We start from the raw sequence: 114,613 nt of genomic DNA on the forward strand, positions 1-114,613 counted from the left end.
AATCTCGAATCTCGAATCTACTTATAAATGCACAGCATGTTCAAGTAGCTATCCGTTAAGCTTGAAAGCTCTTCTGGCGTTTCTACACGTTTTGCTTGGATGAATAGCGAGTAGCAAATGCCGTGGAATAGATTGGCTAGATGTTTAGGATCGTGATAGTCACAAACTTCGCCACGTTCAATCGCTTTGCTAAACATGTTTTGTACTAACATTTGGTTAGTGCGGTTCGTTGTTACGAATAGCGGCCATACTTCATCACGAGTCGAAGCGCTCCATTCGAACCACACATTTAACCAATGGCTATCTTGAGCCACTAACGTCACCATTTCAGTCGCAATATTATGTAGGTTTTGTTTTGCGTGAATATCCAGATCGATATTGTCTGAAAGGAAGTTAGAGAATTGGCGTACAACGTGATTTAGTACTTCATCAACCAGATCTTCACGGGTAGGGAAGTAGTTAAATACAGTTGCGACAGACACCTGAGCGATGTCTGCAATATCAGCGTGTCCACCACGACCGATACCGCGGCGAGAGAATACCTCAAGAGCGATTTCCATCAATTGAAGTTTTCTTTTTAAAGGTGAAAGCCTAGTTCTAGGTCTCTTAGATATTGAGTCCATCTTATTTTCCTTGCCAACGAAATTTTTATATTAATGATTTTATTATTATTTAAGCCAAGATGAGTGTAATGGTGCATATGCGAATGGTCAATCCTTTCAGCTTGTTTTATAGACAGTTACATCAAACTTGATACATAAAGCGTGATCAGCATTGATGTAAAAGGAGACGAGTATTGGATAAGGCACCAGCGCACATTTCGTTGAGAATCTGACAGTAAATTCGAACCATAAGGTGGTGTGGGTATTTGAGCAGTGCTAGACTTACGCACAAAATTGAGCGACACAACTGACGAAACTGTCAACATTCGTCGCAATCACCAAATAGAATGAGAGCAGTATGAAGCATACAGTTGAAGTCATGATCTCTGAGCAAGAAGTTCAGGATCGAGTGAACGAACTAGGCAAACAGATCACGGAACACTACAATGGTAGTGAAGATCTAGTTTTAGTTGGCTTATTGCGTGGATCTTTTGTCTTTATGGCAGATCTTGCTCGTGCTATCGATTTAACTCACCAAGTTGATTTCATGACTGCGTCTAGCTACGGCAACGGCATGGAAAGCTCACGTGATGTTCGTATTTTGAAAGATCTTGATGATGATATCCAAGGTAAAGACGTTCTACTTGTAGAGGATATTATCGATACAGGTAACACGCTGACTAAAGTAAAAGAGATTCTGAGCCTACGTGGTCCTAAGTCTATCGAAATTTGTACGCTATTAGACAAGCCTTCTCGCCGTGAAGTGACTGTCGATACAAAATGGATTGGTTTTGAGATCCCAGACGAGTTTGTTGTTGGTGTTGGTATCGACTACGCACAAAAATATCGTCACCTACCGTACATCGGTAAGGTAGTACCTCAAGAGTAATCATTACGCTTGTGGTTTAGAAGTCATTAAAAAGCCCGCTTGATGCGGGCTTTTTGTATATATGACGGAATGGGTTAGCTTTGTTGACTAAGAAGAGGCGTCGTTAAGATCTTGTTTAATGCATCTAAGTGACTGTTCTCTAAAGTATCGTTACTTGAGCAACGTACGCCAAGGTCCTGTAGCTTGCCATCGCCAATACCATAAACCACACCATGGATTTCAACGTCTTGGCCACGCTCCCACGCATTTTGCATAATGGTTGAGTTACCTAGGTTATAAACCTGTTCTGCGACGTTAATTTCGCATAACTTGTCACCCCATTGCTCACGAGGAAGCCCCTCGATTTGCTTGCGGTATTTTAGGTAATTGTCACGGATGTGCAGTAACCAGTTGTTGATAAGACCAAGTTTAGGGTTATCAATCGCCGCGTTAACACCGCCACAACCGTAGTGACCACAGACAATAATGTGTTTCACTTTAAGCACATCTACTGCGTACTGAACAACAGATAGACAGTTTAGGTCTGTATGAACCACTTGGTTGGCCACGTTTCGGTGAACAAACAGTTCTCCAGAATATAAGCCAGTCAGGCGCTCGGCTGGAACTCGGCTATCTGAACAACCTATCCATAGAAAACCAGGGCTTTGACCCTCTTCAAGCGTTGTAAAATACTCAGGTCTTTCAGAGCGAATTTCTTCAGACCATTTGGAATTGTTCTCAAAAAGCTGTTTTATTTCTGGCATCTTGCTTCTTACATCCCTCAATTAAGATGCTTAACTATACACAATGTTACAAATTCAATCTCGTAAAAACTGCGTCAAAATGTACTCATCTGACGTGTTCTAGTACGGAAAATCATAAACTTAGCCCACTATCAATAATCCGGTTATAAGACATGAATAATGTGATTGAATTAACACTTTCTGAACACTTGATACATTTGCTAAAGTGATAAGGTTTGTCATTTCATCATCAGGAAGGTGTGTTTTGTTTGGAAGTCGTTTTACGGATATCAATCTCAAAGGGGATATGTTTGGCGGTGTAACTACAGCCATCATCTCGTTACCTTTAGCATTGGCATTTGGTGTTGCTTCTGGCGCGGGAGCTGAAGCTGGCTTGTGGGGCGCCATTATGGTTGGCCTATTTGCAGCATTGTTTGGCGGTTCGAGTAGTTTGATTTCTGAACCTACCGGCCCGATGACGGTGATCATGACTGCCGTAATGACGAGTATGGTTGCTAAATATCCTGAAACGGGTATGGCAATGACCTTTACTGTCGTGATGATGGCCGGTGCATTCCAGATATTACTTGGTACGTTAAAGCTAGGAAAATACGTCACTTTGATGCCATATAGCGTGATCTCCGGATTCATGTCGGGCATTGGCGTTATTCTGATTATCTTGCAGCTGTCTCCATTGTTAGGGCATGCCGCTCCATCCGGTGGTGTAATGGGCACGCTCTCTGCTTTACCTGATACGCTAGCAAACTTAAAAGTGAGTGAGCTATTTCTAGGTGCTCTGACACTCGGTATTCTTTTTGGCTTCCCCGCTAAGTATCGTAAGTATGTGCCTGCTCAACTGGTCGCGTTAGTGGCTGTAACGCTCTTGTCCGTCATTATTTTTGATACCGACTCTATTCGCCGTATTGGTGAAATCCCAGCTGGTTTACCTTCCCTCGTTATCCCTACGATCAGCGCTGAACAGTTTACTACTATGGTTATCGATGCCTTGGTGCTTGGTACATTAGGTTGTATTGATACGCTTTTGACCGCGGTTATCGGAGATTCATTGACTCGTAAAGAGCATGACTCAGACAAAGAGCTTCGTGGCCAAGGCATTGCCAATATGATCTCTGGCCTGTTTGGTGCACTACCTGGCGCGGGTGCCACTATGGGGACTGTAACCAATATTCAGGTGGGAGCGCGTTCTCCGCTTTCAGGTGTTATTCGAGCTTTAGTACTTGCGCTCGTGGTATTGGTTGCAGGTGGTTTAACAGAACCGATTCCTATGGCAGTGCTGGCTGGTATCGCGATGTATGTTGGTTTCAATATCCTAGATTGGAGCTTTATCCAGCGCGCGCACAAGGTTAGCTATGCCGGCATGGGCGTGATGTACGGCGTGATGCTATTGACTGTGTTTGTTGACTTGATTATTGCCGTTGGACTGGGTGTGTTTATCTCGAATATTCTGATTATTGAAAGATTAAGCCGAGAGCAAGCCAGACAAGTTAAGGCGATCAGTGATGGTGATGATGAAGACGATATCCCATTGACTGATAGCGAACGTCAGTTACTCGATAGTGCCAATGGTAAGGTGCTATTCTTCTACCTATCAGGGCCGATGATATTCAGCGTTTCAAAGGCGATTTCACGTCAGCACTCAAGTATCTCTGACTATGAAGCGATGATTCTAGACCTGACAGATGTACCTATGATTGATGTCACTGTTGGCCTAGCGCTAGAGAATGCGATTAAAGATGCATTGGATGCGCAGTGTGAGGTGTATCTGCTGTGTCCTAATGAGAATACTCGTCAACAACTAGAGAAGTTCCACGTGATTGACCTAGTACCTGAATCCAACACTTATCGATTCAGATATGAAGCCCTGACGGCAGCAACAAGCTATGTCGACAGAGATGAGCATCAATTTGAGTCAGTTTAATTTTTCAGTAATAAGCTGATATGAATAAGCCATAGACGCTCACTTCAAGACTGATCATTAATGCCGTTAAGTGAATCACTTAGCGGCATTTTTATATTTATTGAACGTTGATTTAGTCTTCACGTAGCCAAGACGCTTATTTGTTTTCGAAAGAAACTCTCACACGATATTTGTATTCATCGTCAATCAACGATAAACTTGTTCGCAAAATGGCCGAGTAAACAAATCTTGGGTTAGCTTTCAGCTAGTTCGTTTTAAGCATTACTCTCTTCCTCAAGCTCGGCCGTCTACATCTTATCTATAGCAAATGGCAGTCTATCTCTATGTATGCATTAGAAATTGAGCAATTAAGAAAAACTTATGCTGGGGGCTTCGAGGCTCTTAAGGGCGTTAGTTTACAAGTAGAAAAAGGCGACTTTTACGCACTACTTGGTCCCAATGGTGCGGGTAAATCAACCACCATTGGTGTTATCTCTTCACTGGTAAATAAAACGTCAGGCAAGGTTAAAGTGTTCGGCTACGACATTGATACCGATCTGGAATTGGCGAAGCAGAACTTAGGCCTTGTGCCTCAAGAGTTTAACTTTAACCCGTTTGAAACCGTTGAACAGATCGTGCTGCAACAAGCGGGTTATTACGGCGTGCCAAAAGCATTAGCGAAAGAGCGAGCGAAAAAGTACCTATCTCAACTCGATCTGTGGGAAAAGCGTGGCGAACGCGCGCGTAACTTGTCTGGTGGTATGAAGCGTCGTTTGATGATCGCGCGTGCATTGATGCATGAACCTCATTTGTTGATCCTTGATGAACCGACAGCAGGCGTTGATATTGAACTACGTCGTTCAATGTGGGAATTCCTAAAAGAGATCAATGAGAAGCAGGGCATTACCATTATCTTGACCACGCACTACCTAGAAGAAGCAGAAATGCTGTGTCGCAACATTGGTATCATCAATCGCGGTGAGCTGATTGAGAACACAACAATGAAAGCGCTGTTGGGCAAATTGAGTGCTGAGACCTTTATTCTGGATCTGGAAGAGGGCACGACTGAACCTAAGCTTGAAGGCGTGAATAGCCAAGTGATGGTCAATGGCTCGCTAGAAATCGAAATCGACAAGAACCTAGGTTTGAATACCATCTTTGCTCAATTGAGCGAGCAACAGGTTAAAGTCCTCTCTATGCGTAACAAAGCAAACCGTCTAGAAGAGCTATTTGTGAGTATCGTCCGTGAGGGGAGTAAATAATATGTACAGCCTATATTGGACCGCTTTCTGCAGTTTGTTGACCAAAGAGATCAATCGCTTTACTCGTATCTGGGTGCAGACTCTGGTGCCGCCAGCGATTACCATGACGCTTTACTTCATCATCTTCGGTAACCTGATTGGTGCGCGTATTGGTGAAATGAACGGCTTTAGCTACATGGAATACATTGTTCCCGGTCTGATCATGATGTCGGTGATCACCAACTCATATTCCAACGTTGCTTCATCGTTCTTTAGTGCCAAGTTCCAGAAGAACATTGAAGAGCTGCTTGTAGCGCCTGTTCCTAACTACGTGATTATCGCCGGCTTCGTAATGGGTGGTGTGGTTCGTGGCTTGTTAGTGGGTACCATAGTAACCTTCGTGTCGTTGTTCTTTGTCGACTTACAAGTTGACCATTGGGGCGTGATCATTGCGACGGTATTTTTAACGTCGGTAGTATTCGCTTTGGGTGGCTTGATTAACGCGGTATTCGCACGCACGTTTGATGATATCTCTATTATCCCAACCTTTATCTTAACGCCGCTGACGTACCTTGGTGGTGTGTTCTACTCGATCAGTCTATTGCCTGAATTCTGGCAAGGTGTATCGAAGTTGAACCCTATCGTGTACATGGTTAACGCGTTCAGATATGGCTTCTTGGGTGTGTCTGATGTGGGGATCGTGACGTCGTTTGGCGTACTAGGTGTGTTTATCGTGCTGTTGTATGGCATTGCACACTACCTAGTGACAAAGGGTATTGGCTTACGTAGCTAACCTTTGGTTCATCTAAGTAACAGGTAAAGAAAAAGGTCGATATAACATCGACCTTTTTTTGTTTTGCGTTAAGAGCAGAAGCCGACTATTCAGTCGTTTCTTCTTTCACTTCTTCTTTGGTTTCCGTTACCAAATCGAGAACTTGGTTATCGATAAGACGCGTCTTACCTAGGAAAGCCGACATTAGAATCACTGCTTGAGTTGATTCTGAAGTGATCGCTTGCAGAGTTTTAGCATCACAAATGAAGATTTCGTCAGGTTGAAGATCTGCAGCGCGTAGCTGGTCAGTAGCATCTTCAATCACTGATGCGTAATCATCGCGACCACCACGAATAGCGCTGCTGATCCAGCGCATAGTACGCGCTAAAACGGGCGCTCGTTGGCGCTCGTCAATCGTTAGGTTGCTATTGCGAGAGCTCATTGCCAAACCATCCATTTCACGAACGGTCGCAACGCCGACAACTTCAATGTCTAATGCTAAATCAGTGGTCATCTGGCGAATAACAGCAAGTTGCTGAAAGTCTTTCTCGCCGAAGCATGCAAAGTCTGGCTGAACGATATTAAACAGTTTAGTGACAATGGTTGATACACCACGGAAGTGACCTGGACGAGAGGCACCTTCAAGCATGTGAGATATGCCAGGGACCTCAACAAACGTCTGCTTGTCTAATCCATCTGGGTACATCACCTCTGGCGTTGGTGTAAATACTAGCTCAACCCCTTCACCTGTTAGTTTGCTTAAATCTGCTTCTAACGTTCGAGGGTAGTTGTTTAGGTCGTCTGCACGGTCAAACTGCATTGGGTTTACAAAGATGCTTACCACAACGATGTCGGCCAGTTCACGAGCTTTCTTTACCAGAGTCAGGTGGCCTTCATGCAGGTTTCCCATTGTCGGTACAAAAGCAACCGTACGTCCATCACGCTTAAACTGTTTAATCTGCTCACGAAGAGCCGCTATTTCAGCAAAAGTTTGCATACTTACTCCTAAGCGATTGTATGAGCTTCATCAGGGAAGCGCGCGCTCTCTACTTCTTCTTTGTATAGAGCTACTGCCTTACGCATATCACCTGTTTCTGCTAGGAAGTTCTTAGAGAACTTCGGCATGTAGTTCGCAGAAATACCGAACATGTCATGCATAACCAAGATCTGACCATCGGTAACATTACCTGCGCCGATACCGATAACCGGTACGTCACAAGCTTCTGTAATTCGTTTTGCCAATGAAGCTGGCACACATTCAAGTAGAACGATTTGAGCGCCTGCGTTTTGCAGTGCTAACGCGTCAGCAACCATTTTGTCGGCTTGCTCGTCGTCACGACCTTGAATCTTGTAACCACCAAAAATGTTCACAGACTGGGGCGTCAAGCCTAAGTGTGCACATACTGGTACTGCACGTTCTGTTAGCATCTTCACAGTATCAACCAACCAGCTTCCGCCTTCGATTTTTACCATGTTCGCACCAGCACGCATCAAAGTCGCTGCGCTCTCACAAGCTTGTTCTGGCGTCGCGTAGCTCATGAAAGGCATGTCAGCCATAAGAAGACAATTTGGGCTACCAGCACGCACTGAGCGAGTATGGTAAGCAATGTCTTCAACGGTTACTGGTAATGTATCGTTATGGCCTTGTAAAACCATACCCAGTGAATCACCGACAAGCAGAACTGGCATTTCTTGGCTTTCGAATAATTGAGCAAAGCTCGCATCATAAGCTGTCGAAGTCGCAAATTTACGGCCTTCACGTTTGCATTTGATCAGGTCGTTAATGGTTACTTTTTTCATTGGTTTTCCTTAATGCGCTTGGCTATTGTTGCCAAACATTGAGCCCGTTCTTATCTACTATTTTCAGTAGTTCTGTCAGCTCAGTCCCATCAGGGAGTTGTAAACTTGGTGCGATTTCAGCAAGCGGGTAGAGTACAAACTCTCGTTCTTTCATTCCATAATGAGGAACGATTAAGCGCTCTGAATCGATCACCTCATTGCCGTATAGCACAATGTCGAGATCCAAGGTTCTTGGTCCCCAACGTTCGTCTTTACGGACGCGCCCTTGCTCTAGTTCGATCTTTTGAGTGCAATCAAGCAGTTCAATTGGCGTTAATTCGGTTTGGATAGCGACTACCGCGTTGATGTAGTCTGGTTGATTTTGCGGTCCCATTGGAGTGCTACTATATAGCTGAGAGGTCGCAATAAACGTTGATCGCGGTAGGCTTTTTAGCGTTTCGATAGCCAAATTTGCTTGGCTAACTGGGTCGGCAAGGTTGCTGCCGACCGCAATGTAAGCAGTTATCATTCTGATTGCTTACTCTTTTTGTTTCGGTAAGTCTTACGGCGACGATGGCCTGACTTTGATGGTGCTGCAACGTCGTTAGCCATTGCTTGACGCATGTTACGACCTGCAGTCTGATAACGCTCCCACCATTTTGCTAACTCTTTGGTTTCGCCACCTTCAATCTCACCACGCATTTCTAGGAAATCGTAGCCTGCACGGAATTTGTTTAATTCCATTAGACGAACAGCGCGTTTACCGTTGCGACGAGGCAGTCGAAGTTGCAGTTGCCAAACTTCGCGAATGGTTGCTGTGTGACGACGAGGAATCGCAATAGACTTTACTTGCTGATCTAGAATGATGTTACTCGCTTCCATGATCGCATCGTAGTGTGCCATACCCTGTTCAGCGACAAGTTTGTCTGCCAGCTTGTTCATTGGGTACCAAAGCATCGCTGCGAACATGAATGCTGGGTTTACTCGCTTACCATCTTCGATGCGAAGGTCGGTTGAATCGAGAACCAAATCAAGCATCTGCTCTGTGTGTGAGTCGTAATCTTCGGTGAAGTGCTCCGCTACCGTTGGGAACATCTGTTGGAATAGATTGTACTCGCGCATCAAGTGGTAGGTTTCTAAACCGTGACCTGATTGCAGTAATTTCAGAGACTCTTCGTAAAGGCGCGCTGCTGGGATATCTCTTAGAAGGTGAGCTAACTCTTCAATCGGGTCAGCCGTGTCTTCTTCGATGTCGAAATCCAGTTTAGCGGCGAAGCGCATTGCACGTAGCATACGTACTGGGTCTTCGCGGTAACGCGTTTCTGGATCGCCAATCAGGCGGATCAGTTTATCTTCTAAATCTTCTACACCACCCGCGTAATCGTGGATGCTGTAGTCTGCAATGTTGTAGTACATCGCGTTGATTGTGAAATCACGACGCTCTGCATCTTCATCAACACTGCCGTACACGTTATCGCGAAGTAGCATGCCTTCTTTCGATTGTGCAGAAACGTTCTTCGATGGTTCTTGGTGGTGACCACGGAAAGTTGCCACTTCAATGATGTCGCGACCAAACATGATATGTGCCAAGCGGAAACGGCGACCGATAAGACGACAGTTTCTGAAGAGGTGTTTGATTTGCTCTGGCGTTGCGTTGGTCGCAATATCAAAATCTTTTGGCTGAGAGCCTAATAAGATATCGCGCACACCACCACCGACTAGAAATGCGTCAAAACCCGCACCATTCAGGCGATATAGCACTTTTAGTGCGTTGTCGCTGATCTGCTTGCGTGAAATATTGTGCTCTTGACGAGTATAAATATTCAGAGCTAATTCGTGGAATCCGCGTTGTTCGCTTGGGGTATTGTCGTTTGTATTCATTAGTTTAGAACAAAGTAGGTATCGCCAACTTTGTTTTTCTCTTAGTCCAAAGTGGTAGTGCAGAGTTTAATTGCGGCTAATAATAGCTTAGCGCGAGCCATTTGAGAACATCGTCTGCTTAACCACATTGGTTGGTTATGGCATTTTTATGTGTCGTTTTTGCTATTTGCCGTGAGTTTCGAGCTAATTACAGTGCTCTTTTTGTAAACTATCAGGTAACTGACTGACGTTCCATTGCTGGCAGCCCCACAATAAAATCTCATCCATTGAAGCCTCACAAAGAGCCGTCGGGATATCAAAACCTAAGAATCGCATCGCGTTGAGTAACGTTGGTTTTGGGTTGTCGAGATCTATCGCGGTGGCATGGTTCTGTTTTGACAGTTTATTCCCCAAGCCATCGGTTGCCAATGGTAAGTGCAAGTAGCTCACTGTTTTTTGCTTGAGCGTCTTATACAAACTGATTTGTCGACCTGTTGGTTCTATCAGGTCTGCGCCTCTTACGACTTCTGTTACTCCTTGGTCGATGTCATCAAGAACAACGGCCAAGTTATAGGCAAACAATCCATCTCTGCGTTTAATAATAAAATCTTCTTCAGCTAGTGCTTTAGGGATTTGAATGGTGCCGTGGCGAACATCATCAAAGGACTCCACTGGAAAGTCCATGCACAAGCGCACCGCCTGTTCACCTGAATCGATTAGGCCTACATCTCGACAGTGACCATTGTAAAAGCCGCCCAAAGCCTTTATCTGCTTGCGGGTGCATTGGCAGTAGTAGGCTTGATTGTCAGCAACCCATTGATCGATTTGAGCTTGATACAAGTCATGACGTTGGCTTTGATAGACGACTTCACCATCCCAAAATAGATGGTAAGCCTCAAGCGTCTTAAGAATGAGGTCTGCAGCGCCGGCCATTTCTCTTGGCGGGTCGAGGTCTTCCATACGAACTAACCATTTTCCTTGGTTAGATTTCGCTTGAAAGTAGCTACCAAGAGCAGCAACAAGTGAGCCAAAATGAAGAGGACCTGACGGTGATGGTGCAAAGCGCCCGATATAATTCATGAGTGAACAACCTAATCTAAATGGTACCGCAGTAGCCGATTCTTAAGACGTTTGACAAGAGCTTTAATGCCTAGAACTAAGGCTTAAAGCTGCTATTTACTATCAAGCGTGTGAAATACTTCGCTTGGATAACAAACAAAAAAGGGAGCCAAGGCTCCCTTTCTTTACATCTGCAAGAATTAACCTTGCATCTGTTTTTCTTTGATCTCTGCAAGTGTTTTACAGTCAATACAAAGATCAGCAGTTGGACGAGCTTCAAGGCGACGAATGCCAATCTCGATACCGCAAGAATCACAGAAGCCGAAATCGTCTTCTTCGATCTTGTCTAATGTCTTCTCAATTTTTTTGATAAGACGACGCTCACGGTCACGGTTACGTAACTCTAAGCTGAATTCTTCTTCTTGAGAAGCACGGTCAACTGGGTCTGGGAAATTCGCTGCTTCGTCCTGCATGTGGTGCACAGTACGATCAACTTCTTCCCTGAGCTGGTTGCGCCAAGCTGCTAAAATTTTTGTAAAATGTTCCGTTTGCTCAAGTGACATGTACTCTTCACCTGGCTTCTCTTGGTACGGTTCAACACCTGCGATGGCTAGGATGCCTAGCGCTTTTTTCTTAGATTCTGGCATACAGCATCTCCTATTTACACCTAGTCAACTGCAAAGCAGCTAATTTTAAGGCGGGTATCTATAGCAGAAAGAACGAATGGTGGCAAATACTCTTATTCAAACTTGCAATCAATGTGATTAGTTCAGCATCTTTGCTTAGCTATTGATAAATTCAACAGCTTGTTTTAGTTGTATTTGAGTACTGCTGAGCTCTGCTTTATAGCAAAGCACTTCAACTCCAGCGTCTTGTGCTTGTTTTAGTAATAACGAATATTTGGCGTCTATATGGTGTGCCGCAGACACTTTTTCAATACCTGAATGTAAAACAGTGAATAAAAGTACGGCTCTATTTCCAGATTCGACCATTTCTGTGAGTTCACGCAGATGTTTTTGGCCTCTGGTTGTGACCGCATCAGGGAAAAAACCTTGCCCTTTAGTTGACGTTTCTTGCTCGTCGAGCAAAGTGACGCTTTTCACTTCGATATAGCAAGGCGGCTTTTCGTTATCTTCAAGCAGAATATCAATGCGACTATTCTCACTGCCATATTTCACTTCGGTTCGTAACGCGTTATAACCTAAGAGTTCAACTATAGTCCCATTTTCAATTGCTTCCACTGCTAGCTGGTTTGCCCGCGCAGTATTTACACAAATACGATGACCTTTGTCTGTTTCTGAGATCTCCCAGCTGTTTGGGTACTTTCTCTTTGCATTATCGGAGGTTGAGTACCACACCGTATTGCCAGGAGTCGCACATCCTGTCATCGCTCCAGTGTTAGCGCAGTGAATAGTACGCTCGCTACCGTCAGGAAGTTGGATGTCAGTGAGGAAACGTTTATAGCGTTTAATAAGAGTCGCAGGCTCTAATGGCGGATTGAAGTGCATATTACTTATTTAGACAGGTAGGTTTTTATGTACAATGTTGCCAACATTACACCACAAGGTTCTCCCATTGCCACAACTGCCCATAGAAGCTGTGATGCCAGATCTGCTCGCTGGCGTAGAAACACACACTCAACTTATTCTAAAGGCCGCTCCCGGTGCGGGTAAGTCAACATTCTTCCCTTTACAGTTAGTTAAGACCAACGCCGTTCAAGGCAAAATCATCATGCTTGAACCGAGGCGTTTGGCTGCAAGGAATATTGCTACTTACTTAGCGAGCCAATTGGGAGAAAAGGTGGGAGAGAGCATTGGCTTTAGAGTTCGTGGTGAATCTAAAAGCAGCAGTGCGACTCGCTTAGAGATTGTTACTGAAGGGATCATGACAAGAATGATCCAAACCGACCCTGAATTAACTGGGGTTGATATGGTGATCTTTGATGAATTTCACGAGCGCAGTATTCACGCCGATACCGCATTGGCGTTTAGCTTAGAGATCCAAGAGGCGTTGCGTGACGATCTGAAAGTGGTAGTGATGTCGGCAACTTTAGATCAACAAGCTCTGCAAACTTTGCTGCCGAATGCCAAATACGTTGAATCACAAGGTCGCACCTTTCCGGTCGATTTCCGTTATCAGCCTCTTAACGCAAATGAATATCTAGCCCCTAAAATGGCTAACGTGATTCGCTCTCTGATGGAGAAAGAGTCAGGCTCACTTCTGGCCTTTTTGCCGGGCGTTTCTGCGATTAAGCAGGTGGAATCTCAACTAGAACAATTCGCCAATGATATCGATGTGTGTCCTCTGTATGGGCAACTCAGCTTTTCTCAACAGCAGAAAGCGATCGCGCCATCAGAGAAAGGGCGTCGAAAGGTGGTGTTAGCGACCAATATTGCTGAGACTTCTTTGACGATTGAAGGTATTCGATTGGTGGTTGATTCCGGGCTTGAACGTGTGGCGAAGTTCGATCTGAAAACCGGTATTACTAAGCTTGAGCAAGTGAAAATCTCGCAATCTTCAGCTGAACAACGAGCGGGCCGTGCGGGACGAATTGAAGAGGGCTTGTGCGTTCGTTTGTACAGCGAAACGCAGCTGATGCAGCAACCAGCTATACCAGAACCTGAAATTCTTCATTCTGATTTGTCTTCGCTGGTGTCTGAATTGACGCAATGGGGCGCTGCGAGTGCTGATGAACTGCAATGGTTAGACGTTCCACCCAAAGCTTCTATCGGGCAAGCCAAGCAACTCTTACAGACTCTTGAATTGTTAGACGATAATGGTCAATTTACGGCATTAGGAAAACAGGTCCAACGTTTAGGTCTAGAGCCTCGTATTGCCAGCATGTTGGTTAAAGCGCAGCAAGGTAGTCCTGCTCTGTTGAATGTCGCGATTGTTGCTGCTGCTTTGCTGGAAGAGCCGGAGCGCAATGTGACGGATATTCAACACTCTTTGCATCGACTTAAGCAAAGAAAACATTCCAAAAATAGCGTTGTGATGCAGCGAGCGAAAAGTCTCGCGAGCAAACTCAATCATCACTTAGATTTGTCACAAGCTGACGAATCATTGCTACCATTAGTGCTTTGTTTTGCCTTCCCAGACCGGATTGCACAAGTGAGAAGCGCGACCAGCAGTGCTTTCCTTTTGGCGAATGGCCACGGTGCTGAGGTTCGTGATGATGATTCACTGGCGAACAATGACTATATCGTAGTGATTGATTTGATGCGTAGTACAGGGCGAGCCAGTCAAATTTTCTTAGCCACCGCGGTTGATATCGCGCAGTTAGACGCTGAATTTCCAAAGCTGTTTGTGCGTTCCGATTATGCCGATTGGGATGAGAAACGTGGCCGTTTAGTTGCTGAGCAGCGTGTATCTCTGGGCAAGTTGATTATCAGCACCAAAGCTTTACCTGATCCCGATGCGAATCAGGCGAGCCAAGCGCTGCTCAATTATGTCGCTCGATGCGGGCTGGATCGCTTAAATTGGACAGCTTCGGCTAAGCAGTTGGTTGAGCGTATGCGCTGTGCAGCACTTTGGATGCCTGAGCATGATTGGCCAGCGATGGACGATGCGAGTTTGATTGAACACCTTGATGAGTGGCTATCTCCATATTTGAATGGCATTAAGTCGGCAAAAGGGCTGGCTAGTGTTTCGATTGAGCAAGCATTGTCGGCTTATCTTGGTTGGCCTTTGAATCAAGAAATCGACCAATGGTTGCCAACGCACTATCTGATGCCAACAGGCAGCAAGAAGGCCATTCGTTATCAATATCAATCTGAACCAGTGATCTCAGTGCGAATACAGGAAGTCTTTGGCGAACAAGACTCGCCATTGATCGCGCAAGGGCGTAAAAAAGTAGTGCTTGAGCTCCTTTCTCCAGCACAGCGACCACTACAAATTACTCAAGATTTAGCTGGCTTTTGGGCTGGCGCGTACAAAGAAGTACAAAAAGAGATGAAGGGCCGTTACCCAAAACATCCTTGGCCGGATGACCCTGCTAACCATGTAGCAACCACTAAAACCAAACGACAGTTGAATCGATGATGACCAAAATGTTAACGCCAAAAAAGGCACCACCTAAAAAAGCGCCAGCAAAGAAGTCACCAGCGACCAAAGCCAAGCCAAGAAAACCAAGAGCGGCTGCGAAAAAGACCAAACCTAAGGCTAAGAAATCTGGCAAAAGAGGTTGGTTGAAGATCCTATGGGGCATTTCTTGGAAAGCGGGCTTAGCGCTTGCGGCATTGCTGTTGTTCGTCGGTATTTATCTTGATTCTGTGGTCAAACAGCGCTTTGAAGGTCAGCTGTTTGATTTGCCAACCGTGGTTTATGCGCGAGTGCTAGACCTGTCTCCGGGAACTCCGGTGAGTTTGGTTCAGGTTAAGAATGAGCTCGATGTACTTAATTACCGTAAGGTGAACGCGCCTCGTCACCCAGGCGAATACTCTTCTTCTTCGACCAAGATTGAAATGATTCGTCGTCCGTTCGAGTTTGTTGATGGACCGGAAGCGGATCGTCATGTGATGCTGCACTTCAATGGTAACGAATTAACTCGCATTCAGTCGCTGGAGAAGAAAGGCGACATGGGCTACCTGCGTGTTGAACCGAAAATGCTTGGCATGCTTGAGAAAAGTAACGATGAGCAGCGCCTGTTCTTAAAACGCAATCAGTTCCCAGAAGTGATGGTTGATGCCTTACTGGCAACCGAAGACCGAAACTTCTATCAACACGATGGTGTGTCGCCACTGGCCATCGCTCGTGCAATGGTCGTTAACGTCAAAGCTGGGCGAACGGTACAAGGTGGTAGTACGCTGACACAACAGTTGGCAAAAAACCTGTTCCTGTCCAGTGAACGTACATTGTGGCGTAAGGTTCGTGAAGCCTACATTGCACTTATCTTAGACCATCGTTACAGCAAAGACCGTATCCTAGAGGCTTACTTAAATGAGGTTTATCTTGGACAGAATGGTGGGCAAGCGATTCATGGCTTCGGTTTAGCGTCTCGTTTGTATTTTGGTCAACCTATTCAAGAGCTGCGCATCGATCAGCTAGCACTGCTGGTGGGTATGGTGAAAGGACCGTCGTATTACAATCCGGTTCGCTATCCTGAGCGTGCTAAGACTCGACGCGATCTGGTTCTTCGCTTATTGATGCAACAAGACATCTTAACTCCGCGACAATACGAAGAGGCGGCGAGTCGTGATTTGGATATTCAAGACAACCCACGCATTGCTAGCCGTCAGCCCGCTTATTTCCAACAAGTAAACATTGAGCTTAAGAAGTATGTCGGCGATCGATTTGAGGCGAAAAAAGGGATTCGAGTCTTTACCTCTCTGGATCCGGTATCTCAAGACAAGTTAGAGAAGTCGATTGCTCGTAAGGTGCCTGATTTATCGAAAACCGCAGGTAATAAGCTGGAAGCAGCAGCTATTGCCGTGGATAGAAATACCGGTGAAATCCGGGCGATGGTCGGTGGTAAGCGTACTGGCTACGATGGCTTTAACCGTGCCTTGAACGCGAGTCGCCCAATTGGTTCTTTGGTCAAGCCTGCAATTTACTTAACCGCACTAGAGCAGCCTCAGAAGTACACGTTGGCGACAACATTGAAAGACACGCCACTGAGCTTGAAAGGCAGTAAAGGTAGCGTGTGGAGCCCGAGAAACTTCGATCGTAAGTTCCGTGGCGATGTGCCTTTGTATGTGGCGCTTTCTAAGTCTTACAACGTACCTACTGTTCGTTTAGGCATGCAATTAGGCATTGATAGTGTCTCGGATACGATTGGAAAACTGGGGGTCGATAAAAATGAGATTCGCCCAGTGCCGTCGATGTTTTTGGGTTCGTTCTCACTGACTCCGTTCCAAGTTGCGCAGATGTATCAAACCATTACCAATTCTGGGCGTATAGCACCTTTGTCTGCGCTTCGCTCAGTTGTTGATAACGATGGCGAGGTTCTGTATCAGTCGATCCCTCGTGTATCACAAAGCGTTGACCAGCAAGCCGCTTGGCTTACAACCTATGCAATGAAACGTGGCGTGTCTGAAGGTACGGGGCGTTTCCTACAAGGTCAGTTTGCATGGGCAGGATTAGCCGGTAAAACGGGCACCAGTAATGACAGCCGAGACAGTTGGTTCGTGGGTGTTGATGGTCGCGAAGTCACTACCATCTGGCTAGGGCGCGATGATAATAAGCCGACTAAACTCACGGGCTCTAGTGGTGCGCTACGTGTCTATGCCGATTATCTGAAACATCGAACTCCAGAGCAGTTACTGTTGCCTTGGCCGAATGGCATTACGACGGCAAGTTTTACTCGAACTTCTCAAGGGGCTTTAGAGTTTGACTGTGACGGTACGGTTAAACTGCCGGTTTGGGATGAGAATGGAAACATTAAAAAGGGTTGTGAAAGTCAACCAAAACAGTGGCTAAAAAAGCTTTTTCAGTGGTAAAGTCGTAAAAGAAAAGAATGACAAGGATAGTTTAAATAATGATTTCTCGTTGGATAGTGAGCAGCTTAGGCATTGTCGGTACTGTGATCAGTTTTCAGCTGTTTGCATCTACTGTGACACCGGTGGAACAATCTCAGCAAGCTGGACAAGCTCATAAAAGACCAACCGTTGCTGTTGTGCTTGCTGGTGGAGGAGCCAAAGGAGCGGCTCACATTGGTGTACTTAAAGCGCTAGAAGAGATGCAAATTCCGGTCGATTACATTACCGGTACCAGCATGGGCTCTTACGTTGGTGGGCTTTATGCGACAGGGATGAGTGCTGATGAGATTGAAAGTTTTATTTATACGGTTGATTGGAATCGCGGCTATCGTGATCGCGTTAACCGTAGTGATCGCCGAGTACGTGACAAAGAATATGAAGACCGTTACCAACTGAACACCGATCTCGGTTTAGGTTGGGGCGAAATCAAAGCTAGGAAAGGCGTGGTTCAAGGTCAGAATATGTTGCGTATTCTGCGTGAGACCACAGGTAACCTATCTCCACTCGACTCTTTTGACCATCTTGCTATTCCCTACCGTTCAGTCGCAACCGACATTATTGAGCTTGAAGAAGTGGTCATCGACCATGGTCACCTTGTTGATGCCATGATGGCCAGTATGTCAGTTCCCGGAGCGCTTCCCCCTTATGAATTAGATGGCCGAATGCTGGTTGATGGTGGTGTCACCAATAATATGCCAGTCGACGTTGCTAGAGCGATGGGCGCTGACATCGTCATTGCGGTGGATATCAGTACCAATTACAAAGGCAAAGAAGACTTCACGAATTTTCTAGCGGCAGCTGACCAACTCTCGAATTATTTGGTCCAACGCAGCACTCAAGAGCAAGCTGAAACACTGACTGATGATGATGTTTTCCTGCGCCCTGATGTTGGGCAAATGGAGACGACTGACTTTGATAAAATGCCATCGGCTTTCCTCGCGGGCTATGAAGCCGCTAAGCAGCATACTGATGAACTTTCTAAGCTATCGCTCTCAAATGCCGATTATCAGCATTATATCGAGGACAAACAAAAAGCGCGCAGACAGCTAAAACACGGCGATAAGACCGTCGTTGACCGAGTTGTTATCAATAACAATACCCACTATTCCGATAAGCTGATCGAAAACCGTTTAAACCTTGATTCAGGTAAGGTTCTGAAGACCAGTGAAATTGAATCTAAAGTACAAGACCTCTATGCGCTAGATAGATTCGAGTTGGTGACTTATGAATTTGACACAGTGAATGGCGAGGAGCAACTGCTAGTCGATGTGAACGAAAAATCTTGGGGGCCAAACTACCTCAATTTTCGATTCTTTCTTGAAGATGACTTCTCTACTACCAGTCAGTACTCGATCGGTGTTTCAGCCAACTTTACCGATATTAATAAGCATGGTGCAGAGCTAAGAACTAACGTCGAGATGGGTACTGACAAACGAATTGAAGCGGAACTTTACTCGCCCTTCTTTTCGAGTCAAAAACTGTTCACTTCTGCATCGATTGTTTACAGTAAGGAAAACAGAAACTTGCCAGTGGTTGAGGGGGAGGTTGGAGAGCCGACATTAGATGCGACTATAGACTATGTTCCACTGACTTATAGTCAATATGTTAGTGAATTGGCTTTAGGCTATCAGCCTACCTTGTGGCAAGAACTGAAATTTGGTGCTCGTTATACTGATGGGGATTTTGAGGTTTCTTCGATACCATCTTTTGGTAACGGAGCGTATGCACGTATAGGTGCGTTTATTAGTTATCGACTCGATACTTTAGATAATTTTAGTTTGCCAACGGAAGGTTACTTTGTTGATCTTGAGTACCTTGTTTCTCATGATGATTTTGAGGACAACACGTCTGGAGATAGCCCGGTGCTAGCGGCTGAAAGCGATACTGTTTACGAATTTTCGGCTAATTTCATGGCTGCAAAAAGTTATGAACGACATACTTTAGTCGGAAAGCTTGATTACGGCATTGTAGAGAGCAAAAATTCGATTTTCCCTATTGATCCTAAAGAGCTTGGTGGCTTCTTAAACCTGTCAGGTATTCCAAGGAACAGTATGATTGGTCAGAACTTGGCTTATACCAGTCTTACTTATCGTTATAAGTGGTTTGAAAATGACTTCGGACTCTTTGAATCACCATTCTACGTGGGCGCATCCATTGAACATGGTGGTGTCTGGTCGAACAATGATTTAAGGCTTGATGAAGCGCCAATGTACACCGCGGGTTCTGTTTTCGCGGGTGTTGATTCACCAATCGGGCCGATTATTTTAGCTTATGGCCGAACCGAAGATAACTTCGATTCGGTGTATCTGATTGTAGGTACGTCCTACAAATAATCATGCGCAGAGTCGCCATTTAAGTGCGTAATTAGGCAAAAATAGTGGGACTTTCGTCTTAACTTGCTATGTTGGTCAAAATGATAAGATTTTAATTTAACGTTAAATTTGCTATTCTACCGCCCACAGTTTGGCCTCTATGACGCCGCTCATCAATACAAATTGAATGACAAAAATGGCAATGGAGAGCCAAGTTTCCAAGGATGTTCACTTCTTTATTTTACTAACAATTATGAAGGGAAGAAGTGAACCGCAATGAGAGGAAAAAAGTCGTGCTTGAAGCCTACCGTAAACACGTCGAAGAACGTGCTGCCGAAGGAGTTGTTCCAAAACCACTAGATGCTGAGCAGGTAGCTGGCCTAGTTGAACTTCTGAAGAATCCACCTCAAGGTGAAGAAGAAATCATTCTTGACCTACTAGAAAATCGCATTCCACCGGGTGTAGATGAAGCTGCTTACGTAAAAGCTGGCTTCCTTACGGCTATCACTAAAGGTGAAGTAGCTTCGCCACTAGTAAGCAAAGCAAAAGCTGCAGAACTGCTTGGTACCATGCAAGGCGGTTACAACATCGAATCTCTAGTATCTCTACTAGACGATGCTGAGCTTGCTCCAATCGCTGTTAAAGCGCTATCTCATACTCTACTGATGTTCGATGCGTTCTATGACGTAGAAGAGAAAGCGAAAGCTGGCAATGCTGCTGCACAACAAGTACTTCAATCTTGGGCTGATGCTGAATGGTTTACAGCGAAAGATAAAGTAGCAGAAAAAATCACAGTAAAAGTATTTAAAGTCACTGGTGAAACGAACACCGATGACCTATCTCCAGCGCCTGATGCATGGTCACGTCCTGACATCCCAGTACACGCGAAAGCGATGCTGAAGATGGAACGTGATGGCATTACTCCTGATGAACAGGGTAGCGTTGGTCCAATCAAACAAATTGAAGAAATGCAAAAAGATGGCATTCCACTGGCTTACGTTGGTGATGTTGTTGGTACAGGTTCTTCACGTAAATCGGCAACAAACTCAGTACTTTGGTTCATGGGTGAAGATATCCCATTCGTACCAAACAAGCGTACTGGCGGTGTTTGTCTTGGTGGTAAAATTGCACCAATCTTCTACAACACAATGGAAGATTCAGGCGCACTACCCATTGAACTGAACGTACAAGACATGAACATGGGCGATATCATTGATATCTACCCGTACGAAGGTGTTGTTCACAAGAACGGTTCTGTGATCTCAAACTTTGAGCTAAGCAAAGTACTTCTTGATGAAGTGCGTGCTGGTGGCCGTATTCCACTGATCATCGGTCGTGGTCTAACGGGTCGTGCTCGTGACGCTCTAGGTCTAGCTGAAACGGATCTGTTTGCTAAACCAATCGATCCATCTGCATCTGATAAAGGCTACACGCTAGCTCAGAAGATGGTTGGTAAAGCATGTGGCGTTGAAGGTGTTCGTGCTGGTCAGTACTGTGAACCTAAAATGACGACAGTCGGTTCTCAAGATACGACCGGTCCTATGACTCGTGATGAGCTTAAAGATCTGGCGTGTCTTGGTTTCTCTGCAGACCTTGTAATGCAGTCTTTCTGTCACACATCGGCATACCCTAAACCAGTCGATGTAAACACTCACCATACGCTACCTGATTTCATCATGAATCGTGCGGGTGTTTCACTTCGTCCGGGTGATGGCGTTATCCACTCATGGCTAAACCGTATGCTTCTTCCTGATACTGTAGGTACAGGTGGTGACTCGCATACTCGTTTCCCTCTAGGTATTTCATTCCCTGCGGGTTCTGGCTTGGTAGCATTTGCTGCCGCAACAGGCGTTATGCCTCTTGATATGCCTGAATCTATCTTGGTTCGCTTTAAAGGCGAAATGCAACCGGGTATCACGCTACGTGACCTAGTACATGCCATTCCTCTTTATGGTATCAAGCAAGGCCTACTAACCGTAGAGAAAGCAGGTAAGATCAACGAATTCTCTGGTCGTGTACTAGAAATTGAAGGTGTTGAGCACTTATCTGTTGAGCAAGCATTTGAGCTTTCTGATGCATCTGCTGAGCGTTCTGCTGCAGGTTGTACCGTTAAGCTTTCTGAAGAGTCTATCTCTGAGTACTTGAACTCGAACATCGTGATGCTGAAGTGGATGATCGCTGAAGGTTACGGTGATGTTCGTACGATTGAGCGTCGTATTACAGCAATGGAAGAGTGGCTAGCTAACCCTGAGTTGCTGTCTGCTGATTCAGATGCGGAATACGCGCACGTTATCGAGATTGACCTTGCTGATATCGATCAACCAATCCTATGTGCACCAAACGATCCAGATGATGCTCGTCTTCTATCTGACGTTCAAGGCACAGAGATTCAAGAAGTGTTCATCGGTTCTTGTATGACCAACATCGGCCACTTCCGTGCCGCTGGTAAGATGCTTGAAGAGTTCAATGGTTCTCTAAACACTCGCCTATGGGTGGCTCCGCCAACGAAGATGGATAAAGACCAACTGACAGAAGAAGGCTACTACGGCATCTTCGGTCGTGTTGGGGTACGTATCGAAACTCCTGGCTGTTCACTATGTATGGGTAACCAAGCTCGTGTTGCTGATGCTTCGACGGTTATGTCGACGTCAACGCGTAACTTCCCGAACCGCTTAGGTAATGGCGCGAACGTTTATCTGGCTTCTGCTGAGCTTTCTGCTGTTGGCGCGATTCTAGGTCGCATCCCAACGAAAGAAGAGTACTTAGAGTACGCTGAGAAGATTAATGCAACGGCTGCTGATACATACCGTTACCTGAACTTCCATAAAATGGGTCAGTACACGGAAAAAGCAGACACGGTTATCTTCCAAGAGCCTGCGTAACGTCTGATTTTGTTGTAAATATAATTAAGGCCGCTGTGAATAGCGGCCTTAATTGCTTTTAGCATACAGCGAAAATTGCTTTTAGCTTACAGAGAGCTCGATTAGTGCTTAATCGTATACATTGCTGCAACATTGCGAGCAGTAAGTTCAATATTTTCAGCCGCTTCAGCCAAAGCTGTCGGCAAGTCTACTGAACGGTTCACTACCGCAAATACCGCGTCGATACCATGCTCATGAACCACACCACAATCACTGGCTAGACAGCCGGCAATACCGATGACAGGCAGTTTATGTTTTTTGGCTGTGCGAGCTACACCAATCGGTGTTTTGCCATGAATGGTTTGGCTATCAATGCGCCCCTCTCCTGTAATCACAAGATCAGCATCTGAGACTATTTCATCTAAATTGACGGCGTCCATTACGATGTTAATACCAGGGCGAAGCTCCGCATTTAACAGGCCAACAAGTGCCGCGCCTAGACCGCCTGCCGCGCCAGCACCAGGGAGATCAATGACATCGACGCCTAACTGGTTTTTCATGATACTGGCATAATGAGCAAGGTTAGCATCTAACAGCTCAACCATTTCTGGTGTTGCGCCTTTTTGCGGACCGAATACCTGTGATGCCCCTTTTGGTCCGCATAATGGATTATCGACATCACAAGCGACCTCTAAGCGTACGTTTTGTAGGCGTGGGTCGAGGTTGGTGAGATCAATGGTTGTCAGTTTTGACAGTTCACCACCACCAAACACCAGCTCGTGACCCTCTGCATCTAGCATACGAATGCCTAGCGCTTGAGCCATTCCTAAGCCACCATCATTGGTCGCACTACCACCAATGCCAATAATAATATGCTCAACACCTTTATCTAATACGGCTTTGATCAACTCACCCGTACCATAGGTAGTGGTTTTTAGTGGATTACGTTGTTCTGGAGAGACTAAATCTAGGCCGGAAGCGGCCGCCATTTCAATAATGGCAGTTTTACCGTCACCGAACATACCGTAGAAGCCTTCGACAATTTCACCTAATGGACCAATCACTGGATGTTGGATGATAGAGCCATTGGTCGCATCCACCAGAGATTGTACTGTGCCTTCACCACCATCAGCCATTGGTAATTTTACGTATTCGGCGTTTGGTATTAGCTGTTTAAAGCCATCTTCAATCGCTTGAGCAACGCCCATTGCTGATAGGCTTTCTTTATATGAGTCAGGAGCAATTACAATTTTCATTTTGATACCTTTAAACTTAAACAAACAGACCAAATACACCGAAGATCATTACTGAGACGAAGGCGATAACAAGACCGACCGCTGACTCATAAGGGATGAGTTTTAGACGTTCATGAATACTCATATGTACCGCACCACCCGTGGCATGGAAGAAGCTACCATGTGGCATATGGTCAAGTACTGTCGCACCAGAGTGGATCATTGCTGCGCCTGCGAGAGCTGGAACACCTAGCTCAAGAATGGTGCTGGCAAATACATTCGATGCCACTACTGTTCCGGCAGTTGTCGATGCGGTTGATAGTGCCATCAGTGCGCCAGAAAACGGAGCAAGTAAGTAAGAAGGCAGCCCAGACATCGTCAGCACTTCAATCAGATCAGCTTTTAGTCCTGAGTTAGCAATGATGCCTGCAATGGTTCCTGTGCCCAGTAGCATTACAGCAACCGGTGCCATACGTGACAAGCCTGAAACCGCAAAGCTATTGGCTTGTTTGAAGCGACCCATAGCCAGTGCACCCAGCAATCCACCCAAGGGTAATGCAATTAGAGGATCAACATTGATATCAGCGAGTGGTCGCAGCGCGAGTAGGGCAATAGCCACTAACGGTGCAACGATTGAAGAAGAAAAGCTTGGCAGTGAACTTTGATCCGCTTTGACCACTTCACTTTCCGCTACTTTTGAACCTTTATTGACGAGGCGCTTTGCCAAGAAGTAGGCGAAAAGCAGCCCAAATAGACCCGGAATCACGCCTGCAGCCATCACAGAGGTTAACGGAACATTGAACGCATCAGCCGCCGCAATGGCATTTGGGTTAGGCGACATGACATTACCTGCTTTACCGCCGCCCACCATCGCCAAAAGGATCGCGGTTTTAGAAAGGTCTGCGCGGCGAGCAATAGCCAGTGCAATAGGAGAAACCGTGATAACGGCCACATCAACGAAAACGCCAACAGCGGTTAAAATCATGGTCGCAATGGCAAGAGCAAGTAAGGCGCGAGTTTCGCCTACTTTTTTGATGATGGATTCTGCAATCGAGGTAGCCGCCCCTGATTCAATTAGTACGCCGGCCAACACACCAGCGGCGAGAATTCGCATCACTGAAGTGACGATCCCTTGGGCACCACCTATCATTAACTCAACGGTTTCGGTGAGAGAAACGCCGCCAACCACGCCGCCAACCAAAGCACCGATGATCATGCCGTAGGTGGGTGGCACTTTTTTAAGAATGAGCGCGATAGCAACAATCAATGCTGAAAGTGCGCCAAGAGTTGAAACTTCAATCATGTTCTATTTCCCAGATAACGATGTGTCATTTTCGGCAAATATAAAGATATAGGGTTGGTAAGTCTTTGTCATTCTCTACAAATAAGTGCTCAAATCGGTCCTTTTAAATTGTGCAGTTGCACATTTTTTAGCTCGACCAGTGGAATAGATTTATTGCAATGTAGAGTTGAAATAGATCGTCTATATTGTTGATATTTAATGATGTTATTTGGTTTATCTTGTCTGTTCGATAGCGTAGCGTATTGCGATGGATATGTAGTTCGTTACAGGTGAGAGCTGAATCACAGTTCTGCTTTAAATATGTCTTCAAAGTTTTGATCAGTATCCCTTTACTGTCCTGTTGTTGAAGATGTAGGTAAGACTGCTCCAGTTGCTCACGAATCCATGGATCTTGTAACAGGCTACTCATAATGGCCGGCAGTCGATAGTCTTGATAGAAAAACATGTCTCCGGGGCGGTTACCGACACTGCGCATAGTGAGCTCAGCGGTATCATATGAGCGTGCTAAACCAGAAAGTCCGGTAAAGTAATCCCCAAGCGCAATCTTGATTTGAAACTTAGCTTCTTTCTTTATTCTTTTGAGTAGCAATTTCACGCGCTTGGCTTCTGCATCCTTGGACCAGTTGTTCCCTATCAGGGTTATAGGCTTGAGTACCACCACTTCGTTTTGTGAAACAGACAAGATACCGACTAAATTATCGCGCTCGGGATATTCAAGTAAATGTACTAATTGCTGTAAGTTTTCCAATGAAGGCGCAGTGTCTCCTATCGGTAACACCTTGACGATGGCGGCAATCCGCGGTTGTGCAAGGTCGAGATCCAGACGCTGTGCGATGGATTGCAGTTGCATGTCATTAAGCGTGCTACCTCGGATTAATTGCAATACCAATTCTTCACGATGCCTCTTATTCCATTCTACTTGAGACATAAGTACAGCTTGTTCAACAATAAGCTCAGCGGTCATCTTCACCAGCTCACCAAAATGATGAACTTGCTGCAGTGTCCCAGAAACCCCAATCGCCCCAATGACATTATCCTGAAATAGAATCGGTAAATTAACTCCAGGCTTAACCCCTTTTAGGTGTTCGGCAGTGGCTTCGTCAATATTAACGACTCGTGATTCGGTGATGGCAAGTACCGCTCCTTCATGTTTTTGGTATAAGCGAGTAGGATCACTGGATCCAATAATGCGACCTTTATTATCCATCACATTAATCGAGTGTGGGATGATCTTCATGGTTCGTTCGACAATTTGTTTGGCAATCATTTCGTTCAACTGCATAGAGCCCTCCTCTTCATTGACTGTGTAGGTTGGATCGTAACGATAAATTCGTCAATACGCTCGTTTCTGACAAGACAATGGTATACTCAGAAATAGTATCGCTTGAGTATTAATGCAGTATAGGTTGAGTTATGGAGTTTGAATTTACTAGAAACACTCTAATGGGTGAATACTATGTGAAATGCAGCATGGGCCATGAGATTGTTGGCCGTTGGCTTCAAGAAGAGATTGGTAAAGATAAGCAGAAGCTAGATCATGTGATGGCGTTGATTGAGCAATCTCGACAGGACCTGAGCAATGAAGTGACGTTGCTTGGCAAGGAGATTAGCCTTGCGATCAATGAAGATGAAGTTACGATTCAAGAAAACGTGTTAGCGCATGAGCAAGAGATGGAAGAGGGCAGTGAATTCGACTTCTATAACTGTGAAAGCCAAGCAAGCTGCGGAATCGATGATTTCGAACTGCTCATCGAACGCTGGATGGATTTTTTAGGTTACTAGTCCTAAGACCTATTTGTTAGTCATTCAGAGCTTTGAAGGCTCCGTTGCCCAAAACTGGAGCAATAAGAGCATCGCGCATTAAGATAGTGAAAAGGCTGCACCATGTTGGTGCGGCCTTTTTCGTTATTACGACCTTATTATCTTCATCTTATTTAAAATCAATCACTTAACTTTTTGGCACGCTACTTGGATTGTAATAAGAGAATTAACGGATTAAGTAAGAATTTAAGGAACGAATATGAAATTAATAAATGCCATTGTTAAGCCATTCAAATTAGACGATGTACGCGAAGCGCTCTCTGATGTGGGTATTGAAGGTATGACTGTTTCTGAAGTGAAAGGCTTTGGTCGTCAGAAGGGACACACTGAATTGTATCGTGGTGCAGAGTACCAAGTGGATTTCCTACCAAAGGTGAAGCTAGAGATTGCTACCCAAGCTGAGAATGTTGACCGAGTTGTTGAAGCGATTAGCCAAGCGGCACACACCGGAAAAATCGGCGACGGCAAAATTTTTGTGTATGACCTAAGCCAAGCCGTACGAATTCGTACTGGTGAAATGGATGCTGAAGCACTTTAAAGAATTACAAGGACTGGAGACTTTAATATGGAACTTACAACAACAGTAACGGAACTGCGTTACGCACTAGACACTTTTTTCTTCCTCATTTCAGGTGCGTTGGTAATGTGGATGGCAGCAGGCTTCGCGATGTTAGAAGCTGGCCTAGTTCGTTCAAAGAACACCACAGAAATTTTAACTAAGAACATCTGTTTGTACGCAATTGCTTGTACAGCTTTCTTAGTGGTTGGTTACAACATCATGTATGTCGACAACGGTGAAGGCGGTTGGTTGCCATCATTTGGTACTCTAATTGGTACACAAGGTGAAGGTGCAGATCACTCTCTAGAATCAGACTTCTTCTTCCAGGTAGTATTCGTTGCAACAGCAATGTCTGTAGTATCTGGTGCGGTTGCTGAGCGTATGAAGCTTTGGTCATTCCTAATCTTCTCTGTAGTACTAACAGCGTTCATTTACCCTGTTGAAGGTTATTGGACTTGGGGCGGTGGTTTCCTATCAGAAGCGGGTTTCAGTGACTTCGCAGGTTCAGGTATCGTACACATGGCTGGTGCAGCAGCAGCGTTAGCTGGTGTTCTACTACTCGGTGCTCGTAAAGGTAAATACGGTAAGAACGGTGAAATCTACCCGATTCCTGGTTCAAACATGCCACTTGCAACGCTAGGTACATTTATCCTTTGGTTCGGTTGGTTCGGTTTCAACGGCGGTTCTCAACTGATGGTTTCGGATTTTGAGAACGCAACAGCAGTAGGTCAAATCTTCCTTAACACCAACGCAGCAGCAGCAGCAGGCGCAATTGCAGCACTACTAGTATGTAAAACAACTTGGGGTAAAGCAGACCTAACAATGATTCTTAACGGCGCGTTAGCTGGCCTAGTAGCAATCACTGCAGACCCTCTATCACCATCACCTCTATTTGCTGTAGCGATTGGTTCGGTATCTGGTGCATTGGTTGTATTCAGCATCATCGCACTAGACAAAGCTAAGATTGATGATCCAGTAGGTGCTATCTCTGTACATGGTGTATGTGGTTTCTTCGGTCTAATGGCTGTGCCACTAAGCAACGCTGATGCAACGTTTGGTGCTCAGCTAATGGGTGCAGCAGTCATCTTTGCATGGGTATTCGGTGCTAGCCTAGCAGTATGGGCGGTGCTTAAAGCAACAATCGGTATCCGAGTAACGGAAGATGAAGAACTTGAAGGTATGGACATGCACGATTGTGGTGTCGGCGCTTACCCTGAGTTTGTATCAGTAAAATAATCAACAGTCGTCGCCTAATCTGAATGGGTTAGGTTGGACAAAGAAAGCCCCGCAACTCTTGTTGCGGGGCTTTGTTGTATTTACGGTTGCACAATATATAAACACGAACGTTGAAGTTAGGCTCATTGTTTAAGGGGAACGACAAGACACAAAGTTGAAATGGTTTGTTACAAAAGTGAGAGTTTGAATGGTCTGAATAGACGGATTTTTTGTTGGTCGTCATTGTAATTATGTTAATGATGAATATAATAACGCAACTGATAGACATTATCATTTCGATATAAAGGATTTTACAATGAAGAAACTGCTAACACTTTCAGCTCTAGCGTGTGGTGTAATTGCCCCGACAGCAATGGCTGCGGAAGAAGTAAACGTATACTCTTACCGTCAACCTTTCCTTGTTGAGCCAATGTTCAAAGAGTTCACAAAAGAGACTGGTATTAAAGTAAACGTTAAGTTTGCTAAAAAAGGTTTAGCAGAGAAGTTAGCTCAAGAGGGTGAATACAGCCCAGCTGACGTTGTCTTAACTGTAGATATCAGCCGTCTATCTGAGCTAACTAAACAAGGTCTGGTTCAATCTGTAGAAAGCGATGTACTTGAAAAGAACATCCCAGCTCAATACCAAGATACAGATAACGAGTGGTTCGCTCTAACAACTCGTACACGTAGCGTTTATTCTTCACGTGACCGTGTTGGTCGTCTAGGTGAAGAGTTCACTTACGAAGATCTAACTAAGCCTGAATTTAAAGGCAAAATCTGTACTCGTAGTGGTAAGCACCCATACAATGTTTCTCTAGTATCTTCGATGATTGCTCACAAAGGTGAAGCTGAAACGAAAGAATGGCTAGAAGGCGTAAAAGCAAACCTAGCACGTAAGCCTCAAGGTAACGACCGCGCGCAAGTTAAAGCGATTAAAGAAGGTCTATGTGATGTTGCTCTTGGTAACAGCTACTACCTAGGTAAGATGGTTAATGATAAAGAGCAAAAAGCTTGGGCTGACTCTGTTTACATTAACTTCCCTAACCAAGAGACTACAGGTACTCACGTAAACATCTCTGGTATGGCAATGGCTAAATACTCTCCAAATGAAGAGAATGCCGTTAAGCTGATGGAATTCCTATCTGGTGACACAGCACAAAGCATGTACGCAGAAGTGAACTACGAATACCCAGTGAAAGCAGACGTTAAACCTTCTGAGCTTGTTGCTTCATGGGGCGAGTTCAAAGCGGATACTATTTCTCTAGACGAAATTGCAAACCACCACGCGGCTGCAATCAAGCTATTAGACGAAGTTAAGTTCGATCTATAATTTATTACGGTAGGCTTCGGCCTAAGTAAAATGACAACCTCAAGTCGCCATTTTGGCTACTTGGGGTTGTTTGTTATTGGAAAATCACTTTTTGATACAAAGCACCCCGTTGATCCCTTGAGTTATTAGCATCTCACCTTGAAGTCATTAGAGTATATGGGTATAAATAACCCCACCATTAAAAGGATATGAGATGTATTTGCAAATGCATTTGTGTTTCATTAAGCCTCGTTGTAGTTAGGCGATGAAAGAAAAGAATTATTTATGGAACACCAGTAGCGGCATTATTGCTGTATTACTGGTCTTACCGATCTTAGCGATTTTTACGACGGCTGTTGGAGAAACAGATGAGCTATTTTCTCATCTGATGTCCACAGTGATGCCTACCTATGCCTACAATACGGTGGTTTTAGTCATAGGAACCATGTTCCTGTCTTTAGTTTTTGGTATTCCGTCGGCTTGGGTTATGGCAATGTGCCGTGTTCCGGGAGAGCGTGTTTTGCAGTGGGCACTCGTCCTGCCATTAGCAATGCCAGGCTATATTGTTGGGTATATATTCACCGATTGGTTCGACTTTGCTGGGCCTGTTCAAGTTCTACTGCGAGATCTTACTGGGTGGGGACCCGGTGAGTATTGGTTCCCGGATATTAGAACCTTATCTGGTGCTATTATTGTTCTGTCTCTCGTTCTCTATCCTTATGTTTACTTGCTGTGCCGCGCCGCATTTATGGAGCAAAACGTCTCCTTACTGCAATCCGCTCGGTTGCTAAAATGCTCGCCTTGGGAAAGCTTCCGTCGTATCTCCTTACCACTTGTTCGTCCATCAATGGCGGTCGGTTTATCGCTTGTTGCTATGGAGACCATCGGTGACTTTGGTACCGTGAGTTACTTTGCGGTAAATACTTTAACGACTGCGGTTTATGATACTTGGCTAGGCTACTCAAGCTTAACGGCAGCTGCGAAAATATCGGCAATCATGCTGGTTATCGTGATCCTACTGTTGAGCTCAGAGCGATACAGTCGCCGTAAGCAGAAGCTATTCCAGAATCAGTTCAGCAGCCGCGAAGATTTTCGTTACGACCTTTCTGGTTGGAAAAAATGGCTGGCACTATTCTGGTGCTGGGGATTAGTTTGCGTTGCGTTCTTATTCCCTCTTGGCCAGCTCATTATTTACGCCTACAAATATTTTGCTCAAAGCTGGACCCCTGAATTCAGAGAATATGCCATCAACAGCCTTTACGTTTCGGTAGCTGCTGCGATTATTGGCGTGATTATCGCGATGATTGTTAACTTTAATCAACGCGTTAGTCCGAGTAAGAAAAATCAGGCTTATATGCGTCTCGCTTCGATGGGCTATGCCGTTCCAGGCACCGTGTTAGCGATTGGGGTGATGGTACCTGTTTTGTTCATGGATCACTTGGTCAATGACATTGCGAAAGTGATGGAGTGGGGGCGACCTGGTTTGATCTTCTCTGGCTCCATGTTCGCGCTAATTTTTGCCATGGTCGTACGTTTCTCTGCAGTGGCAATTGGCAGTATTGAAAGCAGCTTGAGTAAAGTATCCCCTTCATTGGATATGGCCTCAAAAACCATGGGTTGCAATACCAATCAGATGTTACGCCGTGTTCATTTACCTTTGATTAAACGTGGCGCATTGATCGCTGGCTTACTGGTGTTTATCGAATCAATGAAAGAGTTGAATGCGGCCTTGCTGCTGCGTCCTTTCAACTTCGAAACATTGGCGACTTATGTTTATAACTATGCCTCAGATGAGCACCTAGAATTGGCGGCGATGCCTGCTGTATTATTGGTGTTGGTGGGTTTAATTCCTCTAATCATCGTAAACCGTTCCTTGGAGCAGAAAAACTAATGAGTTGTGCATTATCAATTAAAGATCTGACTTGTAAGTATGAGTCGCAAACCATTTTGGAAGCGCTCTCGTTAGAAGTTGAGCATGGTGAAATTGTTTGTCTTCTTGGTGCGAGTGGCTGCGGTAAAACGACCTTACTGAAGGCGATTGCGGGCTTACTTCCATTGAGTAGCGGTGTGATGAGTTTGAACTGTCAAACCATTGATGATGGCGAGAATTGGTTGCCACCAGAGCAGCGTAACATTGGTATGATTTTCCAAGATTACGCCCTGTTTCCGCACCTGACGGTAAACCAGAATGTCGGCTTTGGCTTGAAAGACCTTTCTGAGCAGCAAAAGAAAGACAAAGTTCAAGAGATGCTGGAGTTGGTTCACTTAGATGAGTACGGTGACCGCTACCCACACCAACTTTCAGGTGGTCAACAACAGCGTGTCGCTATTGCTCGTTCTTTGGCGTACAAGCCAGACTTGCTACTGTTAGATGAACCATTCTCAAACATCGATACTCAGGTTCGTCATGAGCTGATTTCTCAGATTCGCAAGATTTTTAAGAAGCAGGGTGTTACAGCTATCTTCGTAACTCACAGCCGTGAAGAAGCGTTCGCATTTGCAGATAAAATGGCAGTAATGAACCATGGTGTGATTGAGCAGTATGGTTCGGCATCTGAGTTGTATTTCCATCCTTCAAGTAAGTTTGTTGCAGACTTTTTGGGTGGCGGTAGCTACCTCAATGCACAGCGTATTTCGGAGCATGAATTTGAAACCAGTTTGGGTATGGTTGAAGCCAAACCGCAAACGGAGATTGAGTTCGGCAATACATGTGAGCTTCTGCTAAGGCCCCAGCATATCCAAGCAAGTTACGAGCAAGATAGTGCTATTTCGGTGCTAGAACAGCAATTTATGGGTGATCACTGTCGTTATGTAATCGAAGCGCATGGTCAGAAGTTATTAGCAACCTCGTCAGAAGCACTTGAAGTGGGTATGCCGGTCAACGTAAAAGTCGATACCAAAGGCGTATTGGCTTTTTAAAGAGATATAACGCGATACTAATCGTTACAAGAATCGCGATAAAAAAGCCCAGCACTTTAATCAAAGTACTGGGCAAGAGTTCTTCACTTATAGGCTTTAACAAGGCAGTGATTTGTTAAGTCCCATACAAAACTGCTGCACTCTATAAGCCTATAGAGAGAGGAAGTCTTTCACTTTTTGAAGAACACGTTCTGCAGTTTCTTTATCTTCCATTTCTGCGAAGATTCGTAGTAACGGCTCTGTTCCTGAGAAGCGAGCAATCACCCAGCCGCCATTCTTGAAGTACACCTTGGCACCATCTTCATAGCTTACTTTTTCAATTTCGTATTCAAATTCAGGCAGTTGCTTCTCGACGTAGATCTTAGTGTAAAGCGCTTCTTTCTCTGAAGGTTTAAACTTACAATCGCCTTCTGCGGTGTAGGCATAGCCATATTTAGAGTAAATCTCATCAAGTAATTCAGACAACTTCTTGCCTGTCACACTGATCATCTCAACCAGTAAGCTTGAAGCAAATACGCCATCCTTACCTTTGATGTGACCACGAATGGTTAAACCACCTGAACTTTCGCCACCAATCAGAGAGTCATCGGCCTCCATTTGTGAGCTGATATGCTTAAAGCCTACAGGAACCTCAAAGCTCTTCTCACCATGATCTGCCGCCACTTTATCCAGTAGGTGTGTGGTTGCGATGTTACGAACGACAGAGCCCTTCCAGCCTTTGTATTCCAGCAAGTAGTAGTAAAGTAGGAGTAGCACTTCGTTAGGGTGAATGAAGTGACCTTTCTCATCGATGATTCCCAAACGGTCAGCATCGCCATCAGTACCAATACCAATGTCATAGCCTTCTGCTGCAACTAAGTGCTTCAAGCGATACAGCGTTGCAGCATTTGGCGACGGCATTAAGCCACCAAAATCTGGGTTTTTGCCATCGTTGATGACGTCGACATCACAGCGACCGTTAATCAGCACGGTTTGCAGAGCATTTTTTGCAACGCCAAACATTGGGTCAATCAGTACACGTAGGTTAGCTTTCTTGATCGAATCGATATCGATGAAGTTGATGATTGAATCAACAAAGTCGTTCATCGGGTTGATGATCTCGATTTCTTTGTCGTTTAATGCTTGTTCGAAATCGACTCGGATAACATCTTCGTTGGTCAGTGTTGCGATTTGCTGTTCGATCTTCTCTGTGATGATCTCATCGGCATCGCGGCCGCCTTCAATGAACACCTTAATACCATTGTAATCAGCGGGGTTGTGAGAAGCGGTAATACATGCCGAGTAGGTGCATCCCATCTCTTTCGCTTGGAACATCACGATAGGAGTTGGAACGAACTTATCGATGAAGCTTACTTTGATGTTGTTCGCCGCAAGTACTTCTGCAAACCAACATGCGGCTTTATCGGAAAGGAAACGACGGTCATAGCCGATCACAAACCCATTCTTGGCTGCATCTTCGTTGTTGATGATGTTAGCGAGTGCTTGCGCTACCAAACGGACGTTTTCTCTAGTGAACTCCTCACCAATGAAAGCGCGCCAGCCACCTGTACCAAATTTAATCATTAGAAAATCCTTTTAGTCTCATTGTCTCAAGCCTGTAAAGACTTGAGACAAGAGCTGTTCGTTAAATTGCGTGACTAGCCTAGAACAACGACAACATCGTTCACGCTGCCTTCTGCTTGTACTGGGATAGCGCCTTCAACTGATTCACCATTGATAGTGATAGAGGCAACGCCTTTGCTTACTGCATTCGGGTTTTGCACTGTGATGTTGTAAGTTGCGCCACGCCATTGACGAGTAACCTCGAATTCTGGCCAATCAGTCGGGATACAAGGATCAACCGTTAAGCCTTCAAAGCCTGTACGAACACCAAGAATGAAGTTGGTTACCGCGAAGTAAGCCCAACCAGAGGTACCGGTTAACCAAGGGTGGTTTGCACGGCCGTGGTCTTGGTGATCTTTACCCATGATGAACTGCACGTACGAGTATGGTTCTGCGTAACGCGTTTCAATCATGTCGTTTTGGTTGTATGGGTTCAGTGCGTCATAGAATTTCATCGCACGGTCACCACGGCCTAGTTTCGCTTCTGCTACCCAGGCCCATGGGTTAGGGTGAGAGAAGATTGCGCCGTTCTCTTTTACGCCTTGGTAAACGCGAGTTACGAAACCGATATCATCGTTTGGTGTTGCAAATGAAGGAGAGTTTAGGTGTAGGCCGTATTCTGAGAAAAGGTTCTCATCAACAGCGTCCATCGCTTTCTCACCGCGTTCTTGAGATACAGCACCAGATAGAACGGCTAGCGTGTTTGACTCAAGGTGTACACGACCTTCAGCTTGTTGAGCGGTACCGATCTTGTCGCCATTTTTAGTTAGACCACGGATGTACCAGCCGCCTTCGTCATCCCAAAGGTGCGTTTCACACGCTTCGCGAACGTTAGCTGCCATTTCAGTGTATTTCGCAACATCAGCATCGTTATTACGGAACTTAGCAAGATCTAGGAATTCTTGTAGCGCCCAGAAGTGTAGGAATGAAACCATTGAAGATTCACCACCACCTAGGTTCAAACAGTCATTCCAGTCAGCTCGAAGACCTTTACAGATACCCGTTTGACCCACGTATTCAGCAGAGAAGTCCAGTGCCGCTTTCATGTGTTCATAAACTGTCGCCTCGCCACCGTCTGCGTATGGAATCACTTCATCGAAGAAGTCGTGCTCACCGGTTTCCATTACGTATTTGATAATGGTCGGAACGATCCATAGGTGGTCATCAGAACATGTGTCTTCAATGCCGTGGATCTTGTCGTCATCTGACGGTGTTGGAACAACTGTTGGTGATTTTGATGGCTCAACGTCGGCTTTCTCTGGATCGAACCAGTCAGGATCGAACAAGTGTAGACCGTAGCCCGCTTTCACTTGGCCGCGAAGCAGGTCGATAATACGTTTCTTGGTCATTTGTGGGTTGGCATGGGGTACTGAAATAGCATCTTGAGCCGTATCACGGTAACCAAGACCAGTACGACCGCCAACTTCGATGAATGATGCAAAGCGTGACCAAACCACACAGGTTTCCGCTTGGTATAGCGTCCACGTGTTGATCATTGTGTCTAAGCCTTCGTTTGGCGACTTAACTTGGAATTTGTTGCAACGCTCGTCCCAGTGATCTTTGATGCCTTGGAAAGCGGCGTCTACGTTTGCTGTGTCTTGGTACTTCTCACGTAGGCGTTCACCGTTGCCTTTACCGATACCGAGTACATACGCAAAGCGAACTTCTTCACCGGGTTGAATCGTAAATTGCTTGTGCAGAGAACCACAATGGTTGTAACAAGTTTGAGCGCTGTTAGAACACTTACCGTTTTCAACCGCAATTGGATTTGCTTCATCACGGTACATACCAAGGAAGTTGTCACGTTGGCCATCGTAGCTGTCTGGTGAGAAAGTTGAAGCTAGGTAGTAGAAGCCTTCAAAGTCGTTAGTGTTGTAGTACAGGTCGTATTCCAGAACACCTTCTTGGTAAGACGTGCCCGCAGAGTACAAAGACATCTGATGGTTTTGATTGTCTGATTGAATATGGCTGAAAGAGAACTCAACAAACGAGAAAGTGCTGATAGTACGTGGCTTGTCAGTGTTGTTCTTTAATACAACGTCCCAAACTTCTGCATCTTCACCCTTAGGTACGAATAGCGTCTTGGTTGCGGTAATGCCGCTGTATTCACATTTGAATTTTGAGTATGACAGGCCGTGACGAACTTCGTAGTTCGCTTCATCTAGGCTCTTTGCCACTGGTTGCCAAGAGATAGACCAGTAATCACCCGTCTCATCATCACGCAGGTAAACATAGTGTCCTGGGCGGTCAAAGGTGCCGTTTGGACGGAACTTAGTAACACGGTTGTATTCCGGAGAATTGTAGAACGAGTAACCGCCCGCATTGTGCGAAATCACGGTACAAAACTTTTCAGTACCTAGGTAGTTTGTCCAAGGTGCTGGTACATCAGGGCGAGTGATGACGTATTCGCGATTGTCGTTATCGAAATAGCCGTATTTCATTGTCATTTCCTTTTTAACAAACTGCATCTATGCAGCTAATTTTTAAATAGTGATGCTGAGTCGTATCTAACTGAGCACCTTAATTTGAGTCAGCAACCACTCGATATGAGTGTCGCTTTGGTTTGTTTTATTGAGCTTTCCAAGGGTTGCGATAATCAACATTGAGTTTGTCGAGTAATGGCAGATGCCCCTTTAGGCGAGATAGGTAATCTAGCCAGTTTCGGTTGTTTTTATGTGTCCAACATCCTTCAGCTAAAGCGCTAATTCTTGGGAATACCATGTAATCCATACGCTTTTGGTTGGTGACGATCTCACACCATAGAGCACACTGAATTCCGCGGATCCGCTTACGAATTGGGTCGGTGTCGGATACCTCAGCAAGTGCTTCGTAGGTATAAGCTTGTTCTAATGGGATAACGGCAGCCCAATCTACGCCCGGTTCTTCCGGTGCATAATCTTGGGTCATGTCGAGATAGGTAAACTGTGCAGGTTGCAACACCACATCAAAGCCTTGGCGAGCGCAATTGACAGCCGCTTCTTCACTGAGCCATGAGTAGATGATGGTCTCTTTACTCACTTTGTCGCCGTGCTGTGCTTCTTCCCAGCCGACCATGCGTTTGCCGAGTTGCTTAAGCTTGTTTTCGGCATAGCGGAATAGGTGGCCTTGTAGGTCTTTGCTGTCTTGGTACTGGTGTTCTTTCATCAATGCTTGAGCAGCAGGGCTGTTGGTCCACACACCGGGTGGCACTTCGTCTGCACCCATGTGAATCAATTCGCTCGGGAATAGCTCTGCGACTTCTTCAATAACTGCATCTAGAAATTGGTAAGTACCGGGCAAACCTGGGTTTAGTACATTGTCGTTGTAGTGCTGAATGCTCTTGTATTGAGTGGTATCCGCTTGCTCTACCAGCATGTCAGGCAGTGATTTGATTGCGGCACGGCAGTGTCCCGGAATATCGATCTCTGGGATCACCGTGATGCTGCGTTGCTCTGCATATTCAATGACTTCACGAATTTGTTGTTGCGTGTAGAAGCCGCCGTAGTTTTCCGCAATGTGGGTATATTGCGGCTCTAGTGCATGATCAGGGCCACGCCAAGCGCCAATTTCTGTTAGCTGTGGCAGGCTCTTTATCTCAATTCTCCAACCTTCATCGTCAGTTAGGTGCCAATGAAATACGTTGAACTTGTAGTGCGCCAGTTGATTGATTAAACGCTTCACTTGCTCTACTGAGTGGAAGTGACGAGCGCAGTCCAACATCATGCCGCGGTACTTAAAGCGCGGTTGGTCGGCTATCTTGCAACATGGTAGAGAGAAGTTCTCTGCGTCCAGTTGTTGAACTAGTTGAATCAAGCTTGCCACAGCGTGTGTAAAGCCCGACTGGCTGCCTGATTCAGCAATAATCTGTTGTGCAGTGATGGTCAGTTTGTATTCGGCTTCATCTAACGTCGGGTTGCTGCGAAATAGAATGTTGCCGCTTTCGTCTTTTGAAAGTTCAGCTGAAAGCGCGGTCGAAAGAGACAGCTCAAAGGTCGAGAGCAACTCTTGCTGGAACCAAGAGACTGCCTTATCAGCAAGATGAGATTGAACCTCAATTCTGCAGTCGTTATTTAGCGCGAAGTTACTTAGCGCGAAACTACCTTGCTGAAATTCGATCTGATTAGGCTGAGGAATCAATGCAATCTCAGCAGCGTTAACTTCAGGTATTTGATTGCGTTCACGGTATGGCGAAGCCAGTACTATGGGTGATATCGCGACAGGCAGTACCGATGTTTCTCCATCATTATGTGACTGGATAAAGGCATCGTTAAGGCCATCAGAATAGAAGCGGAATGGTGCGCTTTGAATACTGAATTCAAGGTAGTAATGGTTGTTGGCCTTTAACACTGACGAACTTGGTGTGAATGAGCAAAAGCTGCCAACTTGAGTCAGCTCTCCTTGCGATAAACTCTCTGGAAGGATGAAACGATCATATGCAAAGTGCAGAGACCAATCTTTTACGTCGAGGTCACTTAAGTTATGTACCGTAAGGCCAAATCGGCAGTTATTTTTTTGTTCAGAAAGAACAGCTAAGTCGATGCGATAATTCATATAACTTCCCTGCTAAGCCTGTTGATACAAGTTGTGTTGTGGTTTTCCGGCAAACATCAATGCGCCTTCAATAGCGTCGAATTGAGGTTTAACGATCCATTGTTGTACTGGTGGTGATAGCCAGTTGAGAATACGCTCAGCGATACTTCCCATTAAGCACACCTTGTCAGCGCCTTTTCGATGCAGTGCTAAGACAAACATTTCGATATCAGCCGCGGTTTGCTTGAGCATATCGATAGCCAGTTCGTCACCTTCGTTAGCGAGTTGAAAAATAACTGGTGAGAATTGACCGTAATCCTTTGGAATAGCACCTTTTGACCATTCGACAATGGCATCCACATCATTATTAAAGTGATTCATCACATGTAGAGTCAGCGGGGTTTTGTTGCGAATACCGTCTTCTGCAAGCAAGACTTGTTGAATCAAACGTAAGCCCATGACTGCGCCGCCGCCTTGATCTGAAATCGGAAATTCACGACCGCCAACCACATATTGCTCACCGTCTTTTAGGAAGATACCGCAAGAACCCGTACCACCGATCATGATTGCGCCGTCTTGGCCATTGTGAGCACCAATGCAAGCGCCATAAGCGTCGGTATTTAGTGTCATGCTTGCGAAAGGGTGTGGTTGAGCCATGAAGTCGAACCATGCTGATTTTTGCTCAGCGCCAGCCAGCGCTAGGCCAACATGCATATTTGAAAAATGGTCTGAGTTGAGTTGCCCTTGTTGTGCCGCTTTTGTGATGGCATCAATAATTGAGCTCATCGCAACATCAACACCCAAAAGGATGTTGCCACTGCCACTTTTCGCTTCACCAATCAGTTTGCCTTGAGCGTCACGAATACGAGCACGACAAGAAGTACCACCACCATCAATACCGACGTAGTAAAGAGTCATGATTATTGCTCCTTACGCTGAGCTAAGAAGTTGAACTGTGCAGCGGTTGCTAATAAGAACCACGCACCATGAGGGATCCATTGCTCACCCCAGCGCCAGTTTTGAAGCATGTCATCTTTTTGTGCTGGTGGATTGAACGCAATGTCTTGTTCATCTTCAAAACCAGCTGTGATGCCATTACAGATACCGCCTTTCGCATTGAAGAACCCAAGCTGAGGTAGGTAGTCTGGGTTGTTATGGCCATGACCATCGAGCATGCACATGTGGTATGGGTTGAGGCCCAAGATCCAATCAAGGCTATTTTGTGAAAGCTGGATTAAGCGCTCTTGAAGTTCGCTATCTTTAATGTGCGGTTGAACTAGGTAAGCCATGGTTGCGAGTGAGCCAAGGCGTGCGTTCTCGCCTTGCCACCAGTAACCGGTTTCGTTCTGTTGAGCGACGAAGAAGGCATCACGTTTATCACCATCGACAGATTTAACGTATTGTCTTGGATAGCCAAATGGGTTGGTGACTTTGTCGGTGATGTTGATTTCGAACTGACAAGCTTGTTCAACAACTGTGCGCGCCTGTTCTTTTAATTCAGCATCGGTTTCATTGTCGATGTATTCACATAGTGCAATCACAGGAAGACCGGCTTCAGCTGCGTGAAAGTATGGACGAGAGCCATCAGAGTTGGCCGACCAGAAGTGGGCAAATGAGTCATCGGATTGCTGACGAGCGATCAAGCGATTCGCCCAAGTTCTTGCTTCTGATAGGTACTGCTCGTCTTCTGTTACTCGGTACAGTTCATTTGCAGCGAGTAGGGCACAATATTCATCGATGATGTTTTCTTCGCCATCGTTTAGGTACTGCAGGTTATGTTCTTTTAGGTGCCAATAACCGTTAACGGCAGTTCCAAGGTAAGTTTGGCTCGAGTAACTGCCCGAGGTTTCAAGTTCAGATGCAGCAGCTAATGCGGCGATAGCAACGCCCGCACCTTGTCGATAGCCCGCTTGCAAGTCCGTTGATTTATGGCCTTCTTGAGTGGCATAGGCGCAGATGTCACGCTGATTGATGTCTTTGCTCCACTTGTCGAATACCGTCATGTAGAAGTATCCAGCCGCGTCTTGCATGCGCACTAAGAAGTCGGCACCGAATAGGGCTTCTTCCGTCAGGCGAGTCATGGAGAATTTTGGGAAGTCAGGGTTATTGTTGGTTAAGCGCACGCTTTTAAGCATGTTCCAAACAACCATAGGAATCTGTTGAGGATTAAGGTAGTTGCCATAAGACAGGTGGCTAAAGTACTTACTCACATCACCCGATGCGTCGTACCAACCGCCATGGACATTGACGTATCTGTCAGTGCCTAGAATTTGTGCCTGTTGATCTTTTTTGTCGAAAATACCGCCACAGCGTTGTGACTTAAAGTAATGAAGCACATCAGAAAACGTGTGGTTCATTAGTAGGTTGTTGCCAATCTCAAACACTTCTGAACGTAGGTTATCAAAGCGCAGGTAGTAGCGACCGGATTCGGTAAATGAACTGAAATCGATTGTGAAGAATTGTCCTTGATGCCAGTTTGCTACGCGGCCTTGCTTTACAACATCAAAGTTGCCCACGGTAATATGGTTGTCGGCACACACTAATAATGCAGTCGTACTTGATAAGCGAGCTTTCTTAGTTTGTAAGATAGCCTGCTTTGGAGCTGTGGATTCGTAGCCAATATGGTTGGTCAATAACAGCATCAATACTCTCCAAAAGTCCTAGTTTCTTATGGCTAGGTACCTGAAATTTTTTAGGATAAATAGTTAGGGTCCGCAGACCCTAACGGGCATTTATTGCTTAGCTTTCGTGTAGGTAACAACGTACAAAGTGGTTATCGGCTAATTGCGTAACCCCTGGTAACTGCTCTTTACACTTATCCATTGCATGAGTACAACGACCTGCAAATGGGCAACCAGCTGAGACTGGTGTCCAAAGAGGAATTTCCCCTTTGTTACCTGCCAGTTTCTCGTGGATCGATTTCTTCGGATCTGGAACTGCCGAAACCAATAGCTGAGTGTAAGGGTGTTGAGGGTCAGCAATAACGTCATCGGTATCGCCCCATTCCACCATGTGTCCTACGTACATCACTGAAAGATCTTCAGCGATGTAACGAGCGGTTGCGATATCGTGAGTGATGTAAAGCAGAGACATTTGCTTCTCAAATTTCATCTCTTCCATTAGGTTTAAAACACCAGCACGAATCGATACATCAAGCATTGAAGTTGGCTCATCGGCTAGTACAACTTCGGCACCTACCGCGATGTTGCGGGCTAGGTTGACACGTTGACGCTGACCACCAGACAGTTGGTGAGGGTATTTCTTCGCCGTCTCTTTTGGCGGAATGAGACCTACTTGCTCTAAAAGATCGTAAACGCGTTCTTCTAGCTCTTTCTTGTTGCCCGGAGATACTTTCTTGTGGATCAACAGTGGTCGAGCAATGTGGTGGAAGATATTGTGCGTTGGGTTCAATGAACCAAACGGGTCTTGCCATACCATCTGCACGCCTTCACGGTAGTGCATAAGATCTTTTCTGCTTGAGATCTCTTGGATATCACGACCTTTGTATTCGATCGTGCCGCCTGAAGGTGCGTACATTTTTGCGATCATTTTTGCGGTTGTTGATTTGCCTGAACCAGACTCACCAACCACTGCTAGGCCACGGCTTTTGTACATCTTGAATGACACGTCGTTAATCGCACGCATCATTGGGGTTTGAATGGTGGTACTGCTTATTGGGAAGTCTTTTACGACATTCTTGCCTTCTACCAATAATTGACCGAAATCTTTGCTCATAATTGTCTCCAGAATCCTTATTCGCTTTGCTTGTTTTTAGGCGGTCGAGCCGCCTTGTTCGTTATTCACGCTGAGTCAGCGTGCAAGCTATAGCTTCCTTTGTACTATTGGGTCACCGTACAGGTGGCAGTTAGACAAATGTCCCGGGTCGATAGAACGCAGCTTGGTTGGCACCTTGGTACACTTTTCATGTACACGGTCACAACGAGCTTGGAAACGACACCCTTCAGGGATCTCTAACAGGTTCAGAGGGTTACCCGGAATACCTGCTAACTTTGTCTTTGGCCCTGTCAGTGGAGGGAAAGAACTTCCCAACCCTTTGGTGTAAGGGTGGTAAGGGTTTTCTAGAATATCTTGAGAGTTAGCTACTTCGATTAGCTCACCTGAGTACATGATGCCGATGCGGTCAGAGAACTCGACCATCAATGACAAGTCATGGGTGATGAACAGAATCGAGAAGCCAAACTCTTCTTTCAGTGCATAGATCTTTTGTAGGATTTCGCGTTGCACAACCACATCAAGTGCGGTTGTCGGCTCATCCATAATGATCAGCTTTGGATTCAGTGCTAACGCGATAGCAATAACCAAGCGCTGACGCATGCCGCCAGAGAATTGGTGAGGATAGTCACTCAATCGGCTCGGGTGAATATCGACGATTTCAAGTAGACCTTCAGCACGCTGCTTAGCTTGCTCGCGAGTCATGTTGGTGTGACGCATGATTACGTCACAGAACTGCTCTTCCATCGGTAGTACTGGGTTGAGTGCGTTCATCGCGCTCTGGAATACCATCGACATCTCACTCCAACGGAACGACTGCATACGGTCATCACTGTATTCAAGGATGTTCTCACCGTTGAAGATAACCTCACCACCACTGATGTAAGCGGGCGGCTTATGAAGACGCATAAGAGAGAAAGCGACCGTTGATTTACCACAGCCAGATTCACCAGCTAGGCCGAAGACTTCACCTGGAGCGATGTCGAAACTTACGTTGTTACACGCACGAACATCGCCAGACTCTGTGATGTAATCCACGCATAAGTTGCGGATAGAAATTAGTGGTTCAGACATGATTATTTATCTCCGCTCCAAAGTGCATTTTGTGGTGGTAGTTCTGGTTCACGTTCTTCTTTGTCTTGAGCTGCTAGTTTCTTCCAACGCTTCATGCCTTTGTGAGAACGCAGTTGCGGGTTAGCAATTTCATCGACCGCGAAGTTAAGTAGAGCAAGACCAGTTACAAGTAGTGTCAATGCGATACAAGGAGCCAACAGTTCCCACCAAGCGCCAATCAGCATTGATGAAGAGGTTTGAACGTTGTAAAGCATGATGCCCCAGCTGATTGTGTTCGGGTCACCAAGACCTAGGAACGAGATGGTTGCTTCCATCATGATTGCGTACATCACCGAACCGATGAAGCTTGCGCCAACGATAGAGATAAGGTTTGGCAGAATCTCTACGAAGATGATGCGGAATGAAGATTCACCCAAAACTTCAGCGGCTTTTACAAACTCTTTTTCACGCAGTGCTAAGGTTTGGGAGCGAACAACACGGGCACCCCAAGCCCAAGACATAAAGCCGATAACCAAGGTTATGGTGAGTGGCCCTGCCTCACCGATAAAGGCTGCTACTACGAACAGTAATGGGTATTGAGGGATTACCAGCATGATGTTCATTGCGGCTGTTAGAACGTCATCGACACGGCCACCGAAGTAACCTGCAGAAACACCAATAACAGTTGCGAGTAAACATACGGTTAGACCCGCACCAAAACCTACAGCAAGAGATACGCGTGCGCCGTATACCACTTGAGACCAAACGTCACGACCCATACGAGTTGTACCTAGTACGTGGTCTGCCTTTTTAGACATGATCAATGTACGACGGTCGTCTGCTAGATTTTGAGCAACCCAGCCATCAGGGTTAGTTTGTGCAGACTTCACCACGAAACCAGGATATTCGTGTGGGTTACCTGTACGCTTGTCTGGTACATGTTTGGTGATTAATGGAGCTGCAATCGCGCCAAGAATAAAAATACTTAGGATGATGACGCCTGTTAGGGCCATCGGGTTACGCCAAATGAGTTTTAAAAAGTCTTTCATGATTATTTACCACCCTTACGAAGACGAGGGTCAAGAACAACGTAAAGCATGTCTGCAACTAGGTTAAAGAACAGCATGAATAGCGTCATGATAAGCAGCTGACCTTGCAGTACTTGGTAGTCACGAGCGTTAATTGCGTTGAAAAGTACGCTGCCAAGACCTGGGTAGTTAAAGATGATTTCGATAATTAACTGACCGCCGATTGCCATACCTAGCGACATTGACAGGGCTGTCACACTAGGTAGCATCGCGTTACGAGCTGCGTAGTTGAATACCACTCGGTTTTCGCTCAGGCCTTTGCCTTTCGCCATGGTGATGTAGTCTTCGGCTAGTAGGTTGATCATGTTGTTACGCATGTTTACTAGGAAGCCACCAATTTGAACAACAGAAGCACAGAACAGTGGTAAGAAGGCGTGGTAAGCGACATCTTTAATGAATGCCCAGCTTGTCCAATCAGGTATAGTACCAGCGGTGTAGGCATACCCTGTTGGGAACCACTTCAAGCCAATTGCAAAGGTAAATAGTGCAATCATCGCGATAACAACTTGAGGAACGGCTTGTAGAATCAGCATCCCTGGCGTTACGAAGGCATCGTACTTACTGCCGCGTTTCCACGCTGCGAAAATACCTAGGATTGAACCAATCGAGAAAGAAAGAATAACTGCGGTGCCGGCTAAGAAAAGCGACCAACCGAATGCTCCACCCAACAGTGTGTTTACAGAAAGTGGGTAGAATTGAATTGATGTACCAAGTTCCCAGCTAAGAATGTTCTTCATGTACGCCACGTATTGAACTAAGTAGCCACCATCAACGAAGCCTAATAGTTCTTTCATTGCAGCAATACGCTCTGGAGTAACTTGTACAGAAGCGTTCGCAAACATCATGGTAACTGGGTCACCAGGCATTGCTCTTGGAATAATAAAGTTTAACGTCGCAGCAACTAATAGCGCGACAAAATAAAATGACAAACGTCTTAAAAAATAACCCATAACTCACACCTTACTCACCCAGATTGTTTCCCTGTTTCTGGATTCAGGTCGCTCCTAGCGAAATTTGGAACGAAAAATCCCCTGACGACTAGCGCCATACTTTCAATTGAGAGTGTGGGGATTTTTATAAGCGGCGTAAGAGGTTACGCCGCAAGGATTGAACGATTACTTATTTAACTGGTTTTAGGTCCAGTACATGAAGTAGACGCTCTGGAATACCAGCCCAAATGTTTGGACGGCCTTTTGGATTTTCTTCGTTCCACCAACCAGTGAAGCGAGTTGTGTTGTATTGGTACATGTAAGCACCAGACATCACAGGGATTGTCACTTGGTCTGCAGCGATGATTTGCTGGATACCGTGTGCAATATCTAGCTGTTCGTTCTTATCAGCTGTTTTGTAGAAGCTGTTTAGAAGACCATCTAGCTTGTCGTTTTTGTAGAAGTGCATTGCGAAACGAGGCATACCATCACCAGATTGTAGTGATGAGTTGTAAGCACTGTTCCAGTACGTGTATGGATCCGCACCGTGGAAGTAGTTTGTGTATGCTACGTCGTATGTACCTTCAAGCATTGCTTGGTTGTAAACAGAGAAATCAGGTGTACGAGCTTTCGCTTTAATACCGATTTCGTTCAGTTGTTCTACCGCTAGTTGAACTGTGTTGTTGAAGTCAGTCCAGCCGTTTGGCGATTGAATCATTAGTTCGAAAGATTTGCCTGATGGAGTGTCAACAAAACCATCTTTGTTCACATCTTTGAAGCCAGCGTCAGCAAGAAGCTTCTTCGCGCCTTCAGCGTTGTAAGTGTTGAAGCCTTTGTACTTGTCGTGAGTTTTTTCATCAGACCAAGCTTCAAACGCGTAGCCAAGACCCGATGCGAAATCGTTCACAGTACCGCCACCGTAGAATGCGATGTCGATGATAGTTTGACGGTCAAGAGCCATAGAGAAAGCACGACGGAAGTCAACGTTGCTCAATGCTTCATGCTTCGCAGCATCAGGGTGCTTGAAGTTAACGATGAATGCCTGTGTACCTGCTGGCGGGTACCAGTAGTGGTGTTTAGGGCTAGCTGCTGCGTATGTACGATCGATATCTGGAACGAAAGAAGACGTCCAGTCCATTTCACTGTTTACAACTTTACCTAGGAATTGGTCGTTGTTCGCAATTTGTGGAACACGTAGACAGTCAACATCTAGGTTGTCTGCATCCCAGTAGTTCGGGTTTGCACACTGGATGTATAGCTGCGCTGTAAACGTATCGATTTCTGTAAATGGACCAGAACCTACCGGGTTCTCATTGGTAAACGTTGATGGATCTTTAACGTCTTTCCAGATGTGCTTAGGTACTACAGGTACTTTAGCAATCTCGTAAGGTACGTTTGAGTTTGCTTCTGTTAGTGTGAACTTAACTTGGTTGTCGTTCAGTTTTTCTACAGAAGTTACCCAAGAGTTGATACCAGATTGGTCAAGCTCTGGCTTCTCTTTTACGAGGTTGAAAGAAAAAACAACATCATCAGCAGAGAAAGTTTCTCCGTCTGACCATTTAACACCCTTACGAATGTCGAAAACAACGCTCATCAGATCATCTGACATCTTGAAGTTTTCAGCTAGACGGAACACTGGAGTGTTACCGTGCATTTCGTTAAATACTACTAGCGGCTCATACATGAAGTCAGTTGTAGTATGTAGGTTAGTAGCACCAAGGTACGGGTTAAAGTTACGTACGAATGTAGTGTACTCTTTCGGGTGAACGGTCAGTTCACTGCGTTCTGCAGCGGTTGCTACTGATGCAAAACCTGTTGTAGCAGTTGCAATAATTGCTGTTGCTATTGCTGTTTTTTTTATATTGGCAAGCATAGCTGTTCCTTACTATTTGCTTTCATTTCACTAATGGATTGAATGTTATCTGTCGCTAAATTGTTTAGTAGATACACACTCTGGTTAAAGGCCTACCTCTTCTTCGTTGCTCCAGATTCATCGTTGATTCTGAGAAGTGGTAAGAGTGGCCTGTAGGCCTTTGGCAGGAGTAAGAAAACACCTTATCGATGAATTAATCAAACTCGTTTCCCGTCAAAAATGTTAAAAACACACAACCCCACGTCATTAACGTCAAAATAGGTTGCTTTGGTGGTTTTTCGTACGCAATTGTTAAAGTGATGTGACTCGCATTTGGTTTTGAGGTTCTTGCAGGTTGTAAGTGGCCACTAACTTTAAAGGCTTTTTATTATAATGCCTTACCCTACGTTGGTATAATTGTAGATCTCGGTCACTTGCCAGTTTTACGTTAAATTTCCCTAGAAAATTAAATCTGCCGTTCTGTTGTGACTCGCTTCTCAAACTGCAACAAAGAGTCAGATAACGGTCAGATATGATTGAGAATAGAACGAAAAGTACTGACGGTTACCAGCACGCACTGTGAGTAATTAGCGTGAATTTCCCCTTGTTTAAAGGCGTAAAAAAAGTGCGTTGCAAGCGTTGGGATTCTACTTTTTGTGATTATTAGGCGTACAAAAAAGCCCACGCTAGGTGGGCTCCATTATTCAAAGTATCGTGATGTTGGTTCAGGGTTTAACTGGTCAGTAGTTTCTGAAGTTTATCCCTCAGCATCTCAATATGGGTTCTTTCTGGCGTCTGTTCTTTACAGTGTTCCAGTATGAATTCGATTGAGCTCAGTACCGTTCGCCAGCGAGGGGTTTTCGGTAGGGTTTCTACGCGTAGGTATTTGTCTAGCGTTCGAGTTTGCAGCGTACTGCGGTCTAAGTAGACGCGCCACAAGCCACTCTTCTCGGCGAAAGCGAACTTGGTTTCACCAGTCACCGATTCCCAGTAGATGATGGCATTAGTCATCGCATCGACCAGTACCTCGCGCATTAACTCTTGCTTGTTTTTACCTTCACCGGTTGCCTTGTCAGCAAGACGAGTAAATTCTCCGCCAAGCTCCTTCAACTGTTGCAACTTATCTTTGTCGCCTTCAAAGGCATAACTAGAGAGAGCTTCAACCGCCGTTTCAAGGTTATTGATTCGGTTTGAGTTAACACCACCACCTACATTGAAGATATACATGGTGTCGAGCCCTGAGCCTTCAGGCAGCTTAAGGATGTCACTTGGTATGCGCTGACGTATGTCATCTATATAGATATCAATGTCACCGCAGTAGTGGGCTTGTTCCACCTTAAGGTATTTAGGCGCAATGATTTCGTCAGCCATTGAGCGTTTAAGTTGTTCTTGTCCGCGTCTGAATAGCTTCGCCGCCGCTTCGTTAGCAAAGCGAATACGTTGGTCGTCACGAATACAGATGATGGCTTCAGGTGCCGATTCTAGTTGCTCTAATAAGCGGCCTTGAGTTTCTAACAAGTTAGCCTCAACCATCGCTCTATGTTTGAGCTCGAGTTGCAGTTGGTCGTTTTCAAGGCGTCTTTGTTCAGCTTTGCTTGCTGATAGATGTGCTGTAATTCGAGCCGCTAGTTCTTGTTTGTTGAACGGTTTAGACAAGTAGTCATTGGCGCCAGCTTCGAAACCTCGAACACGGTCTTCTGCTTGGTTGAGTGCCGTTAGCATGATGATTGGCAACTGAGCATGATCGTATTGCTTACGCAGTGCTTCACAAACCTGATAGCCGCTCATTCCTGGCATCATGATGTCGAGTAGAAGCAGCTCTGGCTTCTCTTTCTCAATCAGTTCAATGGTTTCAGGGCCATCACATGCAGTACGTACTCGATAGCCTTCTAATTTCAAGAAGCTGTCTAATACTCGCAGGTTAACCGGCTCATCATCGGCGATAACCAGTAACGGGCCATCTGGATTCTCACTGATAACGCTGTTTTCTTGTTGGCTGTTATCAATTAAATCCGGCGCTTGGAAGTGCGAGTAATGACCGGATTCGTTGTAACTGTCCAGCTCACCTTGAGTCGCTAGGGGCAGGGTAAAGCTAAACGTAGTGCCAAGCATTGGTTGACTACTTACGTACAGTGAACCGCCCATTAACTCGATGAGCTGACGACTGATCGATAATCCAAGCCCTGCACCTTGGCGGTAGTTACTCGCATCTTGGCCAGCTTGAATCAATGGCTCAAAGATGTGCTCAAGGTACTCGGCCGGTATACCTTGGCCAGTATCGACTACTTGTACACGAATGTTGTCGTCGATAACGCTGGCAGAGATAACAATCTTACCTTCTGAGGTGTACTTGATAGCATTGCCGACCAAGTTATACATCACTTGCTCAAGTCGTTGAGGATCCGATGAAACCAGACCTAAATCACTTGGGACTTGGTTGATGATACGGATTGGTTTATTGCCCAATAAGTGATGAGACAACTCTAGGACCAAGCTGGTGGCTGCAGATAAATCAACGGCTGATTTCTTAATATCTAAGCTGCCATAGCGCATCTTGTGGTAATCAAGCAGGTCATCAACCAGTGTTGCCAATCTTTGGCCACTATTGATGATGATATCCAACTGATACTTCTGATTAGCCGGAATAGGGCCGTTTGCTCCAGATATCAGCGCTTCAGCAATACCCACCATGCCATGCAGTGGTGTTCTCAATTCGTGTGAAGTAGTCGCTAAGAACTCATCTTTAAGTTTGTTGGCCAGTTGCAACTCTTCGTTTTGCTTTTGAATGGTCTTAAGGTTGTCCTCAAGTTCATCGTTTTGGCTTTTGATGAGCTGCATTTTTTCACGAATAGAGCGCTGCATTCTTTCGAAGCTCACCGCAAGACGGCCGATCTCATCTTTGCGCTCGGTATTGATCATGGTTTCATCAAGATCACCCGCCGATACTTTTTCAGCTGCCCAAGTCAGTTTAAGCAGTGGGGATGTGATGAAGTTAGACAGATAGTGCGATGCAACGACTACGAGAATGATCGCGGTTAGCATCACGATCACGAAGATCTTTTCTAACTGATGAATACGGGCAAACGCCTCTTTCTCTGGTAGTTCAACCACTAAAGCCCATGTTGCGTATTTCAGCTCAATTGGCGTATATGCTGCGATGATAGCTTGATCTAGGGTGTTGTCGAAGGTGCCAACCGCCGTTTCACCAGCCAATGCTTTATCGACAACGTCTAGGCTCAAATTGATTGATTCTTGTGAATGGGCAAGGCTACGCGGCAGGTGATCATCACCCACAAGCAGCGTTTGAATGTTCGAACTCTTGTTGAGATCCGCAATCAACTTAGTAATGCCGTTGATTGGTAGCCTAAACATCGCGTAACTGTGCAGGTAGCCTTGTTGAACGATAGGTGCGCCTAGCCATGCGGTCTGCTTGCCGTTTTCGTCTTTAAAATCAGACACGATAACCGGCGTGTAATCTTCGTTAGATTTACGTCGGTCGGTTACGTCTTTGGCTAGTCGTTGAAAGGTAATACCTAGGTTGGAATCCTTGTATTTCCCTGTCAGCAAGTTGGTGCCGTAATCGTCATTTTTAAAGACGGAATAAGCGACGTTACCGTTGATATCAACTAAGAGAATATCGTCAAAATCAGAGCGTTTAAGCAGTTCTAGGTAAGCATTATGGTAGCGCTTGTGCAGTAAGCGATAACGTTCGCTGCCAATAAAGCTGCTGGACTCTGGAAGAATCGACGTTTTGATTTGATCGCCAGACCCCTGAATGTAGCGCTGCTGCGCATTACCGCGAGCCTCGTCAATATCTAACCCCAATCGTTGGAATGCATTGATCAAACCATAAAATCGCCCGCCACTGGCATTGGCCAATTCTGAGCGAACAAAGCCCATCACTTGGGATTCTTGAGCTTGTAGGTAATCGACAATTTGCTGCTGTTTAGTATCACGAACCGAAACAAGGTGTGAGGTGCTTTGTTCCTGGAGATCCTGACTGTGCGATTGGAGGAAAAATATCGCGATAAGTGTCACAGGGGTAATACTGAGGACAAGAAATGCCAGCATTAGGGTATTTTGAAGGCGCTTAAACTTCTGCTTACGATAGAATCTAAACATAAATTGGGTACTACTTTCCTTTGATGTACTGCTAAAAGGGACGAAAACAAGTACAGAGAATAGAATTAACGGGTTCCAATTTAACGAAATTAACGAGTTTTTTTACTTTGACAAGTAAGTGGTATTTAAAGCGTGTGCAAAAGCTCATTTTTATAGAGTTTTGACAAAAATATGAACAGACAGCGCAGATAATGACCCTGCGGTGTGCTAGAGAGGTTATTTGTTTGCGTGATAGATCGCGAATTTAGTGGTCTTATTTAGAGTCGCGCATTTTCCAAACGCTTGTTCAATAATTGGAATATATTTTAAGAAACTGTTCGCAACGATAATCATCTCACCAGAACGCTTCAAATGCTTAGGAGCCTGAGCAAGTAAGGTCTCAGTCGCGCTGTAGCTAGTGTCTAAACCTGAATGGAATGGTGGGTTACTGATGATGAACTGATAGTCTTCTGCAGTATCAGAATAGACATCGGATGCGAAGACTTTACCCGTTAAACCATTCGCTTCTAGCGTTGCTTGGCTTGATGCCACGGCAAATGCACTGATGTCGCACATTTCTAGCTCGATATCTGGGTTACGAGATGCCATTACCGCGCCCAATACGCCTGCACCACAGCCAAAATCCAGTACCTTGCCTTTTAGTTTTGGCAGGGTGTCCAACAGAAGTTGGCTACCAACATCGAATTGACCGTGACTGAAGACGCCAGGAAGGCTTTTTACCGTCAGAGGTTGTTCATCAATGTTAACCGTGTAGGTCTTAAACCAGTCTTGCAGGTTGAACGCTTGTGGTTGCTCGAAGCATTGACCCCAGTAGAAAGAGCAACGACGCGCTGAATCGTATTTAACAACTTTGCCGTAAGGAGCAAACATCTTCTCGATGCTTTTCACGCCTGAACGGTTTTCACCAACCACGACGATCTCGGTATCTTTGCCTAGCTTGGCAAATAGCATCGCCAACAAAAATTCCGCTTCCGCTTTGGCTTTTGGCCAGTACAACATCACTAAGTCGGCTTTAGTCTCTTCGGTAAACTCCGCACCATAAAAACGTTGGATGGTGTTGTAGCCTTCTAATTGACGGTAGTAGCTGTAATTAGAAGTAAACACAGAGACAGATTCACAATGCTTCGCTAACTCAACAGGGAACAAGTCTTCTGCCTCACCGGCAACTAAAACATGTTTGCCTTCAAAGTAGGCGAGTTGGCGTTGAGCAATCTGGCTTGGTGCAATATAAGCTGACATAGGACACTCTGTTGAATCGTTAGCAAAAAATGAGGGCGGATTTTCGCATAATCCGCCCAAAGCTTGAAGTGTTTAATACGGGTTCGCCAATCAAGTTGACGTCAAGTTCGTTAACTCTTGTCTTGCTGGTTTAAAAAGTCCTTAAACTCTTCATCGTAGATGTTGAATAGGACAATGGTAATCGCAAAAATCAATGGTCCGTAGATAAGACCAATTAGGCCAAACAGTTGAATACCGCCCAATAGTGAGAAGAAGATCATTAGGGTATTCATGCCTGCACTGCCTTGCATTAGCAGTGGACGTAGCAAGTTATCAATTGAACCAACAATCGCTACACAGTAAACCGTTAGGAAAATCGCCCACGTGGTATCACCAGTTAGGAACAAGTAGGTTGCTGCTGGGATCCAGATTAATGCAGTACCCACTACTGGGATGAAAGAGGCAAAGCCCATCATTGTGCCCCAGAATAGACCTGGGAAACCAGCAATCCACATACCTAAACCGCCGGCAAAACCTTGCGCGATTGCGGTTAAGAATGAGCCCATTACTGCTGATTTAGATACTTGCTCTATCTCTGTTAGAAGTTTGTCTTCTTGGCTACGAGACAGCGGCAGAATATGACGAACCACACTGATGATTTTGTCGTGATCTCTTAATAAGAAGAACAAAACGAACAGCATCAAGAAGAAATCCATCAAGAAATTGGTCGCGTCACCTAAGATTTTGGCACTGATACCAACTAGCTTAGAACCAAAGCTTGTCGCAAACTCACCGACTTTTTGTGCGATGGCTTGGGGCTCAATATTGTCGAAAGGCAGGTAGTTATTCACAAATGACAGCGCTTTGACCACTAACGGATGAGCAAACAGAGTCTGAATGCCACCGTGGGTCACCCATTGGTAAGTATTCTGAGAGAACAGAGAACCTTGCTGAACAATTGCTGCGAATACTGCCAATAAAGGGATAACAATAATGAAGGTCAGTATGATACAAGACAGCAGAGAGACGATGTTTTCTTTATTCGGGAGCTTTTTTTCAAGCCACTCATGGATTGGGAACATCAATAGTGAAATGATAAAGGCCATCACGATAGAGTTAACGTATGGCTCGATAAGCAAGTAACAAGCATAAGCCGCCGCGAGTAGGGCAATGATGATCACCCAGTGGCTGGAATTGATTTTGAGTTTTTCTGACACGGTAATGGTCTCTATATTTGCGTTCTGAGTTTATAATGGCTGCAAAACAGAGAGTTAGCAATGAGGAGTTTTGATAATGGGATGCTGTAATAAAGATAAGAAATGCCAAGACGAAGAACAGCAAACAAAAAAAGAGATCCCTTGGTTCAGAATGTTCCTTGGTACCTTGATGTTGTTGGTTTTTCTTTTCTGGGAACGTTAATCGCTTTTGGTTCAGCTTTAGCCTTAGTCGACGGCTAAATAAGCTGTCATATTTTTTGGCTGGTGAGCGCGATATATAAAAAGGGCTGCATTTAATGCAGCCCTAAATTCAATCGGTTAGCGACTTATAAAGTGCTTTCGATTATTTGCTTTCAGCAGCAATGATCGCAAGAGAGCGGTCAGCAGCTTCTAGTGTTGCATCAAGTTCTTTTGAACCATGAGCAAGAGAAGTAAAGCTTGCTTCGAATGCTGAAGGTGCAAGGTAAACACCGTGATCTAACATTAGGTGGAAGAAGCGCTTGAAGCGTTCTACATCACACTTAGTTACATCTTCGTAGCACGTCACAGTTTCTTGGTCAGTGAAGAAGAAACCAAACATACCGCCAACTTGATGAACTAGCATCGGGATGCCGTGCTTGTCAGCAAGTTGCTTGAAGCCTTTTGCCAACTGCTTAGTTTTTGAAGCTAGACGCTTTTCGTTGCCTTCTTCTCGTAGAAGGTTCAAACATGCGTAGCCAGCAGCCATTGCAACAGGGTTACCTGAAAGCGTACCCGCTTGGTAAACAGGGCCAGTTGGTGCGATGTATTGCATCACGTCTTTACGACCACCGAAAGCACCGACAGGCATGCCGCCGCCAATCACTTTACCAAGACACGTTAGGTCTGGCTTGATGTTGTAGTAAGCCTGAGCACAACCTTCAGCAACGCGGAAACCTGTCATTACTTCATCAAAGATTAGCAATGCACCTTCTTGATCACAGATTTCACGTAGACCTTCGTGGAAGCCTTCTACAGGAGGGATACAGTTCATGTTACCCGCTACTGGCTCAACGATGATACAAGCGATCTCGCCTTTGTTTGCTGCGAAGATTTCACGTACTGAATCTAGATTGTTGAAGGTTGCTGTTAGCGTTAGTTTCGCAAAATCAGCCGGTACGCCTGGAGAGCTTGGTTGACCTAAAGTCAGTGCGCCAGAACCAGCTTTTACAAGTAGGCTGTCTGCGTGGCCGTGGTAGCAGCCTTCAAACTTAAGAATTTTGTCACGACCAGTGAAGCCACGAGCTAGACGAATCGCGCTCATTGTTGCTTCTGTACCTGAGCTCACCATACGTAGCTGTTCCATTGATGGAACCATCTCAGATACCAGTTCAGCCATTTTGATTTCAGTTTCGGTTGGAGCACCGAAGCTAAGGCCGCGTTGAGCTGCTGCAATAACTGCGTCACGAATAACCGCGTGGTTGTGACCAAGGATCATTGGACCCCAAGAGCCAACGTAATCGATATACGCTTTACCATCAGCATCAAAAATAAGTGGGCCATCAGCGCGTTCAACGAAGATTGGAGAACCACCTACACCGTTAAAAGCGCGCACTGGAGAGTTAACGCCACCTGGAATAGTTTGCTGTGCCTTTTGATACAGTTCTGCTGATTTGGTCATTGATATATCCTCTTTTGACTGTCGGACCAATTGGCACGCATTGTACCTATCCAGAATCCAACTAGGAATGCTTTCGCCGATATAATCCCCCGAATCTGGTTGTTTTGTGTGGTTACACGTTTTAATTGTCAGATATGGGCGAGTTTACGACAGTAAAAGGAACGATCCTGTGGTGAATACTTGAACGTTTCAGTCAGGTATTAGATAATCACCAGAATATAAGAAAATACTCAACAACTATGGTCTCGAATTAGATTTGTATCATGTTGTTTTTGACACAGGTAAGAGAGGTTGTCGTGAGCGAAGTAAATATCCCATTGTCTTTTTCTGATGCAGCAGCTACACGCGTACAAACGCTAATTGCTGAAGAAGAAAACCCAGAACTAAAACTGCGTGTATACATTACAGGTGGCGGTTGTAGTGGTTTCCAATACGGCTTCACATTTGATGAAAAAGTAAATGATGGCGACACTACTATTGTAAACAGCGGTGTTACGCTGGTTGTTGACCCAATGAGCCTACAGTACTTAATGGGCGGCATGGTTGATTACACTGAAGGCCTAGAAGGCGCACGCTTCTTTGTGAACAACCCGAACGCGACAACAACATGTGGTTGTGGTGCATCATTTAGCGTCTAACGTGAACTGAAAGGTAGCTTGAACTGAGAGCTACATTAGAAATATTTTAAACGCTGAGCTCATGCTCGGCGTTTTTGTTTTTAAGAAATACATCATATAAAACAGACAGTAACTCGACCTATTATAGCCATATACACCAAGAGGTATTTGGGCGGGGAATGTGTAATCTTTATTTCATCTACCTGGCTTATAGTAAACACCATATTTTTTAAACTGTCGATAGAGTCCAACTTCGTTGGGTGTGGGTCTGTTAAGGTTACCGCTGTGCATCAGGATGTTGCATATGACAGTGTTAAGCTAATTAGCGCGCCTTAATAACATCGGACAAAAGGATTTGCTATGCCCACTCTATTTTCTAACTCTCCACTTTTTCAGAAACTGAAGCAGCCGTGGTTGGTTTCTCTGATTCTAGTTGTGCTGTTGTCGATTTGGCTTGGTTTAGGAGTGGGGCAAGCGGAAGAGTCGTCTGAGAAAAAAGTGACAGAAATTCCGTTGGCGAAGGTCTCTTTTCAAACATTTACTTCATCACCGACCTTTAAAACGATTGATCTCTATGGTCGAACGGCGCCCGATAGACATGCTCGTTTGGGGGCTGAAGTTGCGGGCAAGGTTGTTAGATTGAACGTTGTTAAGGGCGATGCGGTTAAAGTTGGACAAGCCATTGCTCAGATTGATAAAGGCGATTTAGAGATCCAGTTGGAGCGAGCATCTGCGTTATATCGTTTGAAGCAAAAAGAATTTAAAGCAGCACAGTCTTTGAAGAAAAGAGGGTTGCAAGGCGAGATAGCCTATACCATCGCAGAGGCTTCACTAACGGAAGCAAAGGCCATGAAGCGCAATGCGGAATTGGCTTTAAAGAATACTGTGATTACTTCGCCTTTTTCGGGTGTGGTTCAAGATTTGATGGTGGAGCTCGGTGATTTCGTTAGTGTTGGCGATCCTGTTGCTGGCGTGATTGACCTCGATCCTTTGGTTATTGAGGCGGATGTCAGTGAGCGTCATATCCAACATTTGCTAGTCAATCAATCTGCTTTGGTTCGTTTGTTAGGGCGAGAAGAAGCGGAAGGCCGTTTACGCTATGTTTCTCGTATCTCTTCTGTTGCTACTAATACCTTCCCAATAGAGATTGAAATCGATAATTCCAAAGGCCTATTACCTGCAGGTGTCAGTGCAGAAGTAACCCTCAACCTAGAAACAAGAGATGCAATCAAGATTACACCTGCCATGCTGGCACTGGATGAGGCAGGTAACCTTGGGGTCAAAACTTTGGTTTCAGTCGATGACTCACCAACCGTGAAATTTGTAGGCATTCAGCTAGTAAAGGCAGAGCAAGATGGAGTTTGGCTCACAGGACTTGGACAACGCGTCGATATCATCACAGTAGGCCAAGGGTTTGTGCGTGATGGTGAGTCGGTGATTGCTGTTGAGCAAGGCGCTGCACTCTCTAACGCAGCCGCAGAGTAGGAGATAACCGATGTATTCTATTATTGATGCAGCCTTGTCTCGCGCTCGAACAATGCTCTCCCTTTTAGCGTTAATCCTTGTCGCCGGTGTCGTCACCTATATCACGATACCTAAGGAATCGAGCCCAGACATTACCATCCCAATTATCTATGTTTCGGTCGGGCACCAAGGGATCTCGCCAACGGATGCAGAACGTTTATTGGTTCGACCTATTGAGCAAGAGCTTAGGTCAATCGAAGGCGTAAAAGAGATGACAGCAACCGCAGCAGAAGGGCACGCCTCTGTGGTGTTAGAGTTTAATGTTGGCGTCGATCTTACTAAAGCGATGGCTGATGTTCGTGACGCTGTTGATCTGGCTAAGCCCAAATTGCCAGAAGATAGCGATGAGCCGACTGTAAATGAAGTTACCCTCGCTTCTGAGCAGCCTGTGTTGTCAGTGGTTCTGTTTGGTACCGTGCCTGAGCGTACCATAGTACAAATCGCTCGAGAGCTCGGAGATAAACTCGAAAGCTATCGCCAAATCCTTGAAGTCGATATTGCGGGCGATCGCGATGACATCGTCGAGATCATTGTCGATCCGCTGTTGATGGAGAGTTACAGCCTAGATCAAGCGGACATCTATAATCTGATTGCTTTGAATAACCGAGTGGTGGCCGCAGGCTTTGTTGATACAGGCTACGGGCGTTTTTCGGTCAAAGTCCCTTCTGTGTTTAACTCTTTAAAAGACGTACTAGAGTTGCCTATCAAAGTGGATGGTAAACAGGTAGTGACCTTTGGCGATGTGGCTACAGTTCGTCGAGCGTTTCGAGATCCTGAAAGCTTTGCCCGTTTAGATGGCAAATCCGCAGTTGTCTTGGATATCAAGAAACGTGCGGGTGAAAACATCATTGAAACCGTTGAGTTAGTCAAAGCGGTAATGGCTGGTGCTCAGCAGCAAGCCGAGTGGCCAAATAACCTATTGGTCAAATACACTTGGGATGAATCTAAAGATGTGAAGATCATGCTTAATGATCTGCAAAACAATATCTTATCCGCCATTATTCTGGTGGTGATCGTTATCATCGCGATTCTTGGTGTGCGTACCGCTTTGTTAGTGGGTATTTCCATTCCAGGCTCATTCCTAACCGGGTTATTGGTTCTTTCGGTGTTTGGCTTAACCGTCAACATCGTGGTGCTGTTCTCGTTGATCATGGCGGTTGGTATGTTGGTCGATGGCGCAATTGTGGTGACCGAGTTTGCCGACAGGCGAATGCAAGAAGGTGAAGGGCGTAAAGCCGCTTACCGAGATGCAGCGAAACGAATGGCGTGGCCAATAACGGCATCAACGGCTACAACCTTGGCTGCATTTGCTCCGTTACTGTTTTGGCCGGATGTAACGGGCGAATTCATGAAGTTCCTGCCATTAACGTTGATTGCAACCTTAACCGCTTCATTGATTATGGCGTTGTTGTTTGTGCCTGTACTCGGTGGTTTGATTGGTAAACCTCAATACGTATCGCCCAAAAGCCAAGCGCGAATGGTGGCACTGCACAACGGTGATTTCTCACAGGCTACAGGCTTAACCAAAGCGTACTACCACACGTTGTCGATTGCGATTAAGCATCCCTTTAAGATTCTTTTCAGTGCCATATTACTTGCGCTTGCGGTGGGTTTTACTTATTCCAAAGCGGGTCTAGGTGCAGAGTTCTTCCCTGAAGTGGATCCGCCATTCTTTAATGTCAAAGTTCGCTCCCATGGTGATCTTTCTATCCAAGAGAAAGATGTCATCATGCGTGATATTGAGTTGATGATGCTCAATCATGATGAGTTCGATACCGTTTATACGCGTACTGGTGGTGATGATCAGATTGGTTTGATCTCGATTACCCCTGTTGATTGGCAATACCGTCGCAGTGTTAAGGCGATCATTGAAGAATTAAAGGTGCACACCGATCAATACGCAGGGGTCGAGATTGAATATAAGTTTCCAGATGCAGGGCCTCCGGTTGAGAATGACTTAGTGATTGAGCTGTCGGCAAGAACTCCAGAGCAGCTCAATCAGGCTGCAAAAATTGTGAGAGGTTGGGCTGATGGAAATAAAGCACTGACCAATATCAGCGATACTGCGAGTAAAGATGGCATCGATTGGAAGGTGGATATTCGCCGCGACGATGCTGCGCGCTTTGCAGCTGATGCGACCTTAGTGGGTAATACCGTTCAATTCGTGACTAATGGTCTCAAGATTGGTGATTATCTGCCCGATGACTCTTCAGAAGAGGTCGATATCTTGGTGCGCTACCCTAATGATAAGCGTGATATCGGGCGCTTCGACCAGCTTAGGGTGAAAACGCCAGCAGGTTTAGTACCTATTACTAATTTCGCTCAGATCGTTCCCGACCATAAGCAAGACACCATTAAACGCCTTGATGGCAAGCGTGTGGTGAACATCATGGCGGATATGGAAGAAGGGTATAACCTTGCTCTCGAACTACCAAAGATCGAACAAGCATTGAGTGAGCTAGGGCTGCCGAGTAGCGTGGAATTTCGCATCCGTGGTCAAAACGAAGAACAAGAAAACTCGTCAGCCTTTTTACAAAGTGCTTTCTTGGTTGCTTTGGCGGTAATGGCTTTGATTCTGATTACTCAGTTCAATAGCTTCTATCAAGCGTTTTTGATTCTGAGTGCTGTATTGTTTTCGACCGTTGGCGTGTTCGTTGGCTTACTGATCTTCCAACGTCCGTTTGGCATTGTGATGTCGGGAATTGGGGTAATAGCGCTCGCCGGCATAGTCGTGAACAACAACATCGTGTTGATTGATACTTATAATCAGCTCATCAAAAGAGGCTTGGACAAGCGAGATGCGATTCTAAGAACCGGTGTTCAGCGTTTAAGGCCAGTAATGCTCACGACGGTTACGACTATCTTAGGTTTAATGCCGATGGTGTTAGAGATGAACATCGACCTGATTAATCAAAAGATAGAGTTTGGCGCGCCAAGTACACAATGGTGGTCACAGCTTGCGACCGCTATTGCTGGTGGTTTGGCGTTTGCCACGGTGCTGACTTTAGTATTAACCCCTTGTTTGTTAATGCTTGGACGGAACAACAAACCTGAAAAACAGTAGCTAGTTGTGGTATGTGAGCATAAAAAAGAGCGCCTTGATGGGCGCTCTTTGCATTTTTCTATTTTGCAGTGAAGCTACAAACGCCTAGTTAGTCGCTAGTAACTGACCGTATCGCTCAAGGTTTCTTAATCGAATCTCTGAGTTGGCAATAAAGGTTGCTTTTGCTTTACCAGTTAACGACTTGGATTGAGGCAATTTCACGGTACGCGCATTTTTATGTACGCCATTAACCAAGAATTCATAATGTAAGTGCGGGCCAGTCACACGGCCTGTACCGCCCAAAGTACCAATGGTTTGGCCTTGTTTTACGCGCTGACCGGTTTTCACCATACGTCGCTTCATGTGCAGGTACTTGGTGATGTAGGTGTTGCTGTGGCGGATGAACACGTAGTTACCATTGAATTGGTTGTAACCTGACTTCTGAACAATACCGTCACCGGCTGCCCAGATAGGCGTGCCAACAGGGGCTGCGTAGTCAGTACCGCGGTGAGCTCGAATCTTACCGGTTACTGGGTGTCTCCTGGTAGGGTTAAAGTTCGATGTTACGCGACGAAAATCAATTGGTGAGCGCAAGAACGCCTTCTTCATCGCACGACCATTTTCATCGAAGTAGTTGCCGCTTTTATCATCCAATACCGCGGTAAATGAATCGCCTTGGTTTTTGAACACGGCTGCCATGATCTTACCGCGACCAACTACTTCACCTTCAACCACTTTCTCTTGGTATAAGATTTTGAAGCTGTCGTTCTTACGAATATCTAACGCAAAGTCGATATCCCAACCGAAGATGCCGGCCAGTTCCATAATTTGGTTTGCGGTTAAACCTGCGCTGACGCCAGCGTTCCAGAAGTTAGAGGTGATGTTGGCTTCGGCATAATTGTATTGGTATACCACTTCTTTTTTGTCGAAACTTGATGAGAAAGAATCGCCAGATTTAGTGATCTTGAAGCTTTCAAACGCACTAAGTTGTCGTTTTAACTGAATAAGGTCGTTGTTTTCATCAAAGCCGAACTGCAAGACATCACCAGGTCTTAGGTTAGACAGCTGCTTCTTAATATCATTATTGGTATTGAGTAGCGTGATCAGCAGACGGTATGAGAGGCCAATACGTTCAAATAAAACAGAGGTGCTTTCGCCAGAGCGAACGGTGTATTTCTCCCAATTGAGCACTGCCGTCGGTGGAGCGTCACTTGAGCTAATAAGTGCAGAGGCATTGATAGTCAGTGGGTAATGTTTTCCCACAACTAAAGCGCCCGAATCGTCACGCAAACTGTTGACGTCGGGGAGTAAGAAAATCGCGACGAAAATTATGGCACTAAAAAATGCGATAAAAGCCCGGTGCAAAATAGGAAGGCGTGCAAAAATAGACAACATGTTCCGGTTCGTTCTGTAAATATTATGAAAATCGACGACGGAATAGTGTAACTGGTTTCAAAATACATCGCTATTCAAGTAAGATGTCTAATTAATGTATTTTTGCCAAATCTGTGGGAGTGAACAAGAATGGCGAGTATTGAAGCTGCACTAGCCGAGATCAAACGTGGCGTAGAAGAACTGATTCCAGAAGACGAACTGATTGCAAAACTAAAAGAAGGTCGTCCTTTACGCATTAAGCTGGGTGCCGATCCAACAGCTCCAGATATCCACCTAGGCCATACGGTTATCTTTAACAAGCTTCGTGCTTTCCAAGAGCTTGGTCATGAAGTGACATTCCTTATCGGTGATTTCACTGCAATGGTTGGTGACCCATCAGGTAAAAACTCAACACGTCCACCGCTAAGCCGCGAAGACGTATTGAAGAATGCTGAAACTTACAAAGAGCAAGTATTTAAGATTCTAGATCCTGCGAAGACGCAAATTCGTTTCAACTCTGAATGGCTATCTGAGCTTGGCGCTGAAGGCATGATTCGTCTTGCTTCTAACCAAACTGTTGCTCGTATGCTTGAGCGTGATGACTTCAAAAAGCGTTACGCTGGTGGTCAACCGATCGCAATCCACGAATTCATGTACCCACTTCTACAAGGTCACGACTCTGTTGCACTAGAGAGCGACGTTGAGCTTGGCGGTACTGACCAGAAGTTTAACCTTCTAATGGGTCGTGAACTGCAAAAAGCAGCAGGTCAAAAACCACAAGCGGTACTAATGATGCCACTACTTGTTGGTCTAGACGGTGTTAAGAAGATGTCTAAGTCTGCGCATAACTACATCGGTATTAGCGAAGCACCAAGCGAGATGTTTGGTAAGATCATGTCTATCTCTGACGATCTAATGTGGAGCTACTACGAGCTGCTGTCTTTCCGTCCTCTTGAAGAAGTTGCGGAACTGAAAGCTGGCGTTGATGCAGGTAAGAACCCGCGTGACGTTAAAGTGCTTCTTGCTAAAGAGATCATCGCTCGTTTCCACAGTGAAGCAGATGCTGAAGCCGCTGAGCAAGAGTTCGTTAACCGTTTTGCTAAGAACCAAGTTCCTGATGAAATGCCGGAGTTTGAATTCGAAGCAGGCCTGCCAATTGCGAACGTTCTAAAAGAAGCGGGTCTTGTAAACTCGACTTCTGATGCGATGCGTATGATCAAGCAAGGCGCTGCTAAGCTTGAAGGCGAGAAGATTGAAGACAGCAAATTCGTGCCTGAAGCAGGTACTGCCGTTTACCAAGTAGGTAAGCGTAAGTTTGCTCGTATTACTATTAAGTAATAATGCACATCAATAATTGAACCAAAGGCATCCACGGATGCCTTTTTTATTGACTTAAAGTTGACGAAACTTTGAAACGCCTATTGCTACACTATGCGCGCTGTCAAATTGACAGTAATTCTGGAGATTTTTATGAACAATACCGACCATCCTCCTAGTTTGAATGGAGAAGAATAACCTGTCTCGGTATTGATCTATTGTCCTGCCGTTCAGGTAGGGTATCTTTGTTTTCCCCCGCATTCTTTTCCACACACTAGATTCTAACAAGTAGACACATCAGTAGCTTTCAGCTCTTGGTGCGCTTAGCTGTACGCTCTTGGTGTATTAGCTATAGGCTATTTGTTTTGATGGTCGTTACCTTTGCCAATCGGGAGATTCGCCATGACGGTAATGAACAACACTTTTTTATCTATTGAAGCTCTGTACTCAGAGCAAGACATCCAAGCTGTATCGAATGCATTTCAACAGTACGGACGTGAACAACAAATTAATCTTTTGAATCGAATGCCGCTCGAAGATGCGGTGCTAGTGCTGGGGCAATGCTCTTTGAGTACGATTCAGACTTTACTTAGTGAGCTAGAAGAGCAGGGCTTTGAGAAGCGCTCTCGACATCTAGCTCACCAACTAGGGCTGATCTACTCTGAGGTAGAACCTCAACAGGGTTACCTTTCGACTGGCGTCATGAGCCACGTCAGGCAGCGTATCGGTTGGATTATTGCGTTAGCACTATTGGGAATCGTCTCAGGGCTTATCATTGCTCAGTATGAAGACATTCTCAGTCAGTTGGTACTTTTGGCAATCTACATGCCGGTAATTGCTGCTGCTGGTGGTAACACCGGAACACAAGCAGCGACTTTGGTGATCCGAGCCTTAGCCACAGGTGAGTTGAAAAAACGCCAATGGGCTAACGTTCTATGGAAAGAGTTTAGAGTTGCTATTTGTTTAGCTTTAGCGATTGCTGTAGTGATGATTGGACGTATTTTGCTCTTTAGTGAAAACCAAGCGACAGGTGGTTATGATATCAACATGATTGCGTTAGCTATTGCGGTAGCGCTGTTTATTCAGGTGACCATATCAACCGTGCTGGGTGGCGGATTGCCGATAGTTGCTAGGCTATTTAAGCTTGATCCAGCGGTGTTAGTGAGCCCAGTGCTTGCTTCCATAGTTGATATCTCAGGAATGTGGATCTACTTCACTGTGGTTAACTCATTCCTCGGTATCGCTTAGCTCCTATAAAAATAGGCACCTATAAAAATAGCTAAATACATCTGAGAAATAAAAATGGCGCTGCAGATTGAAGGTCTTCAGCGCCATTTTTATTATTAAACTAGAAGCTTACACAAAGCTAAGCATTACTTAGATTTGCTTTGTGGTTGACTGAACTCGACCACATCTTTGTAGAAAGCACGTTCAAACTGGGTGATTGGTGCTTCCACTGGTTTGTCTGGATCTTGTTCTTCAGGGAAGTAATCACGGACAAATTGCACAAACAGAGAGTTTGGTTTTCCCGCTTTATCCAATCCGTATCCCGCCATGTTGTAACTGCCGTATAGAGAACCACTTTTGGCGATAATGTTGCCTTGAATCGGTGCTTTTCTCATGCTTTGACGGTATTTGAGCGTTCCATCAGTGCCAGATCTAGGCATAGCCTCAATCAGGTTGAGCTGTTGATCGTTTTCCCAGATATAACGAAGCACTTGAGCCATGGTCTGTGACCTCATTCGGTTGTTTCTGGATAACCCTGAACCATCGACGAGCTGCGCTTTACTGAGGTCAATATTAGCCTTGGTCAGCAGTATCTGCTTTATCGCTTCAGTACCGTTATTGAAGCTACCCGGTTGAACATAAAATGTCGCTCCTAGCGTTTTAGTTAGATTATCTGCGATAAGGTTATCCGACTTCTTGAGCATGATATCGAGCAGTTCAGGAAGCTTTTCTGAGTTGTGACTAGCGACTAACGTGGTTTTGTCTGCTTTCGCTTTTTTACCAATAATCACATCACCTTTTACTTCTATTTTCAGTTCTTTGAGAAGCGATGTCACGACTTGATAGGTGTAAAGTTCTGGATTTTGAATCGCGAACTTGAGTGGCAGTGGCTTTTTACGCTCAACCAAGCAACCAGAGAGCTTGTAAGCGTTATCTGGTGTGGTGATGAGTTCCAAGTCGCATTGTGTCGCCTTCTGCCCAGAGCGAGTTACCGTGGCAGCGGTGGTCGTCACGTCTATCGGATAGTGAGCGGGAATATAAACGCGAGTGCTGCCATTACCTTTTGTATAAATAGAGGCTTGTGCGCAGTTGCTGTCCAAGGTCATTGCACTAGAAGGCGCGCTGTAACAAACGCCTAAAATGTCCCAAGGCCAACCCACCGCGCGTTGATAGCCCGTATAAGTCGAGTTATCGAGATACAGGTTACCGTTAATGGTTTTAGATTGTGATTTAGTATATTGAGCTAAAAGCCTTTTTAACTGCTCTCTTTGTAGCGTCGGGTCGCCGCTGAATGAGAGCACAACATCTTTATTAGAACGAGCAATGCTAGTCGTATAGTGAAAGTCATCCCCTAATTCCAACTTCGCTGCTAAAGCTGTGACCAGCTTTAAAGTACTGGCGGGAGGGTAGAAGCCATCACTGTTGGAATTCATTTTGTATGAATCGCCTCTCAGGGATTCCAAAATTACACTGGTGCTACTGCCATCAGGCAGTTTATCTAGAGGGGGGTAAGCGAAAGCGTTAACTGAGAAAGCGCTAATGGAAAAACTACATACAAGTAGTGTGGATAGAAGGCGCATAGAAGATTTCTTGGATGGCTGATGTTTTCAGTATACAGATATAAAAAACGCCCGCTAGATAGCGGGCGTTTTGATTCTCAATTAACTAATTAATCAATTAGATAATCAGAATTAGAAGTCGTAACGTAGACCTAGAGCGATTTCGTCTTCAGCGTCAGCTTTAGATGCATTACCGTTTACTAGAGATGTACCGCCGATCTTGTCACCTTCAGAAATTAGGTTGAAGTTGTACGAGATGTACGTGCGGAAGTTAGGCTTGAAGTAGTAAGTTGCATCGATTGCAACGTTATCTGCAGAAGTCTCATCGTTAGTTTCTGCGTTGTTGTACGTTAGAGTAAACGCAGTTTTATCTAGCGTGTACGCAGTTGCAAATTCGTAACCTGTGTAATCTACAGTACGGCGTAGAGTGTCAGCTTCTTTCTCACCGTCAGTGAATACACCTGCAAAGTATAGAGCTTCAGTGCGGAAAGATGCCGCTAGCATGTATTCGTTGTCTAGGTCTTGATCAGCGTAACCCGCACCTAGCTTGAAGCCAGAATCGCCGATTGCGTAGATACCAGATAGAGAGTAACCATCTTCACCGTTGTCGTCGTAACCACTGTCAGTTGCTGAATCTGTACGATCTGCAAAGCGGTAGCTTGCTTTTACGCTTAGGTCTTGGAATTGACCTTTGTAAGAAAGCATGTTGTCTGTACGGTCTGCTGCTGCAAGTTTGTCTGCTGCGGAATTACCGTGGTAAGACATGATATCAGTGAAGTCTGTGATAACGCCTAGAGCGCCGTCGTTCTTACCGTATGTCACTTCTCCGAATGTACCGCCGATACCAGCGTAAGCGTAACGGTTGTCTAAACTGTCTACCGTAACTTTTTCGCCAGATGTATTTAGTACAGTTTCTGGGTTAGAAACGAATTCGCCTTCGTAGAAACCAACGCCGTATAGGCCATCTTGGATTTCAACTTTACCTAGGAAGTTTAGACGTACACGAGAGTTGTCTTGTGCTTTGCCATCTTTTAGAGATAGACGAGCTTCCGCACGACCACCGATTTCTAGAGAAGTGCCGTTTGAGCTGTATACAGATGTACCTTCGATACCACCAGCTTGTTTACCGTCCGCTGCCACTGCGTTAGTAGCAAGAGCTGCAGCAGATACAGCAAGCGCGATCATAGTCTTGTTCATGTTATTATTTCCTAATTACTGTCCATAGAAGTTTTATCAAGGATTTGAACCCTTTTGTGTATTGCCTGTATTAATCAGGCTTCATAATCATGATTAGAACAGAAGTCTGAAAAATGCCAGTGCAATCCATGGGTTACTTTTTACCTCTAAAGTTCCATGGTCAGTTAGTAAAATGATATAAAACTAAAAAATGAACACTGTTTTATTATATCTCTTGTTGATTAAGTGTTTGTTTTAAAGTGATTTTTATAAAAGTGTGATCTGTGTTTATTTTGTTTGTTTTTTGTTTTTTTAGGTATTTAATTCTCAACTTATTGATGGGGAGGTTATTATTCATTTTTGTGATGTCTGTAATTTAGACCTAGATAAAGCTTTTATAACGCAAAGTGGAATAAAGGTGATTTAGCCATAAAGTTTGTTTACACTAAGCCAAATCGTTTTGTTTCTATCACCCAATAAATACGTTGGGTGTATTTATGTTGGCCAAAGAAAGCTTTGGCATAGAGGTAAAAAATGGAAAAGGTTCCAATGACAGTACGTGGCGCTCAGCAGCTACGTGATGAATTAGATCGCCTACTTAAGCTACGCCCTGTTATCTCAGCAGCTATTGGTGAAGCACGTGAACTAGGTGACTTAAAAGAGAATGCTGAATACCACGCCGCTCGTGAAGAGCAAGGTATCTGTGAAGCTCAAATCCGTGATATCGAATATAAGCTATCACTGGCTCAGATCATCGATGTAACGCAAATGGATAATACGGGCAAGATTATCTTTGGTACGACAGTGACACTGATTGATGTGGATACCGATGATGAGTTCCGCTACCAAATCGTTTCAGAAGACGAAGCAGACATCAAAACGGGTCGCATTTCTGTGAAATCGCCAATTGCTCGCGGTCTTATCGGTAAAATGGAAGGCGACGAAGTCATGATCTCTACCCCTGGTGGTGACAAAGACTTCGAAATCGACAAAGTAGAATATATCTAATTGAATTTTCTTTGTTTCTGATAAGTAAAAAGGTCGCTAAATGCGACCTTTTTCGTTTCTCACGCTACACTAAAAGATAAGCGCTGTGGCTTCCTATTAGTGAAGTTAGCTTATATCAAACTCGCTTATTTACGTGGAATCTCGATTTTACGTGCTTCTGACTGGCGGAACAGTACTAGAACTTTACCGATAGTCTGTACTTTCTCAGCTTTAGTTTCACGTACAATTGCATCGATAATCAGTTGCTTAGTCTCACGGTCTTCTGATGCAACTTTAATCTTGATCAGTTCGTGGTGGTCTAGAGCTAATTCGATTTCCGCTAGAACAGCTTCAGTAAGTCCATTTGCGCCCATTAGCACAACAGGTTTTAAACTGTGAGCTAGGCCCTTTAGATGCTGCTTTTGTTTGGTACTTAGGTTCATTACGCGGCCAATTTTCTTTACTATTAGGGTTGAAAAAACCTATTTTAACGCCATCTAAAGCTGAAGACTATAATTTATTCAGCAATTAGTACTTTCCTCCAATTTAGGTATCCAATGAGCAAACAGAAACACTCGGCCAGTTCAGGCCGTTGGTTGAAGGAACACTTCGACGACAAGTACGCAAATGAAGCAAGAAAGAAAGGCTATCGTTCACGTGCTTATTTCAAAATGGAAGAGATTCAAACGAAAGATAAATTGCTGTCTCCTGGGATGACCATTGTGGATTTGGGTGCAGCACCTGGCGGTTGGTCTCAATATGCTGCTAAGATTGTTGGAGACAACGGACAAATCATTGCGTGTGACTTGTTACCAATGGATCCGATTGCTGGTGTTAGCTTTTTACAAGGCGATTTCCGCGAAGAAGCTGTGCTAGATGCCTTGTTGGAACGTATACAACCAAACATGGTTGATGTCGTGATGTCAGATATGGCACCTAATATAGCAGGCAACAATTCTGTGGATCAGCCAAGAGCTATGTATTTAGTTGAATTAGCTTTGGATATGTGTCGACAAGTTCTAGCTACCAATGGTAGTTTTGTTGTAAAAGTATTCCAAGGCGAAGGGTTTGACCAATACGTTAAGGACGTCCGCGAGATGTTTAAAACAGTAAAAGTTAGAAAACCCGACTCTTCTCGAGCTCGATCTCGTGAAGTGTTTATCGTAGCCACTGGTTACAAAGGTTAACGATTCTCTTCCAAGAGTGAGAGTTAACAACATGGCTACAGGTTACAAACTGTAGTACCCTACCTTTAATTACAATTAGTTATCGAGAGGCTTACACCTTGAGTGACATGGCAAAAAATTTAATTCTGTGGCTTGTTATCGCGGTAGTGTTGATGTCGGTATTCCAGAGCTTCGGCCCTGGGGAAAGTAACGGCAGAGCAGTAGATTACACCACGTTTGTACAGGAAGTTGGCCAAGGCCAGATTCAAGACGCACAGTTCAATAACAGCGAAATCACTTTCACACGTCGTGGTGGTGGTTCTAAGTATGTAACTTACATGCCTGTTTATGATCAAAAGCTACTTGATGACTTAATTAATCAAAACGTAAAAGTTCAGGGTACACCACCTGAAGAGCAGAGCCTGCTTGGCACTATCTTCATCTCATGGTTCCCAATGATCTTACTGATTGGTGTATGGATTTTCTTCATGCGTCAAATGCAAGGCGGCGGCGGCGGTAAAGGCGCGATGTCTTTCGGTAAGAGTAAAGCTCGAATGATGAGCGAAGAACAAATCAAAACCATGTTTGCTGATGTTGCTGGTTGTGACGAAGCAAAAGAAGACGTGAAAGAGCTTGTGGACTACCTTCGTGACCCAAGCCGCTTCCAAAAGCTAGGTGGTAAGATCCCGACAGGTATCCTGTTGGTTGGTCCTCCTGGTACGGGTAAAACATTGCTTGCAAAAGCGATTGCCGGTGAAGCGAAAGTACCGTTCTTTACTATCTCTGGTTCTGACTTCGTTGAAATGTTTGTTGGTGTTGGTGCATCTCGTGTGCGTGACATGTTCGAACAAGCGAAGAAAGCGGCACCTTGTATCATCTTTATCGATGAAATTGATGCTGTAGGTCGTCAACGTGGCGCTGGTGTTGGTGGTGGTCACGATGAACGTGAACAAACACTGAACCAAATGTTGGTTGAGATGGATGGTTTCGAAGGTAACGAAGGTATTATCGTTATCGCTGCGACTAACCGTCCAGACGTACTAGACCCTGCATTACTTCGTCCTGGTCGTTTTGACCGTCAAGTTGTGGTTGGTCTACCGGATGTACGTGGTCGTGAACAGATTCTTAAAGTACACATGCGTAAAGTGCCACTATCAGGTGATGTTGAACCGTCGCTGATCGCTCGTGGTACTCCAGGCTTCTCTGGTGCAGATCTTGCGAACCTTGTGAACGAAGCGGCGCTATTTGCTGCTCGTGGTAACAAGCGCAATGTATCTATGGTTGAGTTTGAACTTGCGAAAGACAAAATTATGATGGGTGCAGAGCGCCGTTCAATGGTTATGTCTGAAGAAGTGAAAGAGTCAACGGCTTACCACGAAGCGGGTCACGCAATTGTTGGTCGTTTGGTACCTGAACACGATCCAGTGTACAAGGTGTCAATCATTCCACGTGGTCGTGCGCTTGGTGTAACTATGTACCTACCTGAGCAAGACCGCGTAAGCATGTCTCGCCAACATCTAGAATCAATGATCTCTAGTTTGTACGGTGGTCGTCTTGCTGAAGAACTTATTTACGGTAAAGACAAAGTGTCAACTGGTGCGTCTAACGATATCGAACGTGCAACTGATATTGCTCGTAAGATGGTTACGCAGTGGGGCTTCTCTGAGAAATTGGGTCCTCTTCTTTACGCAGAAGAAGAAGGTGAAGTTTTCCTAGGTCGCGGCATGAGCCAAGCTAAGCACGTTTCTGATGACACGACTAAGCTTATCGATGAAGAGATTCGTATCCTTATCGACCGTAACTACGATAGAGCTAAGAAGATTCTTGAAGATAACATGGATATCATGCATTCGATGAAAGACGCTCTAATGAAGTTCGAAACGATCGATGCAGGTCAAATTGATGACTTGATGGAGCGTAAGCAAGAGATTCGTGATCCAGCTGGTTGGGGTGATCAGGTAAAAGCTGAACCTACAAAGGAAGAAGCAAAACCTGAAGCTAAGGCAGAAGAAGCTAAAGCGGAACCAAAAGCTGAAGAGTCGAAAGTTGAAGAAGTTAAATCTGAAACAGATGATGCTCAAAACAAAGATTCTTAATTGCTAAGCTTTAAATTAAAACCCTGAGTACGCTCAGGGTTTTTCTGTTTCTAGCCCTAGATGTTTTTACCTTTAAGACCCACCTTCCATGATATTAAAAGCACATAATAAAACGCTCGTTTTAGACCGCCCACATGTGATGGGTATCCTCAATGTTACGCCTGACTCTTTCTCTGATGGCGGAAAATTCAATTCATTAGATAATGCTTTACTGCAAGCAGAGCGAATGATTCAAGCTGGTGTTAGCATTATTGACATTGGTGGTGAATCAACTCGCCCGGGAGCGCCTGACGTTCCTTTAGAAGAAGAGCTCGCTCGCGTTATTCCTGCCATTAAAGCAATTCGCGCTAAGTTTGATGTGTGGATCTCCATTGATACCAGTAAAGCTGAAGTGATGCGCCAAGCCGTTGAAGCGGGGGCTGATTTGATCAATGATGTGCGCGCACTGCAAGAGCCCGGAGCTTTAGAAGCGGCCGCCGATGCTAATGTGCCCGTTTGCCTGATGCACATGAAAGGTCAGCCAAGAACCATGCAAGCTAACCCTAATTACGATGATGTCCTAATGGATGTTGAAGCGTTCTTAAAAGAAAGGGTGGAGGCTTGTGAGGCTGTTGGTATATCAAAAGATCAGCTGATTCTGGATCCTGGTTTTGGTTTTGGTAAAACCATTGAGCATAATTACCACCTATTAGCGCACCTTGAAAAGTTTCATTCGTTAGGCTTACCTGTTTTAGCGGGGATGTCGAGAAAATCGATGATCTTTAAATTGCTAGACAAGGTTCCGGCCGACTGCATGGTCGCAAGCGTCACTTGCGCGACGATTGCCGCGATGAAAGGCGCACAAATTATTCGCGTTCATGATGTCGAGGAGACACTGGAAGCGATGAAAATAATCGAAGTGATGAACAACAATCACTAAATATAATTAAGGAAAATCACTATGTCTGATAAAAGACGTTATTTCGGCACAGATGGTGTGCGTGGCAAAGTAGGCCAGTACCCGATTACACCTGATTTTGTTCTGAAGCTTGGCTGGGCTGCGGGTCGTGTTCTTGCGAAGCAAGGCACAAAGAAAGTCATCATTGGTAAAGATACTCGTATCTCTGGTTACATGCTTGAGTCAGCGCTAGAAGCTGGCCTTGCTGCTGCTGGTCTTCAGGCTACGTTTACTGGCCCAATGCCAACACCTGCTGTGGCTTACCTAACTCAAACCTTCCGCGCTGAAGCCGGTATTGTTATCTCTGCATCACACAACCCATACTACGATAACGGTATCAAGTTCTTCTCTTCTGAGGGAACAAAACTGCCGGACGATATCGAGTTGGCAATTGAAGCAGAGTTGGATAAAGACATCGAATGTGTTGATTCTTCAGAGCTAGGTAAAGCAGTACGTTTGAACGATGCGGCTGGCCGTTACATCGAGTTCTGTAAAAGTACGTTCCCACATAAAATGACATTAGCTGGCATGAAGATCGTTATCGATTGTGCACATGGTGCGACTTACCACATTGCGCCTGCTGTATTTAAAGAACTGGGTGCTGAGGTCGTTGCGATTGGTGTTGAGCCAAACGGTACTAACATCAACCACGAAGTCGGTGCGACGGATGTACGTGCTCTGCAAGCAAAAGTGCTTGAAGGAAAAGCGGCATTAGGTCTTGGCTTTGATGGTGATGGTGACCGTATCATCATGGTTGACGAGCTAGGCAACAAAGTTGATGGCGACCAAATCGCTTACATTATTGCTCGTGATGCACTGCGTCGCGGTGAGTTGAAAGGCGGCGTTGTTGGTACACTAATGACCAACCTGGGTATGGAAAACGGCCTTAAGCAGTTAGGTATTCCGTTTGTACGTGCTGCTGTTGGTGACCGTTACGTAATGGAACAGCTTCTTGCTAAAGGCTGGAAGATCGGCGCTGAAAACTCGGGGCACGTTATCCTACTAGATAAAGTGACGACGGGTGATGCTATCGTTGCTGCTCTGCAAGTTTTGGCTTCAGTTGTTGATAGCGAAATGACACTGAATGAGTTGTCTCAGGGCATGACGTTGTACCCTCAAGTTCTAGAAAACGTTCGTTTCAGCGGAGATTCAAACCCACTAGAAGCCGAAGCGGTAAAAGCAGCGGTTGTTGAAGTAGAAGCAGAGCTTGGCGAGAAAGGCCGTGTACTATTACGCAAGTCTGGTACCGAGCCACTACTGCGTGTCATGGTTGAAGGCGAAGATGCAGAGCTTGTTCAAGCATCAGCGCTTAAGATTGCAGATGCAGTAAAAGCAAACTGCTAATTTAACCTTTTACTTAGCTGGCGCAGCGAATAGCGCTTGTGATTAGAAGTGGTTGACTTATATCACGGTCAAAAGATATAACGGTCAAAAGAGACATAAATGAGTTTTGTGTCGCTTTTGACCTTTTTTTGACCATTCACTTGGTAAAGGCTTATTTTTTAGCAAATTCTCCTTGTCAGCCATCGTCGCATTCGCTAGTATTGCTCGGCCTTCAGTTAGGAGGTCGCTAGCCTTGTTCTTAAAAATAGTTTTTTGAACGGCGCTGGCTCAACAATTAGGAACATAGGTGGAAAAATGTTTACAGTTCTACTTGTGATTTACCTGTTGGCAGCGCTTGGTGTAATTGGCCTAGTGTTGATTCAACAAGGTAAAGGCGCAGATATGGGAGCCTCTTTCGGTGCTGGCGCTTCAAACACTGTGTTTGGTGCTGGTGGCTCAGGAAATTTCCTTACCCGAATGACTGCAATTTTTGCAACTACATTTTTTATCCTTAGCTTAGTGCTTGGTAATATGTCTACACATAAAACTGAGTCACAATGGATTGACCCGACCCAAGGTCAGGTGATTCAACAAGCTGATGATGCAGTGAGTGAAGTTCCGGCGCAAGGCGACGAAATTCCACAATAATCTGTAAAGATTTGATGCCGAGATGGTGAAATTGGTAGACACGCTAGCATGAGGTGCTAGTGCCTTAGGGTGTGAGGGTTCGAGTCCCTCTCTCGGCACCATGTTTACAAACTTGTAAAACATCTTGTTGGGCGTATAATGCTCGCAAGTCGGACGCGGGATGGAGCAGTTTGGTAGCTCGTCGGGCTCATAACCCGAAGGTCGTCGGTTCAAATCCGGCTCCCGCAACCAATTTCAATGCTATTATATAGCTTGTATTGGTAGCAAGTTTGCACAGTGTGAACCTCACTGTGAGTTAGGTGCGATATCGAACGTGATGGCACTTAACATATAAGGGTCCAGCAACAAAAACCCCGGCTTATACGGGGTTTTTTGTTATCTAAGCATTTGTAAATGTATTTAGATAATGTTTGCTTGGAATTTAAATTGGGCTTTGAGCCCTTTTTTTGTTTCTGGAGTGGTTAAATGACTGGTTTAGAAAGACAACTTACTGAAATGCTTGACGCTCCAGTAGCAGCATCAGGTTATGAGTTAGTTGGATTAGAATTTATTCGTGCTGGTGAGCACTCAACGCTACGTATTTACATCGATTCACCAAACGGTATCAATGTAGATGATTGCGCTGAAGTTAGCCACCAAGTAAGTGCCGTAATGGACGTTGAAGATCCAATTTCAGTGGCTTATAACCTTGAAGTGTCTTCACCAGGTTTAGAGAGACCACTGTTCAAAGCAGAGCATTACCAACAATTTATTGGTCACGAGGTAAGCATCGTTTTGAAAATGGCTGTCGGCAACCGTCGTAAATGGAAAGGTGATATCCAATCTATCGAAGGCGAGACAGTGAAAGTATTGGTTGAAGGACAAGAAGAAGAATTCGTCCTGAGCAATATTGCGAAAGCTAACCTGATCCCTAAATTTTAGTTCTCCTAGAGAGAAGAGCTTAAGAGGCTAGATTAATGAACAAAGAAATTTTGGCGGTAGTAGAAGCTGTTTCAAATGAGAAAGCAGTTCCTCGTGAGCGTATTTTTGAAGCGCTTGAAATCGCGCTTGCAACGGCAACAAAAAAGAAAAGCGAACTAGAAATTGAAGTTCGTGTTGAAATTGACCGTAAAACGGGTGATTTCGAAACTTTCCGTCGTTGGGAAGCTGTTGAGGAAGTTGAATTCCCAACAAAAGAAATCTCTATTGAAGCTGCAAAGTACGATAACCCAGAGATCGAACTTGGCGGTTTCATTGAAGATGATATCGAATCAGTAACGTTTGACCGTATTACGACTCAAACGGCTAAGCAAGTTATCGTACAGAAAGTACGTGAAGCTGAACGCGCTCAAATCGTTGAGCAGTTCATCGATAACGAAGGCGAGCTAGTAACTGGCGCAGTTAAGAAAGTTAACCGTGACACTATTATTCTAGACCTAGGTAACAACGCTGAAGCGGTAATCCTTCGTGATGACCAACTTCCTCGTGAAAACTTCCGTCCAGGTGACCGTGTTCGTGGTCTTCTTTACGCAGTTAAACCAGAAGCTCGTGGTTTCCAGCTTTTCGTTACTCGTTCGAAGCCAGAAATGCTAGCTGAACTATTCCGTGTTGAAGTGCCTGAGATTGGTGAAGAGCTAATTGAACTTAAAGGTGCTGCACGTGATGCCGGTTCTCGTGCTAAAATCGCTGTGAAAACAAACGACAAACGTATTGACCCAGTTGGTGCGTGTGTTGGTATGCGTGGCGCACGTGTACAAGCTGTTTCTAACGATCTTGGTGGTGAACGTATCGATATCGTTCTTTGGGATGATAACCCGGCTCAATTCGTAATCAACGCAATGGCTCCTGCTGATGTTGCTTCAATCATCGTTGATGAAGACGCACACTCTATGGATATCGCTGTTGAAGCGGATAACCTAGCACAAGCGATTGGCCGTAGCGGTCAAAACGTACGTCTAGCGTCTCAACTTACTGGTTGGGAACTGAACGTAATGACTGTTGCTGATCTTGAGAAGAAGCACCAAGAAGAAGCAGTTGCCTCTATTGAAAACTTCATGAAGCACCTAGACATTGAAGAAGACTTTGCTCAAATGCTTGTTGAAGAAGGCTTCTCTACGCTTGAAGAAGTAGCATACGTTCCTGTGAACGAACTTCTTGAAGTAGACGGTCTAGACGAAGGTATCGTTGAAGAACTACGTAACCGCGCAAAAGACGCACTGACTACTCTAGCGCTAGCGAAAGAAGAAACTTTCGACGGTGTTGAGCCTGCTGAAGACTTACTTGCACTTGAAGGTCTTGAGCGTGAAATGGCTTACAAGCTAGCAGCAAAAGGCGTTGCGACACTGGAAGACCTAGCTGACCAAGGCGTTGATGAACTAGAAGGCATCGAAGACCTAACTGCAGAGCGTGCAGGCGAGCTAATTATGGCTGCGCGTAACATCTGTTGGTTCGGCGACGAAGAATAATTCAGCAAGGAGAGAAAGCGGTATGACACAATTAACAGTTAAAGCACTGAGTGAAGAGATTGGTACGCCAGTTGACCGCTTAATTGAACAACTTGCTGATGCAGGCATGAAGAAAGCAGGGTCGGATCAAGTGACTGATTCAGAGAAGCAAACATTGCTAACGCACCTTAAAAAGGAGCACGGCGATACTTCAGGCGAAACAGAACCGACTCGTTTAACTCTTCAACGCAAGACCCGCAGCACGCTAAGTGTTGCCGCTGGAGGCGGTAAGAGTAAGGATGTTCAAGTAGAGGTACGTAAAAAGCGTACTTACGTGAAGCGCAGCACTATTGAAGATGAAGCGAAACGTGAAGCTGAGGAAGTAGCTAATCGTGAAGCGGAAGAGAAAGCACAACGCGATGCTGAAGAGCAAGCGAAACGTGATGCTGCAGAGAAAGCACAGCGCGAAGCTGAAGAAAAAGTAACACGTGAAGCGGATGCAAAACGTGAAGCTGAAGAGAAGGCTCAACGCGCACAAGCTGAAAAGGCTAAAAAAGACATGAATTCAAAAAATGCAGACGCTAACGCACAAGCGAAAAAAGAAGCGGATGAACTTAAAGCTCGTCAAGAGCTAGAAGCAACTCGTAAAGCAGAAGCTGAAGCAGCTAAGCTTGTTGAAGAAGCTCGTAAGTTAGCAGAAGAGAACCAAGAACGTTGGTCTGAAGAAGAGAAGAAGAAGAAAGAGCAAGAGAAATCTGCGGATTACCATGTGACTACTTCTACTTACGCTCGTGAAGCTGAAGATGCGGCAGATAAGAAAGATGAGAAAGCACCTCGTCGTCGCAAGAAGAAAGCAGCTCCTGCTAACCAACCTGCAAACAACCGTGGTGGTCGTAACCAGCGTGGTCGTGGCGGTAAAGGTAAGCTTGCTAAACCAACTTCAATGCAGCAAGGCTTCGATAAGTCAGCAACTGTTGCTAAATCTGACGTTGCTATCGGCGAAACTATCGTTGTTTCTGAACTGGCTAGCAAAATGTCAGTTAAAGCAACTGAAGTTATCAAAGTAATGATGAAGATGGGCGCTATGGCGACTATCAACCAAGTGATCGACCAAGAAACAGCACAACTTGTTGCTGAAGAAATGGGTCACAAGGTAATCCTACGTAAAGAAAACGAACTTGAAGAAGCAGTACTAGCTGACCGTGATAGCGATGCTATCGCTGAAGGTCGTGCTCCTGTTGTTACTATCATGGGTCACGTTGACCACGGTAAAACTTCAACACTTGATTACATTCGTAAAGCACACGTTGCTTCTGGCGAAGCTGGCGGTATCACGCAGCACATTGGTGCTTACCACGTAGATACTGACAACGGTATGATCACTTTCCTTGATACTCCTGGACACGCGGCGTTTACAGCTATGCGTGCTCGTGGTGCTCAAGCGACAGATATCGTTGTACTTGTAGTTGCAGCAGACGATGGCGTAATGCCACAAACAATCGAAGCAATCCAGCACGCGAAAGCGGCAGGCGTTCCTCTGATTGTTGCTGTGAACAAGATCGATAAAGAGGGTGCAAACCCAGACAACGTTAAGAATGAGCTAGCTCAATACGACGTTATCCCTGAAGAATGGGGTGGTGAGAACATCTTCGTTCACATCTCTGCTAAACAGGGTACAAACATCGATGGTCTTCTAGAAGCTATCCTTCTTCAGTCTGAAGTTCTTGAACTTACAGCGGTTAAAGAAGGCATGGCGTCTGGTGTTGTTGTTGAATCTCGTCTTGATAAAGGTCGTGGTCCAGTTGCAACAGTACTAGTACAGTCTGGTACTCTAAACAAAGGCGATATCGTTCTTTGTGGTCAAGAGTACGGCCGTGTTCGTGCAATGCGTGATGAAAACGGTAAAGACATCGAAACTGCAGGTCCATCTATTCCTGTAGAAATTCTAGGTCTTTCTGGTGTTCCTTCGTCAGGCGATGAAGCGACTGTTGTACGTGATGAGCGTAAAGCACGTGAAGTTGCGAACTACCGTCAAGGTAAATTCCGTGATGTTAAACTAGCTCGCCAACAAAAAGCGAAACTAGAGAACATGTTCGCGAACATGACGGCTGGCGAAGTTGCTGAGCTTAACGTGGTACTTAAAGCTGACGTTCAAGGTTCTGTAGAAGCGATTGCTGACTCTCTACTGAAACTGTCAACTGACGAAGTGAAAGTGAACATCGTAGGTTCTGGTGTTGGTGGTATTACTGAAACTGATGCAACGCTTGCTGCAGCTTCTAACGCTATCATCCTTGGTTTCAACGTTCGTGCTGACGCAACTGCGCGTAACACGGTTCAGAACGAAAACCTAGATCTACGTTACTACTCAATCATTTACCAACTAATTGACGAAGTTAAACAGGCGATGGGCGGTATGCTTGCTCCTGAATTCCGTCAAGAGATCATTGGTCTTGCACAAGTTCGTGACGTATTTAAGTCGCCTAAACTTGGTGCAATCGCTGGTTGTATCGTGACTGAAGGTACGATTAAGCGTAGCAACCCAATCCGTGTACTTCGTGAAAACGTTGTTATCTACGAAGGTGAACTAGAGTCACTTCGTCGCTTTAAAGATGACGTTCAAGAAGTTAAGAACGGTTACGAGTGTGGTGTCGGCGTTAAGAACTACAACGACGTTCGCGTTGGTGACCAGATCGAAGTATTCGAAATCGTTGAGGTTAAACGTACTCTAGACTAATCAGTCTGTACGACTCGACATATTGACTAAGGTTACTAACATTACTAGTAAAGGTAATAAGTAATCGGTTGTTGAATACACCATGGGGGGCTGGTTATTACCAAGCCCCCCATCTTTCTAAGTGAGAAAAGAAAATGTCAAAAGAATTTAGCCGCACACAACGTGTGTCTCAGCAGCTTCAAAAAGAGCTTGCGCTTATCCTACAACGTGAAGTTCGTGACTCACGTATTGGTATGGTAACTATCTCAGACGTAGAAGTGTCTCGTGACCTTGCTTACGCAAAAGTGTTCGTGACTTTCCTGTGTGTTGGTGAGCAAACTCCTGAATCATGCCTTAAAGCTCTTAAAGAGCATGAAGTGCCAGTTCGTATGGCTCTTGGTAAGCGTATTCGCCACCGTCTAACGCCTGAAGTTCGTTTTACTTACGACAACACACTAGTAGAAGGCATGCGTATGTCTAACCTAGTAAGTGAAGTTCTGAACGATGATAAGCGTAAGCAAGAAGAAGCTGGCCGCACTGACGAAGCTCAGTCTAAGGGCGAAGAGTAATGGCTCGCCGTCGTAAAGGTCGCCCTATCAACGGGGTAATTCTATTAGATAAGCCGACTGGCATTTCGTCTAATGATGCACTGCAAAAAGTAAAGCGTATTTACTTTGCAGAGAAGGCAGGGCACACCGGTGCTCTGGATCCTCTTGCGACTGGCATGCTGCCAATTTGTCTTGGTGAAGCAACGAAGTTCTCTCAGTTTCTTCTAGATTCTGATAAGCGCTACGTTGTTATCGCTAAGCTTGGTGAGCGTACCAATACCTCTGACTCTGATGGTGAAGTGGTAGAGACACGTGATGTTAACGTGACTCAAGAACAGCTTGAACGTTGCATTGCGAGCTTCAAGGGTGAAACCGATCAGATACCATCAATGTTTTCGGCATTGAAGTATCAAGGTAAGCCTTTGTACGAATACGCACGTGCAGGTATCGAGGTTCCTCGTGAGTCTCGTAAGATCACTGTGTACTCTATTGAACTGCTTCGCTTTGAAGGTGATGAAGTTGAAATGGAAGTGCATTGTTCGAAAGGCACATACATCCGCACAATTACCGACGACCTTGGTGAAATGCTAGGTTGTGGTGCTCACGTGACCATGCTTCGTCGTACAGGTGTCGCAAAGTACCCATACGAGCGTATGGTGACTTTGGAGCAGTTAAACGAGATCCTAGAGCAAGCACAGGCGCAAGAAATTGCACCGAAAGAGCTGCTTGATCCACTGCTGATGCCAATGGACACTGCCGTTGAAGACTTACCAGAAGTAAACCTGAACGCGGAACTGACTGACCTAGTTCAGCACGGTATGCCAGTTCAGGTTGCTGGTGCGCCAACTGAAGGCACGGTTCGTATGACAAGTGGCGAAGAGAAGCTGTTTGTCGGCGTAGCTCAGATTGCTGAAGATGGCCGAGTTGCACCGAAGCGTTTGGTTGTTTTCAGAGATGAAGAGCCACAAGCGTAGCGCTTACATCGGATCTTAGCGCTGAGTCGTGAAAAGTGAGCAAATAAGATAGAAAGCGAACGCCTAATTTAGGTGGTTCGCTTTTTTCGTTTTTAATGGGTTCGATTGTTATTGCACCAACTGACAAACTTCCCTATAATCCTCGGCTCGCGTAGCGGCTGAATCAGAGATTGGCTGCTACAAATATAAACTTACTCTTATCAGGAGAGAATTATGTCTCTGAATGCAGAAACTAAAGCAGCAATCGTTGCAGAATACGCACAATCTGAAGGCGACACAGGTTCACCAGAAGTACAAGTAGCACTACTTACTGCTTCTATCAACCACCTACAAGGTCACTTCAAAGCGCACAAACACGATCACCACAGCCGTCGTGGTCTACTACGTATGGTTTCTAGCCGTCGTAAGCTTCTTGATTACTTGAAAGGCAAAAACCTTGCTCGTTACCAAGACCTAATCAAGCGTCTAGGCCTACGTCGCTAATAGCGATGTCTGCAAAGACAGTTTGAAGAAAAGGAGCATTTATGCTCCTTTTTTTGTGCCTGTAAGAAAATGCTAGGCTGGATGCTCAGAATATCATCTGGCTTTTTCTGATAGGAAATATATCTCCTAATAAAAATAGTTTATACTACGCCCGCCTATAGCGTTTTCAGCGTTTGGCAATCAACCTCTCAAGAGATTACAGTCACAGATGTCGGCCAATAGGTCGCGACTATTCAAAGGCGGATTTGGTCTTAATTCGGCGTATGAACACATACAAAGAGTCACCATCCTAAGTCCCTTTTCACTAGTCGCGATTGGTAATGTCTTGAGTCATTATTCACTTAATCTAAAGTCTGACTTTAGAGCTAAGGATATACAATGTTTGAAAAACCAGTTGTAAAATCGTTCCAGTACGGTAACCACACCGTTACTCTAGAAACGGGCGTAATTGCACGTCAAGCTACTGCTGCTGTAATGGCGACTATGGACGATACTTCAGTATTCGTTTCTGTTGTTGCTAAGAAAGAAGCAGTTGCAGGTCAAGACTTCTTCCCACTAACAGTAAACTACCAAGAGCGTACATACGCTGCGGGTAAAATCCCTGGTGGTTTCTTCAAGCGTGAAGGTCGTCCATCTGAAGGCGAAACACTAACAGCTCGTCTGATTGACCGTCCAATTCGTCCACTTTTCCCAAGTGCGTTTAAAAACGAAGTTCAAGTTATCGCTACGGTTGTTTCTATCAACCCTGACGTAAACCCAGACATGATCACTATGATCGCAACATCTGCTGCGCTTGCTATCTCTGGTGCTCCATTCAATGGTCCTATCGGTGCTGCACGTGTTGGTCACATCGACGGCGAACTTGTTCTTAACCCATCAAATACTGAGCTTGAAAACTCTAAACTAGACCTAGTTGTGTCTGGTACAGAAGGCGCAGTACTTATGGTTGAATCTGAAGCAGATAACCTATCTGAAGAAGAAATGCTTTCAGCTGTTGTTTACGGTCACGACCAACAACAAGTTGTAATCAAAGCAATCAACGAGTTTGCTGCTGAAGTTGCAACTCCATCTTGGAACTGGGAAGCACCAGCAGTTAACACTGAGCTTAAAGCTCAAGTTGCTGAACTTGCTGAAACTCGTCTATCTGACGCGTACCAGATCACTGAGAAAATGGCTCGTTACGAGCAAGTTGGCGTAATCAAGAACGACGTTGTTGAAGCTCTAATTGCACAAGACGAAAACCTAGATGAGCGCGAAATCCGCGGCATGCTTGGTTCTCTAGAGAAAAACGTAGTACGTAGCCGCATCATCGCTGGCAACCCACGTATCGATGGCCGTGAAAAAGACATGGTTCGTGCGCTAGACGTACGTACTGGTGTTCTTCCACGTACACACGGTTCTTCTCTATTCACTCGTGGTGAAACTCAAGCACTTGTTACTGCAACGCTTGGCACACAACGTGATGCTCAAATCATCGACAGCCTGATGGGTGAGAAGAAAGACAACTTCCTTCTACACTACAACTTCCCTCCATACTGTGTAGGTGAAACTGGTTTCGTTGGTTCTCCTAAGCGTCGTGAAATTGGTCACGGTAAGCTTGCTAAACGTGGTATCCAAGCAGTAATGCCTTCTGTTGAAGAATTCCCATACACAGTTCGTGTTGTATCGGAAATCACAGAATCTAACGGTTCTTCTTCAATGGCTTCTGTATGTGGTACATCTCTAGCTCTTATGGATGCTGGTGTTCCAATCAAAGCTTCTGTTGCGGGTATCGCAATGGGTCTTGTTAAAGAAGGCGACGATTTCGTTGTTCTTTCTGACATCCTTGGCGACGAAGATCACCTAGGTGACATGGACTTTAAAGTAGCAGGTACTAACGCTGGTATCACTGCACTTCAAATGGACATCAAGATCGAAGGTATCACTAAAGAGATCATGCAAATTGCACTTAACCAAGCGCAAGGCGCACGTAAGCACATCCTTTCTGTAATGGATGAAGCTATCTCTGGTGCTCGTGAAGATATCTCTGAATTCGCTCCACGTATCCACACAATGAAAATCAGCTCTGATAAGATCAAAGATGTTATCGGTAAAGGCGGCGCAGTTATCCGTGCTCTTTGTGAAGAAACTGGTACTACAATCGAAATCGAAGACGATGGCACAATCAAGATTGCTGCTACTGAAGGCGCAGCTGCTAAAGAAGCTATCCGTCGTATCGAAGAGATCACAGCTGAAGTTGAAGTTGGCCGCATTTACCAAGGTAAAGTTGCTCGTCTAGCTGACTTCGGTGCATTCGTTACTATCCTTCCAGGTAAAGATGGTCTAGTACACATCTCTCAAATCGCTGACAAGCGCGTTGAGAAAGTGTCTGACTACCTAACTGAAGGTCAAGAAGTTCCTGTTAAGGTTCTTGAAATTGACCGTCAAGGCCGTGTACGTCTAAGCATGAAAGAAGCAGTTGAAACGCCAGCTGAAGGCGAAGCACCTGCTGCTGAGTAATTCTCAGTGTGTCGATGGTGATATCGCTTTTTAGTGATTTCTAACCTATCGTCAACAAAGCATGTTATAAAGGGGAGCATATCGCTCCCCTTTTTTATTGCGGTCATAACAGGAGTAATTATTTGTGAAATGGTTTCAAACCGCGAGTATGTGTTTACTGCTTGTACTAACAGGTTGTGCGACAACATCAGATAACACCTCAAGTTGGGTTTATCCACCGATGGCTGTGCCACTGCAACCAAGCGTTCAGCAAGAAGTTCAAATTGCACGTCTTAGTCAGTTATTACAGCGCCCAGATTTGAACGATGAAGTTCGAGCTAAGATGCTGTTTGAACGTGGTAACTACTACGACAGTGTTGGCCTGCGTGATCTCGCGCGTCTCGACTTCAACCAGTCTCTTTCATTGAACCCTGCTCAACCTGATATCTTCAATCTTTTGGGTGTTTACTTTACGCAGGTAGGGGAGTTTGATGCGGCTTATGAATCTTTTGATTCTACGTTAGAGCTTGATTCTGCAAACTCTTACGCAGAAAGGAACCGCTCTATCGCGCTTTACTATGGCGAGCGTTACGACTTAGCCAATGAAGAGATGATGAAGCACTATGCCGACGATCCTAGCGATCCGTTTCGCGCTCTGTGGTTGTACATCATTCAGCATGAGCTGACGCCAGAGCAGGCTAAGCTTGATTTGCAAAAACGTTACGAGAGCCGTGATGAGCAGTGGGGTTGGGTATTAGTCGCGATTATGCTTGATGACATTACTGAAGAGCAGGCTTTCAAGGCGATCTTAACCGGTACTCGTGACAACACGTTACTTGCGCAGCGTCTAACAGAGACGTACTTCTACCTTGCTAAGCGTTACCATATGAATGGTGATTACGCGAATGCTATCTCTTTGTACAAGTTAGCGGTTTCTTTTAACGTGTATGAATACGTAGAACATCGTTACTCTTTCTTAGAGTTAAGCCGTATCTTCACCACACTTAAAGCTGAGCACTTAGCGCAAGTTAAGCTGGCTGAGGCCGAAGAAGAAGCCAACGCTAAGTAAGCAACACATTTTGATTCCGAAAAGCCGCTGTCTGTCAGCGGTTTTTTTATGCTCCTTTTTTATGATCTTCATCTCGTTTTGATTGCTTTTTATTTAAACAACACTAAAATAGTTAGCCTTGCTAACTAAATGCTATTCTTTGATTAGGTGAGTATGCTGAACCAGAATTTAGAAAAGATTGAGCGCTTCGCCTCTAAGATATGGCGCACTCAGGTAAATGAAGATCCTATTTGCCAATTGAGCTTCAATGAATATGACTATTTGAAGGTCATTCAAGCCTCTCCTGAACCGATCCGATTGACAGATCTGGCGATTGAAATGCAAGTAACCAAGCCTTCAGCAACTACTATGGTTCAAAGGTTAGAGAGAAAAGGTCTCGTTGAGCGTAAAGCTTCGCTCGAAGATGCGAGGTCTAAGTTGGTCGTACTGACCAGCAAAGCGGAAGTCGGCTTGGAAGAAGAAAGTAAGATCTATCAGGTCATGGCACAGATACTGGAAAGCCGTTTGTCTGAGCAAGAATCTCAGCAGTTAAACCTATTATTAAATAAAGCTTTAAAGTAAATAATTTAGATATTTAGTTAGCCTTGTTAACTAATTTTTCGAGTCATATCTTGTTGATATGCGACTCACAAATGAAAGTAGAGTAAGAAATGAGTAACTCAATTAGTCGTCAATTTTGGCGATACACAATCCCTACCGTGGCGGCCATGTTGGTTAATGGCCTGTACCAAGTGGTGGATGGCATCTTCATTGGCCGCTATGTGGGGGCTGATGGACTTGCAGGTATCAATGTTGCGTGGCCTGTGATTGGTTCGATTCTTGGTATTGGTATGTTGGTGGGTGTGGGCACAGGTGCGCTTGTCTCGATTCGCCAAGGTGAAAAAGATACTCAAGGCGCTAAGCAGATCTTAGCAACGGGCTTAACCTTGTTGTTAGCGATAACGCCTATTGTCTCTGCATTGCTGTTCTTGTTTGCTGATAACTTCTTGCTTTGGCAGGGCGCTGAAGGGCGAGTGTATGAACTTGGTCTGCAGTACTTACACATTCTGATTGGTGCTAGTGTCTTCACGCTAGGTTCGATCGCGATGCCGTTTCTACTGCGTAACGATGACAGTCCGAACTTAGCGACGATACTGATGATCGTTGGTGCGGTGATTAATATCGTGCTCGATTACCTGTTTATCGCTCTCTATGGCTGGGAGTTGATGGGTGCAGCATTAGCAACAGCGATTGCCCAGTTTGTAGTAACGGCTCTCGGCTTGGCTTACTTCTTCTCGCGTCGAGCAAACCTACGTTTACGTTGGAATGAGTTGAGATTGAAGCTGGATGTGATTCCACAAATCTTCGCCATTGGTACATCAAGCTTCTTTATGTACGCTTATGGTTCGATGATGGTGGCGTTGCACAATGCGTTGTTCTCTCAATATGGCGACCAGTTGATGATTGGTGCTTACGCGATTTTGGGCTACATCGTGACGGTTTATTATCTCACGGCTGAAGGTATCGCCAACGGCATGCAACCATTGGTGAGCTACAACCATGGTGCGCGTAACCAAGCAAACATCCGCAAGCTACTTAAGATTGCGATGATGAGTTCGGTATTGATTGGTGTGGCGTTCGTGCTGCTTCTCAATGCGTTCCCACGTGAGTTTGTATCAGTATTTAACTCAGACGAACCTCAGTTGGTTGAGTACACCGTGTTGGGTATTCGCCTTCACATGTTTGCACTGGCGCTGGATGGCTTCTTGGTAGTCGCAGCTGCTTACTATCAAGCGGTGAACAAGGGCAGCAAGGCGATGTTTGTGACTATAGGTAATATGCTTATCCAACTACCGTTCTTGTACATTATGCCTAAGTTGTATGGTGTGCCGGGGATCTGGATTGCGTACCCACTGTCTAACATCGCGCTAAGTGTGGTGGTGATGGTGATGCTCTACAAAGATATAAAGAAGCTCGATGCCTCATCGATGGAAACCGCGGCGGCATAGGTCGCGTTTCTTAAGTCGAATAAAATAGGTCTAGCGAATGCTAGACCTATTTTGTATTTGTTACTGGTTAGTCCAATGCGAGGAACTAGATGTTCTTAACGTCTAAACCTGCAAGCTGATGCCAATACCCATTACATTGGCGGCTTTCAATTTTCATCGGTTTTTGACCTTGCTCGTTTGCTCTGAAGTTGTTGATTTCAGAGAAGGTATCGATACCGAGAGGGCTTAAACGAACCACATCAACCAGGTCGTGCATGTTCGGTAAATCATTGACTAGGTTGTAGCAGTAGCCTGATTGCGTCTGAATACCGTTAAGGTTGAAGACTGATTGGCCTTCTTGGCTTTCTACTTGTAGCCCTGTTGGGTACTTGATACAGCAGGTTTCGCAATCGTCTTTAGCTTTGTTTTCAGCGCGAGCGGTAAAGCAGCGTGCTGAGTAAGCAAGCGGCAGGTAGCCGTGGCTAAACACTTCAACTTCGAACTTGTTACGAATATTTAGCTCTTCGCACTGGGTCATTACGTTGCTTAGCCATTCGCGAGAAAGCTCAACCGGCATACACCAACGCGTCATGCCTTGTTTCAAGAATAGGTTCAGGGTGCGTGCGTTGTAGGTGTTTACTGCCGGGCCAACCACGAAAGGTACTTTGCTTTCGCTGGCCAGTTGAATTGCAGACACATCATTGGCTTCGATCGCAAAGTCACCGTTATCGATGTACTTCTTCATGATGTTGACTTCGCTTGGTGCTTCTAGCAATGCCATGGTGGAAAGTACGACTTGCTTACCTGAAGCCGACAGCTCTTTAGCAATGTCCATCCAGTGTTTCGCTTTCATCTCACGACGCTTTGAACACACCGCTTCACCTAGGTAGATGATATCGGCAGAGCTTGATTTCGCTTGCTCATAGAAGCTTTCAACGTCTTGTTTTGGCCAAAAATAAAGTAGAGGGCCTAATGCGTATTTCATTGAGTTCTCCATTTGGCTCTATTGCCATTTACGGTGATAAGCGCCAAGCGTGGTTTGTGTACCTTCAGATACATTCGCCAGTGTCGCATTCCAAGCTTGTTCCACTTGGTATTGTTCTGGGTTCGCTAAGTAGCGATCGATAGCTGCGCGCCAAGTGCGAGTGACTTGTTCAACATAAGCCGGGCTGCGTTGGCGACCTTCAATCTTCACTGAGGCAACGTTTGCCGCGAAAAGCTCAGGCAACATGGATAGCGTGTTGAGGCTGGTGGGCTCTTCAAGTGCGTGATAGCGCTTACGTTCACCATCGATCTCGGCTTCAAAGCGGCCTTTACACAGCGTTGGGTAACCTGCGTTCTCACCTGCTTCATACTTATCGATAAGGATTTCGTTCAAGCGAGACTCGAGGCCAGTTTCTGTTTCTTGCCAGCGAACGTATTTTGCGGGAGAACAAGCACCAACGGTATTTGGTGATTCGCCTGTCATGTATGAAGAGAGGTAGCAACGGCCTTCTGCCATGATGCACAAGCTACCAAAAGCGAATACTTCAAGGTCAACGTCAGAAGTGATGTTACGAGAAAGCTGTTTGACCTGATGAATCGACAACACACGCGGTAGTACGACACGCTTAACGTTGAAGTTTTTATGGTAGAAGTCGATAGCCGCCGCATTGGTCGCAGATGCTTGCACTGATAGGTGCAGTTCGAGATCTGGATACTTATTTGCTGCGTACTCAAGCACCGCGATGTCTGCGATGATCAGCGCATCAACACCCAGAGCAGCGGCGTTGTCTACGGCATTAGTCCAACGGTCGAAGCCATTTGGGTGAGCAAACGTATTTAGGGCAACATGAATTTTCTTGTTGTGGTCATGCACATACTGCACAGCACGATTGAGCTTTTTACCCGCAAAGTTTAGGCCTGCAAAGTGTCGGGCATTGGTATCGTCTTTGAATCCGATATAGACAGCATCCGCACCACAATCAATAGCGGTTTTCAAAGCAGGTAAGTTACCCGCTGGGCATAAGAGTTCCATTTGCTCACTACCAGTAGAATTAAGTTGAAGCGAGCATTTTATGAAGAATTGTGAATGACGAAATTGATGTAAGGCAGGTTTAGATGGATAAATCTGCTTTTACTCCGTTTGAGGTACTGACGAGTGACCGTTTTACATGTTGGCTTGGTTTAAATATGAGGTACTTGATTAGTTCTTATGACGGCGGTTTTGGGCAAACAACTCTTCGACATCTTGTTTTGGTTGCGGACGGTAGAAGTGGAAGCCTTGAATCGAACTACAGTTGAGGTTCGATAGCAGAGTTGCTTGCTCACTGGTTTCGACACCTTCAGCAACCACGGTCAAATCGAGAGATTTACCTAGGTTGATGATGTTTTCAATTACGGTGATTTGCTTTGGTAGGGTATCGATATCAGAGATGAAAGCACGGTCTATCTTAAGCTCATCAATTGGGAAGCGAGCAAGGTAAGACAGTGAAGAGTAACCTGTACCAAAATCATCAATGGAGAGAGCAAAGCCAAGTTTCTTGATGGCGTTAAGCATTTGGAGTGTGTGTTCACTATCACTCATCACCGCACTTTCCGTTAGCTCGAACGTAATCGCACTTGGATCAAGCTCGGTCGAACGCAGTAGCTTTTCCATGTAATCAATCAGTTTCGGGTTACCAAACTGTTCTGGTGAAAGGTTGATAGCCACTCGACCTGGAAGGATACCTTGCATCTTCCAGCGCTTAACCGTAGCAAATACTTCACGCATTACCACTCGGCCAAGTTGTTCAATAAGCCCTGCTCGTTCCGCCACAGGAATGAACGCGGCCGGACTGATATAACCTTCGACAGGATGCTTCCAACGTACCAGAGCTTCAGCGCCGTTGATGGTGAAATCACGGGCATTCACTTTCGGTTGATACCAAACCTCAAGTCCATTTTGTTGCAGTGCTTTTTGGAGCTCTATCTCAAGCCACAGTCGCATACGCGCTTCTTTATTCATCTGTTCGTTGAACTTGATCAGACGATTACGACCACGATCTTTCGCTTCATACATTGCTGTGTCTGCATTTTGCAGCAAGATACGAGCATCAGTACCATCTTGAGGAAAGCTCACACTACCAATAGAGCAGGCTAAGCGTTTGCTAAAGTGGTGAAGATCGAAGGGTTGGTTGATAAGGGATATGATCTTTTCAGCGAGCATTTCAGGTGTTCGCTGATGTTCAGGTTCTGGCAAGATAATACCAAACTCATCCCCGCCTAAATGCCCAATCACGGCCTTACGAGGCAGTAAGCGTTTAAGGCGCGAAGCGACCTCTTTTATCACCTTGTCACCGATGTGATGACCAAGTGAGTCATTGATATTCTTGAAGTTATCAATGTCTAAGTAGAGCATCACCACCGGCGTATCGTTGTGAATGAACTGCTCAAGACGCTTAGTAAACCCAACTCGGTTGTAGAGCTTGGTCAGTGCATCGATGTAGGCATCTTCACTGTTTGCCGGTGTGTATTGTTTTGCGGTTTCTTGTGCGTCTTGGATAAGCACCAACTGAGTGTTGCTTCCAAGAACAGTGGTGGAGTCGATGTTGAGCTGAACCTTACGTTCAAAGCCGCATCGTGCACCCGTTAAGCAAACCAAACCAGACTCAGAAATAATAGAGCTGAGGTTATTATTGAAGACTGTTTTGGTTTGTTCATCGATAAATAGGCGTCCCAACTCTTCACCAATTAACTCTGTGGTTGAGTTAAAGCCAAGCAAGCGCGCTGCTGCTGGGTTAGATGACAAGATGTAGTCACTTTCAACGAGCAGTAATCCATCTGGAAGTAGTTGAGATAGTTTGTGGAATTTGGCTTCGGATTCTTCTAAAGAACGGACAAGTACTTGGTTTTCTGATGTGTCGAAGGCGTGAAAGACGATGTAGTCGGTTTTGTTGCCATTGGTAAGCGGAGATAGGCTGAAATGAAGGCTGGTATCGAGGTCTGTTTCGTTGAGGGTGACTTCGGCCTCAATCGTTTCGCCACTGAATGCACGCTCATAGTAAGGCTTGAGATGTTGGTAGAACTGTTCGCCCAATGTTTGGCGATCATTCATGCCTGCAAGCTCTGTTTGACTCAAACCAGCAATATCGCAGTAACGCTCATTCACCATAAAATAGTTATGTTGAGCATCAAGTACTGCAAAAAAGAACGGACTATTTGCAGTTAGCTGGGTAAACCAATGTTGTAGTTGTTGGGGAGGCATCAAAGTACTACCAATTCTCCAAGAGCTTGAATATTCACTATCGATAAATATTTATTACTTTTTGTGTGGCTATCGATATTTACCTGTGAGTGCAGCGATCCGCTGTAATTCTCATTACCTGAGTTACTATAACTGTGATTTTCAGGATATTAAAGGTCGAGTATCAAACAGAAGTTAATTTGATACATAACAGTAACTGAGATCTCAACATCATCTATGATGCATTCCATATTATTGACAAAGTTACGGATAAGTCACGTGATAAACAAGATTCGCACTCAACTAGTTCAAAATGCCGCATCAATTTTGCGATCTCCAGTCCAGTTATTGCCTAAAACAGTACAAAAAAGAGCCTTATTGGAGGCGCTTAAGAATGTATTCAAGGAAGCTTTAGAGGACGGTGACTTTGAGTTTTTAGAAGACAAATGGCTGAAAGTCTCAATAAAAGACATGGGGTTAAGTTGGTGTATTAGCTACAAAAATGAGCAACTGGTTGTAGCTGATAAAGAGGTGGTTGAAGATGTAAGCTTTAGCGGCAATCTTAACGATCTTGTGTTGATTGCGGGGCGTAAAGAAGACCCAGATACGCTTTTCTTCCAACGTAGACTGTCTATTGAAGGCGATACCGAGCTCGGTTTAGAAGTTAAAAACTTGATGGATAGCGTAGATTTGGACTTATTGCCGACTCCTATGAAAACTTTGTTAAATCAATTAGCTGATTTTGTGCAGAAGGGAGTACAATCCCCAGATACACAAAGTGAGGTAATGAATGCTTATTCGAACTGAAGCACCGGCAGATATACTTGTCATTGATCGTTTATTGAAATCTGTTTTTGAAACAGATGCAGAAGCTAACTTGGTTATGAGCTTGCGTGAGAATAGCCATTTAACGCTATCGCTGGTGGCTTGTTCTGATGAAGGCGAGGTGGTTGGTCACCTGATGTTTAGCCCTATCACTCTTGATGGCGACGATCATAACTGGCAAGGGCTTGCGCCTCTCGCTGTGAAAGAAGAGTTCCGCAACCAAGGCATTGCCAAATCTCTAGTTGAAGATGCGTTTTCCACTTTGGTTGATTTTGGTTACCCAGCTTGCGTTGTGTTGGGTGACCCTGCTTATTACAGCCGCTTTGGTTTCAAGGCTGCGAGCGAGTTTGGCCTGAGTTGTGTTTGGGATGTGCCTGAAGGTGCTTTCCAAGCGATTGAATTGGTAAACGGTGCGTTTGCTGGACATGCTGGTGAGATTGCTTACAGCCCCGAGTTCAACGACTTATAAGCTGATTTATCACGCAACAAGATACAAACTGATTTAGTCTAAATAAAGGAGCTTGATGCTCCTTTATTTTTTGTTAGTATCAGCCCTGCTCTAATAAGCGCTCTTTCAATAGAGGCAGCTTTCACAAAACTAGTTCTAACAAACTTCTGGCTCCAATAAACTTTGGCTCCAATAAACTTAAGGTTACTACCGCTAGATATGTCACAAACACACGCGCAATACCTACATGAGATGGGCATTAGCCAATGGGAACTAAGTCACCCAGAGCGTTTAGCAGGTTATGAATCTGAATTGACTCCGCTCTCGAGCGATTGCAAGTTACTGTTGGTTTCGCCTGAAAAACCTCAGGAAGATCTCGCCGTGATGTTTGAGCGAGTACTCAAAAGTATCAAGCTCGACTTATCTCAGGCTTTACACCTTCAACCGCAACACTTGTCTACTGTGGATTTAGGTTCGGTTGAGTGGATATGGTTTGCTGGTTGTGAGTCGGCTCAAGAGCTGAAGGCTAAAACACTTCAATCGCCATTACTGTCTGACATTAACGGTAACAACCAACACCGCCGCGACTTATGGCAACAAATTTGTGCTTATGACTAATCAATTTTTACCGACTTCACAACAACACCTAGACGCCATTTGGAAGATAGAGCAGGCCGCGCATTCTCACCCTTGGTCTGAAAATATGATCCGAGATCTTGATAGCCGAGGCGCTTGTCATCATGTCCTTGAAGTTGATGGACAAGTGGTGGGCTATTTCTTCGCTCAAAATATTGTTGGTGAAGTGACGCTGCTTAATATTGCGGTAGACCCAAGCAAGCAAGGCAAAGGTTATGGTAAGGCACTAACTGAACATTTCCTTGATATGTGTGAGCAAGCTGATGCGGAAAGTGCTTGGCTAGAAGTTCGCGAAAGTAATGTGAACGCGTTTAATCTTTACGAAAAGGCAGGCTTCAACGAAGTTGATCGCCGTCGTAATTACTATCCAACTAAACAAGGCAACGAAGATGCCATCATTATGAGCTATCTTTTTATGTCTTTTAGCTAGTCATGTTACGTCTTTTCGCTAACTAGATAGCTAATCACAAAATTAGCCAAAAAATAGGGTGTAAACTGACCCTTTAGAAAGTGATACGCTTTCTGTATAATCCGCACACAGAATTCAAGGGCAAGTATTATCTACTTGCCCTTTTTACGCTTTAGATCAGCAAAGGGCGACTATGTCTTTCCAACAAGAAGTGAGCAAACGTAGAACGTTTGCGATTATCTCTCACCCGGATGCGGGTAAAACCACGATTACTGAAAAAGTTCTTTTATTCGGAAACGCGATTCAAAAAGCGGGTACCGTAAAAGGCCGTGGCTCTAACCAGCACGCTAAATCTGACTGGATGGAGATGGAAAAAGAACGTGGTATCTCGGTAACTACGTCGGTAATGCAATTCCCATACAATGATTGCCTAGTAAACCTACTCGATACTCCAGGACACGAAGATTTCTCGGAAGATACGTACCGTACGCTAACAGCGGTTGATTCTTGTTTGATGGTTATCGATGCTGCTAAAGGTGTCGAAGACCGTACTCGTAAGCTGATGGAAGTAACACGTCTTCGTGATACTCCAATCGTAACGTTTATGAACAAACTTGACCGTGATGTTCGTGACCCGATGGAAGTGCTTGATGAAGTGGAAAGCGAGCTAGGTATGGCCTGTGCTCCAATCTCATGGCCAATCGGTTGTGGTAAAGAGTTTAAAGGTGTTTACCATATTCACCGTGACGAAACGATCTTGTACGAATCTGGCCACGGTCATGAGATTCAAGAAGTTCGCATCATTAAAGGTTTGGACAACCCTGAGCTAGATGAAGCGGTAGGTGCTGATCTTGCGGAAAGCGTACGTGAAGAACTAGAGCTTGTTATCGGTGCTTGCCCTGAATTTGATCACGAACTGTTTCTTGCGGGTGAATTAACGCCGGTTTACTTCGGTACTGCATTAGGTAACTTTGGTGTTGACCACATGCTTGATGGTCTAACGAAATGGGCTCCAGCTCCTCAAACGCGTCAAGCGAACGAGCGTGATGTTGAAGCGACAGAAGAGAAGTTTTCTGGTTTCGTCTTTAAGATCCAAGCAAACATGGACCCTAAACACCGTGACCGTATCGCATTCATGCGTATCGTGTCGGGTACTTACAACCAAGGTATGAAGATGAACCATGTTCGTACTGGTAAGAGTGTAAGTATCTCTGATGCGGTAACCTTCATGGCGGGCGACCGTGCACGTGCTGAAAAAGCATACGCGGGTGATATTATCGGCCTACATAACCACGGTACTATCCAGATTGGTGATACCTTTACTCAAGGTGAGAGCCTTAAGTTCGCTGGTATTCCTAACTTCGCACCTGAGCTATTCCGTCGTATTCGCCTACGCGATCCACTTAAGCAGAAGCAACTTCTAAAAGGCTTAGTTCAGCTTTCAGAAGAGGGCGCAGTACAAGTATTCCGTCCTATGCAGAACAACGATCTGATCGTTGGTGCGGTTGGTGTACTTCAGTTCGACGTGGTTGTAGCGCGCTTGAAAGCGGAATACAACGTAGAAGCTATCTACGAAGGTGTTAACGTTGCAACAGCTCGCTGGGTTGAATGTGATGACGCTAAGAAACTAGAAGAATTCAAACGTAAGAACCAATCTAACCTTGCGCTAGATGGCGGTGACAACCTGTCTTACATCGCACCAACTATGGTGAACTTGAACCTAGCTTCTGAACGTTTCCCTGAAGTTCAATTCCGAGCGACGCGCGAGCACTAATAACGACAGTTCTACATAACACTGTTGGATAATATTAAAGCCGAATTGCTTCTAGCATTCGGCTTTTTTGTTACACTAAGAGTACACCGTTTTGATGGAGTAAAGCGTGTTTGATCTCAATTTAGTAAAGCCATTCCTCTCTGTATATCAACAAAGATCGATAACCAAAGCGGCTGAATCGTTAGAGCTAACTCAACCTGCGGTCAGTGCTGCAATCAAGAGGTTTGAAGCGGTGGTAGGCTATGCGTTGTTCGTAAGAGTAGGGCGTTCAATAGAACCAACGTCAATGGCTCACAAATTGGCAGGTCAATTATCTGATGCTTTAGAGCTGATGGAAGGTGCAGTATCAAGAAAGCGTGATTTTACTGTTTATATGCCAGCGAATCTGCTCCACAAAATGCCCATGCTCAATGGTGTTCAGCTGGTTGAATCACCAATCTCTGTTGATAACGTTGTCGAGGATATCCGACTCAATCGAGTAGATTTAGTAGTCGATACTGGTTTACCAAAACAAACGAGCTTAGCTTCTGAATTTGCAACTACTGATAGATTGCTTCTTATGAGTGATCCTGAAAACAGTCAATTTGGTGAGAAGATTTCGATGGATGAGTTTCTTGAAGCACGGCATGTAACCTTGAAGTTACTTCGCCAAGATACTCAAATAGTCGACTTTCTTTCCGAAAAGAGCTTCACTCGTGATGTTGCTATTGAAGTAAGAAACATCACTAACTTGATATTGGCGGTAAAAGGGACTGACTACATTGCTGCGGTTCCGGTTAGCATGATCCAATTAGCAAAAACCATTGGCTTACGGATTCATGAGCCTCCATTCTCAATGCGTCCTGTGGAGTTTGAATTTTTCTATCACAAGAAGTATCAAACTAATGGGCAACATCAAGAGTTGCGAGAGAAGCTTAAACAGCTACTAAATAGCTAGAAATCGAAGGCTAAACCGAATTCCACATAGTTTTTGTTTTCAGGGTATATGGTGTAGGTAACGGACGGTTTTACGTACTTCAAGTTAAAGAATACAGCTACTTCGTGATAATGAATGTTGGTCCTAGTTTCATTTCTGATATGTCTAGATCTCGTAGTAGTATCATCTTTAATATAAAAGTCTTGGGTATCTTTTTTGAATCCGATTTCTTGGTTGAATTTGTAAAGAAAGTCAGCATATTGAATCGGGCTCCACAGAGCGCCTGCACTATAATCGAATGTGTCAGAGGCTCTATATTCCATGCATAAGTTTGGAAGACAAGCATCGAAATCTCTGTCCATATAGTTGTAGTTGATATCGCCAAGCAGTGTCCAATTTTCATGAATCAACTTAGCAACAAAAATGCCTGTTGTGATCTCATGTTCGCTGACTTTTACGGTGTTTTCAGTGTAGTACGTGTCCCCTTGCCAGAATGAATATCCCAACCCTGCTTGCCAATAGTCTTGAGTATCAACCTCTCCAAAAACACGCAATTTATCATTGATTTGATAGTTGATATCAAGAGTGGCAACCGTTTTTTCGTTGTCTGGGTTTTGAGATAAGCTGACGGAAAAAATATCCGTAAAACGCTCAATAGATTCAACCAGAGTGTCATTTGCTGATGAATGAAAAGGGAAGGTGGAAGCAAGTATTAATAGAAGGCGTTTCATATTCAAATTCCGAATCGCTTTCCTTAGCTAGTGAGTAAAAACACCCGATAATAGCGTTCACTATTATCGGGTGAGCGGGTTCAACTCAGGTTGAATTTTAGCCGCGTAAACGTTGTTGAATAGCGGATTTAGCTTTCTGTAGTTTAGTTGGGTCGATAGATTGCACTCTGTCTTTTACGTTGTTTTTAACCGCTGGAGGAAGTGTTACATCACCTCGGTCATTTACAACAATACCGTTCCCAAAAGTGACTGTTCCATTTACTTCATCTATGTAGCCTTCACCCACAATATTTCCATGACGATCTTTGATGTGAACCACACCACGATCATCAGCCTCTGCTGTGTAGTCAGTCGTTTGGGATCTGCCATTTACCGTGATTTCAACATAGCCATCGTTAATATCAACTGACACAGTGTGATGACCGTGACCTGGAGGTGTTGGTTCTAAAGGGAGTTCATCTGTTGGTGGTGTAATTGGACGGTCACCAGAAACTAGATAAAAAGATTTGCCATCAAAGCCATACATTTTACCGTCGTAATATACGATGTTATCGGTAATCGAGATTTCATGTTGTGGAACACGCACGGTCTCCCCGTCTACTTCAAATAAGTAGTCCATACCATCTATGCCAACAAATTCTGCGACGTAATCCATTTCACCGGTTCCAGGAGTAACTGTAGGAATACCAGGTTCGATAGGCTCACCGGGAATGATCGGTTTGATTGGAGTATCTGTACCTGGTGGTGTGATAGGACGGTCACCAGAAACTAGATAAAAAGATTTGCCATCAAAGCCATACATTTTACCGTCGTAATATACGATGTTATCGGTAATCGAGATTTTATGTTGTGGAACGCGCACGGTCTCCCCGTCTACTTCAAATAAGTAGTCCATACCATCTATGCCAATAAATTCTGCGACGTAATCCATTTCACTGGTTCCAGGAGTAACTGTAGGAATACCAGGTTCGATAGGCTCTCCCGGAAATGTTGGCTCATTCATTTCTGGACGAGTAACTTGATCTACTCGGTAAAGCTCATCTCCATTGATTCCTACTATAAGTTTGCGATCGTTCACGACAATGATTGCTGTGCCATCGTTGTGAAGTGTCACATTGCTTGAATCAACATAAACCTCTTGCCCAACAAGAGTCACAATATATCCACTGTCATTATCCGCGACTTTCCATGTACCAACACTGTCCATTGAAGTAGTGACTGGAAGCTCTGGGATTGTATTACCGTTGTCAGATGAACTGGAAGATGAAGAACTACTTAACAGCCCTGCAACCAACGCAGCCGAGGCGGCACCAACTGCAGCCCAGGTACCGTTAGATTGTTTTTCGTAAGTTACATCATCGACTGTAGCTGTCGTGCCTGGAGTAGCATTGGCATATTGTTCGTTTAATTTATACTGAACAGAAGCATCGATAGCGTTCATCTGCTCGTCAATAAGTTGAAGTGTTTGTTGGTTTGCTAGTTCTACGTCAACTTGAGGTGCAGAAGCAAAAGCAGGTGCTGCTAATACGCTAGAAATTGATATGGCTAAGAGTGATGCTTTCATAAAGTAGGATCTCGTTATTGAATGGAGCGTCTTGCTATCAATGCCTCCTTGGCAAGTGCGTTTATTATTCGCTGTGGTGAGATTTTCAACAATATAGCCAGCTAGTGTTGATGTATAAATCTAATTTATGCATTTGCGCTTTTTAGGTTGAGACTTGAGGTAAGTATGTTGGGTTGGATAAAAACTTGGGTTAAAAGATACGATAAGTGGTGTGAAGAGCTTGGGTTAACGCCTGAGAACAAGCGCAGTTGTGTTGCTTATCGCCGTGATCCTCAAGGGAAACAAACAGAGAGTAGGGAAGATGACACAGCAAATAAGTGACTTTCCGCTGTTTGATACTCATTGCCACGCGGATTTTGAGGCGTTTGAGCAAGGTTTTACACCTGAACAAAGTATTGATGGCTATCTTAAAGAAGCAAAGCAAGCTCAAGTCGAGAAGTTAATCATCCCTTCTATTGGCCAAAGTAACTGGAGGAAGCTCGATGAAATCGCTCAATCTCACCCCAATGTTTACTATGCATTAGGCTTCCATCCTTACTTTTTAGAGCAGGCCAATGACGAACAATTTTCGGAACTTCGCCAATTACTCTCTTCAAAAAACAGCCAATGTGTCGCGATAGGTGAGTGCGGGCTCGACTTTTTTGTGGACGTTGAACGAGAGAAACAAGAGCGCTTTTTCATCCAACAAATGGAGCTTGCGAAGGAGTTTGACCTGCCTTTAATCATCCATGAGAGGAAGTCTTACAACCGACTTATCGAGCTAATAAAGCAGCATAAGTTCACCTTAGGTGGTGTGATTCACGGTTTTTCTGGGAGTGAACAGCAAGCTTTGGCGTGGATCAAGATCGGTTTCTATATTGGCGTCGGTGGAACGATAACTTACCCAAGAGCGCAAAAAACACGCACAACCATCGCAAAATTGCCCCTTGAATGTCTGGTATTGGAAACGGATGCTCCGGACATGCCCATGTATGGAAACCAAGGAAATGTTAATCATTCCAAATATTTAGTTACGATCTTAAATGAACTTTTTTTGCTTAGAAAAGAGCCAAAGCAATCGATTGCAGCGCAAATTTGGCAAAATAGCCATCGCGCATTCGGTATATGTGAATAAAATCGAAGGTTTTTGTTTATCGTTTGCGTAAATTGCACTGAGCTTGTGATTTGGGTCACATTTGTGTGTGAATGGTACATGAATCTTCTACGAAAGTGTGAGGACGGCATTACTTTATTAGTGGTCGCATGAGTATAATTGCCTCCGCTTTATAGCCCCATTTTGTAACACGCCAATAAATAACTAATAAGGAAGTCATAAACTATGAGCCTGTTTATGAGCCTAGTCGGAATGGTTGCACTGATCGCAATCGCAGTACTACTATCTGACAACCGCAAAGCTATTAATCTAAGAACAGTGGGTGGCGCTTTCGCTATCCAATTCGCACTTGGTGCATTCGTACTTTACATCCCTTGGGGTCGTGATCTACTTGCAGGTTTCTCTGCTGGTGTAGCAAACGTGATCGACTACGGTAAAGACGGTACTGGTTTCCTATTCGGCAGCCTAGTTAACTTCTCAGTTGACGGTATCGGTTTCATCTTTGCTTTCCAAGTACTACCAACTCTGATTTTCTTCTCTGCACTTATCTCTGTACTTTACTACATTGGTGTTATGCAAATTGTAATCAAAGTTCTTGGTGGTGGTCTTCAGAAAGCTCTAGGTACTTCTCGCGCCGAGTCTATGTCTGCAGCAGCAAACATCTTCGTTGGTCAAACTGAAGCACCTCTAGTTGTTCGTCCATTTGTTCCTAAAATGACTAACTCTGAACTATTCGCAGTAATGTGTGGTGGTTTGGCTTCTGTAGCTGGTGGTGTACTAGCAGGTTACGCATCTATGGGTGTACCTCTAGAGTACCTAGTTGCAGCGTCATTCATGGCAGCACCTGGTGGTCTACTATTCGCTAAAATCATCAAGCCTGAAACAGATACGCCAGACGACAACATCGCTGACGAAATGGACGGTGGCGATGACAAACCAGCTAACGTTATCGACGCAGCAGCAGGTGGCGCATCAGTTGGTCTACAACTAGCACTTAACGTTGGTGCAATGCTACTAGCATTCATCGGTCTAATTGCTCTAATCAACGGTATCCTAGGTGGCATCGGTGGTTGGTTCGGTATGGAAAACCTAACTCTAGAACTTCTTCTAGGTTGGATCTTCGCACCGCTAGCATTCATCATTGGTGTTCCATGGGAAGAAGCAACTATCGCTGGTTCTTTCATTGGTCAGAAGACAGTTGTTAACGAATTCGTTGCATACCTAAACTTCGTACCATACGTTGGTGAAAACGCTCAAGTTGTTGCAGCAACTGGTCAAGTGATGTCTGAGAAGACTCAAGCTATCATCGCATTCGCACTATGTGGTTTCGCAAACCTTTCTTCAATTGCGATTCTTCTAGGTGGTCTAGGTGGTATTGCACCAAGCCGTCGCCACGACATCGCACGTATGGGTGTTAAAGCGGTAATTGCTGGTACTCTATCTAACCTGATGGCAGCAACAATTGCTGGCTTCTTCCTGTCTTTCTAATTAGTTAGAAATCGATATATAGACGCCATAATAATATCGCCCCGTAGCAAGAAATTGCTGCGGGGCTTTTTTGTTTTTAGGCCTAGTGATTCTTTGAGATGAGCATAAGCATCAGCTTGAAGTCGATAATGGGTCTAGAATGTTTTTTTGAGATACAAACCGTTTGCGTTCTAAGGAGCACTACAATTTATTGATGGATACCTATAATGTATAAGCTAAAGGGATAGGATGTCTCTGTTGGCAAGAAAGTAACCTCGAAATCAACTCGAACGTTATTCTTCTGGGATTAAGCCAAAATTAGCGATACGCTATAGATGTTAGACACAACATGACTGATTTGTTGTGCCATAGACCAAACTGGTACTGTGCGGTGACAAGGATTGCAATTGGTAGCGAAAGTTATCAAGTCTTCAGGGAACCAAGTCCGTTCATTTGTGGCTACTGAGCATTACTAAAATATCCATCTATACTGGATGGAGGGCGAAGTAGTTAACTATTTGAATATATTGATCGGAGATAGAAATGAGCGATTTAAAAGCAGCAGCTCTACGTGCACTTAAACTTATGGACCTAACTACGCTAAATGACGACGATACTACAGAAAAAGTAGTGGCGCTTTGTCATGACGCGAAGACTGCAGTAGGCAACACCGCTGCAATCTGTATTTACCCTCGCTTTATCCCAGCAGCTAAGAAAGCGTTGCGTGAGCAAGGTACTCCAGAAGTACGCATTGCGACTGTAACTAACTTCCCTCATGGTAATGACGACATCGAAATTGCTGTTGCAGAAACAAAAGCAGCGGTAGCGTACGGCGCAGACGAAGTTGACGTAGTATTCCCATACCGTGCTCTTATTGCTGGCAACGAAGAAGTTGGCTTTGAGCTAGTTAAACAGTGTAAAGCAGCTTGTGGTGACATCACGCTTAAAGTGATCATCGAAACAGGTGAACTGAAAGAAGAAGCACTGATCAAGAAAGCTTCTCAAATCTGTATCGAAGCAGGTGCAGACTTCATCAAAACTTCAACAGGTAAAGTGCCAGTAAACGCGACTCCAGAGTACGCGCGCATGATGCTTGAAGTTATTCGTGACATGGGCGTTGCTAAAACAGTTGGTTTCAAACCAGCTGGTGGCGTACGTACTGCTGAAGATGCAGCACTATACCTAGCAATGGCTGATGAGCTATTAGGCGCTGAGTGGGCAGACAACATGCACTACCGTTTTGGTGCTTCAAGCCTACTAACTAACCTTCTTAATACATTAGAAGTGACAGACCAGACTGCTGATCCAGCAGCATACTAATATCCCAATCGGGTGTAACAAGATTTAGTCTGTTTGATGGAGTGGCGTTAAGTCACTCCACATTACCTCTTTCCCTACAAACCATACTCACTAGAGTTTGGGAGGCACTAATGTATCTACCCCAAGAAATTATTCGCAGAAAACGTGACGGTGAAGTCCTAACAGCTGAAGAGATTAACTTCTTCATTCAAGGCGTAGCTAAGAACACGGTTTCTGAAGGCCAAATTGCAGCATTCGCAATGGCTATCTTCTTTAATGAAATGACAATGCCAGAGCGTATCGCACTAACGTGTGCAATGCGTGACTCAGGCATGGTGATTGACTGGAGCCACATGAACTTTGATGGCCCAATCGTTGATAAACACTCTACTGGTGGTGTTGGTGACGTAACTTCTCTGATGCTTGGCCCTATGGTGGCAGCATGTGGCGGTTTCGTTCCAATGATCTCTGGTCGTGGTTTAGGCCACACTGGCGGTACGCTAGACAAGCTTGAATCTATCCCTGGCTACAACATTACACCAACCAATGATGTGTTCGGTGCAGTAACGAAAGATGCTGGTGTAGCGATCATCGGTCAAACAGGCGATCTAGCACCTGCTGATAAGCGTGTTTACGCGACTCGCGATATCACAGCAACAGTCGATAATATCTCGCTAATCACGGCTTCAATCCTATCTAAGAAACTGGCCGCTGGCCTTGATTCTCTAGTTATGGACGTAAAAGTAGGTTCAGGCGCATTCATGCCGACTTATGAAGCATCTGAAGAGCTAGCGAAGTCTATCGTTGCAGTAGCAAACGGTGCGGGTACGAAAACAACAGCAATCCTAACGGACATGAACCAAGTACTGGCTTCTTCAGCGGGTAACGCAGTAGAAGTTCGTGAAGCGGTTCAATTCTTAACAGGCGAATACCGTAATCCACGCTTGTTAGAGATCACGCTAGCATCGTGTGCTGAAATGTTGGTGCTGGGTAACCTAGCTAAAGATTCAGACGAAGCGCGCGAAAAACTGATGGCAGTACTGGATAACGGTAAAGCAGCAGAGTGCTTTGGTAAGATGGTAGCGGGTCTTGGTGGTCCAGCTGATTTCGTAACGAACTACGATAACTACCTAGAAAAAGCAGACATTATTAAGCCAGTGTACGCGCTAGAAAGCGGTGTGGTATCAGCAATGGATACTCGTGCAATTGGTATGGCTGTGGTTGGTATGGGCGGTGGTCGTCGCGTAGCAACTGACAGCATTGATTACGCCGTCGGTTTTGATCACTTCATTCGCCTAGGTGAAGTAGCAAGTGAAGATAAGCCATTAGCAATGATTCATGCTCGCAACGAACAACAGTGGCAAGAAGCTGCAACAGCATTACAAAATGCAATCACTGTGGGCGGAGAATATACAGCAACGCCAGATGTTTACCGTCAGATTCGTTCTGAAGACGTGTAAATAACAGGTATCGGTATACCTCGTGTATACCGATAAACAGAGTTCTGGTGCAAAGAGCAATAAGTTGGTGAAGAAAATGAAAAGAGCATTTATTTTAGTTTTAGATTCATTCGGTATCGGTGAAACAGCGGATGCTGACACATTCGGCGATGTAGGTTCGGATACAATGGGTCACATTGCTGACCATTGTGATCAAGGCCTTGCAGACAACGCGGATCGTAAAGGTCCACTAACGCTGCCAAACCTGTCTAAGCTAGGTTTAGCGATGGCTCACAAAGAGTCGACAGGTCGCTTTGCTCCTGGTATGGACGCAGACGCTGAGATCATTGGCGCTTACGGTCATGCTGCTGAGCTGTCTTCTGGTAAAGACACGCCATCAGGTCACTGGGAAATCGCAGGTGTGCCGGTATTGTTTGACTGGGGCTACTTCACCGACAAAGAGAACAGCTTTCCAAAAGAACTGACTGACCGCATCCTTGAGCGTGCTGGTCTGTCTGACTTCTTAGGTAACTGCCATTCATCGGGTACAGAAATCCTAGATAACCTAGGTGAAGAACACATGAAGACTGGCCTGCCAATCTTCTACACTTCTGCAGACTCTGTTTTCCAGATCGCTTGTCACGAAGAGACATTCGGCCTGCAAAACCTATTAGATCTTTGTCAGATTGCTCGTGAAGAGCTAGAAGATTACAACATTGGTCGTGTTATCGCTCGTCCGTTCATTGGCCCAGGTAAAGGTCAATTCGAACGTACTGGTAACCGTCGTGACCTTTCTGTTGAGCCACCTGCAGCCACCATTCTTCAGAAGTTGGTTGATGAGAAGGGCGGTAACGTTCACTCAATCGGTAAGATCTCTGATATCTACGCGGGTTGTGGCATCACTCAGAAAACCAAAGCAACAGGTATCCCTGCGCTATTTGAAGCAACCAAAGATGCGATCAATGAAGCGGGCGACAACACTATCGTGTTCACTAACTTCGTTGATTTTGACTCAGCTTACGGCCACCGCCGTGATGTTGCTGGTTACGCAGCGGCACTTGAGTACTTCGATGGTCGCATCAATGAAATCATCGATATGATGAAAGAAGACGATGTGCTTATCTTAACTGCTGACCACGGTTGTGATCCGACATGGCCAGGTACAGACCATACTCGTGAGCACATCCCTGTGATTGTTTACGGTCAGAAGGTTCCAGCCGGTTCTTTAGGCCGTCGCGATACATTTGCTGATATCGGTCAAAGCTTAGCGTCATACTTTGGTACATCGCCAATGGGACACGGTACAAGCTTTCTATAATAGTTAACGAAGAGAGAGGGAAACTTCTCTCTTCTTTTTTTGTTTTGAGATTAAGGATATTTTCAATGGCTACTCCACATATTAATGCTGAAATGGGTGATTTCGCTGACGTAGTTTTAATGCCAGGCGATCCGCTACGTGCTAAATACATCGCTGAAACCTTCTTAGAAGAAGTGGTTCAAGTGTGCGACGTTCGCAACATGTTTGGTTACACCGGTACTTACAAAGGTCGTAAGGTTTCGGTAATGGGACACGGTATGGGCATTCCATCTTGTTCTATTTACGCGACTGAGCTTATCAAAGACTTTGGTGTGAAGAAGATCATTCGTGTGGGCAGTTGTGGTGCAGTGAGCGAAGATATCAAAGTGCGTGATGTGGTGATCGGCATGGGCGCATGTACTGACTCTAAAGTGAACCGTATTCGCTTTAAAGATCATGACTTTGCGGCGATTGCGGATTACAAAATGGTGCGCGCGGCAGAAGATGCAGCCAAAGCTCTCGGTGTCGGCGTAAAAGTCGGTAACCTGTTCTCGGCTGAGCTGTTCTACACGCCAGATCCAGAGATGTTCGAAGTAATGGACAAATACGGCATTGTTGGCGTAGAGATGGAAGCGGCTGGCATCTATGGTGTGTGTGCTGAATACGGCGCAAAAGCTCTAACGATTTGTACTGTTTCTGACCACATTAAGACTGGTGAGCAAACGACATCAGATGAACGTCAAACGACTTTCAACGACATGATGGTTATCGCACTAGACTCAGTGTTGCTTGGTGACCAAGAATAATCTTGATTTGTCTTAGCTTGATAAGTTAACAGATAACAAAAAGCCCCGTTGCTGCCTGAGCGTCGGGGCTTTTTATTGGATTGCTGTATTTATTCTGAGTCTAGTATTTATTGTCAGCCTAGTGTGTTTATGAGCTTACATTTTTCAATAGTAAGTTCTCACCAGACTTAGTCGGTCTTCTGCGAATCAGCATGATGAATAACACGCCACTCACAAACCCCATCAACACCATACCGATCATGTAGCGATCACTTTTGCGGTAGTGGTGATCAGAAATCGCCGTCATCTTACCGGTTTCAAAAGTCACTCGAATAAAGCCGATGATCGTTTTCTCTGGAGAATAAATAGGTTCAACTAACTGTTGTCTGCCGATACTTGCTGTTGAAAGTGGTGTATCTAAGCCAAGAACCTCACGTACCGAGAGGGCTTTTTCGCTCGAAGCCAGTCGAATACCCTCTGCATCATAGATGGTGGTATCGAACACCAGTCGGTCTTGAGATAGCTGGTTAGTCAGATCAAGCAATCGCTCTTGGTCTTGTTGCGTGATCATCTTGCTGGCTGAAAGTGATGCCTGAGAGATAAGCAGCTTGGTAAGAGTTTCCAATTGTTTTGCTTGGATCTTCTCGTTACCTTTACTGATCACGACCGTATTTTTAATCGTTACAACGAACATGGTAGCCAACAAAATGAGGGCTAGCATTCGTAAAGCGTTACGTATTGAGAACAATGATTCATTCATGTTTAACGAAGCCTGAAATAAACAAATGTTATGATTAAGACATATTGAGACTTGCGTTTTCAAATTGCAATAGGTTAACGTTTAGCATAGTTAATTAGGAATCATACACATGGACGATCAGAAATATCTGCCGATAAAAAGGCATACGACATTATTAACTCGACTCCCCGAGACTCGTTTCGCTTCTCAACTCGCTAAATCCAAGGCCAATTGGATTGTGTTTGGTGAGTACCTATCTCCACAATCTTTCGATGACATCGACTTTTTCACTGGCACTTACAACACCATCCTCGATACGTGGAAGGTTGGGCATTATGAAGTGGCTTTGATGTCAGGCAATCTAACGCCAGCACACGAAGAAATCCTCCAAGCGCTAAAGCTTGATTATGCTTGCCTTAGCGAGGTCCCAGACTTATCTAAGCCAGGTTTGATCGTGATGGATATGGATTCCACAGCGATTCAAATTGAATGCATCGATGAGATTGCCAAGCTAGCTGGAGTGGGAGAGTTAGTCTCTGAAATCACAGAACGAGCAATGCAAGGCGAGCTCGACTTTGAACAGAGCCTACGCCAGCGAGTAGGAGCACTGAAAGGTGCGGATGAATCGATATTAGAGCAAGTGCGTCAGTCATTGCCATTCATGCCAGACTTGGTCGGGCTGGTGAATACTCTAAATAAGCTTGGCTGGAAAACGGCGATTGCATCAGGCGGTTTTACTTACTTCTCTGACTACCTGAAAGATACCCTTGATCTAGACCATGCTCAATCAAACACGCTTGAGATCGTCAACGGTAAGTTGACGGGTGAAGTCTTAGGCGATGTTGTTTCGGCGCAGACCAAAGCGGATATCTTGGTAGAGTTGGCTGAAGAGTACGAATTGGAACTACATAATACCGTTGCCGTTGGTGATGGTGCCAATGACTTGGTGATGATGGGCTCTGCAGGTTTAGGCATTGCCTACCACGCAAAACCAAAAGTAGAGCAGCAAGCTCAAACTGCTGTTCGTTACGCAGGTTTAGGCGGTGTGCTGTGTATCTTGTCGGGTGTATTGGCTAAGCAACAGAAGATCAGCTGGCAAGCGAAACCTTAGGGGCTCTACCTAAGTGCTATTGGCTATGTATCTTATTTAGCAATAGTGGCTCAGACACAAAAAAAGCAGGCTATCAGCCTGCTTTTTCAATTTTCATGCTTAAGTTAATACGCCACTCGAGGCTAGCGTGTTAGCTCCAATCGAATCAGCACTTCATCGGTAATGTCCTCTATCTCGCCATAACCGATAAACGCCGTCACCTCATTCTCTAGCTTCTTAGCTTGATGCATACTGATGCGTGAAAGCTCTTCTAAATCCGACTGGAATAAACTCGTTAGCGGATTAAAGATAGGTGCCGTGGTGACTCGCAATACATACACATCACCTAAGTGCTGCGCTTTCTTGATGAATAAGATGCGTTCCTTTGTTGAGGCGAAGTCTTTGACCAACTTGGTGTGTACCGACTGGATTTTGTCGCCAAACTTCACTGCAGCAATGTACACGTCATGATGCTTAGGCTCCGCACCTTCAATTCTTTTTAGTGGCTCAGCCAACAGTGAGTTGGTGTGACCCTTGAAGATTGGCTCGAGTGAGAACTTTTGGTTGTGACCAAGTTTAGCAAGTAACGTTAGATGCTTATTCAGTGGGAAATTCACACCAATGATCTTACAGCGCAGCGTTGAACTTGGCTTATCAATGAATATTGGGTTACTGACCATCTTGCTCAATAAAATGTTGTGCAGTGATTCGAGTAGCGAATGTGTTGGCAGTATCTCTTGCTTCTTAATCAGCTTACTTTGGTTTTGATCGATAAGCCCATTAAGGAAAGCGATGGTACGCATTGTCTTGGCGTTCTCGGCAATAACCAACTGCACGTTGCGACCATTCGGACTCACTCGAATTACGTGGTAAGGCACTGTGCTCAGTGGCAGGTTCTTGTCATAGAGCTGCAGTTCATTGAAGTTCACTAATACCGGATCATTAATCTTGAGTACCATTGGGTGTTCAAGGCTAATGCTCAGTCCACGCTTCGAAATATCTAAGGTGTGTCCGTTCGCCGCTGCGCCATCTTGTGATGTAAGTTGCAACGGTGACTTAAATTGGTATCTCGGCTCTTTACGACGAGTCTGAGAGTCAAAGTAGATGCTTTGAATATTGCCGACGACAGTACGCGGGTGACGGAAGCGGTTCAATTCACTGCTTGGAATGCGTGGCTTTTCACTCAGAAGATAGTCCGCCGCACTTTCGTGATCGCCAATCTCTTGCAAGATTCCGCAATGCGTCAGTTGAGCTGAGCTTTGAGCCAGCGTATCCGAGTGTTTAGCTAATGCTTGTCGCTCAGTGTCTGAAAGTTCGAAAACCGAGAACTTGAACGCCTTCCAACTTTTACGTTTGCCACCGATGTGCCAGAACAGCTGTCTTTGTTCACGAGAGGCTTCAGGCAGCATCATTGAATAGAACAAGGTCTTGTTTTGGTGTTCATGGGTAAAAGAGTAGATAACGTTACTGGTTCCCTTCACTCCTGGTTTCGCCAACAGGTTCATACGTTGCTCGTTGAACAGGGTACCCAGCGCTTGTTGATTTCGTTCGTCGTGCCAATATTGCCATAATGGATGGTTGTTATCCGTCAGTAGGGCAAGCTTTAGTTCGCTGCCGCTGAAAAACAGGGGTAGGTTACAAGTATGCTTTAGATAGGTATGTTCGATTCCTCGAGTACGAGTTCGAATAATCCTATCTTGATTCTCATGGCTGGTTTTCTTACTGGTGCTATTTAAAGACTCATCGAGTAAGCGAGCCACAATATTGTTGTCGCTTACCTTGATGGTTCTTAGAAATTTGACCGCGTTGTTCTCATAAGATTCGTCGATACCCAAAACACGAAATTCAACCGCTTGGTTAACATCGTTTTCTTGGGACTTTTCGATAAGCTCTGAGAACTTAACGCTGATGATCTCGCCGAGGTTGTATCGAAAGGCGCTCGGTACTTTGAACTTTGCACCCGACGGGGAGATATCAACCGTTACACCATGTAGGCTTTGCCCTTTCGATGTGGTGATCTCGACCTGCGAGCTAATCTTGAGTCTGTTCTCTTGGCGTTTTAAGTCGTAACCTAGGTTAATAGCTTCCGCTTCGTACGGGCTATTGGCGCTAGTAATGTCGTGGTTACCTTGAGAAGATGTTTTAACAACGCTCAGAGGCTGAGTTCGCGGAGTCATTACTAACTCCCATGCGCCTTCTGTGTAACCTTTAAACTTTTTCGTACCACGTTGATATGCGTTTAAAGCGATATCATCGAGCCAGTGCTTACGGCCATCGAGAGTGAACTGACGACACTCATTATCAATACGCCCGCGTAAATCAATGCTCTTTGTACACGGAGCCATGATACGATTCAGTTCCATTTTAACGAGCAGCTTCAGAGACGGCGATTCCCCTTCTGTCATTTGAGAAAGAAGGAATTCGAAATCTTCGGCGTGGTAAGCCGGGATTAAACGTTCTGCTACAGATAGAATTTCAGATTGCTGCATACTTTTCTTGTTAGAATGGACGGTGCGTTTATGTTATCGACTAGTTTAAATCGATCTTTAAGTATAAGTGGTATGACTGCAACTTTTATTTTCATCCGTACGGTCAAATAAGTCACAAATTGACAACATCATTGTGTAATTGAGTAAATTATTGAGGTTTTATGGCGAAGGCAAAGCGAGCTTATGTGTGTAATGACTGTGGTGCCGATTTTCCACGTTGGCAGGGGCAGTGCAATGCATGTGGTGCTTGGAACACGATTACAGAAGTTAGGTTAGCCGCTTCACCTCAGGTCGCACGTAATGAACGATTGAGTGGTTATGCGGGCGGTGCAACTGAATCTTCGGTTCAAACGCTGTCAGAAATCGATCTGCAAGAAGTCCCACGTTTTAGCAGTGGCTTTAAAGAGCTAGACCGCGTACTTGGTGGTGGTGTCGTACCGGGTGCTGCGATCCTGATTGGTGGTAACCCGGGTGCCGGTAAATCAACGCTGCTATTACAAACCATGTGTCAGCTTTCTTCTCAATTACCGACTCTCTATGTAACCGGGGAAGAATCTCTGCAACAAGTCGCGATGCGTGCGTCTCGACTTGGATTGCCAAAAGAGCACCTAAAGATGCTCTCAGAAACGAACGTGGATAAGATTTGTCAGGTTGCAGAAAAAGAACAACCTAAGATCATGGTTATCGACTCGATCCAAGTTATGCACGTTGCGGATGTTCAATCTTCTCCGGGCAGTGTTGCACAGGTTCGTGAATCGGCAACCGCATTAACGCGCTACGCAAAACAGAATAACGTTGCTGTGTTCTTAGTTGGACACGTAACTAAAGACGGCACCTTAGCAGGGCCAAAAGTACTTGAGCACATTATTGACTGTTCTGTTTTATTAGATGGCGGAACCGATAGCCGTTTTAGAACGCTACGCAGCCACAAAAACCGTTTTGGTGCAGTGAATGAACTGGGTGTGTTTGCGATGACAGGCCAAGGGCTAAAAGAAGTCAGCAACCCATCCGCTATCTTCTTGTCTCGTGGTGAAGAAGAAACCTCGGGCAGTTCTGTCATGGTGGTGTGGGAAGGGACGCGTCCACTTCTTGTCGAAATCCAAGCGCTGGTGGATTATTCACAGCTGGCTAACCCACGTCGCGTCGCTGTCGGCCTAGAGCAAAACAGGCTTTCTTTGTTATTAGCGGTGCTGCATAAACACGGCGGCTTACAAATGGCTGACCAAGATGTGTTTGTGAATGTCGTCGGTGGTGTTAAAGTAACCGAAACCAGTGCTGATCTTGCGTTGGTGATGGCTCTACTTTCTAGTTTCAGAGACCGCGCATTACCAAAAGATGTGGTGGTATTTGGAGAAGTAGGCCTAGCGGGTGAGATTCGACCTGTACCGAGCGGACAAGAGCGTTTAAATGAAGCATTTAAACACGGCTTTAAGAAAGCGATTGTACCGGCGGCTAACATGCCTAAAGGTGGCATTCCAGGAATGCAGATCCACGGTGTGAAAAAATTATCGGAAGCAATTAATGCTTTTGATGAGTTGTAATTGAACTCACTTCAGCTACTCTATACAGCAGCAATTCAGCCTAACCTTAACGCCGATTAGGCTTTAGGTTAGCACTATAATTAACAATCATTTAGATTGTTACTACTGAGTGCCTTTTTCTATATGTTAGAAAAAGGCAAAGTTTTTTAGTCCCAAATGCATGCAAAGCTATCAGTCTTCACAGATTGTGATATACTCTGCGCGCATTTTATATCCTATTAACAGAGTAAGACAATGGCAGATTTATCGAAATACAGAAACATTGGTATTTTCGCGCACGTTGATGCGGGTAAAACAACTACCACTGAGCGTATCCTTAAGCTAACTGGTCAAATCCACAAGACTGGTGAAGTACATGATGGCGAATCAACGACTGACTTCATGGAACAGGAAGCTGAGCGCGGTATTACTATCCAATCAGCAGCTGTAAGCTGTTTTTGGAACGATCACCGTCTAAACGTTATCGATACTCCTGGACACGTTGACTTCACAGTTGAAGTATACCGTTCTCTTAAAGTTCTTGATGGCGGTATCGGTGTATTCTGTGGTTCTGGTGGTGTTGAACCTCAATCAGAAACTAACTGGCGCTACGCTAACGAATCAGAAGTATCTCGTCTGATCTTCGTTAACAAACTAGACCGTATGGGTGCAGACTTCTACAACGTTGTTGACCAAGTTAAAAACGTTCTAGGTGCAACTCCTCTAGTAATGGTTCTACCAATCGGCCGTGAAGACGAGTTCGTTGGTGTTGTAGACCTACTAAGCCGTAAAGCATACGTTTGGGATGACACTGGTCTTCCTGAAAACTACGAAATCAAAGATGTTCCAGCGGACATGGTTGATGACGTTGAGCAATACCGTGAAGAGCTAATCGAAACTGCTGTAGAGCAAGACGATGACCTAATGGAAGCTTACATGGAAGGTGAAGAGCCTTCTATTGAAGACGTTAAGCGTTGTATCCGTAAAGGTACTCGTGATATCGCATTCTTCCCAACGTTCTGTGGTTCTGCGTTCAAGAACAAAGGTATGCAACTTATCCTTGATGCTGTAGTAGATTACCTACCAGCACCAACTGAAGTTGACCCTCAGCCTCTAATGGATGAGAACGGTGAAGAAACTGGCGAACACGCTATCGTTTCTACAGATGAGACTTTCAAAGCGCTTGCATTCAAAATCATGGATGACCGCTTCGGTGCTCTAACTTTCGTTCGTATTTACTCTGGTAAACTGAACAAAGGTGACACGATTCTTAACTCATTCACTGGCAAGACTGAACGTGTTGGCCGTATGGTTGAGATGCAAGCTGATGACCGTAACGAACTAACTAGCGCACAAGCTGGTGACATCATTGCGATCGTTGGTATGAAGAACGTGCAAACTGGTCACACTCTATGTGATCCTAAGCACCAAGTAACGCTTGAGCCAATGGTATTCCCAACTCCAGTAATCTCAATCGCTGTATCTCCAAAAGATAAAGGCGGTTCTGAGAAAATGGGTATCGCTATCGGTAAAATGGTTGCAGAAGATCCATCTTTCCAAGTTGAGACTGACGAAGAGACTGGCGAAACTATCCTGAAAGGTATGGGTGAACTTCACCTAGACATCAAGGTAGATATCCTTAAGCGTACATACGGCGTTGACCTAACTGTAGGTGCTCCTCAAGTTGCTTACCGTGAAACTATCACTCAAGCAATTGAAGATAGCTACACGCACAAGAAGCAATCTGGTGGTTCTGGTCAATTCGGTAAGATCGATTACCGTATCAAACCAGGCGAAGCAGGTTCTGGCTTCAAGTTCAACTCTGTAGTTGTGGGCGGTAACGTTCCTAAAGAATTCTGGCCTGCAGTTGAGAAAGGCTTCGCATCTATGATGGAAAACGGCGTACTAGCTGGCTTCCCAACTCTAGACGTTGAAGTTGAACTTTTCGATGGTGGTTTCCACGCAGTCGATTCATCTGCTATCGCATTTGAAATCGCAGCGAAAGGCGCATTCCGTCAATCTATGCCTAAAGCTGGCGCGCAACTTCTTGAGCCAATCATGAACGTTGACGTGTTCACTCCAGACGATCACGTTGGTGATGTTATCGGTGACCTTAACCGTCGTCGTGGCATGATCAAAGATCAACAAGCTGGCGTTACTGGTGTTCGTATTAAAGCTGACGTACCTCTTTCTGAGATGTTCGGCTACATCGGTCACCTACGTACTATCACTTCTGGTCGTGGCCAATTCTCTATGGAATTCGCACAATACGCACCATGTCCAACTAACGTTGCTGACGAAGTGATTGCAAAAGTTAAAGCAGAAAAAGAAGCTGGTAAGTAATTAGCCCTTTTCTCAATTAGCTAAAAAAGCCCCGCAAGTGAAAGCTTGCGGGGCTTTTTATTGCTTGTAACATACTGCGAGAG

Annotated in this window: 88 protein-coding genes and 2 tRNA genes; 53 read left to right on the plus strand and 37 right to left on the minus strand. The window is 45.1% G+C overall.

The annotated features are described in order from the left end of the window. Nucleotides 1–17: 17 nt before the first annotated feature. The gene (locus tag AB4623_RS08910; RefSeq protein ID WP_372146201.1) at nucleotides 18–623 is read right to left on the minus strand and encodes a LuxR/HapR/OpaR family quorum-sensing transcriptional regulator; all 606 of its coding nucleotides are present in this window, start codon (nucleotides 621–623) and stop codon (nucleotides 18–20) included. 337 nt (nucleotides 624–960) lie between these two features. On the opposite strand from AB4623_RS08910, the gene hpt reads away from it, so the two are divergent. Next, a complete protein-coding gene (hpt, locus tag AB4623_RS08915) occupies nucleotides 961–1,491 on the plus strand; it encodes a hypoxanthine phosphoribosyltransferase (RefSeq protein ID WP_017059438.1) in 531 nt (176 codons plus the stop codon). Nucleotides 1,492–1,565: 74 nt separating this feature from the next. On the opposite strand, the gene can is transcribed toward hpt, so the two are convergent. Further along, nucleotides 1,566–2,234: a carbonate dehydratase gene (gene can, locus AB4623_RS08920; protein WP_017063246.1), complete on the minus strand. Its 669-nt coding sequence runs from the start codon at nucleotides 2,232–2,234 to the stop codon at nucleotides 1,566–1,568. Nucleotides 2,235–2,520: 286 nt separating this feature from the next. Here can and AB4623_RS08925 point away from each other — a divergent pair, with 286 nt between their 5' ends. The 3 genes from AB4623_RS08925 to AB4623_RS08935 all read left to right on the plus strand — a co-directional run bounded on the left by AB4623_RS08925 (nucleotide 2,521) and on the right by AB4623_RS08935 (nucleotide 6,165). After that, nucleotides 2,521–4,152, plus strand: coding sequence for a SulP family inorganic anion transporter (locus tag AB4623_RS08925; protein WP_017063247.1), 1,632 nt, complete (start codon nucleotides 2,521–2,523; stop codon nucleotides 4,150–4,152). Between the two features lie 323 nt (nucleotides 4,153–4,475). Then, nucleotides 4,476–5,393: an ABC transporter ATP-binding protein gene (locus tag AB4623_RS08930; RefSeq protein ID WP_017059435.1), complete on the plus strand. Its 918-nt coding sequence runs from the start codon at nucleotides 4,476–4,478 to the stop codon at nucleotides 5,391–5,393. Between the two features lies 1 nt (nucleotide 5,394). Further along, on the plus strand, nucleotides 5,395–6,165 hold the full coding sequence (locus AB4623_RS08935) for an ABC transporter permease (RefSeq protein WP_010435987.1): 771 nt from the start codon (nucleotides 5,395–5,397) through the stop codon (nucleotides 6,163–6,165). A gap of 85 nt (nucleotides 6,166–6,250) precedes the next feature. Here AB4623_RS08935 and panC read toward each other — a convergent pair whose 3' ends face one another. From panC to sfsA, 7 genes are all read right to left on the minus strand, one after another. Next, entirely contained in the window at nucleotides 6,251–7,141 is an 891-nt protein-coding gene (gene panC / locus AB4623_RS08940) for a pantoate--beta-alanine ligase (RefSeq protein ID WP_017059434.1), read from the minus strand. 8 nt (nucleotides 7,142–7,149) lie between these two features. Further along, entirely contained in the window at nucleotides 7,150–7,944 is a 795-nt protein-coding gene (panB, locus tag AB4623_RS08945; protein WP_017059433.1) for a 3-methyl-2-oxobutanoate hydroxymethyltransferase, read from the minus strand. 22 nt (nucleotides 7,945–7,966) lie between these two features. Then, nucleotides 7,967–8,452, minus strand: a complete 486-nt coding sequence (gene folK / locus AB4623_RS08950) for a 2-amino-4-hydroxy-6-hydroxymethyldihydropteridine diphosphokinase (protein ID WP_004735459.1) — start codon at nucleotides 8,450–8,452, stop codon at nucleotides 7,967–7,969. Beyond that, nucleotides 8,449–9,804 carry a polynucleotide adenylyltransferase PcnB gene (gene pcnB / locus AB4623_RS08955; RefSeq protein ID WP_017063249.1) on the minus strand — a complete coding sequence of 452 codons (1,356 nt, stop codon included), beginning with the start codon at nucleotides 9,802–9,804 and terminating at the stop codon, nucleotides 8,449–8,451. Before pcnB ends, folK begins: the two co-directional genes overlap by 4 nt. Before the next feature lie 183 nt (nucleotides 9,805–9,987). Further along, a complete protein-coding gene (gluQRS, locus tag AB4623_RS08960; RefSeq protein WP_102428503.1) occupies nucleotides 9,988–10,863 on the minus strand; it encodes a tRNA glutamyl-Q(34) synthetase GluQRS in 876 nt (291 codons plus the stop codon). Nucleotides 10,864–11,042: 179 nt separating this feature from the next. Further along, on the minus strand, nucleotides 11,043–11,489 hold the full coding sequence (gene dksA, locus AB4623_RS08965) for an RNA polymerase-binding protein DksA (RefSeq protein ID WP_017059430.1): 447 nt from the start codon (nucleotides 11,487–11,489) through the stop codon (nucleotides 11,043–11,045). A gap of 135 nt (nucleotides 11,490–11,624) precedes the next feature. Beyond that, nucleotides 11,625–12,350, minus strand: coding sequence for a DNA/RNA nuclease SfsA (gene sfsA / locus AB4623_RS08970; RefSeq protein ID WP_017066814.1), 726 nt, complete (start codon nucleotides 12,348–12,350; stop codon nucleotides 11,625–11,627). Nucleotides 12,351–12,384: 34 nt separating this feature from the next. On the opposite strand from sfsA, the gene hrpB reads away from it, so the two are divergent. The 4 genes from hrpB to acnB all read left to right on the plus strand — a co-directional run bounded on the left by hrpB (nucleotide 12,385) and on the right by acnB (nucleotide 22,512). Continuing rightward, nucleotides 12,385–14,883: an ATP-dependent helicase HrpB gene (gene hrpB / locus AB4623_RS08975; protein WP_372146203.1), complete on the plus strand. Its 2,499-nt coding sequence runs from the start codon at nucleotides 12,385–12,387 to the stop codon at nucleotides 14,881–14,883. Then, nucleotides 14,880–17,279 carry a penicillin-binding protein 1B gene (gene mrcB, locus AB4623_RS08980; protein WP_102331931.1) on the plus strand — a complete coding sequence of 800 codons (2,400 nt, stop codon included), beginning with the start codon at nucleotides 14,880–14,882 and terminating at the stop codon, nucleotides 17,277–17,279. Before hrpB ends, mrcB begins: the two co-directional genes overlap by 4 nt. Before the next feature lie 38 nt (nucleotides 17,280–17,317). Beyond that, the gene (locus AB4623_RS08985; RefSeq protein WP_372146205.1) at nucleotides 17,318–19,651 is read left to right on the plus strand and encodes a patatin-like phospholipase family protein; all 2,334 of its coding nucleotides are present in this window, start codon (nucleotides 17,318–17,320) and stop codon (nucleotides 19,649–19,651) included. 272 nt (nucleotides 19,652–19,923) lie between these two features. Beyond that, nucleotides 19,924–22,512 carry a bifunctional aconitate hydratase 2/2-methylisocitrate dehydratase gene (acnB, locus tag AB4623_RS08990; protein ID WP_372146207.1) on the plus strand — a complete coding sequence of 863 codons (2,589 nt, stop codon included), beginning with the start codon at nucleotides 19,924–19,926 and terminating at the stop codon, nucleotides 22,510–22,512. Nucleotides 22,513–22,613: 101 nt separating this feature from the next. On the opposite strand, the gene AB4623_RS08995 is transcribed toward acnB, so the two are convergent. The 3 genes from AB4623_RS08995 to AB4623_RS09005 all read right to left on the minus strand — a co-directional run bounded on the left by AB4623_RS08995 (nucleotide 22,614) and on the right by AB4623_RS09005 (nucleotide 26,311). Beyond that, a complete protein-coding gene (locus AB4623_RS08995; protein WP_017059424.1) occupies nucleotides 22,614–23,747 on the minus strand; it encodes a glycerate kinase in 1,134 nt (377 codons plus the stop codon). A gap of 16 nt (nucleotides 23,748–23,763) precedes the next feature. Then, the gene (locus AB4623_RS09000) at nucleotides 23,764–25,029 is read right to left on the minus strand and encodes a GntP family permease (RefSeq protein WP_017059423.1); all 1,266 of its coding nucleotides are present in this window, start codon (nucleotides 25,027–25,029) and stop codon (nucleotides 23,764–23,766) included. A 127-nt stretch (nucleotides 25,030–25,156) separates the two neighbouring features. Then, a complete protein-coding gene (locus tag AB4623_RS09005; RefSeq protein WP_372146209.1) occupies nucleotides 25,157–26,311 on the minus strand; it encodes a sugar diacid recognition domain-containing protein in 1,155 nt (384 codons plus the stop codon). Nucleotides 26,312–26,442: 131 nt separating this feature from the next. Between AB4623_RS09005 and AB4623_RS09010 the strand changes: the two genes are divergently transcribed. The 6 genes from AB4623_RS09010 to AB4623_RS09035 all read left to right on the plus strand — a co-directional run bounded on the left by AB4623_RS09010 (nucleotide 26,443) and on the right by AB4623_RS09035 (nucleotide 32,852). Then, nucleotides 26,443–26,811 carry a YacL family protein gene (locus tag AB4623_RS09010; protein WP_019824378.1) on the plus strand — a complete coding sequence of 123 codons (369 nt, stop codon included), beginning with the start codon at nucleotides 26,443–26,445 and terminating at the stop codon, nucleotides 26,809–26,811. Nucleotides 26,812–27,049: 238 nt separating this feature from the next. Then, nucleotides 27,050–27,388: a P-II family nitrogen regulator gene (gene glnK / locus AB4623_RS09015; RefSeq protein ID WP_004738200.1), complete on the plus strand. Its 339-nt coding sequence runs from the start codon at nucleotides 27,050–27,052 to the stop codon at nucleotides 27,386–27,388. 27 nt (nucleotides 27,389–27,415) lie between these two features. After that, entirely contained in the window at nucleotides 27,416–28,645 is a 1,230-nt protein-coding gene (locus AB4623_RS09020) for an ammonium transporter (protein ID WP_017059420.1), read from the plus strand. A 295-nt stretch (nucleotides 28,646–28,940) separates the two neighbouring features. Beyond that, on the plus strand, nucleotides 28,941–29,954 hold the full coding sequence (locus AB4623_RS09025) for a Fe(3+) ABC transporter substrate-binding protein (RefSeq protein ID WP_017059419.1): 1,014 nt from the start codon (nucleotides 28,941–28,943) through the stop codon (nucleotides 29,952–29,954). A 244-nt stretch (nucleotides 29,955–30,198) separates the two neighbouring features. Next, nucleotides 30,199–31,824 carry an iron ABC transporter permease gene (locus AB4623_RS09030; protein ID WP_017059418.1) on the plus strand — a complete coding sequence of 542 codons (1,626 nt, stop codon included), beginning with the start codon at nucleotides 30,199–30,201 and terminating at the stop codon, nucleotides 31,822–31,824. Continuing rightward, nucleotides 31,824–32,852: an ABC transporter ATP-binding protein gene (locus AB4623_RS09035; RefSeq protein WP_017059417.1), complete on the plus strand. Its 1,029-nt coding sequence runs from the start codon at nucleotides 31,824–31,826 to the stop codon at nucleotides 32,850–32,852. The genes AB4623_RS09030 and AB4623_RS09035 overlap by 1 nt, the downstream gene beginning before the upstream one ends. A 150-nt stretch (nucleotides 32,853–33,002) precedes the next feature. Here the strand turns inward: AB4623_RS09035 and AB4623_RS09040 are convergent, their stop codons facing one another. The 14 genes from AB4623_RS09040 to hemL all read right to left on the minus strand — a co-directional run bounded on the left by AB4623_RS09040 (nucleotide 33,003) and on the right by hemL (nucleotide 55,813). Further along, entirely contained in the window at nucleotides 33,003–34,415 is a 1,413-nt protein-coding gene (locus AB4623_RS09040) for a phosphoglucomutase/phosphomannomutase family protein (protein WP_372146211.1), read from the minus strand. Nucleotides 34,416–34,489: 74 nt separating this feature from the next. Continuing rightward, on the minus strand, nucleotides 34,490–36,895 hold the full coding sequence (locus tag AB4623_RS09045) for a GH36-type glycosyl hydrolase domain-containing protein (RefSeq protein WP_372146213.1): 2,406 nt from the start codon (nucleotides 36,893–36,895) through the stop codon (nucleotides 34,490–34,492). 127 nt (nucleotides 36,896–37,022) lie between these two features. After that, nucleotides 37,023–38,984: a beta-N-acetylhexosaminidase gene (locus AB4623_RS09050; RefSeq protein ID WP_372146215.1), complete on the minus strand. Its 1,962-nt coding sequence runs from the start codon at nucleotides 38,982–38,984 to the stop codon at nucleotides 37,023–37,025. A gap of 12 nt (nucleotides 38,985–38,996) precedes the next feature. Next, nucleotides 38,997–39,881: an N-acetylglucosamine kinase gene (locus tag AB4623_RS09055; protein ID WP_017066804.1), complete on the minus strand. Its 885-nt coding sequence runs from the start codon at nucleotides 39,879–39,881 to the stop codon at nucleotides 38,997–38,999. Nucleotides 39,882–39,883: 2 nt separating this feature from the next. After that, complete coding sequence (locus tag AB4623_RS09060; protein ID WP_372146217.1) at nucleotides 39,884–41,605, minus strand: glycoside hydrolase family 9 protein; 1,722 nt, start codon at nucleotides 41,603–41,605, stop codon at nucleotides 39,884–39,886. 97 nt (nucleotides 41,606–41,702) lie between these two features. Beyond that, on the minus strand, nucleotides 41,703–42,698 hold the full coding sequence (locus AB4623_RS09065) for an ABC transporter ATP-binding protein (protein ID WP_372146219.1): 996 nt from the start codon (nucleotides 42,696–42,698) through the stop codon (nucleotides 41,703–41,705). A gap of 87 nt (nucleotides 42,699–42,785) precedes the next feature. Beyond that, nucleotides 42,786–43,769, minus strand: a complete 984-nt coding sequence (locus AB4623_RS09070) for an ABC transporter ATP-binding protein (protein WP_017063265.1) — start codon at nucleotides 43,767–43,769, stop codon at nucleotides 42,786–42,788. A 2-nt stretch (nucleotides 43,770–43,771) separates the two neighbouring features. Then, on the minus strand, nucleotides 43,772–44,797 hold the full coding sequence (locus AB4623_RS09075) for an ABC transporter permease (RefSeq protein ID WP_017056648.1): 1,026 nt from the start codon (nucleotides 44,795–44,797) through the stop codon (nucleotides 43,772–43,774). A gap of 2 nt (nucleotides 44,798–44,799) precedes the next feature. Beyond that, on the minus strand, nucleotides 44,800–45,786 hold the full coding sequence (locus tag AB4623_RS09080; protein WP_017059409.1) for an ABC transporter permease: 987 nt from the start codon (nucleotides 45,784–45,786) through the stop codon (nucleotides 44,800–44,802). A 169-nt stretch (nucleotides 45,787–45,955) separates the two neighbouring features. Then, nucleotides 45,956–47,638: an ABC transporter substrate-binding protein gene (locus AB4623_RS09085; RefSeq protein ID WP_017056650.1), complete on the minus strand. Its 1,683-nt coding sequence runs from the start codon at nucleotides 47,636–47,638 to the stop codon at nucleotides 45,956–45,958. A gap of 711 nt (nucleotides 47,639–48,349) precedes the next feature. After that, nucleotides 48,350–51,739, minus strand: a complete 3,390-nt coding sequence (locus AB4623_RS09090) for a response regulator (RefSeq protein WP_372146221.1) — start codon at nucleotides 51,737–51,739, stop codon at nucleotides 48,350–48,352. Nucleotides 51,740–51,955: 216 nt separating this feature from the next. Further along, complete coding sequence (gene rsmC / locus AB4623_RS09095; protein WP_017059407.1) at nucleotides 51,956–52,978, minus strand: 16S rRNA (guanine(1207)-N(2))-methyltransferase RsmC; 1,023 nt, start codon at nucleotides 52,976–52,978, stop codon at nucleotides 51,956–51,958. Nucleotides 52,979–53,088: 110 nt separating this feature from the next. Further along, nucleotides 53,089–54,174 carry an AI-2E family transporter gene (locus AB4623_RS09100; RefSeq protein WP_017059406.1) on the minus strand — a complete coding sequence of 362 codons (1,086 nt, stop codon included), beginning with the start codon at nucleotides 54,172–54,174 and terminating at the stop codon, nucleotides 53,089–53,091. Nucleotides 54,175–54,517: 343 nt separating this feature from the next. Further along, nucleotides 54,518–55,813, minus strand: a complete 1,296-nt coding sequence (hemL, locus tag AB4623_RS09105; protein WP_102331937.1) for a glutamate-1-semialdehyde 2,1-aminomutase — start codon at nucleotides 55,811–55,813, stop codon at nucleotides 54,518–54,520. A 296-nt stretch (nucleotides 55,814–56,109) separates the two neighbouring features. On the opposite strand from hemL, the gene erpA reads away from it, so the two are divergent. The 3 genes from erpA to AB4623_RS09120 all read left to right on the plus strand — a co-directional run bounded on the left by erpA (nucleotide 56,110) and on the right by AB4623_RS09120 (nucleotide 61,018). After that, nucleotides 56,110–56,451: an iron-sulfur cluster insertion protein ErpA gene (erpA, locus tag AB4623_RS09110; protein ID WP_004734539.1), complete on the plus strand. Its 342-nt coding sequence runs from the start codon at nucleotides 56,110–56,112 to the stop codon at nucleotides 56,449–56,451. Nucleotides 56,452–56,790: 339 nt separating this feature from the next. Further along, nucleotides 56,791–57,915, plus strand: coding sequence for an efflux RND transporter periplasmic adaptor subunit (locus AB4623_RS09115; protein ID WP_372146223.1), 1,125 nt, complete (start codon nucleotides 56,791–56,793; stop codon nucleotides 57,913–57,915). Between the two features lie 10 nt (nucleotides 57,916–57,925). Further along, nucleotides 57,926–61,018 carry an efflux RND transporter permease subunit gene (locus AB4623_RS09120; protein ID WP_372146225.1) on the plus strand — a complete coding sequence of 1,031 codons (3,093 nt, stop codon included), beginning with the start codon at nucleotides 57,926–57,928 and terminating at the stop codon, nucleotides 61,016–61,018. Nucleotides 61,019–61,102: 84 nt separating this feature from the next. On the opposite strand, the gene AB4623_RS09125 is transcribed toward AB4623_RS09120, so the two are convergent. Continuing rightward, nucleotides 61,103–62,392: a peptidoglycan DD-metalloendopeptidase family protein gene (locus AB4623_RS09125; RefSeq protein WP_065584911.1), complete on the minus strand. Its 1,290-nt coding sequence runs from the start codon at nucleotides 62,390–62,392 to the stop codon at nucleotides 61,103–61,105. A 129-nt stretch (nucleotides 62,393–62,521) separates the two neighbouring features. Here AB4623_RS09125 and tyrS point away from each other — a divergent pair, with 129 nt between their 5' ends. Both tyrS and AB4623_RS09135 read left to right on the plus strand, forming a co-directional pair. Further along, nucleotides 62,522–63,709, plus strand: coding sequence for a tyrosine--tRNA ligase (gene tyrS / locus AB4623_RS09130; RefSeq protein ID WP_017059402.1), 1,188 nt, complete (start codon nucleotides 62,522–62,524; stop codon nucleotides 63,707–63,709). A 381-nt stretch (nucleotides 63,710–64,090) separates the two neighbouring features. Next, entirely contained in the window at nucleotides 64,091–64,936 is an 846-nt protein-coding gene (locus AB4623_RS09135) for a magnesium transporter (RefSeq protein ID WP_102428941.1), read from the plus strand. Between the two features lie 125 nt (nucleotides 64,937–65,061). Here the strand turns inward: AB4623_RS09135 and dacB are convergent, their stop codons facing one another. Together dacB and AB4623_RS09145 are read right to left on the minus strand one after the other, a co-directional pair. Further along, nucleotides 65,062–66,495, minus strand: a complete 1,434-nt coding sequence (gene dacB, locus AB4623_RS09140) for a serine-type D-Ala-D-Ala carboxypeptidase (RefSeq protein WP_102428940.1) — start codon at nucleotides 66,493–66,495, stop codon at nucleotides 65,062–65,064. Nucleotides 66,496–66,606: 111 nt separating this feature from the next. Beyond that, nucleotides 66,607–67,671: a porin gene (locus AB4623_RS09145; protein WP_102428939.1), complete on the minus strand. Its 1,065-nt coding sequence runs from the start codon at nucleotides 67,669–67,671 to the stop codon at nucleotides 66,607–66,609. Nucleotides 67,672–68,184: 513 nt separating this feature from the next. Between AB4623_RS09145 and greA the strand changes: the two genes are divergently transcribed. Next, the gene (gene greA, locus AB4623_RS09150) at nucleotides 68,185–68,658 is read left to right on the plus strand and encodes a transcription elongation factor GreA (protein WP_017059397.1); all 474 of its coding nucleotides are present in this window, start codon (nucleotides 68,185–68,187) and stop codon (nucleotides 68,656–68,658) included. 125 nt (nucleotides 68,659–68,783) lie between these two features. On the opposite strand, the gene yhbY is transcribed toward greA, so the two are convergent. Further along, nucleotides 68,784–69,080, minus strand: a complete 297-nt coding sequence (yhbY, locus tag AB4623_RS09155; protein ID WP_004738252.1) for a ribosome assembly RNA-binding protein YhbY — start codon at nucleotides 69,078–69,080, stop codon at nucleotides 68,784–68,786. Between the two features lie 114 nt (nucleotides 69,081–69,194). Between yhbY and rlmE the strand changes: the two genes are divergently transcribed. The 17 genes from rlmE to AB4623_RS09240 all read left to right on the plus strand — a co-directional run bounded on the left by rlmE (nucleotide 69,195) and on the right by AB4623_RS09240 (nucleotide 87,483). Beyond that, a complete protein-coding gene (gene rlmE, locus AB4623_RS09160) occupies nucleotides 69,195–69,824 on the plus strand; it encodes a 23S rRNA (uridine(2552)-2'-O)-methyltransferase RlmE (protein ID WP_017059396.1) in 630 nt (209 codons plus the stop codon). Between the two features lie 107 nt (nucleotides 69,825–69,931). After that, complete coding sequence (gene ftsH, locus AB4623_RS09165; RefSeq protein WP_017068905.1) at nucleotides 69,932–71,899, plus strand: ATP-dependent zinc metalloprotease FtsH; 1,968 nt, start codon at nucleotides 69,932–69,934, stop codon at nucleotides 71,897–71,899. A gap of 88 nt (nucleotides 71,900–71,987) precedes the next feature. Continuing rightward, nucleotides 71,988–72,818, plus strand: coding sequence for a dihydropteroate synthase (folP, locus tag AB4623_RS09170; RefSeq protein ID WP_102393175.1), 831 nt, complete (start codon nucleotides 71,988–71,990; stop codon nucleotides 72,816–72,818). Between the two features lie 21 nt (nucleotides 72,819–72,839). After that, nucleotides 72,840–74,180, plus strand: a complete 1,341-nt coding sequence (gene glmM, locus AB4623_RS09175) for a phosphoglucosamine mutase (protein WP_372146227.1) — start codon at nucleotides 72,840–72,842, stop codon at nucleotides 74,178–74,180. Between the two features lie 294 nt (nucleotides 74,181–74,474). Next, on the plus strand, nucleotides 74,475–74,807 hold the full coding sequence (secG, locus tag AB4623_RS09180) for a preprotein translocase subunit SecG (protein WP_017059392.1): 333 nt from the start codon (nucleotides 74,475–74,477) through the stop codon (nucleotides 74,805–74,807). A 16-nt stretch (nucleotides 74,808–74,823) separates the two neighbouring features. Continuing rightward, a tRNA-Leu gene (locus AB4623_RS09185) sits at nucleotides 74,824–74,908 on the plus strand. Nucleotides 74,909–74,961: 53 nt separating this feature from the next. Continuing rightward, nucleotides 74,962–75,038, plus strand: a tRNA-Met gene (locus AB4623_RS09190). A gap of 234 nt (nucleotides 75,039–75,272) precedes the next feature. Next, complete coding sequence (gene rimP, locus AB4623_RS09195) at nucleotides 75,273–75,728, plus strand: ribosome maturation factor RimP (RefSeq protein WP_004738265.1); 456 nt, start codon at nucleotides 75,273–75,275, stop codon at nucleotides 75,726–75,728. Nucleotides 75,729–75,763: 35 nt separating this feature from the next. After that, entirely contained in the window at nucleotides 75,764–77,251 is a 1,488-nt protein-coding gene (gene nusA / locus AB4623_RS09200; protein ID WP_372146229.1) for a transcription termination factor NusA, read from the plus strand. Nucleotides 77,252–77,273: 22 nt separating this feature from the next. Beyond that, nucleotides 77,274–79,964, plus strand: coding sequence for a translation initiation factor IF-2 (gene infB / locus AB4623_RS09205; RefSeq protein ID WP_017059231.1), 2,691 nt, complete (start codon nucleotides 77,274–77,276; stop codon nucleotides 79,962–79,964). Nucleotides 79,965–80,098: 134 nt separating this feature from the next. After that, entirely contained in the window at nucleotides 80,099–80,512 is a 414-nt protein-coding gene (gene rbfA, locus AB4623_RS09210; protein ID WP_017059232.1) for a 30S ribosome-binding factor RbfA, read from the plus strand. Further along, nucleotides 80,512–81,465: a tRNA pseudouridine(55) synthase TruB gene (truB, locus tag AB4623_RS09215; protein ID WP_017059233.1), complete on the plus strand. Its 954-nt coding sequence runs from the start codon at nucleotides 80,512–80,514 to the stop codon at nucleotides 81,463–81,465. The genes rbfA and truB overlap by 1 nt, the downstream gene beginning before the upstream one ends. Before the next feature lie 213 nt (nucleotides 81,466–81,678). Beyond that, nucleotides 81,679–81,948, plus strand: a complete 270-nt coding sequence (gene rpsO / locus AB4623_RS09220; protein WP_010436144.1) for a 30S ribosomal protein S15 — start codon at nucleotides 81,679–81,681, stop codon at nucleotides 81,946–81,948. A 378-nt stretch (nucleotides 81,949–82,326) separates the two neighbouring features. After that, nucleotides 82,327–84,447, plus strand: a complete 2,121-nt coding sequence (gene pnp, locus AB4623_RS09225; RefSeq protein ID WP_017059234.1) for a polyribonucleotide nucleotidyltransferase — start codon at nucleotides 82,327–82,329, stop codon at nucleotides 84,445–84,447. Between the two features lie 124 nt (nucleotides 84,448–84,571). Next, complete coding sequence (nlpI, locus tag AB4623_RS09230) at nucleotides 84,572–85,495, plus strand: lipoprotein NlpI (RefSeq protein WP_136973790.1); 924 nt, start codon at nucleotides 84,572–84,574, stop codon at nucleotides 85,493–85,495. Nucleotides 85,496–85,648: 153 nt separating this feature from the next. Further along, complete coding sequence (locus AB4623_RS09235) at nucleotides 85,649–86,056, plus strand: MarR family winged helix-turn-helix transcriptional regulator (protein WP_017056675.1); 408 nt, start codon at nucleotides 85,649–85,651, stop codon at nucleotides 86,054–86,056. A gap of 89 nt (nucleotides 86,057–86,145) precedes the next feature. After that, nucleotides 86,146–87,483, plus strand: a complete 1,338-nt coding sequence (locus tag AB4623_RS09240) for an MATE family efflux transporter (protein WP_371721152.1) — start codon at nucleotides 86,146–86,148, stop codon at nucleotides 87,481–87,483. Nucleotides 87,484–87,568: 85 nt separating this feature from the next. Here AB4623_RS09240 and AB4623_RS09245 read toward each other — a convergent pair whose 3' ends face one another. From AB4623_RS09245 to AB4623_RS09260, 3 genes are all read right to left on the minus strand, one after another. Next, on the minus strand, nucleotides 87,569–88,447 hold the full coding sequence (locus AB4623_RS09245) for a U32 family peptidase (RefSeq protein ID WP_017059237.1): 879 nt from the start codon (nucleotides 88,445–88,447) through the stop codon (nucleotides 87,569–87,571). An 18-nt stretch (nucleotides 88,448–88,465) separates the two neighbouring features. Continuing rightward, nucleotides 88,466–89,479: a peptidase U32 family protein gene (locus AB4623_RS09250; protein WP_408063735.1), complete on the minus strand. Its 1,014-nt coding sequence runs from the start codon at nucleotides 89,477–89,479 to the stop codon at nucleotides 88,466–88,468. Nucleotides 89,480–89,647: 168 nt separating this feature from the next. Continuing rightward, nucleotides 89,648–91,687 (minus strand): bifunctional diguanylate cyclase/phosphodiesterase, encoded by a 2,040-nt coding sequence (locus tag AB4623_RS09260; protein WP_017068226.1) that lies wholly within the window; start codon nucleotides 91,685–91,687, stop codon nucleotides 89,648–89,650. 258 nt (nucleotides 91,688–91,945) lie between these two features. On the opposite strand from AB4623_RS09260, the gene AB4623_RS09265 reads away from it, so the two are divergent. The 6 genes from AB4623_RS09265 (at nucleotide 91,946) to AB4623_RS09290 (ending at nucleotide 96,695) form a co-directional block, all read left to right on the plus strand. Continuing rightward, entirely contained in the window at nucleotides 91,946–92,473 is a 528-nt protein-coding gene (locus AB4623_RS09265; RefSeq protein WP_029235120.1) for an SCP2 domain-containing protein, read from the plus strand. Further along, nucleotides 92,457–92,960 carry a GNAT family N-acetyltransferase gene (locus tag AB4623_RS09270; protein WP_017063279.1) on the plus strand — a complete coding sequence of 168 codons (504 nt, stop codon included), beginning with the start codon at nucleotides 92,457–92,459 and terminating at the stop codon, nucleotides 92,958–92,960. The genes AB4623_RS09265 and AB4623_RS09270 overlap by 17 nt, the downstream gene beginning before the upstream one ends. A gap of 198 nt (nucleotides 92,961–93,158) precedes the next feature. Further along, on the plus strand, nucleotides 93,159–93,557 hold the full coding sequence (locus AB4623_RS09275) for a DNA polymerase III subunit psi (protein ID WP_017063280.1): 399 nt from the start codon (nucleotides 93,159–93,161) through the stop codon (nucleotides 93,555–93,557). After that, complete coding sequence (gene rimI, locus AB4623_RS09280; RefSeq protein WP_136973791.1) at nucleotides 93,550–94,005, plus strand: ribosomal protein S18-alanine N-acetyltransferase; 456 nt, start codon at nucleotides 93,550–93,552, stop codon at nucleotides 94,003–94,005. Before AB4623_RS09275 ends, rimI begins: the two co-directional genes overlap by 8 nt. Nucleotides 94,006–94,177: 172 nt before the next feature. Then, nucleotides 94,178–95,758 carry a peptide chain release factor 3 gene (gene prfC / locus AB4623_RS09285; protein ID WP_017059244.1) on the plus strand — a complete coding sequence of 527 codons (1,581 nt, stop codon included), beginning with the start codon at nucleotides 94,178–94,180 and terminating at the stop codon, nucleotides 95,756–95,758. A 106-nt stretch (nucleotides 95,759–95,864) separates the two neighbouring features. After that, nucleotides 95,865–96,695 carry a LysR family transcriptional regulator gene (locus AB4623_RS09290; protein ID WP_372146232.1) on the plus strand — a complete coding sequence of 277 codons (831 nt, stop codon included), beginning with the start codon at nucleotides 95,865–95,867 and terminating at the stop codon, nucleotides 96,693–96,695. Here the strand turns inward: AB4623_RS09290 and AB4623_RS09295 are convergent. Beyond that, nucleotides 96,692–97,405: a hypothetical protein gene (locus AB4623_RS09295; protein WP_017059246.1), complete on the minus strand. Its 714-nt coding sequence runs from the start codon at nucleotides 97,403–97,405 to the stop codon at nucleotides 96,692–96,694. The genes AB4623_RS09290 and AB4623_RS09295 overlap by 4 nt on opposite strands. A 97-nt stretch (nucleotides 97,406–97,502) precedes the next feature. Next, nucleotides 97,503–98,969, minus strand: a complete 1,467-nt coding sequence (locus tag AB4623_RS09300) for a hypothetical protein (RefSeq protein WP_372146234.1) — start codon at nucleotides 98,967–98,969, stop codon at nucleotides 97,503–97,505. A gap of 165 nt (nucleotides 98,970–99,134) precedes the next feature. Between AB4623_RS09300 and AB4623_RS09305 the strand changes: the two genes are divergently transcribed. The 7 genes from AB4623_RS09305 (at nucleotide 99,135) to deoD (ending at nucleotide 106,370) form a co-directional block, all read left to right on the plus strand. Beyond that, nucleotides 99,135–99,290, plus strand: a complete 156-nt coding sequence (locus AB4623_RS09305; protein ID WP_157938685.1) for a DUF5363 family protein — start codon at nucleotides 99,135–99,137, stop codon at nucleotides 99,288–99,290. Next, nucleotides 99,271–100,083 (plus strand): TatD family hydrolase, encoded by an 813-nt coding sequence (locus AB4623_RS09310; RefSeq protein ID WP_372146236.1) that lies wholly within the window; start codon nucleotides 99,271–99,273, stop codon nucleotides 100,081–100,083. The genes AB4623_RS09305 and AB4623_RS09310 overlap by 20 nt, the downstream gene beginning before the upstream one ends. Nucleotides 100,084–100,287: 204 nt before the next feature. Then, nucleotides 100,288–101,550, plus strand: a complete 1,263-nt coding sequence (locus AB4623_RS09315; RefSeq protein ID WP_017058833.1) for a NupC/NupG family nucleoside CNT transporter — start codon at nucleotides 100,288–100,290, stop codon at nucleotides 101,548–101,550. A gap of 522 nt (nucleotides 101,551–102,072) precedes the next feature. Beyond that, entirely contained in the window at nucleotides 102,073–102,849 is a 777-nt protein-coding gene (deoC, locus tag AB4623_RS09320; RefSeq protein ID WP_010436196.1) for a deoxyribose-phosphate aldolase, read from the plus strand. Nucleotides 102,850–102,959: 110 nt separating this feature from the next. Beyond that, nucleotides 102,960–104,288 carry a thymidine phosphorylase gene (deoA, locus tag AB4623_RS09325; protein ID WP_029405256.1) on the plus strand — a complete coding sequence of 443 codons (1,329 nt, stop codon included), beginning with the start codon at nucleotides 102,960–102,962 and terminating at the stop codon, nucleotides 104,286–104,288. 76 nt (nucleotides 104,289–104,364) lie between these two features. After that, nucleotides 104,365–105,585, plus strand: a complete 1,221-nt coding sequence (locus tag AB4623_RS09330; protein WP_372146237.1) for a phosphopentomutase — start codon at nucleotides 104,365–104,367, stop codon at nucleotides 105,583–105,585. Nucleotides 105,586–105,650: 65 nt separating this feature from the next. Then, a complete protein-coding gene (deoD, locus tag AB4623_RS09335; protein ID WP_017063285.1) occupies nucleotides 105,651–106,370 on the plus strand; it encodes a purine-nucleoside phosphorylase in 720 nt (239 codons plus the stop codon). A gap of 127 nt (nucleotides 106,371–106,497) precedes the next feature. Here the strand turns inward: deoD and AB4623_RS09340 are convergent, their stop codons facing one another. After that, entirely contained in the window at nucleotides 106,498–107,109 is a 612-nt protein-coding gene (locus tag AB4623_RS09340; protein WP_076655999.1) for a YtjB family periplasmic protein, read from the minus strand. 109 nt (nucleotides 107,110–107,218) lie between these two features. Here AB4623_RS09340 and serB point away from each other — a divergent pair, with 109 nt between their 5' ends. Beyond that, a complete protein-coding gene (serB, locus tag AB4623_RS09345; protein WP_371721146.1) occupies nucleotides 107,219–108,199 on the plus strand; it encodes a phosphoserine phosphatase in 981 nt (326 codons plus the stop codon). Between the two features lie 122 nt (nucleotides 108,200–108,321). On the opposite strand, the gene AB4623_RS09350 is transcribed toward serB, so the two are convergent. Further along, nucleotides 108,322–110,667: a PilZ domain-containing protein gene (locus AB4623_RS09350; RefSeq protein ID WP_372146239.1), complete on the minus strand. Its 2,346-nt coding sequence runs from the start codon at nucleotides 110,665–110,667 to the stop codon at nucleotides 108,322–108,324. 161 nt (nucleotides 110,668–110,828) lie between these two features. Between AB4623_RS09350 and radA the strand changes: the two genes are divergently transcribed. Then, a complete protein-coding gene (radA, locus tag AB4623_RS09355) occupies nucleotides 110,829–112,208 on the plus strand; it encodes a DNA repair protein RadA (protein WP_017063288.1) in 1,380 nt (459 codons plus the stop codon). 234 nt (nucleotides 112,209–112,442) lie between these two features. Then, the gene (fusA, locus tag AB4623_RS09360) at nucleotides 112,443–114,530 is read left to right on the plus strand and encodes an elongation factor G (protein ID WP_017058825.1); all 2,088 of its coding nucleotides are present in this window, start codon (nucleotides 112,443–112,445) and stop codon (nucleotides 114,528–114,530) included. Nucleotides 114,531–114,613: the final 83 nt, after the last annotated feature.

Source organism: Vibrio sp. 10N.222.52.C12 (assembly GCF_041474215.1).
GTDB classification, from domain to species: Bacteria; Pseudomonadota; Gammaproteobacteria; order Enterobacterales; family Vibrionaceae; genus Vibrio; species Vibrio crassostreae_C.

Coding starts and splice junctions, on each gene's coding strand:
- AB4623_RS08910 (WP_372146201.1), bottom strand. CDS start 623: ATGGACTCAATATCTAAGAGACCTAGAACTAGGCTTTCACCTTTAAAA.
- hpt (WP_017059438.1), top strand. CDS start 961: ATGAAGCATACAGTTGAAGTCATGATCTCTGAGCAAGAAGTTCAGGAT.
- can (WP_017063246.1), bottom strand. CDS start 2,234: ATGCCAGAAATAAAACAGCTTTTTGAGAACAATTCCAAATGGTCTGAA.
- AB4623_RS08925 (WP_017063247.1), top strand. CDS start 2,521: ATGTTTGGCGGTGTAACTACAGCCATCATCTCGTTACCTTTAGCATTG.
- AB4623_RS08930 (WP_017059435.1), top strand. CDS start 4,476: ATGTATGCATTAGAAATTGAGCAATTAAGAAAAACTTATGCTGGGGGC.
- AB4623_RS08935 (WP_010435987.1), top strand. CDS start 5,395: ATGTACAGCCTATATTGGACCGCTTTCTGCAGTTTGTTGACCAAAGAG.
- panC (WP_017059434.1), bottom strand. CDS start 7,141: ATGCAAACTTTTGCTGAAATAGCGGCTCTTCGTGAGCAGATTAAACAG.
- panB (WP_017059433.1), bottom strand. CDS start 7,944: ATGAAAAAAGTAACCATTAACGACCTGATCAAATGCAAACGTGAAGGC.
- folK (WP_004735459.1), bottom strand. CDS start 8,452: ATGATAACTGCTTACATTGCGGTCGGCAGCAACCTTGCCGACCCAGTT.
- pcnB (WP_017063249.1), bottom strand. CDS start 9,804: ATGAATACAAACGACAATACCCCAAGCGAACAACGCGGATTCCACGAA.
- gluQRS (WP_102428503.1), bottom strand. CDS start 10,863: ATGAATTATATCGGGCGCTTTGCACCATCACCGTCAGGTCCTCTTCAT.
- dksA (WP_017059430.1), bottom strand. CDS start 11,489: ATGCCAGAATCTAAGAAAAAAGCGCTAGGCATCCTAGCCATCGCAGGT.
- sfsA (WP_017066814.1), bottom strand. CDS start 12,350: ATGCACTTCAATCCGCCATTAGAGCCTGCGACTCTTATTAAACGCTAT.
- hrpB (WP_372146203.1), top strand. CDS start 12,385: ATGTTGCCAACATTACACCACAAGGTTCTCCCATTGCCACAACTGCCC.
- mrcB (WP_102331931.1), top strand. CDS start 14,880: ATGATGACCAAAATGTTAACGCCAAAAAAGGCACCACCTAAAAAAGCG.
- AB4623_RS08985 (WP_372146205.1), top strand. CDS start 17,318: ATGATTTCTCGTTGGATAGTGAGCAGCTTAGGCATTGTCGGTACTGTG.
- AB4623_RS08995 (WP_017059424.1), bottom strand. CDS start 23,747: ATGAAAATTGTAATTGCTCCTGACTCATATAAAGAAAGCCTATCAGCA.
- AB4623_RS09000 (WP_017059423.1), bottom strand. CDS start 25,029: ATGATTGAAGTTTCAACTCTTGGCGCACTTTCAGCATTGATTGTTGCT.
- AB4623_RS09005 (WP_372146209.1), bottom strand. CDS start 26,311: ATGCAGTTGAACGAAATGATTGCCAAACAAATTGTCGAACGAACCATG.
- AB4623_RS09010 (WP_019824378.1), top strand. CDS start 26,443: ATGGAGTTTGAATTTACTAGAAACACTCTAATGGGTGAATACTATGTG.
- glnK (WP_004738200.1), top strand. CDS start 27,050: ATGAAATTAATAAATGCCATTGTTAAGCCATTCAAATTAGACGATGTA.
- AB4623_RS09020 (WP_017059420.1), top strand. CDS start 27,416: ATGGAACTTACAACAACAGTAACGGAACTGCGTTACGCACTAGACACT.
- AB4623_RS09025 (WP_017059419.1), top strand. CDS start 28,941: ATGAAGAAACTGCTAACACTTTCAGCTCTAGCGTGTGGTGTAATTGCC.
- AB4623_RS09030 (WP_017059418.1), top strand. CDS start 30,199: ATGAAAGAAAAGAATTATTTATGGAACACCAGTAGCGGCATTATTGCT.
- AB4623_RS09035 (WP_017059417.1), top strand. CDS start 31,824: ATGAGTTGTGCATTATCAATTAAAGATCTGACTTGTAAGTATGAGTCG.
- AB4623_RS09040 (WP_372146211.1), bottom strand. CDS start 34,415: ATGATTAAATTTGGTACAGGTGGCTGGCGCGCTTTCATTGGTGAGGAG.
- AB4623_RS09045 (WP_372146213.1), bottom strand. CDS start 36,895: ATGAAATACGGCTATTTCGATAACGACAATCGCGAATACGTCATCACT.
- AB4623_RS09050 (WP_372146215.1), bottom strand. CDS start 38,984: ATGAATTATCGCATCGACTTAGCTGTTCTTTCTGAACAAAAAAATAAC.
- AB4623_RS09055 (WP_017066804.1), bottom strand. CDS start 39,881: ATGACTCTTTACTACGTCGGTATTGATGGTGGTGGTACTTCTTGTCGT.
- AB4623_RS09060 (WP_372146217.1), bottom strand. CDS start 41,605: ATGCTGTTATTGACCAACCATATTGGCTACGAATCCACAGCTCCAAAG.
- AB4623_RS09065 (WP_372146219.1), bottom strand. CDS start 42,698: ATGAGCAAAGATTTCGGTCAATTATTGGTAGAAGGCAAGAATGTCGTA.
- AB4623_RS09070 (WP_017063265.1), bottom strand. CDS start 43,769: ATGTCTGAACCACTAATTTCTATCCGCAACTTATGCGTGGATTACATC.
- AB4623_RS09075 (WP_017056648.1), bottom strand. CDS start 44,797: ATGAAAGACTTTTTAAAACTCATTTGGCGTAACCCGATGGCCCTAACA.
- AB4623_RS09080 (WP_017059409.1), bottom strand. CDS start 45,786: ATGGGTTATTTTTTAAGACGTTTGTCATTTTATTTTGTCGCGCTATTA.
- AB4623_RS09085 (WP_017056650.1), bottom strand. CDS start 47,638: ATGCTTGCCAATATAAAAAAAACAGCAATAGCAACAGCAATTATTGCA.
- AB4623_RS09090 (WP_372146221.1), bottom strand. CDS start 51,739: ATGTTTAGATTCTATCGTAAGCAGAAGTTTAAGCGCCTTCAAAATACC.
- rsmC (WP_017059407.1), bottom strand. CDS start 52,978: ATGTCAGCTTATATTGCACCAAGCCAGATTGCTCAACGCCAACTCGCC.
- hemL (WP_102331937.1), bottom strand. CDS start 55,813: ATGACCAAATCAGCAGAACTGTATCAAAAGGCACAGCAAACTATTCCA.
- AB4623_RS09115 (WP_372146223.1), top strand. CDS start 56,791: ATGCCCACTCTATTTTCTAACTCTCCACTTTTTCAGAAACTGAAGCAG.
- AB4623_RS09120 (WP_372146225.1), top strand. CDS start 57,926: ATGTATTCTATTATTGATGCAGCCTTGTCTCGCGCTCGAACAATGCTC.
- AB4623_RS09125 (WP_065584911.1), bottom strand. CDS start 62,392: ATGTTGTCTATTTTTGCACGCCTTCCTATTTTGCACCGGGCTTTTATC.
- tyrS (WP_017059402.1), top strand. CDS start 62,522: ATGGCGAGTATTGAAGCTGCACTAGCCGAGATCAAACGTGGCGTAGAA.
- AB4623_RS09135 (WP_102428941.1), top strand. CDS start 64,091: ATGACGGTAATGAACAACACTTTTTTATCTATTGAAGCTCTGTACTCA.
- dacB (WP_102428940.1), bottom strand. CDS start 66,495: ATGCGCCTTCTATCCACACTACTTGTATGTAGTTTTTCCATTAGCGCT.
- AB4623_RS09145 (WP_102428939.1), bottom strand. CDS start 67,671: ATGAACAAGACTATGATCGCGCTTGCTGTATCTGCTGCAGCTCTTGCT.
- greA (WP_017059397.1), top strand. CDS start 68,185: ATGGAAAAGGTTCCAATGACAGTACGTGGCGCTCAGCAGCTACGTGAT.
- yhbY (WP_004738252.1), bottom strand. CDS start 69,080: ATGAACCTAAGTACCAAACAAAAGCAGCATCTAAAGGGCCTAGCTCAC.
- rlmE (WP_017059396.1), top strand. CDS start 69,195: ATGAGCAAACAGAAACACTCGGCCAGTTCAGGCCGTTGGTTGAAGGAA.
- ftsH (WP_017068905.1), top strand. CDS start 69,932: ATGGCAAAAAATTTAATTCTGTGGCTTGTTATCGCGGTAGTGTTGATG.
- folP (WP_102393175.1), top strand. CDS start 71,988: ATGATATTAAAAGCACATAATAAAACGCTCGTTTTAGACCGCCCACAT.
- glmM (WP_372146227.1), top strand. CDS start 72,840: ATGTCTGATAAAAGACGTTATTTCGGCACAGATGGTGTGCGTGGCAAA.
- secG (WP_017059392.1), top strand. CDS start 74,475: ATGTTTACAGTTCTACTTGTGATTTACCTGTTGGCAGCGCTTGGTGTA.
- rimP (WP_004738265.1), top strand. CDS start 75,273: ATGACTGGTTTAGAAAGACAACTTACTGAAATGCTTGACGCTCCAGTA.
- nusA (WP_372146229.1), top strand. CDS start 75,764: ATGAACAAAGAAATTTTGGCGGTAGTAGAAGCTGTTTCAAATGAGAAA.
- infB (WP_017059231.1), top strand. CDS start 77,274: ATGACACAATTAACAGTTAAAGCACTGAGTGAAGAGATTGGTACGCCA.
- rbfA (WP_017059232.1), top strand. CDS start 80,099: ATGTCAAAAGAATTTAGCCGCACACAACGTGTGTCTCAGCAGCTTCAA.
- truB (WP_017059233.1), top strand. CDS start 80,512: ATGGCTCGCCGTCGTAAAGGTCGCCCTATCAACGGGGTAATTCTATTA.
- rpsO (WP_010436144.1), top strand. CDS start 81,679: ATGTCTCTGAATGCAGAAACTAAAGCAGCAATCGTTGCAGAATACGCA.
- pnp (WP_017059234.1), top strand. CDS start 82,327: ATGTTTGAAAAACCAGTTGTAAAATCGTTCCAGTACGGTAACCACACC.
- AB4623_RS09235 (WP_017056675.1), top strand. CDS start 85,649: ATGCTGAACCAGAATTTAGAAAAGATTGAGCGCTTCGCCTCTAAGATA.
- AB4623_RS09240 (WP_371721152.1), top strand. CDS start 86,146: ATGAGTAACTCAATTAGTCGTCAATTTTGGCGATACACAATCCCTACC.
- AB4623_RS09245 (WP_017059237.1), bottom strand. CDS start 88,447: ATGAAATACGCATTAGGCCCTCTACTTTATTTTTGGCCAAAACAAGAC.
- AB4623_RS09250 (WP_408063735.1), bottom strand. CDS start 89,479: ATGGAACTCTTATGCCCAGCGGGTAACTTACCTGCTTTGAAAACCGCT.
- AB4623_RS09260 (WP_017068226.1), bottom strand. CDS start 91,687: ATGCCTCCCCAACAACTACAACATTGGTTTACCCAGCTAACTGCAAAT.
- AB4623_RS09270 (WP_017063279.1), top strand. CDS start 92,457: ATGCTTATTCGAACTGAAGCACCGGCAGATATACTTGTCATTGATCGT.
- AB4623_RS09275 (WP_017063280.1), top strand. CDS start 93,159: ATGTCACAAACACACGCGCAATACCTACATGAGATGGGCATTAGCCAA.
- rimI (WP_136973791.1), top strand. CDS start 93,550: ATGACTAATCAATTTTTACCGACTTCACAACAACACCTAGACGCCATT.
- prfC (WP_017059244.1), top strand. CDS start 94,178: ATGTCTTTCCAACAAGAAGTGAGCAAACGTAGAACGTTTGCGATTATC.
- AB4623_RS09295 (WP_017059246.1), bottom strand. CDS start 97,405: ATGAAACGCCTTCTATTAATACTTGCTTCCACCTTCCCTTTTCATTCA.
- AB4623_RS09300 (WP_372146234.1), bottom strand. CDS start 98,969: ATGAAAGCATCACTCTTAGCCATATCAATTTCTAGCGTATTAGCAGCA.
- AB4623_RS09305 (WP_157938685.1), top strand. CDS start 99,135: ATGTTGGGTTGGATAAAAACTTGGGTTAAAAGATACGATAAGTGGTGT.
- AB4623_RS09310 (WP_372146236.1), top strand. CDS start 99,271: ATGACACAGCAAATAAGTGACTTTCCGCTGTTTGATACTCATTGCCAC.
- AB4623_RS09315 (WP_017058833.1), top strand. CDS start 100,288: ATGAGCCTGTTTATGAGCCTAGTCGGAATGGTTGCACTGATCGCAATC.
- deoC (WP_010436196.1), top strand. CDS start 102,073: ATGAGCGATTTAAAAGCAGCAGCTCTACGTGCACTTAAACTTATGGAC.
- deoA (WP_029405256.1), top strand. CDS start 102,960: ATGTATCTACCCCAAGAAATTATTCGCAGAAAACGTGACGGTGAAGTC.
- AB4623_RS09330 (WP_372146237.1), top strand. CDS start 104,365: ATGAAAAGAGCATTTATTTTAGTTTTAGATTCATTCGGTATCGGTGAA.
- deoD (WP_017063285.1), top strand. CDS start 105,651: ATGGCTACTCCACATATTAATGCTGAAATGGGTGATTTCGCTGACGTA.
- AB4623_RS09340 (WP_076655999.1), bottom strand. CDS start 107,109: ATGAATGAATCATTGTTCTCAATACGTAACGCTTTACGAATGCTAGCC.
- serB (WP_371721146.1), top strand. CDS start 107,219: ATGGACGATCAGAAATATCTGCCGATAAAAAGGCATACGACATTATTA.
- AB4623_RS09350 (WP_372146239.1), bottom strand. CDS start 110,667: ATGCAGCAATCTGAAATTCTATCTGTAGCAGAACGTTTAATCCCGGCT.
- radA (WP_017063288.1), top strand. CDS start 110,829: ATGGCGAAGGCAAAGCGAGCTTATGTGTGTAATGACTGTGGTGCCGAT.
- fusA (WP_017058825.1), top strand. CDS start 112,443: ATGGCAGATTTATCGAAATACAGAAACATTGGTATTTTCGCGCACGTT.